This window comes from Aminobacter sp. UC22_36, assembly GCF_044056035.1.
GTDB lineage: Bacteria > Pseudomonadota > Alphaproteobacteria > Rhizobiales > Rhizobiaceae > Aminobacter.
Map to the genome: position 1 here is coordinate 3,302,903 of NZ_CP171996.1, position 110,774 is coordinate 3,413,676.

Here is a 110,774-nt window from a genome sequence, read left to right on the forward strand (position 1 = left end):
AAGTCGGCCGAGATGCAGGAATTGTGGAACGAGGCCAAGGCGCTCGGCATCCATGCACCGTGGATCGGCACGACCGGCGGCCAGGAATTGAAACTAGGCGAGGCGCGCGCCATATCCATCGACGAGTTGACCACGGCTCACGAATCCTGGTTCCCTCGGTTCATGAACAACTGATCGGGGAAAACGACATGGCAATGGACGCACACGACATCGAGCGCATGATCAAGGAAGGCATTCCGGATGCCCGGGTGACCATCCGCGATCTCGCCGGCGACGGCGACCACTATGCCGCCGAGGTCGTGTCGGAAAGCTTCCGTGGCAAGACCCGCGTGCAGCAGCACCAGATGGTCTATGACGCGCTGAAGGGCAATATGGGCGGCGTGCTGCATGCGCTCGCCCTTCAGACCAGCATTCCGGAATAACATCCCTCGCCCACCCGATACCCGACAGCTCAGGCACTGACAGCGAACAGATCGCCCGGCGCGCCTATGCGGCGTTTGCCGAGCGTTATGACGCGGCGGCGCCAACCAAGCCGCACAATGCGCTTTATGAGCGGCCAGCTTCGCTGGCGCTGCTCGGCGACGTCGCCGGGCTTGCCGTAATCGACGCCGGCTGCGGTTCCGGCATCTACTTGGAGAAGCTGGCGAAACAGGGCGCCAGGATTCGCGCCTTCGACATAACGGCGCTGGCGCGGAAACGTTGCGCCGGCCTCGACGTCGACATTCGCGAGGGCGATCTTGCCAAGCCGCTCGACTGGATCGAAAGCGACAGCGCCGACGCGATCTTGTGTTCACTGGCGCTCGACTATGTCGAAGACCTCAAGCCGGTCTTTGCCGAATTCCGCCGCATCGCACGGCCGGGAAGGCGGCTGGTCTTTTCGATGGGGCACCCGATGCGCGACTGGGGTGATCCGCGCACGCGTGGCGACGCCAACTATTTCGCGACGAATCGTTGGGGCCTGCATTGGGGCGGCTTTGGCGAGCCGAACCCTTACATTGAATCCTACCGGCGGCCGCTGCAGGACATCTTGAACGGCCTGAGCGATGCCGGCTGGCGCCTTGACCGTTTCGTCGAGCCGGTTCCGGTGCCCGAGATGGCGACTGTCGACCCGGAGCACTTTGCCGAACTGAGCCGGTCGCCTGCTTTCGTCTGCGTACGGGCGATCAAATAGGCCAGAAGGCACAAAGCCTCGACATCGATTGTTCGATCTTTTATCGGGGAGGTTCCACAAAACAGGGACCTGCTGCTCATGTCATTGATCAACGACCTGGTCCAAGGCGTCGTCGACGGCGTGCTGAAGGACATTCTGAAGAAACCGACGGGCACGTCGAAGCGGACCCGCAGGCGCAAGCGCGCGACCACGACGAGTTCGGCGACGCTGCGCCAGATCGAGAAGCTTCTGAGGCCAGCCAAGAAGCAGACGAGCCGCAAGCGCACGGTGCGTTCGCGCTCGAAAGTACGCCGTCGCGCTTGAACGCCGCGATTGAGGCAGAGCCAGAACGGAAGAACATCACATTTTCCGGATTTCGGGTCGACGCGACGCTTGGAATGCTCGACTGTTGCAACCACATAGTGGCAAATGCTAGCAGTCTAACGAACATTGCCGGACGTCGCTCCGGCCAGATCTGAGGTTTAGGGCGCCATGAGCGGAATCAACGAATACATCGATAGCGAAGTGAAGAGCCAGGATGTCGTGGTTTTCATGAAGGGCACGCCCGGCTTTCCGCAGTGCGGCTTTTCCGGCCAGGTCGTCCAGATCCTCGATTACCTCGGGGTCGACTACAAGGGCGTCAACGTCCTGACCTCGAACGATCTTCGTCAGGGCATCAAGGACTACTCCAACTGGCCGACGATCCCCCAGCTCTACGTCAAGGGCGAGTTCGTGGGCGGCTGCGACATCATTCGCGAGATGTTCCAGGCCGGCGAGTTGCAGTCGTTCCTTGAAGAGAAGGGCGTGAGCGTCAAGGGCGCCGCCTGATCTAAGAATTACCGGCTCCGGCCTGTTCCGGGGTCCCGTTTGTGACAAATGCGCCGGCTTTCCGGCGCATTTCCGTTTGAATTGGATTCCGAATGGAACAGAAAGTCTCTCCGAGCGCCCAGCAGGGCGTGTTCCCGATTCCGCGTTGGGAATTCATCGCGCTGGCAGCAGCATTGATGGCCGTCAACGCGCTTGCTGTCGACATCATGCTGCCGGCGCTGCAGCAGATCGGTGCAGCGCTCAATGTCGAGAGCGAGAACCACCGCCAATATGTGATCACCGCCTATTTCGCTGGCCTCGCGCTGGCACTGCTTGCCTATGGCCCGATCTCCGACCGGTTCGGCCGGCGCAAGCCGCTGCTGTTCGGCCTCGGCATCTACGTGCTCGCGGCCTTTGCCGCTGCCTTCGCGCCAAGCTTCGAAACCCTGCTGGCATTGCGCTTCGTCCAGGGCATTGGTGCAGCCTCGACGCGCGTCATTGCGGTGTCGGTGGTGCGCGACCGCTTCGGCGGCCGGCAGATGGCCGAGATCATGTCGTTGATCTTCATGGTGTTCATGGTCGTGCCGGTGGTGGCGCCCGCCATGGGGCAGATCGTCATGCTGTTTTCGGAATGGCACATGATTTTCATCGTCATGGCGGTGTCAGCACTGGCGATTACGCTGTGGGCGGCAATCCGCCTGCCCGAGACGATGCATCCCGAGGATCGGCGACCGCTGTCGGTGCTGTCGATCGCCCGGGGCTTCCGCACAGTGCTCACCACGCGCATGTCGCTGTGGTACACGCTGGCCTCGATGACCATCTTCGGCGCGCTGTTCGGCTTCATCAACTCGGCGCAGCAGGTCTATGTCGGCCTCTACGGGCTCGGCGTGTGGTTCCCGGCAGTGTTTGCGGCCATCGCGGGCATGATGTCGGTGTCGTCGTTCCTCAACTCGCGCCTCGTCGTCAAGTTCGGCATGCGCAAGCTGTCGCACGGCGCCCTGATCGGCTTTTTGCTGGTGAGCATGATCTGGCTCGTCTGGTCGCTGACCGGGCCGGTGCCGTTCCCAGCCTTCATCGTGCTGTTTGCTCTGGCGATGTTCCAGTTCGGCTGGATCGGCTCGAACTTCAACTCGATCTCGATGGAGCCGCTCGGCCATATCGCCGGCACGGCATCCTCTGTGCAGGGTTTCATGCAGACCCTGGGCGGCGGCATGATCGGTGCGGCCATCGGCCAGTCCTTCGACGGCACGACGGTGCCGCTGGCGATTGGTTTCTGCGGCGTGGCCTCGATTGGCCTGGTGATGGTGCTGATTGCCGAGAAGGGCAAGCTGTTCCGCGGCCAGCATGATCCGAAGCCGGCAGTTGCCGAGATCCACTGACAACGTCGGCGGCGTACAGCCTCTGAAACAGAAACAGCCCGAAAACCTGGCGGTTTTCGGGCTGTTCGTTTTGATGACCCTGTCGACCTCAGCCAGCCATCAGGCTGGTGAAATCGAACAGCTTGCGATCGAGCAGATGCGAGGGCCGTGTGTTGGACAGCGCCCGCAGCATGGTGTCCTTGCGGCCCGGCATGCGCCTTTCGATATCGTCGAGCATCGCCTTCATGGCGTTGCGCTGCAGGCCTTCCTGGCTGCCGCAGAGGTCGCAGGGGATGATCGGAAACTTCATGCCCTCGGCGAACTTGGCCATGTCGGCCTCGGCGCAGAAGGCCAACGGCCTCAGAACCATGACGTCACCCTCGTCATTGAGCAGCTTGGGCGGCATGGCGGCAAGGCGGCCACCATGGAACAGGTTCATGAAGAAGGTCTCGAGAATATCCTCGCGATGATGGCCGAGCACAAGCGACGAGCAGCCCTCCTCACGCGCGATGCGGTAGAGGTGCCCTCGCCTGAGCCGCGAGCACAGCGAACAATAGGTGCTGCCCTCCGGCAGCTTGTCGGTGACGACCGAATAGGTGTCGCGATACTCGATGCGGTGAGCAATGCCATTGGCGTTGAGATAGTCGGGCAGCACATGCTTCGGAAAGTTCGGCTGACCCTGGTCAAGATTGCAGGCAAGCAGATCGACCGGCAGCAGGCCGCGCCACTTGAGATCCATCAGGACAGCGAGCAAGCCATAGGAATCCTTGCCGCCCGACAGCGCCACCAGCCAACGCTCGCCGGGCCTGGCCATAGCGTAGTCTTCGATCGCCTGGCGTGTCTGGCGCAGCAGCCGCTTGCGCAGCTTGTTGAACTCAACCGAGGACGGGGCGTCGCCATAGAGCGGGAATGCGCCCTCCGCAGGCTCGGCCAGCGCGTCCTGTTCGTGAATGCCCATCGGTCCGGTCCTTCAATCCACGGCGCGCAGATGCGGGACAGCGCTGCCGCCAGCGGTATTCCGCAAATTCAGGCGCCGCGCAAGGCATGCACCCAAAACGAAAAGAGCGGCCGTTGCCGGCCGCCCTTTGAAATTCGATGCTATCCGAGGATTAGCGCGAATAGAATTCGACGACGAGGTTCGGTTCCATCTGCACTGCGTACGGAACGTCCGACAGGCCAGGAACGCGAGCAAAGGTCGCGACCATCTTGTTGTGATCGACTTCGATATAGTCAGGAACGTCGCGCTCGGCGAGACCAACGGCCTCAAGCACGATGACCAGCTGCTTCGACTTCTCGCGGACTTCGATCACGTCGCCAGCCTTGCAGCGGTAGGACGAGATGTTGGTGCGCTTGCCGTTGACGTTGACGTGGCCGTGGTTGACGAACTGACGGGCAGCGAAAATGGTCGGCACGAACTTGGCGCGGTAGACAACCGCATCCAGGCGCGACTCGAGCAGGCCGATCAGGTTCTCGGAGGTGTCGCCCTTGCGGCGGTTTGCCTCTTCATAGGTCTTGCGGAACTGCTTTTCCGAAACGTCACCGTAGTGACCCTTCAGCTTCTGCTTGGCGCGCAGCTGCAGACCGAAGTCCGAGAGCTTGCCCTTGCGGCGCTGGCCGTGCTGGCCGGGGCCGTATTCACGCTTGTTGACCGGGGACTTCGGGCGGCCCCAGATGTTCTCGCCAAGACGGCGATCGATTTTGTATTTCGCGGATTCGCGCTTGCTCATCGCATTCCCTTTCAAAACGATACACCCGAAACCTCGTGTTTCGAGTGAAGGAAACGCGCCCTCCTCTGGCCCCCGTTTTCGGAGCCTGACAGGACCTTCCACGCACGCTTTGCGGAAAAGGTCCACGGGACACGTCAAATGAAACACCGGGCGTTTCGGCCCGGCGTTGGCGGCTAACTAGGCGAAACACTTGACATTGTCAACGCTTGGGGCGCCAGCCGGCTCATTTCGCATCATGGAAGATGACGCCCAGCGTGAAACGCTCGCCACTGTGAATGCGGCTGACGCCGTGGCGCATCTTGACGCGATAGTCGCCGCGCGTGCCGGCCTTGGGCCGGTCGTTGACGGCAAACAGCGCGCCCTGCCCGATGCCGAGCGGTACCACTTCGGCGCGCGATTGCATACGCGGACGCTGTTCGGTCATGACGAATTCGCCGCCGCCAAACTCGGATTGCGGATCGGAGAGCAGAATCACCAGCTGAACCGGAAACAGATGGACGCCGTACACGTCCTGATGCAGGCAGTTGTAGTCGCCAGCGCCGTACTTCAGCAGAAGCGGTGTCGACTTGGCCTGGCCATCGGCATGACATTCGGCAAGGAAGGCTTCGAGATCTGGTGGATAGCGCCTGATGAGCCCCATGCGCTCGTTCCAGCCGTTGGCGAAGGGAGCAAGACGTCGGTAGAAGCCGTGACGAAATCCAGCCACCACATCCGGAAGCGGATTGGCGAAGTACTTGTATTCGCCGGAGCCAAATCCGTGCCGCTGCATGACGATCCGGCTGCGGAATTGTTCGTCCCTGTCATAGAGTGACCGAAGCTTCAGGCAGGTCTCGCGATCGAGCAACGGGCCGGTCGGTGCTGCCCCGAACTCATCAAGGTCGCTGACGATTCGCTGCCAATCCAGGCTCGAAACGATCTTGTCGGCATTCATGGCGGCGCTCCATCTCAGGTTGGAGGCCGAGGTTAGGCCGTAACGTCAGTCGCCGCATACCGATTCCTGCGCGGCTGAAGCGGGTGGAACTGCGATCATGCACCGAGATCGAACGTTTCCCGTGCCTGGCGCATGTGGTCGCGATTGCTCGCCGCCCAGCTGCCGAGGGCTGCGATCGGGATGGCAATCGACTGCCCGAGCTCAGTCAGCCCGTACTCGACCTCCGGCGGCGTGGTCGGCCGTACCGTACGCGTCACAAGCCCGTCGCGCTCGAGCGAGCGCAAGGTCACCGTCAGCATGCGCTGCGAAATGCCTTCGATGGAGCGCTTCAGAGCGTTGAACCGTACCGGCTGCTCCTGAAGGTTGATGATGACAAGGATGCTCCAGGTGTCGCCGACGCGGTCGAGCACCTCACGAATAGGGCAAAGGTTACGGCCATCGGCTTCGAAGCCGGGCGTGGTGTGCAGCAGTGGCACCGCGGAAGCGGGTCTTGTCGGGGCGTTCATGCGGTTCTCCTGAGGTAACCTAGGCACGAAATCATGCGTTCTTTTCGCATCCGTCAGTTCGATCTATATGGTTATCGTTGGTAACTTGATTACAGATCATACCTGCTTTTGCCACGGAAGGCAAAACAGGCCGAACAAGGAGAACAGTCATGAAAATAGCTCTCATCGGCGCATCCGGCTTTGTCGGCACCACCATTCTCAAGGAAGCAGCCTCGCGCGGCCACAAGGTCACGGCTATCGTCCGCAGCCCCGAGAAGGTCGCCCAGTTCGACGGCGTCACTGCGGTCAAGGCCGATGCCAGCGACGCTGAGGCGCTGAAGGCTGCGATCTCAGGCTGCGACATCGTCATTTCAGCCTTCAACGGCGGCTGGGGCGATCCCGACATCTATTCCAAGCATCTCGCCGGCTCGAAGGCGATCGTCGCCGCAGCCAGGGCTGCCGAAAAGCGCGTGATCGTGGTTGGTGGCGCCGGCAGCCTGGAAGTCGACGGCAAGCAGCTCGTCGACGGCCCGCACTTCCCTGACGCCTACAAGGACGGCGCACGCGCGGCACGCGACGCGCTCGCGGCACTGCGTGCGGAGACTGACGTGGAATGGTCCTTCATCTCACCCGCCATCATGATGGCGCCCGGCGAACGGACCGCAAAATTCCGTATCGGCGGCGACCAGCCGGTGTTCGACGCCAAGGGCGAAAGCCACATCTCGGTTGAAGACCTCGCCGTCGCCATTGTCGACGAGGCCGAAGCGCCTAAGCATACGGGCAAGCGCTTCACCGTCGGCTACTGATCGGACTGCCGGGGCTCAGTGCACGACGCCGAAAATCGGAATCGATTTTCGGCAAGGATCATGCACAGATTTAAAGTGCTACAGCGTCCTTTGCGCGTCCAATTGGACGCGCGGCGCTGTGGTGCTTTGTCTTGTGCTCCGGCAAGCCCTTGTGCTTGGTCTCGGCAAACTCTTCGAGCTGCTTTTCGGTCATCGACTCGTACATGTCTTTCGATGCGCCGACCAATTCGCTCTTCTTGATCTCGCCGCGCTTGGCGGCGAGCGCCGCTCCGGCGGCTTTCTGCTGAGCTCTTGACGTGGCAGGCATGGCGTTCTCCTTACCTCTCGAGTTTGGGAAACGCCTGCTGCGCCGTCATGTTCCTTCGACGGCCAGCCCAAATCCCTGCATCAGCCGGCGCGTGGCGAAATCGGTGCGCTCCGATGTGAAGACCGCGATGTCGGGACCGGCGTCATCGCGCCTGCCGCGTGAGCCATTGAGCAACGACAGCGCGCGGCGCGCGATCGCCTCGGCCGGATCGATCCAGTCGACCGGCCAGGGTGCGGTCTTGCGCATGCGATTGACCAGGAACGGGTAGTGCGTGCAGGCGAGCACGACGATGTCGGTGCGCCGGCCGTCCTGCTCGATGAAGCAAGGGGCGATCTCGTCCTTGACCGCCTGCTCGTCGACAAAGCCGTCGCGCATATAGGTCTCGGCCATCTGCGCCAGCCTGTCACTGCCGACCAGCCGGACATGGCATTTCGTCGCCCATTGGGTGATCAGGTCGCGCGTGTACTGGCGCTTGACCGTACCCGGCGTCGCCAGCACCGACACCAGGCCCGAACGTGTGCGCTCGGCGGCCGGTTTGATCGCCGGCACGGTGCCAACAAAGGGATGGCCGGGAAACGCCTGGCGCAGCGCATCGATGACAAGCGTCGACGCGGTGTTGCAGGGAATGACCGAGATCTCTGGATCGAAGCGTTCGAGCAGGTGGCCGAACAGATCGAGAATACGTGCCTTGAGTGCCGGCTCTTCCCACGCACCATAGGGAAACGCCGCGTCGTCGGCGACATAGACGAAACGGTGCTCGGGCATCAGCACGCGCGCCTCGCGCAGCACCGTCAGCCCGCCAATGCCTGAATCGAACATCAGGATCGGGCGGTCAGTCATTGTCGAGCCCCCTGCCGCCGACCGGCGGCGTGTCGGCCTCATCAGCGCCCGCGCCGCCGGAATGGGCGGCATGATCGACCTTCGCCTTGCGATCGGGATAGCCAGCGCCACGCGGCTCCTTGGGCGAGAAATAGTCAAGCGAGGCAACCACGCCACGCAGAACCTTGAGTTCGGGTGCGAAGAAGCCGGCCCGGGTCAGCACCGAGCGCAGATTGTCGACCATCTTGGGCTTCTTGGCCGCCGGGCGGAAATAGCCGCGCGCGTCAAGGGCGGCCTCTAGATGATTGAACAGCCCGTGCAGTTGATCCTTGGTCGCCGGTGCCATTTCGGGGCTTGTGAAATTGGTCTGGGTCTCGTCTTCCAGGCCGGACTTCATCCATTCATAGGACATCAACAACACCGCCTGGGCGATGTTGAGCGAGGCGAACCTCGGGTCGACCGGGAAGGTGACGATCTCGTCGGCAAGGCTCACTTCTTCGTTGTAGAGGCCGAAGCGCTCGCGTCCGAACAGGATGCCGGTGCGCTGCCCTGCCACGGCGTGGCTTCGCAGCATTCGCCCCGCCTCGACTGGACCGGCGACACGCTTGAAGCCATCGCGTTCACGCGCGGTGGTGGCAAAGACGAAATTGAGATCGGCGACAGCGGATGCAAGGTCAGGGAAGACAACCACGCCGTCGATGACGTGATCGGCATTGCTCGCGGCTGCCCTCGCCTTCTCGTTCGGCCAGCCGTCGCGCGGATTGACCAGCCGAAGCTCAGCCAGGCCGAAATTGGCCATGGCACGCGCCACCATGCCGATGTTCTCGCCGAGTTGAGGCTCGACGAGAACGATGACCGGTGCTGTTGGCTGAGCTGGGATAGAAGTGTCTGACATCGTTGCGATTGAACCGAGAATTGCGCCTTTTGCGCGTCCCTGACATATTTGCGCGCGAAAATGAAGTTCCGGTAAGGGCCAGCCATTGTGGACGACCTTGCAGAACAAATCCGGGCGCTCATCGGCGACGACCCGAATGGCGGTGAAATCCGCATGTTCGGCGGCACCTGCTTCACCCTCAACGGCAACATGATGGTCGGCACCATGAAGGATGGCGGCCTGCTCGTGCGCGTTGGCAAGGATCAGGAGGCGGCGGCACTCGCCCTGCCCGGCGCGACCCGCATGAACTTCACCGGCCGCGAGATGAAGGGCTTCATCATGGTGGCGCCGGACGAGCTCAGCGAGGACGCCATCAACGGCTGGATTGCCATGGCCTCGCGCTTTGTTGGGCCGATGCCGCCGAAAAAGCCCACAAAGAAATGACTTGCGCGGCTGCGACCGCGCGTGTCGGCCGGGGCGATTCATACATTGTCAGCAGACACATCCAAGGTAGCAAGGGCAATCATTTGCGCGGTCCGATTCGCTTTGGTATAGGGGCCGCACTCCCAATCGTGAACCCTCCGGAACCGGCTGGTTCCAGGCAAGAAGAGGCATTTTCCCATGGCGAAGATCAAGGTGGCCAAGCCCGTCGTCGAGCTCGACGGCGATGAGATGACCCGCATCATCTGGCAGTTCATCAAGGACAAGCTGATCCACCCCTATCTCGACCTCGACCTCGAATATTACGACCTCGGCATCGAACACCGCGACGCCACCAACGACCAGGTGACGATCGACGCCGCCAACGCCATCAACAAGCACGGCGTCGGCGTGAAGTGCGCCACCATCACCCCCGACGAGCAGCGCGTCGAGGAGTTCAAGCTCAAGAAGATGTGGAAGTCGCCCAACGGCACGATCCGCAACATTCTGGGCGGCACGATCTTCCGCGAGCCGATCATCATGAAGAACGTGCCGCGGCTGGTTCCCGGCTGGACCAAGCCGATCATCGTCGGCCGTCACGCCTTCGGCGACCAGTACAAGGCGACCGATTTCAAATTCCCGGGCAAGGGCAAGCTGTCGATCAAGTTTGTCGGCGACGACGGCCAGGTGATCGAGCACGACGTCTTCGACGCCCCGGGCGCCGGCGTTGCGATGGCCATGTACAACCTTGACGAGTCGATCCGCGAATTTGCCCGCGCCTCGCTGAACTACGGCCTGCTGCGCAACTATCCGGTCTATCTGTCGACCAAGAACACCATCCTCAAAGCCTATGACGGCCGCTTCAAGGACATCTTCCAGGACGTCTACGAAAAGGAATTCGAGGCCGAGTTCAAGGCGCGCAAGCTCTGGTACGAACACCGCCTCATCGACGACATGGTTGCTTCGAGCCTGAAGTGGTCGGGCGGTTATGTCTGGGCCTGCAAGAACTATGACGGCGACGTGCAGTCGGACACCGTGGCCCAGGGCTTCGGCTCGCTCGGCCTGATGACCTCGGTGCTGATGACGCCGGACGGTAAGACGGTGGAAGCCGAAGCTGCCCACGGCACCGTGACCCGCCACTACCGCCAGCACCAGAAGGGCGAGGAAACCTCGACCAACTCGATCGCCTCGATCTTCGCCTGGACCCGTGGCCTCGCCCACCGCGCCAAGCTCGACGACAATGCCGACCTCAAGAAATTCGCCGAGACGCTGGAGCGTGTCTGCATCCAGACCGTGGAAAGCGGCTTCATGACCAAGGATCTGTCGCTGCTGATCGGTCCGGACCAGCCCTGGCTGTCGACCACCGGCTTCCTCGACAAGATCGACGAGAACCTGCAGAAGGCGATGAGCTGATCCGTTCGGCTTGAACGACAAGGCCCCGGAGCGATCCGGGGCCTTTTTCTTTCGGGACTTGCCCGCGTCACGCCAGCGGCAGGTGGATGTCGGTCAGAAGCTCTGATGGCGCCACGTCGCGCGGATTGTTGAGGTATTCTTCGAACATGACAGCATCGCGCAGCTGGTGGCCCGATTTCGGCAGCCATTCGGCGTAGAGCCACTGATAGGCCTTGTGCATTTCGGCATAGGGACCCTTGTGGCGCAGCACAGCATAGGCGCCGCCTGAGATTGCCTGACGTTCGAGCGGTGCCGCTGTGGGCGTCGACGCATCGGTGCTGACGCAGGCAACTGAACGCAAGCTGTCTTCGACGACGATATCGGGATCGTCAAGATAGACGCCGATCATGCGCATGTCGGGCCGCGCCTGGCCGCGGGCATAGAGCGTGCCGAACAGTTGCTCGAATGCCTTGCCGATCTGCAGGTAGGAGCCCTGGTGGGGGACGCCGACGAGGCTGATATCGGGAATGTTGCGGATCTGAACGTCGAACATGTGGGAAGCCTTTCCTCTGTGGGTTTCGAAGAGCTTGTGGCTTCCCTCCCTCCGGTAGCGCGCCGGCGGCATGCCGTAGACGGCCTTGAAGATACGGTTGAACGACTGGACGTTGGGATAGCCAGACCGCTTCGCAATCTCAGCGACACTCAGATCCGTCCCGACGATGTCACCTGCGGCGCGGTGAAGCCTGAGGCGCTTAACCGTCGCGGCAAGCGTCTCGCCGTAAATGGCGCGGTAGATCCGATGCCAGTGATAGCTCGACATGCAGGCGATTTCGGCCAGGCGGTCCATATCCAGCTCCTCGTCGAGATGCGCGTGGATATGAGCCGAAACCCTTCTCAGGCGGGTTTCATAGACCGCCCATGCCGTTTCACCGTTCATGCCAAACCTCATGCAAATCGATCGGCTGGACAGAACCATAGCCCGATTTGACAAATCCTGCTGACTTCGAGCTTGCCCTTCAAGCAAACTTTGGCCGCTGCGGATGGCCGCCAGGGATTGAACGCGATAGAAGGCTTGGGACTGCGACGCGACCATTTTCGGGGAACAGCCGATGCTGCATCATGTCGAAATCTATGTTTCGAACCTGGATGTCTCACATGCCTTCTGGGCCTCTCTTCTGGCACAGGTCGGGTATGAGGAAAGTGGCCGGTGGGGCGACGGGTTCACACTCGCGCATGAGGACGACGCCTACCTGACTTTCGTGCAGGTTGGCGAAAAACACGCCCATCGACACTATCACCGGTCCAGCGTTGGCCTCAATCATCTGGCATTTCGCGTGAAGGATAGGGAGACCGTCGACAGGCTCAGGCATTTCTGCCGGGAAAACGGCGTTACCAGCCTCTATGACGAGCGCTATCCCTTCGCCAACGGCGGACGCGACTACTACGCGCTGTTCATCGAGGATCCGGATCGGATCAAAGTCGAGTTCGTGGCCGCCTCGGCGGACTAACCAGCACTTACGCCCGTTGGCTGCGCTACGAGATATCGAAAGCGAAAAAGGCAGGAGCCAAAGCCCCCGCCTCTCAATTCCAGAAACTGATATCGGCTCAGCCGGCCATCGCCTGGGCAACGGCCTCGACCGCCTCGTCGGCCTTGGTCGCGTCGGGGCCACCGGCCTGAGCCATGTCGGGGCGGCCGCCGCCGCCCTTGCCGCCAAGGGCAGCGGATGCGACGCGCACCAGATCGACGGCGCTCAGGCGCCCGACGAGGTCAGCCGTGACAGCCACGACGGCGCTGGCCTTGCCATCTTCGGACACGCCGATCAGTGCCACCACGCCCGAACCCAGGCCGGCCTTGCTTTCGTCTGCAAGCCCCTTGAGGTCCTTGGGATCGACGCCGGAGACGACCTTGCCGAGGTACTTCACGCCGGCAATCTCGCGCACGGCATCGACTGAGCCGCCCTGCCCGCCACCCATGGCGAGCCTCTTGCGCGCCTCGGTGAGCTCGCGTTCGAGCTTCTTGCGTTCCTCGACAAGCGCTTCGACCCGCACCAGCACGTCGGCTGGCGCAACCTTGAGCGATGAGGCAACGGCCTTCAGGCGGCGGTCCTGTTCGTCGAGGTGACGGCGAGCCGCCTCGCCGGTCAGCGCTTCGATACGGCGGACGCCGGCGGCAACAGCGCTGTCGGCGACGATGCGCACCAGGCCGATGTCGCCGGTGGCCGTGACGTGCGTGCCACCGCAGAGCTCGACCGAATAAGGCCGGTTGGCCTTGGCCCCGTGCAGGCCGGTGCCCATCGACACAACGCGGACCTCATCGCCGTACTTTTCGCCGAACAGCGCCATGGCGCCCTCGGCAATGGCGTCGTCGACGCTCATCAGGCGCGTCGTGACAGGGCTGTTCTGGATCACGATCTCGTTCGACATACGCTCGACCTGCTCGAGTTCGTCGGCGGAAATCGGTTTGTTGTGCGAGATATCGAAACGCAGGCGCTCGGGGGCGACCAGCGAGCCCTTCTGCGCGACATGGGTGCCGAGCACTTCGCGCAGCGCCTCGTGGATGAGGTGGGTTGCCGAATGGTTCGAACGCAGGCGCGTGCGCCTGTTATGGTCGACCTTCAGCTCGACGACAGCACCGGTCTTGAGCTTGCCACTGGTCACCTTGCCGTAGTGGACGAACAGGCCGTCGACCTTCTTTTGCGTGTCGGTCACCTCGATGACGAAACCTTCACCCGACATCGTGCCAGTGTCGCCCATCTGGCCACCCGATTCACCGTAGAACGGCGTCTGGTTGACGATGACGGCAACGCTTTCGCCTTCTGCGGCGCTGGCGACCTCGGCACCGTCCTTGACCAGCGCCTGGATCACGCCTTCGGCCTGCTCGGTCTCGTAGCCGAGGAATTCGGTGGCGCCGTTCCTGTCCTTGACGCCGAACCAGACCGTTTCGGTCGCCGCATCGCCGGAGCCGGACCAGTTGGCACGGGCTTCGGCCTTCTGGCGCGCCATCGCTGCGTTGAACGTTTCGAGATCGACCGAAATGTTGCGCTGGCGCAGCGCATCCTGGGTCAGGTCGAGCGGGAAGCCATAGGTGTCGTACAATTTGAACGCGGTTTCGCCGTCGAGGCGGTCGCCGCTGCCCAGCGTTTCTGTGGCGTCGGCGAGCAAGCCGAGGCCGCGCGCCAGCGTCTTGCGAAAGCGGGTTTCTTCCAGCTTGAGCGTCTCGGTGATGAGCGCTTCGCCGCGTCCGAGCTCCGGATAGGCCTGCGCCATCTCGCGCACCAGTGCCGGCACCAGCTTCCACATCAACGGCTCTTGGGCGCCAAGCAACTGCGCATGACGCATGGCGCGACGCATGATGCGGCGCAACACGTAGCCGCGGCCTTCATTCGACGGCAGCACGCCATCGGCAACGAGGAAGCAGGACGAGCGCAGGTGGTCGGCTATCACGCGGTAGGACGCGACATTGCTGGCATCCGGTCCACGGCCGATCGCCGACGATGCGGCGTCGATGAGATGGCGGAACAGGTCGGTCTCGAACACGGTCTCGACCCCTTGCAGGATCGAGGCCATGCGCTCGAGGCCCATGCCGGTGTCGATCGACGGACGTGGCAGGTCGATGCGCTCTTCCTTCGTCACCTGCTCGTATTGCATGAAGACGAGGTTCCAGAACTCGAGGAAGCGGTCGCCATCTTCCTCGGGGCTGCCGGGAGGCCCGCCCCAGATATGCTCGCCACGGTCGATGAAGATCTCCGAGCACGGACCGCACGGACCGGTATCGCCCATCGCCCAGAAATTGTCCGAGGTGGCGATGCGGATGATACGGTCGTCGGAGAAGCCGGCGATCTTCTTCCAGTGGTCGGCCGCCTCGTCGTCGGTGTGATAAACAGTGACGAGCAGCTTGTCCTTGTTCAGCCCGTATTCCTTGGTGATCAGGTTCCAGGCGAGTTCGATCGCCTGTTCTTTGAAATAGTCACCGAAGGAGAAATTTCCGAGCATCTCGAAGAAGGTGAGATGGCGGGCCGTGTAGCCGACATTGTCGAGATCGTTGTGCTTGCCGCCGGCGCGAACGCTCTTCTGCGCCGTCGTGGCGCGCGAATAGGAACGCGTCTCAAGGCCGGTGAAGACGTTCTTGAACTGCACCATGCCGGCATTGGTGAACATCAAGGTCGGGTCGTTGCGTGGCACGAGCGGACTTGAGGCCACCACCTCGTGCCCGTTCTTCTTGAAATAGTCGAGAAATGTCGACCGGATCTCGTTCACGCCACTCATATTGCCGCCTTTGATCGCCGCCCTGAACAGATGCACCCCGCCCCTTGCAGGCGGAAATTGGAACTGGCCTTTTAGCGGCCCACCTTAACCCTGTCCAGAAACACCGGATCGGCAAAAGCCCGCAATTCCGCCTTCCCGACCATCGAAGCCGTCATCATAAACGCAAACCGCCGGCACAAAGGCCGGCGGTCGCTGGGATTGTCTGTCTTTGGCGCTGGTCAGAACCTGGGTTACCAGCCCCGAGTGCTGTTACATCGCCTCAGCTTCGTCTTCGCTGTCATCCTCACGTGAGCCGTTTTCGAGGAATTTCTCGGCGATCAGCCCGGCATTTTGCCTGAGCAGCGCCTCGATCTCGCGCGCCGCATCGGGGTTGTTGCGCAGGAACAGCTTGGCGTTTTCACGTCCCTGCCCCAGACGCTGCGAATTGTAGGAGAACCAGGCGCCCGACTTCTCGACCACGCCAGCCTTGACGCCGAGGTCGACGAGTTCGCCGGTCTTGGAAACGCCTTCGCCGTACATGATGTCGAACTCGACCTGCTTGAAGGGCGGAGCCAGCTTGTTCTTGACCACCTTGACGCGGGTCTGGTTGCCGACGACCTCGTCGCGGTCCTTGACCGAGCCGATGCGGCGGATGTCGAGGCGAACCGAGGCGTAGAACTTGAGCGCGTTGCCACCCGTCGTCGTTTCGGGCGAACCGTACATGACGCCGATCTTCATGCGGATCTGGTTGATGAAGATGACCATGGTGTTGGAGCGCGAGATCGATGCAGTCAGCTTGCGCAGCGCCTGGCTCATCAAACGCGCCTGCAGGCCAGGCAGCGACTCGCCCATCTCGCCTTCGATTTCGGCGCGCGGCGTCAACGCCGCCACCGAGTCGACGACCAGAACGTCGATGGCGCCGGAGCGTACCAGCGTGTCACAGATTTCAAGCGCCTGTTCGCCGGTGTCGGGCTGCGAGATCAGTAGATTCTCCAGATCGACGCCGAGCTTGCGGGCATAGACCGGATCGAGCGCGTGTTCGGCATCAACGAAAGCGCAGATGCCGCCCTTCTTCTGCGCTTCAGCGACAGTGTGAAGAGCCAGCGTCGTCTTGCCCGAGCTTTCAGGCCCGTAGATTTCAACGATGCGCCCACGTGGCAGGCCGCCGACGCCGAGCGCAATGTCGAGACCGAGCGAGCCGGTGGAGACGGTCGCGATCTCGACAACCTGCTCATTGGCGCCGAGGCGCATGATCGAGCCCTTGCCGAAGGCGCGTTCGATCTGCGACAGCGCCGCGTCCAGAGCCTTAGATTTGTCCACCGAATTTTCCTCTACAAGCCGCAATGAATTTTGAGCCATGATACATCACCCCGTGGTCATCAATGAAGGCCGGTCTATCCGATGCCGATATAAATTTGTACTTGTTTTGTTCACTTTTGGCAAGAGCACTCAAGCCATTGAGATCATTTCATATTCCTTACCACGTTCTTTTTTTGTTTTCAGGTGACGCGTGATCCGATGCCGCATGGGACCGGCAGCCAGCCGGCCAGCAAAGCTCGTCATCGCGAATCGCGGGCAGTTGCCGCCCTTCGCCCAGAACACTAAGTTCGCCGCCTCAAACGCCCACCGGACAGCCTCAGCATGAAGTCTCCCAAAATCCTCGCCGTCGGCGGCGCCCATGTCGACCGGCGCGGGCGCATGACCGCGCCCTTCGTGCCGGGCGCCTCCATACCAGGCGCGATGAGCGAAGAGGTCGGCGGCGGGGTGTTCAACGCGCTGCGTGGTGCGGTGCGGCGAGGTGCAGGGGGCTCACTGATGTCGGTGCGCGGCGGCGATGCGGCCGGCGAGGCCGTTGCGGCGGAGATTCTGGCCAATGGCATCACCGACCTGTCGGCGGTGTTTCTCGACCGCGCCACACCGAGCTACACAGCACTGCTCGACCGCGATGGCGATGTGGTCGCGGCCCTTGCCGACATGGGGCTGTACGAGCTGGCATTTCCCAAGCAGATGCGCCGCGCCAAGCTTCGGGAAGCAATCGGTACGGTGGATGCCGTGCTTTGTGATGCCAACCTGCCCGAGGCCGCACTCTGGCGCCTGGCAGAAGTCGCACGACCGACGCCGTTGTTTGCCATCGCGATTTCGCCGGCCAAGGCGGTCCGTCTGCGGCCGATCCTCGACCGGTTGTCTTGCCTGTTCATGAACCGGCGCGAAGCAGCGGTGCTCGCTGGCACCGGTGCCGATGCAGAGCCTGCCGCGATCATGAATGGATTGCGCTCAGCCGGCCTTCAGCGCAGCGTTATCACCGCTGGCGGCAGCGCGGTGTTTGCCTATGACCGCGAGCGCCTTTCGATCATCGCGCCGCCTGCGCCCCGGCAGGTCGTGGATGTCACCGGCGCGGGCGATGCGCTGGCCGGTGCGACGACGGTGGCACTGCTGCGCGGCCTGCCACTCGATGCCGCACTCAGGCAAGGCATTGCCGCAGCGATATTGGCCATCGAGAGCGCTTCAGCCGTGCCCGAGCTCGACCAAACAGCCTTCGACGCGGTGCTGGCCCTTGTGCCGCAAGCATCGGAAATGGCATGACGCGGCCCAAGGAGATCAACATGACGCCAGAGACCGCCCGCCCCTTCATCGACATCCACGCCCCTGTTGCCGCGGCATTGGCCGCCGGCAAGCCGGTCGTGGCGCTCGAAAGCACCATCATCACTCATGGCATGCCTTATCCCGACAACAGCGCGATGGCAGCCAATGTCGAGAAGATCATCATCGATGGCGGTGCGGTGCCGGCGACTATCGCGGTCGTCAACGGGCGCATCAAGATCGGTCTGTCCGACGGCGAACGCGAGTCGCTGGCCATGACCAGCGGCGCCATGAAGCTGTCGCGCGCCGACATCGCCTTTGCGGTTGCCGAAGGCCGCACCGGCGGCACCACGGTTGCCGCAACGATGATCGCGGCCCATCTGGTCGGCATCAAGGTTTTCGCCACCGGCGGCATTGGTGGCGTCCACAAGGGGGCTGAAAAGTCATTCGACATCTCCGCCGATCTCGACGAGTTGTCGCGCACGCCCGTCATCGTGGTTTCGGCCGGCGCCAAGGCCATCCTCGACATCGAAAAGACGCTGGAAGTGCTGGAGACCCGCGGCGTGCCGGTCGTGGCCTACGGCTCCGACATCGTGCCGGCGTTCTGGTCGCGCAAGTCGCCTTATGCGGCACCGCTGAGGCTCGATACGGCGGACAAGATCGCCCGCCTCTACCAGACGCGCGCAGCACTCGGCCTCGACGGTGGCCTGCTGGTCGCCAACCCGGTGCCGGAAAGCGACGAAATCCCGACCGAAAAGATGGCCGGCTACATCGAAGCGGCTCAAAAAGCGGCCGAAGCCCAGAACATCTCGGGCAAGGCGGTGACCCCGTTCCTGCTGGCCAAGATCCTGGAACTGACCAACGGCGCCAGCCTCAAGACCAACATCGCGCTGGTTGAGAACAATGCCCGCCTCGCGGCCAAGGTGGCGATCGCCCTGGCCAAGGCGTGAACCGCCTTCGCGAGACGCATCAATATTAGCATTACATAATATACATTCCAGACAGGCAGGCTTAAGCTGCGGCGGGGCCAGCCTGTCCGGGGTTGCCCGGCGGCATCACCGGAGTTGCATGATGTCCGGCGCTGACGGACGTTGCCGATACGCGAGGGTAATGCCATTCGCACGCTGTTGCGCGACGGCCCTGCTCGCGCTTCCGGCATGTTCCCTCGCCACCCCGGCATCGGCGCACCAGGCGGCCTCAGGCTGGACATATCCGCCGGCCTGCTGCCATGGCGACGCCCAGCACGGTGAGTGCCAGGCCATTCCCGAAAGGGCGGTGAAGGAGAATGGTGGCGGCTGGTCGATCGTGCTGGAACCCGGCGACCACCGCAAGGTGACGCACCGCAATCGCTATTTCGTACCCTATGGTTCGGAAATCCGCTCGGGCGACGGCAACTATCACATCTGCCTGCATCCGACGGAAGAACACGAGAACTGCTTCTTCGTGCCGCCAGATGCGATATAGGACTACTTCTTGCTGCGCAGTGCCGCATCGAACGCCTTGCGCGCCCACACGGCCATTTCTTCCGGATCGTCGACAGCGCGTTCGGGGACTGTCCAATAAGGCATGTTGACTGGCCTGCCACCGGCATCGGTCCAGCGCGTCGCGCCCGCCGCCTCGAAATCGGGCGCACTCACAGCATCGGCCTTGAGCAGGATCTCACCACGCACCTCGACGGCGACGATCTGGCCATGGTGGTAGATGCCCTTGCCGCCGAACATCTTGCGGATGGTAACCTCACCAAGGCCGGAGAAGGTCTCGCGGATGGCTTCGTCGCTCATGATGGGACGCCGCTGGATCAGGCCTGCGCGCGGGCTTCGGCCAGCGCCTTGAGGTCGGCAGGTTTCAGTTCGACCGATTCGCCGCAGCCACAGGCCGAACTCTGGTTCGGATTGGAGAAGGTGAAGCCGGTGCGCAGCGTCGTGGTTTCAAAATCCATCTGGGTGCCGAAAAGGAACAAAGCCGCCTCCGGCGCGACATAGACATGGGCGCCGTCGCGCTCGATGTGGTCATCCTTGAGGTTCGGCTCGGTCACCAGATCGACGGTGTACTCCATGCCGGCGCAGCCGCCCTTCTTGATACCGAGGCGGATGCCGTGCGCATTCTCGCGCGTGGCCATGATCTCGCGCACGCGCTCGGCGGCCCTGTCGGTCATCGTGATGACGGCGAAACGTCCCATTTGTCTTCCTGCTCCAGTCCTTGCAGGTTCAAGGCCTGCCGGATGATTCACCATCAAGATGGTGAAATGTTACGCCGGATGCAAGGCACCCAGTTCTACAGCCTGACAAGCTGCACGTTATCAGAATAGCTTCCGAAGTGCGCTGCGAACTCCATCACCGCATCCACGGTCTCGTTATGGTGTTCCGTGGTCACGACAAAGCGGCTCGCGTCGGAACCGTCTCCAAGCACGAGACCATCGATCAGGTCTTCAACCTCACGCGCATTCTCGCCCACGATCGATATCAACGAGACCCCGTCGAGGAGGCATTGTTCGACAAATGGGCCGATAGCGTCCGGATCACTCACCAGCAAATGCAAAATGATCTTGGGCGCATAGGTCATTGCCAGATCTTCGCTTTCGGCAATTGCGCCTCAATACCAGCCCACCGCGACCTGTGCCTCTTCCGACATGCGGTCAGGCGTCCAGGGCGGATCGAAGGTCATGGTAACCTCGACGCCCGACACGCCTTCGACAGCGCCGACAGCGTTCTGCACCCAGCCGGGCATTTCGCCGGCGACGGGGCAGCCCGGTGCAGTCAGCGTCATGTCGATCTTGACGGTGCGGTCGTCTTCGATGTCGATCTTGTAGATCAGGCCGAGTTCGTAGATGTCGGCGGGAATTTCCGGGTCGTAGACCGTCTTCAGCGCCGAGACGATGTCGTCGGTCATCCGCGCCAGATCGTCAGCGGGAATGGCCGAGGCCGAAACGACACCCTTGCCCGCCGTTTCCGGCGCGGTGTCGTCAACTGTGGCGGCGATAGCGTCTTCCATGGTGCTCACCCGAAGAATTTACGCGCTTTTTCAAGCGCTTCGGCCAGGACGTCAATCTCGGCCTTGGTATTGTACATGCCGAACGACGCCCTGCATGTGGAGGTTACGCCGAAGCGTTTCAACAGCGGCTGGGCGCAGTGCGTGCCGGCGCGCACCGCGACGCCCTGGCGGTCGATGACCATCGACACGTCGTGGGCGTGGATGCCCTGCAGCTCGAAGGAAACGATGGCGCCCTTGCCGGGCGCGTCGCCGAAGATGCGCAACGAGTTGATCGCCTGCAGCCGCTCATGGGCATAGTCGCGCAGCATCGCTTCATGGGCGGCGATGCGCTCGCGGCCGATACTGTCCATGTAGTCGAGCGCGGCACCGAGGCCGATCGCCTGGACGATCGGCGGCGTGCCGGCCTCAAAGCGGTGAGGTGGATCATTGTAGGTGACGTTGTCCTCGGTCACCTCAACGATCATCTCGCCACCGCCCTGGAAAGGCCGCATGCGTTCCAGCATCTCGCGCTTGCCGTAAAGCACGCCGATGCCCGAGGGACCGTAGACCTTGTGGCCGGTCAGGACGAAGAAGTCGCAATCGAGATCCTGCACGTCGATGGGCATGTGGACAGCGCTCTGGCTGCCGTCGACCAGCACAGGAATGCCGCGCGCATGGGCGATGCGGCAGATCTCCTTGATCGGCGTCACGGTGCCGAGCGCGTTCGACATCTGGGTGATGGCGACAAGCTTGGTGCGGTCGGTGAGGCACTTCTCAAAGTCCTCGATGTGGAAGGCGCCGAGATCGTCGACCGGCACCCAGACCAGCTTGGCGCCCTGGCGCTCGCGGATGAAATGCCACGGCACGATGTTGGAGTGGTGCTCCATGATCGACAGCACGATCTCGTCGCCCTCGCCGATATTCGGCATGCCGAAGCCATAGGCGACGGTGTTGATCGCCGATGTCGTGTTCGAGGTGAAGACGATCTGCTCGACGCTTGGGGCATTGAGGAAGCGGCGAACGCTTTCGCGGGCCTTTTCATAGGCGTCGGTCGCCGCATTGGAGAGGAAATGCAGGCCGCGATGAACGTTGGCGTATTCGTTGGCATAAGCGTTGGAGATCGCGTCGATGACGACCTGCGGCTTCTGCGCCGAAGCACCATTGTCGAGATAGACCAGCGGCTTGCCGTAAACTTCGCGCGACAGGATGGGAAAGTCGCGGCGGATCGCCTCGACGTCGTAGGTTTCGACCTTCTGATCCATCAACAAATTCCCATGCCTCCATTCGCCCGTCGGCAGCTTCCCCCCGCGGGCGGGGAGAAGGATCTGGTCATGCGTGCGTCGCAAACCAGCTGTTCAACAGTTCCTCGAGCGGTTCGACGACCGTTTCGTCCTCGAGCTCCTCGATGACCTCTGCCAGGAAAGCCCTGACAAGGAGACTGCGAGCTGACTTTTCATCGATGCCACGCGCCATCAGATAGAACAGATGGTTGCGGTCGATCTCGGTGACCGTCGCGCCGTGACCACAGGCCACGTCGTCGGCGAAGATTTCAAGCTCGGGCTTGGTCGAGAACTCGCCATCGTCGGACAGCAGCAGCGTGTTGCAGGCCATGCGGGCGTCGGTCTTCTGCGCCACCTGATGGACATTGATGCGGCCCTGGAACACGCCCTTGGCGCGGCCGGTGACGACGTTGCGCACCACTTCCGTCGACGAGGTGTGCGGCACGGTATGGTCGAGCACCATGGTGACGTCGACATGGCTGTCGCCGGCAAGCAGATTGACGCCGCGCAACTTGAAATCGGCACCCTCTCCGGATGCCTTGACGATGACTTCCTGGCGCACGAGCTTGCCGCCGGCATTCATCACGAACAGCGTCAGCCTGGCGTTCTTGCCGAGTTCGGCCTTGAACTGGGCAAGATGGGTCGCCGTCTCCGGCTGGTCCTGAACGATGAGCCAGAGCACTTCGGCGTCGTCGCCGAGCAGCAACTGGCTGACCGAACTGACGAGGCCAGCGCCTTCACCGGTCTGGCGTTCGACGATGGTCGCCTTGGCACCAGCGCCAACACGAACTGGCAGACGGACATGGACTTGGCCACCGGCCTGGATGTTCTGCAGTTCGATCGGCTTTTCAACCTGGGCGCCGTCTTCGATGTCGACGAAATAGCCGTCGGCGACAAAGGCGGTGTTCAGCGCGCCGACTGCGTCATCGCTGCCATAAGTGACCAGTGCCGGCGCATAGCTGCCATCGACAAGCTTGTCGCCGAGGCGCTGGAACGTCACGCCATCTACGGATGGCGTTGCCGCCGACACGCCATTGACGATCGACAGCAGGGTCGAACCTTCAAGCAGCGGTGCAATCGCCTTGCCCGCTGCGCTGGCGTCGAAGGCCGGCACGGAGGCGAGAAGGCGACGCAGGTCGGTGTAGTGCCAGGAACTCGACGCGGCGGGTCGGCAGGCCAGCCTTGATCTGCTCGATCGCATTGTCGCGCTTGACCATGACGGCGCCGTCGCCGGGCAGGAGCGAAAGCCGCTCGCCGAAGGCGTCGACAATCGCCGCCTCCGCCGGGGTCCGCTGGATTTCAGCACGCATGTTCATGACCGACACCTCAAGCCGCCTCTTCGATGATCCCGGCGTAGCCGTTCTCTTCGAGTTCGAGCGCCAGCGACTTGTCGCCCGACTTGATGACCTGGCCCTTGTAGAGCACGTGCACCGTGTCCGGCACGATGTGATCGAGCAGGCGCTGATAGTGTGTGATGACGATGATGGCGCGGTCAGGCGAACGCAGTGCATTGACGCCGTCGGAAACGATCTTGAGCGCGTCGATGTCGAGGCCGGAGTTCGGTCTCGTCGAGCACGCACAGCTTCGGCTCCAGGAGCTTCATCTGCAGGATTTCGGCGCGCTTCTTTTCACCGCCTGAGAAGCCTACATTGACCGGGCGCTTGAGCATGTTGAAGTCCATCTCGAGCGTGCCGGCGGCATCTTTCACGCGCTTGATGAAATCAGGAATCTTGAGCGGCTCCTCGCCGCGCGCCTTGCGCTGCGAATTCATCGCAACCTTGAGGAACTCCATGGTGGCAACGCCGGGTATCTCCATCGGATACTGGAACGCCAGGAACAGGCCCTTGGCGGCACGCTCGGCCGGATCCATCTCCAGGATCGACTCGCCGTTGTAGAGGATGTCGCCCTCGGTCACCTCGTAGTCGTCGCGACCGGCAAGGATGTAGGACAGCGTCGACTTGCCCGAGCCGTTGGGGCCCATGATGGCGGCGACTTCGCCAGCCTTCACCGTCAGGTTCAGGCCACGGATGATTTCGGTGCCGCTCTCGGCGATACGGGCATGCAGATTCTTGATCTCAAGCATTTTCTTCAGCTTTCTTCACTTCTGGCGCCGAGGCGGGCGGCGCAATTCCTGTCACTGACGTCGCCGGCGCGAAGCGGGATCTCAGATCCCGAATGTGCGCCGCAGCAACGGCAAAAGGGCTGCGGCAATGATGCCAGTGATGGTCCCAACAACCAGCCGCGCCGGGCGCGACTGGAACGACGGTGCCGTCGCGGCGAGCCCGCCGCAAACGACCGCGTAAAAGACCATCGACACTGGGTCCATCAGCCGACGCTCCCCTCAAGGCTGATGCCGATCAGCTTCTGCGCCTCGACGGCGAACTCCATCGGCAGTTCCTGGATCACTTCCTTGACGAAGCCATTGACGATCAGCGCAATCGCTTCCTCCTCGGGAATGCCGCGTTGCATGACGTAGAACTTCTGGTCGTCGGAGATCTTCGAGGTGGTCGCCTCGTGCTCGAACTGAGCGGTGGCGTTCTTGGCTTCGATGTAGGGCACGGTGTGCGCGCCGCACTGGTTGCCGATCAGCAACGAGTCGCACTGGGTGAAATTGCGGGCGTTGGTCGCCTTGCGGTGCGCCGAAACCTGGCCGCGATAGGTGTTCTGCGAGAAACCGGCGGCGATGCCCTTGGAAATGATGCGGCTCGACGTGTTCTTGCCGAGATGGATCATCTTGGTGCCGCTGTCGACCTGCTGGTAACCGTTCGAAACCGCGATCGAGTAGAACTCGCCACGGCTGTCGTCGCCGCGCAGGATGCAACTCGGGTACTTCCAGGTGATGGCCGAGCCGGTTTCGACCTGGGTCCACGAGATCTTCGACCGGTCGCCACGGCAGTCGCCGCGCTTGGTGACGAAGTTGTAGATGCCGCCCTTGCCCTGGGCATCGCCCGGGTACCAGTTCTGGACGGTCGAATATTTGATCTCGGCATCGTCGAGCGCAACCAGCTCGACAACGGCGGCGTGGAGCTGGTTCTCGTCACGCTGCGGTGCTGTGCAACCCTCGAGATAGGAGACGTAAGCCCCTTCCTCGGCAATGATCAGCGTGCGCTCGAACTGGCCGGTGTTTTTCTCGTTGATGCGGAAATAGGTCGACAGCTCCATCGGGCAGCGAACGCCCTTGGGTACGAACACGAACGACCCGTCGGTGAAAACGGCCGAGTTCAGCGTCGCGTAATAGTTGTCCGACGTCGGCACGACGGTGCCGAGATACTTCTTCACCAGCTCGGGATGTTCGCGGATGGCTTCCGAGATCGAGCAGAAGATGACGCCGGCCTTGGCCAGTTCGTCCTTGAAGGTGGTGACGACGGACACCGAATCAAACACCGCATCGACGGCGACACGGCCCGATTTGTAGACGTTGTCGCCAACGTCTTCGAGGTCCGGATCGACGGTCTTTTCCACGCCGGCGAGGATTTCCTGCTCGCGGAGCGGAATGCCGAGCTTTTCATAGACCTTCAAGATCTCGGGATCGACTTCGTCGAGCGAGGTCGGTCCGGGCGTGCTCTTGGGAGCGGCGTAGAAGTAGATGTCCTGGAAGTCGATCTTGGGGTAGTCGACGCGCGCCCAGTTTGGCTCTTCAAGCGTCAGCCAGCGGCGATAGGCGCCGAGGCGCCATTCGAGCATCCATTCCGGTTCGCCCTTCTTGGCCGAGATGAAGCGGACAATGTCTTCGCTCAGGCCCTTGGGGGCCTTGTCCATCTCGATGAACGATTCGAAGCCGTACTTGTATTGGTCGACGTCGATCTTGCGGACCTGCTCGATCGTTTCCTGCACAGCAGGCATAAGCGTTCTCCATCCACGCCGGGGTCAAGGCCCGACAGTTTTCAAACTATGGCACCGCTGGAGCGGCGTAAGTTCCATATAGTGTGTTTTTGCCGGGAATTCACCCGGAAGGATGCCTTTGGCACCCCTGACACACCCGTTCACTGGCCCTTGGGCCAAATTTTCCGCCGATCAGGCGGCTTTCGTACGGTCCGTGCGGCGCGAAAGAAGCGCTGCCAAAGCCGTTTCGAATTTTTCGACGTCCGCCTCGGATGTCTGCCGGCCAATCGAAACCCGCAGCGCACCGAGATTGTCGGCAAAGCCCATCGCCTTCAGCACATGGCTGGGACCGACCTTGCCCGACGAACAGGCCGAGCCGGCAGAGAGCGCAACGCCCGCAAGATCAAAGGCGATCTGCGCTGTCTCGGCCTTGATGCCCGGAATAGCGAAGAATGTCGTATTGGCAAGCCGTTCGACTGCCTTTCCGAAGATTTCAGCATCGGAAACAAGCCGGATGACCAAATCCTCGATGCGATCGCGCATGGCACGGACATGGTCGATCTCGGCGAGCCCTGCCAAGGCTTCGCGCGCCGCCGCGCCAAAACCCGCGATCGCCGACAGGTTTTCGGTGCCGCCGCGGTGGCCCTTTTCCTGGCCACCGCCAGTGACCAGCGGTGCCGGCATCATCAGGTCGGCTTGGGCGACGATGGCGCCGGCCCCCTTGGGGCCACCGATCTTGTGCGACGACAGAATCAGGTAATCGGCGTAACCGGCTGACATATCGAGAGGAATACGCCCAGCGGCCTGGACGGCATCAGCCACAAGAACGCCGCCTGCGGCTTTGACCAGTTCGGCAATCTTTGCGAAGGGCTGGACAACGCCGGTCTCGTTGTTGGCGGCGTGGATCGCCACCAGCGGCAGGCCTTCCGCCTTGTCGTGGGCGGTGAGTGCTGCTTCAAGCGCAGCCAGATCAATCGTACCGTTGGCGTCGACGCGGAGCCGCGTGATGCGCTCGGCCAGGAAACGGCCACCATTCAGGATGCAAGGATGGTCCGCTTCGGTGACGTAGAGGCGCGACATGCGCACAACACCTCGACCCATGCGCCAGTCCGGCGAAAGCAGCGTGGTCGCAGCCTCGGTGGCACCTGAGGTGAAAACGACATGCTCTGCCTTGGCGCCAACGAGGGCAGCGACATCGCGCCTGGCATCCTCGATGATCTTGCGGGCAGCCCTGCCCTCATTGTGCACCGACGACGGGTTGGCGGTGACATCAAGCGTCGCAACCACGGCCGCGCGCGCTGCGGGCAGCAGCGGCGCACTGGCATTGTGGTCGAGATAGGCGCGCGATCCGGCCATTTCCGTTCAATCTGCCCTGTCAAATCACGTTTGGGTGTGGGGACGCGCAATTTCCTTGAAATTCCAAGGCGAGCCGTCCTATCTACCCGCTTTGCCAAACGGGCGGTTTCGCCACCCAGTTTTGAACAGTTCTAAACTAGCTTCTAAGAAGACGCGTCCCTCGCGTCAAGGCTGGGCACAGGATTGTTTCATCGGCTTTGCGTCAAGTGGAGTAGTTTATGCCAGAGGTCATTTTTACCGGTCCGGCGGGTCGCCTGGAAGGTCGTTATCAGCCGTCCAAGGAAAAGAACGCGCCAATCGCCATCATCCTGCATCCGCACCCGCAGTTCGGCGGCACGATGAACAACAAGATCGTGTACGACCTCTTCTACATGTTCCAGAAGCGCGACTTCACCACCTTGCGCTTCAATTTCCGCGGCATCGGCCGCAGCCAGGGCGAATTCGACCACGGCACCGGCGAATTGTCGGATGCGGCCGCAGCGCTCGACTGGGTCCAGTCGCTGCATCCTGATTCCAAGAGCTGCTGGGTTGCCGGCTATTCCTTCGGGTCGTGGATCGGCATGCAGCTTTTGATGCGCCGGCCGGAGATCGAGGGCTTCATTTCGGTGGCGCCCCAGCCCAACACCTATGACTTCTCGTTCCTGGCGCCGTGCCCGTCGTCGGGCCTGATCATCCATGGCGATGCCGACAAGGTAGCGCCGCCCAAGGATGTACAGGGCCTGGTCGACAAGCTGCACACGCAAAAGGGCATCACCATCACCCAGAAGACGCTGACCGGTGCCAACCACTTCTTCGGCAACGATCCGGAGCTGGTGATCGAAGAATGCGCCGATTATCTCGACCGTCGTCTCGCCGGCGAGCTTTCGGACCCGCGTCCCAAGCGCCTGCGCTAAGAGGAGTTCCGCGCATGTATCAGCCCCCGCTGTTTCGCGAGACGCGGCCGGAGGTTCTGCATGCGCTGATCCGCAACCATCCGCTCGGCCTTCTGATCTGTAACGGATCGGCGGGCCCGGTGGCCAATCCGCTGCCCTTCCTCCTCGATGCCGATGTCGGGCCGAACGGCAGGCTGCGGGCGCATCTGGCGCGGGCCAACCCGCAATGGCGGCTGCTGGCCGATACGCCCGACATGCCGGTGCTGGTGGTGTTCCAGGGCGCCGACAGCTACATCACGCCGTCCTGGTACGAGACCAAGCGCGAAACCGGCAAGGTCGTGCCGACCTGGAACTATGCGACGGTGCAGGTGCGCGGCACCGCGCGAGTGATCGACGACAAGGACTGGCTCGCCGGCCAGATCGCCGAGCTCACCAAGACGCACGAGGCTGACCGGGCGGAGCCGTGGCAGGTGACCGACGCGCCGGACGCTTACATCGCGGCCCAGATCAAAGGCGTCATCGGGCTCGAGATCGACATCACCGGCATCGACGGCAAATGGAAAGTCAGCCAGAACCGGCCTGTCGGCGACCGCATCGGCGTCGCCGAAGGCATCGAGGCCGACCAGCGGGCTACTGACGGCATGGCGCAGTTGGTCCGGCGATATGGCGGGCTGACGGGCGAATAGCCCTTCCCGACCTGGAGCATCTCATGAACATCCCGCGTCGCGGCCGACAATGCCGCGCTTGTTGCCATCTGGGAGGATGCCGTCGCCACGTATCACTTCCTCAGCGAAGACGACATCCAGTTCTTCCGCCCGCTCGAAGTGCTGGTGGCAGAGGAAGACGGCACGCCCGTCGGCTCATCGGCCTAGACGGCCAGAAGGTGGAAATGCTGTTCGTGAGCGCCAGCCAGCACTGCAAGGGCATCGTCAAGGCGCTGATCGAGCGTGCAGGGCGGCTAAAGGGGCCGCACGAACTTAAAACAGGATGTCATCACGCACAGTGAAGACGTCCTCCCAGACAACCTGGCGAGTGTCGCCTTCCGTGAGCTTCGGCGGATTGTCACTGTAAAAATAATGATTTTCACCTTGGAGGTCGTCGATACAGTCAAATTCGATGACCGCCCCGGAAAAATTGCATCGCATGAATCCGTTCATGCCAGCTTCCGTCTTGTGCAGCCTCGAAATGGCGCAGTCGACAAAGATACACTCGAACATGTTGTAGGCGGAAACATCCAATCCCCTGCACCCGTAAAATGTCACGTTGGCGAAAAGGAAACCTCGCGTGTCGACGCTGGCAAAGTCGACCTCGTAAATGCGGCCGCGATTGTAAGAGACTTTTTCGCACCCAGTAACGAGCTCCCACACATTGTCATTCTCATCGTCACGGTCGCCGGTAATATCCAGGGTGCTCGGGAAGCGTTCGCCATTGGTCTTCGCGGCAGCGTTGACCGCTGCAATGACCTGACGAACGTGCTTGGCTCTATGGCCTTGCCTGCCCTTTTCCTGAATGTAGTCGACGAGCAGTGTGGCCGCCGCGTTCCGGAACTTGCGATTGGGCGCCTCGGCCACTGCCTGCAACGTCGCTGCCCCCGCAGAAACTTTTGAAAGGCTCTCGTCGGCCAGGAGTTCAGCGCCTTTCTGCAACAAAGCGGAGAGGTTGTTCTCCTCCGTCAGCGCAATCTGCTTGCGCAGCCCTTCAAGCTGCTCAAGGCCAGTATCCGCCTGCCTCGCGGATATCAACCCGCGCCAAACGATCGTAAAAAACGTTATGGCAGCAACCGCGAGAACCCCGAAAGGCGCGGCGATCTGAACACGCGTCAGACGCTCAATGTCCTTGTCTACCGAGAGTACCCACCAGAGTGCGAAGCCGGCACCAACAAGCAACAGAACACCGCCTGCAATGGCAGCACTCAGCCAGTTGCTTTCGCGCTCCCACGCGTCTTTGTCGACACGCGACCCCGCTTTCGACTCGTCCATCGGCTATCCCCCGCAGACGGGACGCTAGATTGGACAGGGTGCGCCGGCAAGCCGGTGGTCTTGCGGCCGATGCTGCGCGTTGTGCGCCAAGAGGGCTGACGGCATGAATTCGTCGAGGCCCTTAGGACCAACACCATTTCCAGCAAATCCGACCGAGACCGTGTCCGAGGTCGTGCCGGCGGCAGTCGAAGCAACGGACGACGGATTCTTGTTTTATCGCAAGCTACTTGGCGCAGGAATTTCATAAAATGAATCCGGGCCGCGTACGCGGCCCGGACGCTTTTAGTTCAGACAGCGGGGCCTTACTTGGCCTTGAGGAATTCGCCGACTTCGAGCAACACGAACTCGTTGTCGTCGGCCTTGTCGAGAGAACGACCGGCCGAGAAAAGGCAGGTTGTTGTCGTCGCCGACGACGATGTGTGTGGCATCGACCAGATCGACGTTCTCGATTGTGTTGAAGGGCATGTCGTAGAAGCCCTCGCCGCCGCCCTGGCGCTTCTTGTTGTCGGGGTCGGCGATGTTCATAAGGTCGATGTAGCCGATCTTGCGGACAGCCCCGCCGACATTGGCGTCGGACATCTCGATCTTGTAGATGCGCTTGAACAAGGCCGGGTTGGCGAAGCAGTCCGGCTGCGGGTTCTTGGCGTCAGCACATGCCTTGGCGGCAACACCGGCACCCTGGTCGCGCTCGATGACGAGTGCGGTGGTGGCGTCGATCATGTTGAAGTCGCCGATCGCATCGCCACCAGCCGAGAGCGGATAGAGCCAGCTGCGGCCGGTCCATTCCTTCTTGGCGGCGTCGAACTCGATGACGCGCAGCGCACGGTTGCCTTCGGCCTGCTCCATCGTACCGTCTTCCTTGAACAGCGCGCCTTCAAGCAGACCGTAGAGCTTGGAGCCGTCCTTCGATTGGGCGAGGCCCTCATAGCCGCCGGAGCGCTTGAGGTTGAACGCCGGCAGCGGCAGCGACGGGTTGGCCTGCAGCGTCAGCGTCGGATGGTCGGGTGACTTGACCGGCTTGCCATCGACGACCGTCCCGACGACATCGGTCAGCTTGCCGTCAAGATCGAACTTGAGCAGGAACGGGCCGAACTCCTCGCCGACCCAGAAGCCGTCGGCAACCGGCTGGATCGATTCGACGTCGAAGTCACCGCCGGTGAGGAAGCGAGTGTCGGAGCCTTCGAGCACGATCGGGAACGGCGCCTTGCGGTCCGGATCAGTCAGGAACAGCGTCTTGAGGCGATTGACTGTGCCCTTGTCCCAGTCGAACGAGACGTGGTGCAGCATCAGCGCTGCGTCCGTGGAGTTCAGCTTGTTGCCAAAGCCGTTGTCGGACAGCGACCAGAACGTGCCGTCGCCGACAGCCTTGATGCCAGAGAACCCCTGCACGGGCTGGCCGTCGAACGGCAGCGACAGACCGGTCAGACGGACGCCGTCCTTACCCGGAACGGTGCCGAGGCCTTCGGCGCGCTTGCGGTCAGGGGTCGTGAACTTGCCCGATGTACGCAGGTGCTCAGGCGCATTTTCGGGTGCCGCGATGATGGTGTTTGCCGGCAGAATCGCGTGTCCGGCGAGCGTTGCCTTGAATTCCGTCTCGTCCGCGAAGGCAGAAGCGGTGGTGAGCGCGAGAACGGCAGCAGCCAGATAGAGAGAGCGTCGCATGGTGGACCCCGATTGGTTGAAGGAACGCCCTCCAGCTAGGTCCACGCCATGTCGGGCGGGTGACGCCTCGATGAAACTTTGATGAAGTCCCCCGATCAGGATTCGGCGCGGATGCCGCCAGCCGCCAGAGCAACCCTATCCGCGCGACTCATCGCATAGACACGCGCCAAAAGCCCGTTCATCGGACCGGTGTGCTGGTAACGCATGCCGATCTTTTCCAGCACCTTCAACGAGGCGGCATTGTCGACATGGGCAAAGGCGATGAAATGGTCCCGGATATTGCGGTCGAAGAACAAGCCAGGCAGCGCTCCAGCGATCTCCGTGGCGTAGCCCTGCCCCCAGAACTCCGGTGCAATCGCATAGCCGAGCTCGAACTGGCCGGTAGCTGCAAACAAGGAAAAGCCGGCACGCCCGATGAAACGTCCGTCTTTTCGACGCAGCAGCTTCAGCTTTGTGATGCCAAATTGCCGGTATTCCTCGACCCAAGCCGCCATCCGTCCGGCTGCTTCCTCGCGCGTCCAGGGCTTTCCGTCACGGGAGAGGTAGCGTGAGGCGTCAACTTGCGAATGCAGCCGGACGAGATCGTCCAGATCTTCGTCACGCCAGATGCGAAGCAGCAAACGTGACGTTTCCAGTACAGTTTCTTCGAGCATCTTGCGGTTTGTCTCAGCTCGGCTCGGCGCGCAGCCCACCGCTGATCGGCACGCGGCAGCCGGTTGTCGTCGGGAAGGTCAGTGGAAGGCCAAGTGCCGAACGCACCGCCAGATAGGCCCAGGCTTCGGCCTCGGTGGCATCACCGTTGAGGCCAGCGTCTTCGGCGACGATCACCTGCATTCCGGCCTTTTCCGCGCCAGCCCGGAGGTCACCGACAACATGCGGGTTCTTGCGGCCGCCGCCGCAGACGATCCAGAGCTTTGGCGGCTCTGGCAGGTGCTCGACGGATTTCAGGATCGCTTCGGCCGAGACATGGGCAAGCGTGCGGGCGCCGTCTGATAGCTCCAGACCTTCGGCAAGCGCAAGCGTGAAATCGTTGCGGTCGAGGGATTTCGGTCCGGATTTCTGAAAGAACGGGTTGTCGAGGTAGCGTTCGGCCACATCGACCATCACGCCGCCTTCGCTGGCAATGGTGCCGCCGGCATCATAGGGCACCCCGCCCTCGCGACTGACCCACTGGTCGATCAGCGTGTTACCGGGGCCGCTATCGAAGGCGACGGGGTCGCCTCTGTCGGGAACGTAGGTGATGTTGGAGATGCCGCCGACATTGACGAACACGGTTGGTTTCATGCCGGCATAGGGCTCGGGCAGCGAGCGGGCGAGCGCTGCATGATAGGCCGGCACCAGCGGCGCGCCCTGCCCGCCATGGGTCATGTCGTTGGCGCGCATGTCGTAGACGACAGGAATGCCGGTTTCGCGCGCAAGCAAGGCGCCGTCGCCAAGTTGCACTGTGACGCCAAGATGAGGACGATGCAGCACCGTTTGGCCGTGGAAGCCGATCAGATCGGCATTCTGCCACGCGGCCGGCAAAGCGCGGATGAAATCCCTGACCGCCGCTGCGTGGCGGAGCGTGATCTCACGCTCCAGTTCGGCAAGGCCACCGGGACGATCCTCGCGCCGGACGATCGACTTGGCCGTCTCCAGCGAAGCCTCGATACGGCGGCGAAAGGCGGCGTCGTAAGCAACCGCCATCGACGGGCCAACGGTGATCTCGTTGACCCCGTCGGTGCGCAGGATGGCAAGGTCGATGCCGTCCATCGAGGTTCCGCTCATCAGTCCGATCGCAGTGATAACCGCCATGAAGTCCGCCATCCTTGTGATTCCGGGCCTGCAGATGCTAAAGCCCCAGCTTCGCCGATCCAATGCCGGATCGCCCGATCCAATCGTCCGCCAAGAGAAAGAACCATGTCCGGCTTCAAATCCGATTTCCTGCGCACCCTTTCCGAGCGCGGCTTCATCCATCAAGTCTCAGATGAAACCGGCCTCGACGATCTGTTCCGCAAGGAGACCGTGACGGCTTATGTCGGCTATGACGCCACCGCGACGAGCCTTCACATCGGCAATCTGATCTCGGCGACCATGCTGTACTGGATGCAGGAAACCGGACACCGGCCTATCGCGTTGATGGGCGGCGGCACCTCGATGGTCGGCGACCCTTCTTTCCGTGATGAGCAGCGCAAGCTGCTTACGCCTGAGGCGATCGGGTCGAACATCGAGGGCATCAAGAAGATCTTCGCCCGGATCCTGCGTTTCGGCGAAGGCAAGACCGATGCATTCATGGTCAACAATGCCGACTGGCTGCTGAAGCTCAATTACATCGAATTCCTTCGCGACGTTGGCCGCCATTTCTCCGTCAACCGCATGCTTTCCTTCGACAGTGTGAAGCTGAGGCTGGACCGCGAACAGTCTCTGTCGTTCCTCGAATTCAACTACATGATCATGCAGGGCTACGACTTCGTCGAACTCAGCCGCCGCTATGATTGCCGCCTGCAGATGGGCGGTTCGGACCAGTGGGGCAACATCATCAATGGCGTCGACCTCGGCCATCGCATGGGGACGCCGCAGCTTTACGCCTTGACCACGCCGCTTCTGACCACCTCGTCGGGCGCAAAGATGGGCAAATCCGCCAATGGGGCGGTCTGGCTCAACGACGACGTCTTTTCGCCCTATGATTTCTGGCAGTACTGGCGCAACACCGAGGATGCTGACGTTGAGCGCTTCCTGAAGATATTCACGCGTCTGCCGCTAGACGAAATCGCGCGCCTGGCAGCCCTTGGCGGGTCCGAAATCAACGACGCCAAGAAGGTTCTGGCGACCGAAGCGACTGCCATTGTTCACGGCCGTGTTGCCGCCGAACAGGCCGAGGAGACAGCGCGCAAGACTTTCGAGGAAGGCGCACTGGCCGAGTCACTGCCGACGGTGGAAGTCGCCGGCGACGAGCTGAAAGCCGGCATTGGCCTGCTGTCGCTGGTCGTTCGCGCCGGTCTTGCAGCGTCCAACGGCGAAGCACGCCGTCACGTGCAAGGCGGTGCGGTGCGCATCAACGATCAATCGGTCAATGATGAGCGCCGCTCCGTAACGACGGCCGACCTGACGCCGGAAGGCGTGGTCAAGCTGTCGCTTGGCAAGAAGAAGCACATTCTGGTGCGCCCGGCCTGATTGGCCACGCATCGCAAACAAGAATGGCCGGCAATGCCGGCCATTTTCATGTCTGGAGACGAGCGTTGGCTTATGCTCAATACTCGAAGATCGCCCGGAAGATTCCGGGCGCTATCACTGACAGCGGGTTGACGTGCAGCTTGGGCGCATTGGCATCGCCCGACAGCTTGTAGGTGACGCCGATCAGGCCGCGATCGCGGCCATTGCCCAGGATGACGCCGACCAGCGGCAATTCGCCGAAGATGCGGTTGAGCCCATAGGCCGGCATGAAGGTGCCGGTCATGTTCATCTGACCCTGCTGGTCGTAGAGCACGCCTTGGAAGGTGGTGCCGATCAGTGGCCCGCGCAAAACGCCGTTCTCCAGCGCCAGGTATTTTTCACGCTTGTCGATCTGGGCGAAGCCGCGCTCGAATTTCACCTTGGAGACATCGATGTCCTTGCGCACCGCCTGGTTGAGGCTGCGGTCGTCGCCTGCTGGCTTGCTGGAAACGATCGATGCAAGCCGCGGCTCGTCGACAACCACGAAATCACGCACATCGACCTGGCCCTTGAGCGGCCCATCTCCGCTGGACTCCAGTGCAAGTGCCAAGGAGCCGCCCTGCATGCGGGCATAAACGTCGAGGAAGCGCAGGATGGCACCGGCATCGGCCGAACGCACATCGAGGCGCCTGCCGCCGCCCTGCAGCGCATTGCTGACCGTTATCTGTCCACTCGAACTCGCCACCGCGTTGACGTTCAGGCTGCCGACCTTCGACCCGGCACCGGCATATTCGAGCGTGACGTTGGAGAGTTTTTCGCCGCTGAATCCGATCAGCGTCCCGACTTTGGCGCTGACCGAGACCGAGGATCCGCCCGTCGACTTGCTGGCCTTGTCGGTGTCGGCCATGAACTGCTTGATCAGCGCGCGCGCGTCGAGCGCATTGCCGTTGACCTGAACGGCAAAACCTTTGCCCGACCGCTTGATCTTCACCGAAACGTCGTCGTCGCGGTTCAATTTCACTTCGTTGAAACTGGCCGACGACAGGTTGGTGTCGGCGAACGAAACGTCGCCCTTGATGCTGAAGCTTTTGCCGCTCAGGTTGAAATCGGACAAGGTCGCGCGCGGACCGTCGCTGTTCATGACGAACGAAACCTTAGCCGGAATGCCGGGACCCTTGCTCCAGCCAACCCATGGAAGATCTAGCCGGGCCGCGGTCAGGTCGGCGACGATGTCGCGCTTGCCTTCGCCCAGTTGTTCGACATCGACCTTGATGGTGCCGGACAACAGATCGGACAGGCCGGGCATCATCGCATTGCGGGTCTTGTCGTCGAGCACAAGCTGGACGTTGCGCTCCTTTTCGCCTTCGCCGCGCAACGGCTCAACCAGATCCAGTTCGGCTGGCACGCCATTGAGCTTGCCCTTGGCCGCGATCACCGCCTTGTCGGGCGTAACCGTGATGTTTCCATCCGCCTCCGTCAGTTTCTGACCGTCAAATGCCTTGGCAACCGCGAGGCCGTCATAATCAAGCGCCACCTTCCAATCGAGCTTGTCGGTATCGATACCGCTGGTCAGCGGGATGTCGGCCTGAACGTTGCCGGTGACGTCTCCGGTCAACTCTTCAGGCAGGATGCCGACATGGCGCATCGCGTTGATCGGCTCGTAGGAGGCAAGCTCGGCCACGGCGTCGGCGCTGCCGGCGACGTCGATGTCGAGCGAACCGATGACCGGCATGACATTGGCCTTCACGACCTTCAGCTTGCCGTTGCTCGCAGCCACAGTGCGGCCGCTGGGCATGAAGACGGTGCCTTGCGACAGCGACACATCAACGTCGTTGCCGTGGAACTCGACAATGCCCCTGGCGTCGCGGATCGGCGGAATGCGGCCTGCCGTATCGAAACGCGAGCCATCGATCTCGAAACGGCCGAACACCTCCTGCGCGTTGAGCGGTATGCCATTGCCGAGCCGGTCGGGCCTGACGTCGAACTGGACGTTGCCGTCGACGACACGCCCGCCATAGAGCTTCTGCAGCACCCAGAGCCGGGCATTTCTCGCCGAGAACCATGGCCACAGCTGCTTTACATGCGCAACCGACATGTCGTGGATGTTGAAAGCAACGAAGATGCCGGGCGCCTTGCCGTCGACGAACTGGATCGACGCCTTGCCGAGCGCTTCACCGCCCGGCCCGGACTTCAAGCCGATCTGCTCGGCGGACAGCGTCTTGGTGACGACATCATAGGTGCCGGCAACGCGAGCCAGGAAACTGAGTGCCGGCTCGGGCGATTCGTCCGGCGCCAGACGCGATTCGCGGCTCATCAATTCGAAACGGTAGGCCGGGTTGTCGCTTGCGATGCCCGTTGCCGGGCGCGGGCCGACTGCGCCGTTGAAATCGAAGGTCGAACGACCGGTGCTGACCAGAAGTTGGCGGACATCAAGCTTGTTTTCGCCATCGGCAAGGCGCAGGTCGACGGTGACATCGCCGACCAGCTGGCCGCGCTCGTGCAGATCCAGCGTCGATTTGGAGATCGATCCCTTGGCGATCAGTTCGGAACCTTCGCCGTCACTGCCTTCGCGGCCGGTAATGACGAGGTCGGCCGAACCGATGCGGCTTGCCTTGGCCGCAGGTACGTCGGTCATGCCGGCAAGCGGATCGGTCATCGACACAGTGGCGTCGAGCGCAGCGATACGGCCGCCACCGGCTTCGCGTGCGGCCGACGCCGCGAGTTCGACATCACGGCCATCGATGTCGAAATTGGCGCCGACACGCAGTTCGCCCAGCCGCGTCTTGACCAGCGAGGCCTGAACGACACGGACTACTTTGACCTCGCCGCCCGAAGGCAGGACAAAATCGACGTTGGCCAGCGCGATTTCACGCATGCGCGTCATACTGGACCGCATCAAAGCCGCGGTGAATGCCACGGAACGTTTCGTTCAGCAGCTTCTGCGAGTCGATGAGACCATCTGGATTGCGCAATGCAGCGCTCCAGTCGGAGCCACCACCTGCCGGCATGGCATCGACAACGATGCGCGCGTCGGAAATGCTGGCATTGCCGAGGCGCACGTTACCTGTCAGCAGCGGCAGAAGCCGGATGCCGAAGCGCATCAGGCCAGCCTCGGCCATGGCGGTGCCACCAGCGCGCGTCAGCCTGACGTCGGGAACCTCGACCGCAATCAGCCTCAACCCATCGAGCGTCAGCCGCGCCTGCCCCATTGAAACGTCGACATCGACGCCGGCAAGGCCTTCGATGGCATGTTCGGCCTCGGCGCGCAGCCGGTCCTGGCCGATTCCTGAATAGCCGATTGCCTCGATCGCGATGATCGCCAGCAGGACCAGCGAGCCGACCACCGCGACCGCCGCCAGCACGCAATGTCCCGCGCGCCGCCGCACGGACGTACGCGGGCGCGAAAGCTCCTGGCCGGCAGCCGACGGCATCGTGCCGAGATCAGTGATCTCGTCACGTCTGAAACGGATTTTCTCGTGCCGGGGCACTTCCTGATCCACGCGATGTCCCGTAGTCGTTTCGGTCGTGGACGAATCCAAGTCCGGCATTGTTAACCTGACATCCTTGCGGGCTCACCCCGTAACTTCAAACAAGGGTATCGATATGTCTGAACTCGAGACCGGCCAAACCGCCCCGCAATTCGCTTTGCCACGCGACGGCGGCGGCATTCTGACGCTTTCCGACTTCGCCGGCAAACCTGTCGTCCTCTATTTTTATCCCAAGGACGACACATCAGGCTGCACAGCGCAGGCGATCGATTTCACTCAGCTCAAGCCTCAGTTCGAAAAGGCTGGAGCGGTCGTCATCGGCGTTTCGCCCGACAGCACCAAGAAACACGACAAATTCAAGGCCAAGCACCAAATTGGCATCGACCTTGTCGCCGACGAGGAGCGAAAGGCGCTCGAGGCCTATGGCGTGTGGGCCGAAAAATCCATGTATGGCCGCAAATATATGGGGGTCGAGCGCTCGACCTTCCTGATCGGTGCCGACGGCAAAATCGCAAGGATCTGGCGCAAGGTGAAGGTTCCCGGTCATGCCGCAGAGGTGCTGGAGGCGGTGAAAGCGCTGTAGCGAAATCATCAACTGCGGAACCAATTCCCTTGCCCGACGTTTCTGACGGGACGACCTTATAGGGAGAACAAAGATGTTCCGCAGTATCGTTCTTTGGATGATCGGCATTCCGATCCCGATTATCATCCTGCTTTGGCTATTCCTGCGCTGATGGACATGGTTCGCTGCAATCACTGAACCAGTTGCCTGCATTGAACTTACACATCGGCAATCAAAAAGCATTAACTGCTATTTTTTTGCAAAGAAACCCCCGCCCTGCTTTTGCATGACGGGGTTTCTATTCTTGCATCTGGATGCGCACAGGGTTTGCCATCCAGCCAGCAGTGCAAAGCTTTGTTAACCCTAATAATGTGTAATCGGATCGTCGCTGTCTCGTGATGAGAGTTCGGTCCGGTGAAAGCAGCAAGTCAGTCCGCCGTTTTCGGCAGGCGCAAAGAACCCCATACCGTCATCATTGCACGCGGCAACGAGATCCGGCACTTCACCGTGCGACCATGGGTTGCCGCCGCCGCCGGCTCAGCCCTCGCTGCCATCGCTGTCGGCTATCTCCTGGCCACATCCTATCTCGTGCTGCGCGACGATCTAATCGGCGCGGCAACCGCACGCCAGGCGCGCATGCAGCATTCCTATGAAGACCGGATCTCTGCCCTTCGCGCCCAGGTCGATCGCATCACCAGTCGGCAGCTGCTCGACCAGCAGTTGATGGAAACCAAGGTCAGTGAGTTGCTGGAGCGGCAGTCGCAGCTCAGCCAGCGCCATGGGAGACTTGGGCCGATCCTCGACAAGGCAGGCGCAGACGCGGCGGCGTCCGCACCGTCCGGCAAGACTGCGGACGAACGCGCCGAGCTTACCGGCAACACATTCGGAGAGACCGCGCCGCTCGCTTATGCCGCAGCCGATGCGACAGCGGTACGCCCATTCTCGTTCTGGTCGACAAGGTCGGCCGCACCGGACAGCGAAAGCCGGGCCGACCGCGCCGACAAGCTGTTCGTCACCATCAACAAGTCTTTACGCACCATCGAGACCGACCAGGTCGAGCGCATCGGTACGCTTGCCGAGAACGCCTACCAGACCGCAGGGGCGATCACCGAGGCGCTCGAGGATGCCGGACTGCCCGTCGCCGCCGATTTCGGCAAATCGGGCGTTGGCGGCCCGCTGGTGACGCTCGACAACCCGATGGCCTTCGACAGCAAAGTTAAGGAACTCGACGAAGCGCTCGACACACTCGACAGGCTCAAGAAGGAGGCGCGCAAACTGCCGCTTGCCAACCCGGCCGCCGGCCGTTCGATCTCGAGCACCTTCGGTGTCCGCACCGATCCGTTGATCGGCACGCCTGCCCTGCATTCGGGCATGGATTTCCGTGCGCCTTACGGCTCGCCAGCGCGCGCCACCGCCGCAGGCGTCGTCACCAAGGCCGGCTGGAACGGCGGCTATGGCCGGATGGTCGAGATCGACCATGGCGGCGGCTTCACCACGCGCTATGCGCATCTGAGCAAGGTGCTTGTCGCCCCCGACCAGAAGGTCGTGGCCGGCGACGAGGTCGGCGAAGTTGGCAGCAGCGGCCGCTCGACCGGCCCGCATCTGCACTATGAGGTGCGCCGCGACGGCGACGCCGTCGATCCGCTTCGCTTCATCAAGGCCGGCAAGAAGCTCGGCCAATATCTCTGAGTCACGCTTTCGAAAGGTGGCGTCCGGAAACTGTCGTCCACAGGTTCAAGGAGCCGTGGTGCGCATCGCGCGTCCAAGGCGCGGTCGCGAAATCCAGGTGAAAGCGTCCAGCAACGCCGATGCGCAGGCTCAAAGAGCCAACGCCCCACCATGCGCGTCGCATAGCAGCACGAATCGCCGTCGGCGGAGCTTTTGCGCGCGCACGATTCGTGTCTCGACGCTGCTGACAACAGCAGCACGAACGTGCTCTCAGGATGGAGGAGAAAATGCCGTCCAGCGCCATCGGCGCTTGCGGCAAACTTAATCTAGAGGATCAGTCGGCAAAGGCTAAGCCTTTGAAAAACTGGCGCGAGTGACGGGGCTCGAACCCGCGACCTCCGGCGTGACAGGCCGGCACTCTAACCGACTGAGCTACACCCGCGCTCTGGACGTTGGCGCTGGGCGCCGCGTCGTTGGCGGTGAATTACGGCGTTCGTTGGTAGGTGTCAAGCGACATCGAAGAGATAATCGACAATCTTCGTCGTCTATTTTTCAAGGCCGCGAAAACCCGGCTTTCGCACACACTTGCCTGCCCTTGCGGCATGTATTTGAACTTGCAGATCACAGCCGAACCGCTTAATGCTCCGCGCGGTTGGGGCGATTAGCTCAGTTGGTAGAGCGCTTCGTTTACACCGAAGATGTCGGCGGTTCGAGCCCGTCATCGCCCACCATTTTTTCTCAAGGCTTTCAGCAGCATACAAGGTCGCTTCGGCGGCCTTTATTTCCACGGCCACGAAAATGCCTGTTTACGTGGCGGTGGCAACCCCTTGAAAGACAAAGGCGATGGGCGGCTCCGAGGCGATGGGACATTGCCGGGATATGGAGCCGAATCGCGCTTGTCGGACTGTTTGCGGCAGTGGCGGCGGTCTCTGCCTGGCGACACCTGCGCAAGCCCTGGCTGCCGGCGGATGGCTCGTCGATTTTCCCAAGCCATATCCCGGCATTGGCCTCGGCGGTGATTTTGGGGCCGCGCCTGCCTATGTGACGAACGGTGTTGTCGGCCGACACGGCCCGCGCGACTTCACCTTTCCTGTCTGGCAGCAACAACGCTCGAACGATCATCGACGGTGCTGTTGAGATTACTCGGTCGAACTGGCGTGAGGTCTGCGATGAGGCAGATCTAACAGAAGTCAGAAGGAAGGCCTTCGAAGGTTACTAAGGAAGGTAGCGGCCCTAGATCCTGCAATCTCTATGCGAAATGGCGACCGACCCAATGATGGATCCGTCTGGACGCACGTAGACCTCATTGAAGATGCCACCTGATTTCAGCAATGGGCCGAATACATCGAAGCCGCAGAGACTGTTGGTGACGTCATTCTGAAACTGAGTAGTGAACTCAATTTCCTTGGTCACTGTGAACGTCCTGAAGAGCTGTGAGCCCCTGGCTTCGATTTTGGTGAGCGTCGTTATCTCATCGACCGGAATTGGGGGCTTGCCTTCCGCTGCCATCAAAGCAAACGTTCCTTCCAGCCCTTCCGATTTAAGCAAGAACTCTACGCTTGCTTGCTGAGCTTCTGGCCTAGAGCTTTCGACCATGTTGTTTGAGGCCTCCTCGAACACGGTGTTCAAAACGGGCGTCAGGAAGAGCATTAGGAAGCCAAAAGTAACCCCAACCCCACCTCTCAGAATACGGATTGGCTTGAAGTTGGACGGCTTCTTCGAAGGCGTGAACAGCATATAGAGATTGGCAAGAGGTATGAAGGCCAAGGCCATCAAACCGTTTTTGCCATTGATGTCGCGGGACCTTGCCATGCCGATCTTGCCAAGAAAGTAGCCGAAGATGACCGTCCCGCCCAAGACGCTGACAACCAGCACCCACACGTATCCGCCGGCGATAGCTGGAATTGTCAGCAGCCAAACAAACTGCAACGCAGATACGCAAACCATCAAGACCGCAGTGAAGGCAAAATAGGGCGCACGCGGCAGCTCAACATCTGCCTTTTCTGTAGCCCATGAGATGAATCCGCCAATAACTGCCGCAATGTAGCCGATGAAACCAAGTTGCGCCTCTGTAGCGCCCAGGAACTGGATTCCCAATTCTTCGAGCATGAAATCCCCCGCCGAAAAAGTTACGTTCAAAAGAGCATCGGAGCTCTCGATTTCACTGTTGGTTGTTGAAACCGTCTCCGTCAATGATGACATCGTCATCTGAGATTGCAATTGAGTTGGCTCAGTCCCCGATGACGGTTGTTTCCGTCACGTTGCGCTTGCGAACTCTGATCTCGATCCGTCGGCTAGAAGTCACGCCACTTGCCTGAGCGCGTTGTACCCTTGCGTTGCCCTTAGCTGAAGAAGATCACCTATTACGAGCCCGCAAGGGCACCACCTAGGTTTGTATTCGTGTATTCGCCTAGCTACTGTGATGCGAAGAAGTAACGAGACAGTTCGATAACGCCCCACCTGAGCGACAGCACGTCGGCGTTGGCTTCCTCTTCGCTGATCATTACCTCGGCCTTGCCGCCTAGTTTCTCGACCACATCATTTTGCTGCTCGCCGGCCACCTATCAATCATCAAACGACGTCGGCGTAGCGAATATCGTCATCGAAGCACTCGCGACCTGCTGCTTTGACGATGACATAACTTTTCTCGCCGACCCCCATATTCGATGCGAGTTTCGGGCCCAGCACGTCGCGCCGCCCCAGGCGATCCAGATCAAAACGTGAGCGCGGCGCGACTAACGGCCCCGAAAGTAGCCGCGATGACGGGGCTACGTGTTGCCGCGACCGCGCGCCCACTTCGCCCTCGCAACGCCGGCCCGACTGCCTATCTCTAGGCAATGCTTGCAGTCGTCGCCCTGATGTCCTTCGTCTCCGTCGCCTTGCCGTTGGCCTTCTGCTGGCGGTTGTGGCGACTCGACGAGCCCAGCCGACTGGGCTGGCTGCTGGTACTGGCAGAAAGCACGGTGCTGGTGATCTTGGTTGTGATCGTCGCGCGATGGAACATCGCCGGGATGTGGAGCCGCGTCGTGCTTGTCGGCCTGTTCGCGGCAGCAGCAGCGGTCTCAGCCTGGCGACATCTGCGCCGACCCTGGCTGCCGGCAGTTGGCTCTTCGATCATCCCCGGCCATCTCACGGCATTCGCCTCTGTCGTGGTTTTCGGGACGGCAGTTGCCTATGTTATGAGCGGCATTGTTGGCCGACACAACCCGCGCGGTTTTACCTTTCCACTCGAGGCAGGACGTTTCGTGATGGCACATGGCGGCACGATAGGCGTGCTCAACCATCACAGCGATCACCCTGCGCATCGGCATGCTCTCGACATCACCGCCGTCAACGATTCGGGCTTCCGCGCGACGGGGCTGTTGCCGGCCGAACCCGCCCGTTACGTCATCTTCGGCAAGACAGTGCTCAGTCCTTGCGACGGCACTATCCTGGCCGCAGTGGACGGACTGCCCGACCTTGCGCCACCCATGACCGACCGCGACAATCCCGCCGGCAACCATGTCGTGGTTTCCTGTGGCGATCTGAACATCGAGCTTGCCCATCTGCGCAAGGGAAGCGTTGCGGTCGCAGCCGGCGACAGGATCGTGGCAGGCGCTCCGATCGGCCAGGTCGGGAATTCCGGCAACAGCACCGAACCGCACCTGCACATCCACGCCATCGATGCACGCTCCGGCACTGGCGTCCAGATGTCGTTCAACGGCGCGGTTCCGGTGCGCAACACGCTGATAGCCAGATAGCTGCTAGCAGGGCGTCGTCGCCTCGGCGCTCAGCGCACCAGCGGCGCGACGGCGTTTTCGATCAAACGGACGAGGCTGAGCGCGGTCATCTCGGATGATTTCGGATTGGTCTTCAGCGGCTCGTTCTCCAGCCTCAGGTCGAGCTTGCCGAAGGCGCCAGTGGCACTGATCTCGTGGATGTTGCGCGAGGCCGCCGGATCGGCGACCAGCACGACACGTGTGCGATCGAGGCCGATGCCCGACAAGGCCGAGATGACGGCGACGTTGGCGTTCTGCGGGAACGCGTCCGCAGCCTGACGCGCCGTGCCGGCGAAGAACTCCGTGCGCCTGGCAAGCCTGTCCAAGTCGATCATCTCAGCAGCCCGGGTGCCCTTCCAGGCGAGCGGCGGCTTGATGATGGTATGCCTTGCCTCGTCGACCGGCAGGACCGATGCGGCAACCAGAGCGCCGAGATCGCCAAGCGCGCCCGAGGGGACGACGATGCGGCTGCCGGTTTCCTCGGCGACGGCCAAAAGCAGCCCGAGCATCGACTCATCGGTGAACGCGCTGACCGAGGACACCACGAAGCTTGCCGCATGCCGCAAAGCCGCCTCGCCCCAGATGGCGACGGCCGGGCGGCCAGCCGCTTCGATCACCATGTCGATGTCGAGCCCGCGCAGCTCTTCCGGGCTGGTTATCAGACGCACACCTTCCGGCAAATCTGGGCGCTCCCGTTCGGGGTCGCGCACGGCGATGGCCACGATCTCCACGCCCTCCGGCTGCCGCTCGGCGAGCAATTCGCCAACGCGGCCGGCGATGGCGCCCCAACCGACGAAGCAGAGCCGCAGACGACGCTTGCGCTCGTCAGAGGCCGACATAACGCTGCACCAGCTCGGCGTTGTTGGTCAGGTCCTCGCCGGTACCGGACCAGACGGTGCGACCCTTCTCAAGGATGTAGTGGCGGTCGGCCAGGCGCTTCAGCACGTTGAGGTTCTTGTCGATCAAAAGGATCGACTGCCCTTCCGCCTTCAGCGCCTCAATGCAGCCCCAGATCTCGGCACGGATGACCGGGGCAAGGCCTTCGGTCGCCTCGTCGAGGATGAGCAGTTTGGGATTGGTCATCAGCGCACGGCCGACGACCAGCATCTGCTGCTCGCCGCCCGACAGCGTGCCGGCTGCCTGGCCGGCGCGTTCGCGCAAGCGCGGAAACAGCGCGTAGACGCGTTCAAGCGTCCAGGCATCCTTGCGGCCGAGGCGATTGGCGGCGGTGGCAACGAGGTTTTCGCGCACGGTCAGCGTGGCAAATGTCTGGCGCCCCTCGGGCACCAGACCGACACCGAGCCGCGCCACGGTTTCGGGCGTGGCGCCGCAGACATTGCGCCCGGTGAAGCTGATTTCACCCGACAGCGGCTTGAGCAGGCCCATGATCGACTTGACCGTGGTGGTCTTGCCCATGCCGTTACGGCCGAGCAGCGTCACCACCTCGCCGTCGCCGATCTCCAGCGCGACGTCGAAAAGCACCTGGCTTCGCCCGTAGGCCGACTGCAGCTTGGCGACGCTCAGCATAGCTCGTCTCCCTCACCCAGATAGGCGGTGCGCACTTCCGGATTGTCCCTGATTTCGTCGACCGAACCGGTGGCGATGATGCGGCCATAGACCAGCACCGAGATGCGGTCGGCGAGTGCGAACACCGCCTCCATATCGTGCTCGACCAGCAGCATCGAAACCTGGTTCTTGAGGCCGCGCAGCATCTCGATCATCTGCTGGCTTTCGACATGGCCGAGACCGGCCATCGGCTCGTCGAGCAAAAGCAGGCGCGGCCTGGTGGCGAGCGCCACCGCCAGCTCAAGCTGCTTCTGCTCGCCATGCGACAGGTTCGCGACCAGCTCGTCGGCACGGTCGGCAAGCCCGGCACCAAAAAGGTAGCTGCGCGCGTCTTCGCGCAGTGCCACCTCATGCCGGGCATTGCCCAGAAGCGGAAGCTGTGGCCCTGCCGCACCTGGACGGCGATGGCGACGTTGTCCAGCACCGTATAATCGGGCAGCAGGCAGGTGATCTGGAAGGTGCGCGCCAGCCCCATCGACACACGTTTGGCGGTCGGCAAGGTGGTGATCGGCTGGCCGTCAAGTTCGATCGTGCCTGCGTTCTGCTTGAGCTCACCCATCAGCTGCGCAATCAGCGTCGTCTTGCCGGCCCCGTTCGGACCGATCAGGGCGTGGATCTCGCCCGGCTTCACGGTCAGATCGACATGGTCGGTGGCAAGCAGGCCGCCGAAGCGCTTGACCATGCCCTGGACGTTGAGAACGGGGGTGCTCATGCGCGCCTCCCAAGCAGACGGGCACCGAGCGCCTGGACGCCGCCTTGGGTGTAGAGCACGACGAACAGCAGGATCAGGCCGAGGCCGAGCTGCCAGTTCTCCGTCCAGGAGGCGAGGATGGATTCAAGCACGATGAACACGGCGGCACCGAGCAGCGGGCCAAACAGCGTGCCAACGCCGCCGAGGATGACCATCACCATCAGTTCGCCCGACTTGGTCCAGTGGATCATGTCGGGGCTGGCATAGCGCAGGAAATTGGCCATCAGCGCACCGGCCAGGCCGCAGCCCATGCCCGATATGACGAAGGCCATCAGCTTGTAGCGATAGGCCGGCAGGCCGATCGCCGCCATGCGCTTTTCGCTTTGGCGCAGGCCGACGATGACGTTGCCGAAACGCGAATTGACGATGCGCCAAAGGGTGAAGAAAAACAGCACCGTCATCGCCAGGCAGACATAATAGACCGTCTGCTTGTCGCGCATGTTGAGACCGGGCAGTTCATTGGCGCGGCGGATGATCAGACCATCATCGCCGCCATAGGTTTTCAGCGAGACAAACAGGAAAAACAGCATTTGCGCGAAGGCCAGCGTGATCATGATGAACTGCACGCCACCGGTGCGCAGCGACAGTGCACCGATGAGCGCCGCCATCAGGCCGGAGACCACCAGCGCCACCGGGATGGTGATCAGCATCTGGTTGGTGCCTGAAATGAAGCCGAAAAGCGGCTCGCCCAGCGAATAGTGCTGGTAAAGGATGCCAACGACATAACCGCCGATGCCGAAGAAGGCCGCGTGGCCGAAGCTCACCATGCCGCCATAGCCGAGCACGAAGTTGAGGCTCGCCGCCGCAATGCCGTAGATCAGCACGCGGGTTGCGAGCGATGTCAGCGCGGCATAGCCGGTTGCGTCGGCGACCGCAGGCAATGCGATCAGCGCAATCAGCACGCCGGCAAGCAAAGCGGGTCGCTTGAATGATTTGTCCATGGGCCAGTCAGCGCCTAGTTCAGGAATTTCGGATGAACAGGCCCTTCGGCCTGATGAGAAGCACGATCGCCATCAACAGATAGATGCCCATCGACGAGATGCCGGCGCCAAGCGCGTCGGCCTCCGGGCCGACCATGACCTGGCGCAAAAGGCCGGGCAGATAGGCGCGCAGGCCGGTGTCGACGATGCCGAGGATGAGGCTCGCGAAAAAGGCGCCACGGATCGAACCGACGCCGCCGATGACCACGACCACAAAGGTGGTGATGAGGATCTGCTCGCCCATGCCGACCTGCACGGCGAGGATCGGGCCGGCCATGAAGCCGGCAAGACCGGCGAGCAGCGCGCCAAGGCCGAACACCAGCGTGTAGAGCAGCCGGATATCGACGCCCAAGGCCCGTACCATCTCGCGGTTGGTCGAGCCGGCGCGCACCAGCATGCCGATGCGGGTCTTGTTGATCAAAAGATAGAGCCCGATCGCAACAAGCAGGCCGACAGCGATGATTGCCAGACGATAGACCGGATAGACGAGGCCGGGCAGGAGCTCGACCGAGCCGCCCAGTATTTCGGGCATCGACACAAACAGCGGCTGGCGTCCGAACAGGATGGTGATCGTCTGGTTGAAGATCAGGATCAGGCCGAAGGTGGCCAGCACCTGGTCGAGATGGTCACGTCCATACAGTCGCCGAACCACCAGGAATTCGATCGCGGCGCCGGTGACGGCAGCAGCCGCAAGGGCTGCCGGAATGCCGAGCCAGAACGAACCGGTCTCGGTCGCGACCCACGTGCCGGCATAGGCGCCGATCATGTAGATCGAGCCGTGCGCCAGATTGATGACGCCCATGATGCCGAAGATCAGCGTCAGGCCGGCCGCCAGCAGGAAAAGCATGACGCCGAATTGCACGCCATTCAGCATTTGTTCGAGGAAGAGCGTCATCGCCTGTCGTTTCGATTGGGGAAGCTGGAAAATTGGCGAGCGGCAGCTGCCGCCCGCCACGGTGAACCGGTCGAGCCTACATCTTGCACTCAGCGGCGTAGGCGTCGCCATGGTCCTTGAGGACCTCGCCGATAGTCTTCAGCACCGGCTTGCCGTCGTCGCCCTTTTCGACCTTCAGTGCGTACCAGTTCTGCACCGGGTGCTGGTTGGGGCCGAAGGCGAACTTGCCGCGCACGGATTCGAAATCGGCCTTGCGCAGTGCCGTGCGGAACGCGTCGGCATCATCGATGTTGCCGCCGGTCGCCTTCAGCGCCGAAGCATAGGCAAGAGCTGCGTCATAACCCTGGCTGGCATAGTAGGTCACCGGACGATTGTAGGTCTTGTTCCAGGCGTCCATGAACTTCTTGTTGGCGGCGTTGTCGAAGTCGGAGTTCCAGTGACTCGTCACGTTGAGGCCAATGGCGGCATCACCGACGGCAGCGAGCGTGACGCCATCCATCGACGGCTCGGCGACAACCATCGGCACTTCCTTCATCAGGCCCGACTGCTCGTACTGGCGCAGGAAAGTGATGCCGAGACCGCCCGGATGGAACTGGAACACCACGTCGGGCTTGGCGGCGCGGACCTGGGCGAGCTCGGCGGCAAAATCGGTCTGGTCGAGGCGGGTGTAGATTTCGCCCGCGATCTCACCCTTGAAATAGCGCTTGAAGCCGGCGATGGCGTCCTTGCCGGCCTGGTAGTTCGGGGCCAAGACGAAGGCCTTCTTGTAGCCGAGATTGGTGGCGTTCTGGCCCGCACTTTTCGTGCAAGGAATCGTTCTGCCAGGAAACGACGAAGTAGTTCTCGTTGCACTCCTTGCCGGCCAGGTTCGACGGCGCGGCATTCGGGCTGACATAGAACGCGCCGCCATCGACGATGTCGGGCACGGTGGCGCCGGCAACGTTGGAGAAGACGATGCCGGTGAACAGCTTGATGCCGTTTTCGCTCTGGAAGCGCTCGGCGATCTGCTTGCCCTGCCCTGGCTTCAGGCCATCATCCTCAACGACGAGTTCGACAGGCACGCCACCGAGCTTGCCGTCTTCCATGGCGAGCTTGAAGCCGTCGCGGATGTCCTGGCCGAGATAGCCGGCCGGGCCAGAAAGCGTGGTGATCATGCCGATCTTGACGGCGTCGGCAGCGAAGGCCGGCAGCGTGGCCAGCGCGATGGCGGAGGCGGCGAGCAATGTAGTCCTGAATTTCATGGGTCAGTTCTCCTCTGGGCGGCGTCTTGCTGACGCGCGTTGTTGTGAGCCGGCTGGCCGGTCGCCTCGACATCGAGAGGCACGAACCGGAAAGAAGCCGCTTCCGTCGTCAGCCGACCGAAGACAGGAGCGGGAAAATGGTAAGGCGCAAGCACAGTGCTGGCCGCAGCCGCATCGGCGAGCAGTGCGATGCGTGTCGTACGCGCCTGCTCGGGGTCGTCGCAGAAGTTGCAGACGATGCCGTCATCGCCGAGCTGCAGTGGGTGATGCACGGCGTCGGCGAGGAACAGCAGCTCGCCCTCCCCTGTTGCCAACGACACCACCACCATGCCCGGCGAATGGCCGGGCGCCGGCTTCAACTGGAGACCGGCGACTATCTCGGCATCGGAGGCGACCGCCTCGAAGCCGACCGTCTCGATGATAGGCAACACGCTGTCCGCAAATGCGCCATTCAGCGTATTGCCGTCGGTCGAGGCCGCTTGGACCTTGGTCCAATGGGCAAGCTCGGCTTCTGCAACGACGTAGCGCGCATTGGGAAAGGTCGGCTGCCAGGTCTCGCCTTCCCGCCTGGTGTTCCAGCCGACATGGTCGGCGTGCAGATGCGTGTTGATGACGATGTCGACGTGCTCGGGCGAAACGCCGATGGCCGCAAGCGTGTCGAGGAATTGCGTCTTGCGGCGATGCCAGGCCGGGCGGTGCGGCCGCTCCTTGCCATCGCCGATGCCGCCGTCGATCAGCGCGACGTAATCAGGCGTCTGAATGACGTAGCAGTTGAAGCTGAGCGCGACCGTCTCGCCCTCCGGATCGACGGTACCTGTGGGCGAACGACGCGCGGCGGCATCGAGATCCTCGCGCGACAGTCCGGGGAAGAGCGCCTTGGCCGGCCAGGCGACATTGGCCATATCAGGGATGCAGGTCACCACGACTGAACCAGCCAGCAGCTGCTCCAATTCGATGCCGAGTTCCCTGATATGTCGCCTGACAACCTTCATGAGCCTAGAGCTTCACCCAGCCTTCGGGCGGTGACTTGCCTGGATGGATGGAGCCGCAGTTCGGGCAGGTACGTGCCTTTTCGTCGGCGTAGAACGCCTGGTAGATCGGCGGCAGGTCGCGGACGATGCTCTTCAGTGTCACCTCGACACGCTTGACCAGCGCGTTGCAGTCGAAGCAGTACCATTCGAAGGCATCAAGCAGACCGTCGTTGCGCTTGGGCTCGACCACCAGGCCGATGGAACCTTCCTGCGGGCGCTGCGGCGAGTGGCGCACATGCGGCGGCAGAAGGAAGATCTCGCCCTCGCGGATCGGCACGTCGTAGAAATGGCCGTTGTCCACCACCTTGAGCATCATGTCGCCCTTGAGCTGGTAGAAGAACTCCTCGACCGGGTCGTCGTGATAATCGGTGCGCTTGTTCGGGCCGCCGACGACAGTCACCATCAGGTCGGCGTCTTCCCAGATCTGCTGGTTGCCGACCGGCGGCTTGAGCAGATGGGCGTGCTCGTCGATCCACTTCGAGAAGCTGAAAGCTGAGAGGCGTCTGGTCATTGTCATTCCTCCTGTCGGATTGATCGTTCAGGCCGTGGTCTTCAGGCCGCAAGCCTCGAAGGCAGCGCGGGTGATGCGCTTTTCGTCCTCGGTCAGCTCGAGCAGCGGCGGACGCACGCGGCCGCCCGTCTGGCCAAGCAGCTGCTGCCAGTATTTCTGGTGCGAATGCGGTTTCTCGGCCGGGCGGGTATCCTTGAGCGCTGATCGCACCGGGTCGAGGCTGTCGCGAATGCGGCGCGCTTGCTCGGCCTTGCCGGCGAAAGCGAGGTCGGTGTACTCGCGCATCCGCTTGTCGTGCCTGGTCTGGATCAGGTAAGGCGGTGACGAGCACAAATAGAGCTGCCAGTTGAGCTCGAGGATGTTGTCCAGCCATTCCTCCTCGGACGCCGTGCTGACGAGGATGCGGTCGCCGGCAAGTGCGGTCAGCTCCTTGTACATCGGGCGTGGCACCGAGTATTTGATGGCGACGACGTTTTCGATGTCGGCGAGCTTGTTGCAAAGCTCAGGGCTCATCAGGTAGCCGCTGTCGGGATGGCTCCAAAGTGCTATGCCGATATCCACCTTGTCGGCGATGGTGCGATAGTAGTTGAGCAGCGTCTCATCCTGCTGCTTGAAGAAGTGCAGGATAGGCGCGTGCACGACGATGTAGTCGGCGCCGCATTTCTGGGCATGTTTGGCCAGGTCGATGACCACGTCCATGTTCTGGTCGGAGCAGGACATGATGGTCTGGGCGCGGCCGGCACAGGCATCGACAGCGAGGTCGAAGCTGCGCTTGCGCTCGTCGAGCGACATCGAGAAGAACTCGCCTTGCTTGCCGGCGATGAAGAAGCCGTCGATCTTGAGGTCTTCGATCCAATGATCGATGTTGCCGCGGAAGCCGGCCTCATCAATCGACAGATCGTCCTTGAACGGCATCAGGCCGGCGGCCCAGATGCCCTTCATCGTCGCCCGCGAATGGGCCTTGGCAGTCTTCTTGTCGTACTTCATCGAATTGCGAGCCTTTTCGGGAATTTCGAGCTTCGGCTAGATCGCCATGCGGTGCGAGACGTTCTTGACCACGGTGTAGTGCAGGATGCCTTCGGCGCCGCCTTCGCGACCGAAACCACTCTCCTTGACCCCGCCGAACGGTGTCTCGGCCACCGACGCCTCGAGCGTATTGATCGAGACGTTGCCGGCTTCCAGGTCGTCGGTGATCTGGTCGACATTGGCGGCCGAGTTGGTGAAGGCATAGGCCGCCAGCCCGAACGGCACGCCGTTCGCCTTCTCGATCGCCTCTTCAAGCGATGAGACCGGATTGATCACCGCCAGCGGGCCGAACGGCTCCTCGCGCATCACGCGGGCATCGTCTGGCAGGTCGGCGAGGATCGTCGGCGGATAGAAATAGCCGCTGTTGCGCGGCCGCTCGCCGCCGAGCAGAAGCTTCGCGCCCTTCGACACAGCGTCCGCGACCAACATCTCCATCGCCTCGACGCGGCGATGGTTGGCCACCGGACCCATCTCGACACCCTCTTCCAGGCCGTTGCCGACCTTCACGGCGCGGGCACGCGCGATGAAGGCTTCGGTGAAGGGCTTGTAGATCTTCTCGTGGACGAAAAAGCGGGTCGGCGAGGTGCAGACCTGGCCGGAATTGCGCACCTTGCGGATGGCCGAGGCAATGCCTGCTTTCACCGGATCGGCGTCGTCGCAGACGATGACGGGGGCGTGGCCGCCGAGTTCCATCAGCGTCGGCTTCACATAGCGAGACGCGAGGCCGGTAAGCGTCCTGCCGACCGCGGTCGAGCCGGTGAAGGCGATCAGGCGCACCTGCTCCTGTGGGATGAGGTACTCGGAAATCTGCGAAGGCACGCCGAAAACGAGGTTGAGCACGCCGGCCGGAAGACCGGCATCATGGAAGGCGCGGGCAACGTGGAGGCAGCCCGCCGGCGTCTCTTCCGCCGCCTTGATGATGATCGAGCAGCCGGCCGCGAGTGCGCCGGCAATCTTGCGCGCCGGCTGGCTCATCGGGAAATTCCACGGCGAGAAAGCCGCCACCGTGCCGATCGGCTGGTGGTGGACGATGTAGCGGATGCCCGGTTCGCTCGGGATGACGCGGCCATAGGTGCGCTGTGCTTCGCCGGCGTCCCACTCGAAGAACTCGGCGCCGCGGATGACCTCGAGGCGCGCCTGCTGGAGCGGCTTGCCGTGCTCGCGGGTGATGTCGACCGCGATTTCATCGATGCGCTCGCGCAGCAAGGCTGCTGCCTTGCGCAGAACCTCGGCACGGCGGGCGGGCGAGGTCTTGCGCCAGACGGCAAAGCCGCGCTCGGCCGCTTCAAGCGCCGCATCAAGGTCATGCGTCGACGCGACGGGGACCGCGCCGATCACGCTCTCATCAGCCGGGTTGATGACTGGCAGCGTCTCTGCCGTCTTCCGCCAGGCGCCACCGATATAGAGCTGGAGATCGGGGTAGTTCGACATTGGTGCGCCTCGGCTTGGTAATGGGCATTATTTTCGACGGCGCCGGGCAGCCATGGCCCGCGACGTCGTTTGCACCAAGATCAACGGAAACCGATATATCGACAAGATGGATTTATCTGATAAATTAATACTGTTTTCTGTATCAATACGCCTGGCACCGGATGGAGGCTCGTCCGTTGTCAAGCCGCCCGCGCAAGGGAGAGCGTCTGCGTGAAGATCACCATCAAGCAGATCCAGCAATTCCTTGCGGTCGCCGAGCTCGGCAGTTTCTCGCGCGCCTCAAAACGCCTCGGCTCGGCGCAGCCGGCGCTGTCGCAGGCAATCAGGGACCTCGAGGCAGAACTTTCAGTACGCCTGTTCGACCGCACCACCCGCCGGGTCGAACTGACCGACGCCGGTCGCGAATTCCAGAACTCCGCCACCAAGGTGATCGAGGAGCTGGAGCATGCAGTGGAGGGCGTGCACATGCTGGCCGAGCGGCGGCGCGGACGGCTGCGCATTGCCGCCCCGCCCCTGCTCGCCTCCGTCGTGCTGCCGCAGGCCATTGCCGAGTTCCAGAAGAGCTATCCGGGGATTTCGGTGCAACTCGCCGACGTCGGCACGGAGCAGATCGTGGAAAGCGTGCGCAGCGGCCAGGCCGATTGCGGCCTTGGCACCTTCTCGCCGGCCGAAGATGGCATCGAGCGGCTGTCACTGGTGCGCGACAGCCTGATGCTGTTCTGCGACCACCGCAGCCCGTTCCACGGCGCTGCCGCCGTCAAATGGCGCGACCTTGCCGAGCAACCACTGATAACCCTGACCCGGGACAGCGGCATCCGGCTGCTTGTCGAAGTCGGTTTCGAGATGGCGCAGATCCCGTTCAAGCCGGTTTTTGAGGTGACGCAGGTGACGACGGCCATAGCACTTGTCGAGGCCGGATTGGGCATTGCCGTGCTGCCAACCTATGCGCTGGCGGCAGCACGTTTCAGGAAGGTCGCCGGCAAGCCACTGGCCGAGCCCACCATTTCACGCGAGGTGTCGTTGATCCACGCCACCGGCCGCTCGGTGTCGCCCGCGGTCTCCGCCTTCGCCGCCGTCGTCCGCCGCTATGCCCAGCAGCTGACGCCGCGCGACACCAGCTAACCCTTGATGAGCTTGACCAGGGCCTTCGACAGGACCGTATCCTCGGAGGCAAGGTCGAGCAGAACATCGAAATGGTTGCGGCCGGGGACTTCGATCAGCTCCGAGGCAAAGCCTGCCTCGCGCCATATCAGGTCATAGCAGGTCGATTGGCGCTTGAACCCGCCGGGTTCACCATCGGCATAGGCAACGACGATCGGACACCCCACAGCGGGGATGTTGGCGGCCGGGCTCAGCCGTTCAACGGCCGCATCGTCCAGCTTGATCCAGTCCTGCACGAACGATTTCGCGATCGGTGCGAGATGGAACAGCCCGCTGATCGGCATCGCGCCTTTGATAACGTTTTCCGGCACGCCTTCGTCAGCATGCCAGCCGCCGGCCAAAACAGCGCCCGTCAGGTGACCGCCGGCCGAACTGCCACCGACGAAGATGCGCTCGGGATCAATGCCGAACGAACGGCCATTCTTCCAAAGATGCGCAACTGCCGCCCGCACTTCCCTGACGATCTCGTCGAGAGACGCTTCCGGCGCGAGCCTGTAATCCATCACCGCAGTGACGACACCCTGTTTTGCCAGCATGCCGGCCATGAAGGCGGAGTCGTGCTTGGACAGCATGCGCCAGTAGCCGCCATGGATGAACACGAAGACCGGCCTCGGCTCCGCAGCCGCGCCGTAGATGTCGATGGTCTGGCCGCTCTCGGCATCGTAGACGACATCGAGATGCGTCGCATGGCCGCGCATTTCCTCCGAGCGGCTGCGATAGTCGCGCATCGCCGCCTCAAAGACCTCAGCAGTCACCGACCCGCGCGCGCCGTAGTCGCGGTCAATGACGTCACGTGGCCAATTGGCTTCGTCTGCGAGTAAACTCATGCGTCGAACTCCCGCTCAGGCGACAAAGGCGCGGATGGTCTCGGCCACTATTTTCGGCTGTTCCAGCGTCGGGAAATGTGTCCTGCCGGGCAGCTTGTTGGGCATATACCAGTCGTTCCCAGCTGCAAAATCGAGCTGCGCCTGAGCATACTCCGGCTCGAAAGGCTGAGAATAGATGTGGGTGATCGGGCGCTTCTGCTTCAGCACCGCCATGCGCTGCATCGGGTTGCCCCACTTGCGGTAGGCCTTGGCGATCTCGCGGCCCGAACGCGCCCACATCTCGAAGCTGTATTTGGCCATCTCGTCGTTGACGTGATTGACGATATCCTGGTTTTCGGTGTCGCCGATCCAGTAGTTGAAGAAGTCGCCGCGGCCGTTTTCCCAGTTGGTGCGATCCTGGATGTGGTCGATCATCGAGAAGAACGCCTCGTCAGGCGTCGTCTGGATCCAGTCGATCACCACCGAGCGCGGAATGCGCGCCGTGCCGAGCCGATCGGTGATTTCGATGTTGGCCCAGCCGCCATGCGAGGTCGAGACCGGCACCAGCGCGTCGATGTTCATCTTGTCGAGGAAGGCGATGACATCGTCGGCCTGCTCGCTGGTGGTGAAGTCGCCGTCATGGCTGCGGTGTTCGCCATGGCCACGCCAGTCGAGGCGAATGACGCGGTTGGTGTTGGCGAGTTCGGGCACGAGCGTCTTGAACAGGCGGTGATCCTGACACCATCCGGACAACAGCAGCAGCACCGGACCTTCGCCGGTATCGTCGTAAGAGAGCGTGTTGGCGCCGATCTCGATGGACTTCATGTACGGGACTCCGAAATTCTGAAGGCAAGCTCAAGGCTTCGCTGGATAGGTTCAGACCAGGGCGTTGGTCGCGGTCGGCGCATGGCGCGCCGTTTTCATGCGCTCAGCGCCGATCTCGCGGCTCTGGCCGGTGATCTTCAGCACTTGCGAGCGCACGTCGTCAGGCCAGAAATTCATGTCACCAAGCCGCTCGGCCGTATCCTGCGTGTGCTCGGTCATCGGGCGCTCCCGCGCCTCCCAAGCTGCCAGCGACTGCATAGTGTCGGTGCCATCGTCGACGGCAGCGGCAAGGCCAAGACCATTCATCAAGGCACAGCCGCCGCCCTGCCCGAGATAAGGCGGCATCGCATGCGCGGCGTCGCCGAGGATGGCGACGCGTCCCTTGCTCCACTGCTTGAGCTTGACCACTTCGAAAGCATCCCAGCGGCCGGCATCGCCGAAGCGCGAGACCAGGGAAGCAAGATGTGGGAAGGATTCGGTCCAAAGCCTGCGGTCGGCCGGAACCTTGAGTGCAGCAGCGTCGTCGGCGGCACAGCAAAGCGCGACATAGAGATCAGTGGCGCTCGCCGGCGTGTAGAGGATGCGGCGCGTGCCGGTGAAGTATTCGATGTAACGCTCACGGTCCTCGGCCGGCACGTCGCCGTCGTCACGCGAAATCAGCATGCGGATCGCGCCGTAGCCGAGATGCTTGCGGTAGAGCATCAGGTCGAGCGAGTCGCGCACTTTGGAATTGATGCCATCGGCACCGACCACCAGGTCTGCCTTGCGCCTGGTGCCGTCGGCGAGCAGCAGTTCCCCGTCAGGAGTTGCGCCCACCGCTTCCGAGTTGGTCAGGATCTCGACGCCGCTGCGGCGGCAGGTATCGACAAGCGCGTTGATCAGCGTCTCGCGAAGAATGGTGATCAGCCTGGCATCTTCAGGACCGTTGATCGGAATTTCTTCCATGGTCGTGTTGTCGTGGTCGCGGGTGTGGAACTGCGGACCGATATGCGCGCCGACCGTCGCCTGATCGTAGGCGCCGATCGCCTGCAGCACGCGCAGGCCGTTGCTCCAGATGTAGATACCGGCGCCGAAGGTCCTGAGTGTCGGCGCACGTTCATGCACCGTCACCGACCAGCCACGCTGCGCAAGGGCTGCCGCCGTGGTCAGGCCGCCAATTCCCGCACCGGCGATTTCCGCACGGCGTCCAGCTCCGGATTTCTGCATCATGTCGTAAACTTCCTCCCCGTGCGGCAGATATTGCCGACGCCTGCAGCCGGCCCGATCCGAGGGCACGAGCCAAATGCCTCCACGCGCCAGCCTGCCTCAACGGCAGCCAACGCCTTCGGGGCAAAAGTTCCAGCGAATGGAAATGCAAACAAGTGAATTCTCTGGAAATTTCTATGAGGATTTGGAATACCAGTTTCAGGACACTCATTTGGGAGGATGATGCTTCATGAAGCTGCTGACGAGCCGCCTGACCATCCGTCATCTGCGCATGGTCGTGGCCATCGTGGAGGAAGGAAACCTGGTTCGCGCCGCCAAACGGCTGAACATGACCCCAGTCGGCCGTCACCAAGGCGCTGCAGGAGATCGAGGCAATCACCAAGGCGCGCCTGTTCGACCGAACCAATCGCGGCGTGGTACCGACGATGTTCGGCGATACGCTGGCCGAGCACGCGCGCCTCGTCATCACCCAGCTTGCCCATGCCGAAGAACACCTCGCCGACCTGCGCGACGGCACCGGTGGCCGTGTCGCCATCGGCACGCTGCTTTCGGCCTCAGCCGAGTTGCTGCCGACGGCAATCGCTCGCCTGCGCAAGGAGCGCCCCAAACTGGTGGTCAAGATCGTCGAAGGCACCAACGACGTGTTGATTCCGGCACTGCGCGCCGGCGAACTCGACATGGTCGTGGGGCGCCTGTCCGAGTTGCGCGATCGGCTCAACGTCGTCCAGGAAGTGCTGATGGACGACATCGCCTGCGTCGTCGCGCGCCGCGGCCATCCACTGGCGGAGCGGGGCGAACTCAGCCTCGCCGACCTGATCGGCTGGGAGTGGATTCTGCCACCCCAGGAAACGAGCCTCAGGCGCCAGATCGACATCGCCTTTCGTGAGGAAGGTCTTGAACCGCCACCGCATGCCGTCGATTCCGTCTCGCTGCTGACCAACCGGGCGCTGCTGATCGATGCCGACTATCTCGGCGTCTTCCCCGCCCAGGTCGCGCGGCGCGAGGCGGCACTCGGCGCCATCGTCATCTTGCCGGTGACGCTGCAGGCCACCGCCATTCCGATCGGCATCACCACCCGCACCAATGCGCGCCTCTCCCCTGCTGCCGAGGTGCTGGTCGAGACGCTGAGGCGCACGGCTCGGGACCTGGCGCAATGACGTATCAGTAATCAGCTTTTTCCGGATATTCCCGTTCGTCATGCCTGGATGACGAGTTTTCCATTTACCGTGATGCTGGTTGCGCCAAGCTTTGGCGAACGGACAACACTGCGGAGGAGCAGCGTGTTGCCTGCGGTCTCTGATCCGATACGAAGGTTGGCGAACTGACGCCTTGACCTCGGAGAAATGCGCGACCGCGTGCCCTGCTGCCCCCTCCCTTTGAAGCAACTGCTTGCCTGCAACGGCCCGGCACAAACCGCAATTTGCAATGGCGGGAAGCGGCGCCTGAGCGGGCCGAGGGAATTTTGGGGAAGAGGAATAACCTGATGCATTTCAAGGGAATTTTGTCGGCGGCTGTCATGGCGCTGTCGGTCAGCGCCGCTTATGCGGAGGATCCGCTCAAGATCGGCATGATCACCACGCTTTCGGGTCCGGCCGGCTATCTCGGCCAGGACATCCGCGACGGCTTCCAGCTCGCCATCGACGCCAACAAGGGCCAACTCGGCGGCAAGGCAGTCGAACTGGTGGTCGAAGACGACAGCCTGAAGCCCGGCAACGCCAAGCAGATCGCCGACAAGATGCTGTCCGAGCAGGGCATCAAGCTGTTCACCGGCATGGTCTTTGCCAATGTCGCTTTCGCCGCACTGCCCGACATTCTCGACGGCGATGCGATCTATGTCAGCGCCAACACCGCATCGGCAACCTTCGCCGGCAAGGAATGCCACCCCAACTATTTCGTCTCTTCCTGGCAGGACGACAGCCAGGGCGAAAGCGCCGGCGCACTCGCCCAGTCGCTCGGCTACAAGAAGGCCTTCCTGATCGCGCCGAACTACCAGGCCGGCAAGGAAACGATGGGCGCGTTCAAGCGCTTCTACAAGGGTGAGGTTGTCGGCGAGACCTATACCGGCCTCGACCAGACCGACTTCGCCGCCGAGATGGCGCAGATCCGTGCCGCTAAACCCGACGTCGTTTATGAGTTCGAGCCCGGTGGCCTTGGCATTGCCTTCATGCGCCAGTACCAGCAGGCCGGCCTGCTCAAGGAAATCCCGATGGTCGTCCATCCGGCCTCGCTCGACCAGGTCATCGTCCAGGCTGTTGGCGATGCGGCTTTGGGCGTGAAGGTCACCAGCCACTGGAACGACGACTTCGACAATCCGGTCAACAAGGCATTTGTCGAAGCCTGGAAGGCGAAATTCGGCGACCGTCCGATCACCTACTACGCCGCGCAAGGTTATGATGCCGCACTGCTGATCGGCACGGGCCTGGAGAAATCAGGCGTCGACGACCTGCCGGCCTTCCGCAAGGCGCTGCTGAGCTCCGAAATTCCGTCAGTGCGCGGCTCGTTCAAGTTCGGCCCCAACCAGCACCCGGTGCAGGACTGGTATTCGCTCAAGGCCGAAAAGGGCGCCGACGGTAAGATGGTGCTCAAAACCGACACCAAGGTGCTGACCGCGCATAGCGACAGTTACACCGCCGACTGCAAGATGCCGGTGGACTAATCGCGGCTGGGCGGGCGATCAGGAGATACGCGCCCCAGGGGTTGAACTGGGGCGCGCGCCTGCCGGGCGCGCGAGGGGGTAAATCCGCAGCAACCCGACAGCCATCGCCCCGCTGAGATCGGCAAATCCGCGCGGCGACGGGTCAGGCAGTTGCAGCGTGATTGCCGACATTAAAGACCGCGCGGTCCAGGGAGGCGATGTCCTTGGCCGCAAGGCTGATGCTCGGGATGTTCAAAAGCTTGAAGCGATTTTTCGCCTTCACCCATTCGTCGGCGGGCTGCAGTGTGGACAAGGTGTAGGTCGTCGTCTCATTGAGATAGTGCGTGGGAATGATCACCTTGGGCTTGAGGCGATCGACGATCGCGTCGGCCTGGGCATCGCCGGCTCGGCGAGCGTAAGACGCCTTTCCCCACCGTCATGCATTAATCCCGTCCACAATGTGGATTTTCTTGTTCCTAAAGGCCAATAACTGCCAAACACTGTGCATGACGAGCGTCGGCGGCAGGAGATTGGGTGTTGACCTTTGGTCGGTCAGGCTCTCCGATCACAGCCAGCCGGAATCCAACAAGGGCAAGATGCGGGACATATCAGGGGCAACAAAGCAAAGCACGACGGAACGTCACGCGATCAGCGCGGACCTGATCGCCGTGCTTGTTGCTGCCCCCAATGGCAATCCTGTGGTGCTGACCATCAAGGATGCGACCGCCCTGCCCTCCGGACCGTTCGAACTTGGCCACCGCTCACTGCAATCGGGCCTGCGCAACTGGGTCGAGCAACAGACCGGCCATCCGCTCGGCTACATCGAGCAACTCTACACTTTCGCCGACCGGGATCGCGACAGCGACGCGCCGGCTGGCCGGGTGATCTCGATCAGCTATCTCGGCTTGACCCGCGAGGAGCCGGCCCACCGCACGCCACCGGGAAGCTGGCGCAGCTGGTATGAGTTCTTTCCGTGGGAGGATCGTCGCACCGGTACACCACCCGTCATCCACGACATCATCGTGCCGCGCCTGCGCCAGTGGGCGGACACCGCAGATCAGCAAGACAAGCGCCAGAATCGCCTGCGCCGCGCCGCGAGCGCCTTCGGCTTCGACGACCGCCAGTGGAATGAAGAGCTGGTGCTGCAGCGCTACGAATTGCTCTACGAGGCAGGTCTTGTCGAGGAAGCTGTTCGAGCCAGGGAGACAGGCGACGCGTCGGCCGTTCCAGGTAAGGCCATGGTCGGCGACCACAGGCGCATCCTGGCAACCGGCATCGCCCGTCTCAGGACCAAGATCAAGTACCGACCGGTGGTGTTCGAGCTGATGCCGCCCTCCTTCACCTTGTTGCAGCTGCAGCGCGCCGTCGAGGCTTTGGCCGGCCTGCTCGTCCACAAGCAGAATTTCCGCCGCCTCATCGAACAGCAGGACCTTGTCGAAGAGACAGGCGAGATGAGTTCCGACACTGGCGGGCGGCCGGCGAAATTGTTCCGTTTTCGCCATGCCGTTCTCGACGAACGCTCGGTCGCCGGCACAAAATAATCCCAATCGCAGCTTGACAGCACTTATGCTCATGGTAAGCATATATCCTTATTATACTCAACACGAGCATAATAGGATGACAAATGTCTGGCATGTCCCTTTCCGCCGCCTCGCTCTATGACCGCGTCCAGCGCGTCATTCCCGCCATCGAGTGGCCGGTCTTTTCGGATGACATCGACGCCATCCTGAAGCTCAAACGCGAGCGCAACGCCGTCATCCTGGCGCACAACTACCAGACGCCGGAGATCTTCCATTGCGTCGCCGACATCGTCGGCGACAGCCTGGCGTTGGCGCGCAAGGCGATGGAGGTCGAGGCCGACGTCATTGTTCTGGCCGGCGTGCATTTCATGGCCGAAACAGCCAAGCTGCTGAACCCGTCGAAGACGGTGCTGATCCCCGACTTGGGCGCCGGCTGCTCGCTTGCCGATTCGATCACGCCGGAAGACATCCGCCTGCTGCGCCAGCGCTACCCCGGCGTGCCGGTCGTTACCTACGTCAACACCTCGGCGGCGGTGAAAGCGGAATCGGACATCTGCTGCACCTCGGGCAACGCCAAGGCGGTCGTGGAATCGCTCGGCGTGCCGCGCGTGCTGATGCTGCCGGACGAATATCTGGCGCAGAACATTGCCGCCCAGACCGAGGTCGAGATCATCGCCTGGAAAGGCCATTGCGAGGTGCACGAGCGTTTCACCCCGGCCGACATCCGCGAGATGCGTGCCGCCCACCCGGGCGTCATCGTCCTGGCGCATCCCGAATGCCCGCCGGAGGTGGTAGCCGAGGCCGACTTCGCCGGCTCGACCGCTGCCATGTCCGACTATGTCGGCAGGGAGAAGCCGACCCGCGTCGTTCTGGTCACCGAATGCTCGATGAGCGACAACGTTGCCGTCGAACATCCCGACGTCGAATTCATCCGCCCCTGCAATCTCTGCCCGCACATGAAGCGCATCACACTCGGCAACATCCGCTCCGCTTTGGAGCGGAACGAGCATGCCGTGACCATTGACCCTGCCATCGCCGCCCGTGCCCGATTGGCTGTCGAGCGGATGCTCGCGGTATGAGCGACGTCCGCGGCCTCGCCGGTCGTCCCGTCATCATTGGCGGCGGACTGGCGGGACTGATGACGGCGCTGGAACTGGCGCCGGAACCGGTGGTACTTCTGTCGGCTGCACCACTTGGCGGCGAAGCATCGAGCGCACTGGCGCAAGGCGGCCTTGCGGCCTGCATTGGCTCGGACGACTCAGCCGAACTGCACATCGCCGACACGCTCGCCGCCGGCGACGGCCTCTGTGATGAAACTGTGGTTCGGCGCATCGTCGAGGCAGCGCCTGCAGCTATCGAGAGATTGCAACGTCTCGGCGTCGCCTTCGACCGGATGCCCAGTGGCGAGCTAAGCCTTGGCCTGGAAGCCGCGCATAGCCGCCGCCGCATCGTGCACGCAGCTGGTGCCGCGACCGGAAGCGCGTTGATGCACGCACTTGTCGCAGCCGTCAGGCACACGCCGTCAATCACCGTCATCGAGGGTTTCGAGGCCCGACATCTGCTTGTGGACGACGCTGCCATCTTTGGCGTGTGCGCCACCGGAAACGCAGGCGACATTTTCCTTGCCACCAGCCGCGCCGTGCTCGCCACCGGCGGCGTCGGCGGCCTGTTCCATGACACCACCAACCCGCTCGGCTGCTTCGGCCAGGGCCTGGCGCTGGCCGCACGCGCTGGAGCCGAATTCGCCGATCTCGAGTTCGTGCAGTTTCATCCGACCGCACTCGACAGTGCCACCCGCCCGATGCGGCTGATCAGCGAGGCCGTGCGCGGCGAAGGCGCGGTGCTGATCGACGAGACCGGCAAACGGTTTCTCGCCGACATGCCGGGGGCAGAACTTGGCACGCGTGATGCGGTGGCGCGCGGCGTCTACCGACATCTGGCGCGCGGCCATCGCGTCTTCCTCGATGCCAGGGATAGTCTCGGCGCAAGCTTCGCCGTCCGCTTTCCCGCCATCGCAACTTACTGCCGAGAGGCGGGCATCGATCCTGCAACCGACCCGATCCCGGTGCGACCGGCGGCGCATTATCACATGGGCGGCGTTGCTGTTGATTCCGAGGGCCACAGTTCGCTGGCTGGCCTCTGGGCATGTGGCGAAGTCGCCTCAACCGGCTTGCATGGTGCTAACCGCCTCGCCAGCAACTCGCTGACCGAAGCGGCGGTGACGGCCGGTTGGGTGGCAAAAAGCGTGGCAGGCGCCCCCACCCTCGACAGGCCCATGGCAAAACCGGCGAATGTTTCGCACCGCCCCGACGTGTCGCTGGTCCGCAGCATCGTCTCGCCGGCACTGGGCGTGTTGAGGAATGGCGACGCCCTGCTCGACGCGGCGTCGCAGTTGCTGCCACTTGCGACAGGCACCTCGGCAAGTTCCGACCCGGCAGCCGTGGCGCTGATGATGGTGATCTCCGCCTTGCAGCGCGAGGAGAGCCGGGGTGCGCACTGCCGTACGGATTTTCCCCAGCGCGCGGTCGCAGCCGAGCGCTCGACGATCACGCTTGCCGCCGCAATCGAAGCTGCGGCCAGTCTCGAAAATGCCGCAGTTCGCACGGAGCGCCTGACAATGAACCTCTCGCCGCTGCCCCAGATCATGCTCGAGCCGTTGGTTCGTGCCGCCTTGCTGGAAGATCTCGGCCGCGCCGGCGACATTACCACCGATGCCATCGTGCCTGCCGGCCAGCAGGCGTCAGTGGTGCTCGCGGCGCGCCAGCCCGGCGTGGTCGCCGGCCTCGATCTGGCCGCACTTGCCTTTCGGCTGATCGATCCGGCCATCGAGATGAAGGTCGCCAAACCGGACGGCAGCAGACTGGAAACAGGCGATGTCATCGCCACCTTGCGTGGACCGGCGCGCGGCCTTCTGACCGGCGAACGCGTCGCGCTCAATTTCCTCTGCCATCTGAGCGGCATAGCCACAGCTACCGCAGGCATCGTCGAGGCCGTGCGCGGCCACAAAGCGAGCATTGTCTGCACGCGCAAGACGACGCCGGGCCTGCGCGCGCTGGAGAAATATGCGGTCCGCGCCGGCGGCGGCTCAAACCACCGCTTCGGCCTCGACGACGCGGTGCTGATCAAGGACAACCACATCGCCATATCAGGTGGCGTGCGGCCGGCAATCGAGCGGGCCAGGGCGAATGTCGGGCACCTGGTGAAGATCGAAGTCGAAGTCGACACGCTCGAACAGCTGGCCGAAGTACTGACGCTCAACGTCGATGCCGTTCTGCTCGACAACATGTCACCGGAAACGTTGGCCCGCGCGGTGAAAATGGTCGATGGCCGGGCGATCACCGAAGCTTCGGGCCGCGTCAATCCGGCAACCGCCTTGGCAATAGCGGCCAGCGGTGTCGACCTCATTTCGGTCGGCTGGCTGACGCACAGCGCGCCGATCCTCGATATTGGACTGGACACGGCCGCCTGACAGGGGCAAAGGTCCCGCCCCGGGTGGGATGGCAAGGACACATCTTGGCAATGGAGAGCGCATGAACGCCGATTTGCACCTCAACGCAGCCGCAACGGAGATCAATGGGGCACATCCCCAGTGGAGCCGCGCGGAAGCCCAGGCGATCTACGACCTTCCCTTCAACGACCTGCTGTTTCGCGCGCAGACCGTCCATCGCCAGAATTTCGATCCCAATCGTGTCCAGCTCAGCCGGCTGCTTTCCATCAAGACCGGTGGCTGCCCCGAAGATTGCGGCTACTGCAGCCAGTCGGCGCATCACGAATCCGGCCTCAAGGCCTCGAAGCTGATGGAAGTGCAGCGCGTTCTGGCGGAAGCCAAGAAGGCGCGCGACGCGGGCGCGACACGCTATTGCATGGGCGCGGCCTGGCGCAGCCCCAAGGCGCGCGACATGGATGCCGTGGTTGCGATGGTCGAAGGCGTCAAGGCGCTTGGCATGGAAACCTGCATGACGCTCGGCATGCTCGATCTCGGCCAGGCCCAGCAACTCAAGCAGGCCGGCCTCGACTATTACAACCACAACATCGACACCTCCGAACGTTATTATAACGAGATCATCTCGACGCGCAGCTTCGCAGACCGTCTCGATACGCTCGCCAATGTCCGCGACAGCGGCATCAAGGTGTGCTGCGGCGGCATCGTCGGCATGGGCGAGGAGAAGACCGACCGCGTTGACATGCTGGTGACGCTGGCGAACCTGCCCGAGCAGCCCGACAGCGTTCCGATCAACATGCTGATCCCGATCGAAGGCACGCCGCTCGGCGAGGCCGCGCCGATCGAGCCGATCGAGTTCGTCCGCACCATCGCCCTTGCCCGCATCATGATGCCGAATTCGCATGTTCGGCTGTCGGCCGGGCGTACGGCGATGAGCGACGAGATGCAGGCGCTGTGCTTTTTTGCCGGTGCCAACTCGATCTTCGTCGGCGACACGCTGCTGACCGCCGAAAACCCCGGGGAAGACAAGGACACAGCGCTGTTCCGCCGTCTCGGGATCCAGCCGATGGAGCGCAGCGAGTAGTGAGCGACCGGGCTCTGCTCGAACGCTACGAGGCCAGCCTGCGCGGGCTGGCCCGCAAGAGCCGGCTGCGAACGCTTGCGCCGCGGGCCGGACTGGACTTTGCATCCAACGACTATATCGGCCTCGCCGGCAGCAAACGTTTGGCCAATGCGGTGGCCACAGCACTTGCCAACGGCACGCCTGTTGGCGCCACCGGCTCGAGACTGCTTCGCGGCAACGCGCCGGAGCATGAGGCACTGGAAGCAGAGGCAGCAACCTTCTTCGGCGCCGAGCGCGCGCTGTTTTTCGGCGGCGGTTATGTCGCGAATTTCGCCGTGCTGACGACCCTGCCGCAAAAAGGCGACCTGGTCGTGCTCGATGAGCTGATCCATGCCAGCGCCCACGAAGGTGCACGCGCCGGGCGCGCCGAAGTGGTGGAAGCCAAACACAACGATCCTGAAGCGATCGACGGTGCGATCCGCCTGTGGCGCGCGGACGGCGGAACCGGGCGCGTCTGGATCGTGGTCGAAAGCCTCTACAGCATGGATGGCGACCGCGCGCCGCTCGACGCTCTGATGGCAGTTGCCGACCGGCACGAAGCCTTCCTGTTCGTCGACGAGGCGCATGCCACCGGCGTCTACGGCCCAGAAGGGCGCGGACTGGCACATCACCTCGAAGGCCGCGACAACGTCATTGTGCTGCACACCTGCGGCAAGGCGCTGGGCGGTTCCGGCGCACTGGTCACCGCGCCAGCGACGCTCGCCGACTACATCGTCAACCGCTGCCGGCCGTTCATCTATGCCACGGCCCCCTCGCCGCTGATGGCGGTGGCGGCCATGGAGGCGCTCGACATACTTGCCGACGAACCCGAACGGCGTGGGCGGCTGGCGGGACTTGTCGCGCTGGCCGGAACAAAGACCGAGGCAATAGGCCTCAAGCCCAGCGGCTCGCAGATCCTGCCGATCATCGTCGGCGACAATGCGCAGGCCATGGCGCTGGCTGAGACATTGCAGGCGCGCGGCTTCGACGTCCGTGGCATCCGCCCACCAACAGTGCCCGAAGGCACGGCGCGGCTCAGGATCTCGCTTACTTTGAATGTCGACGAGGCTAATGTTGTCGCGCTATTCGACGCGCTCGCCGAGGAATGGAAGCGATGAACAACACCATCGTCGTCACCGGGACCGACACCGGCATCGGCAAGACCGTATTCGCCGCGGGCCTGACCGGCCTGCTCGACGGCGTCTACTGGAAGCCGGTGCAATCCGGCATCGAGGACGAGACCGACAGCCTGATCGTTGCGCGTTTGTCAGGCCTGCCGGCCGAGCGCATCATACCAGAGGCCTGGCGGCTGACAGAGCCGCTGTCGCCGCACCGCGCCGCCGAACTGGATGGCGTCGAGATCGATGCCGACGCACTGGCCCTGCCCGCGACCAAGCGGCCGCTTGTCGTCGAAGGCGCTGGCGGGCTGATGGTGCCGGTCAACCGGCAGACGCTATTCATCAACGTCTTCGCCCGCTGGCAGGCGCCGGTGGTGCTGTGCGCGCGCACCGGGCTTGGCACGATCAATCACACGCTTTTGTCGATCGAAGCGCTGCGCGGACGTAACATCCCCTTGCTTGGTGTGGCCTTTATCGGCGACGAGATCGCGGACACGCAGCGCACCATCGCCGAGATGGGCGAGGTCCGTGTGCTGGGCCGGCTGCCACGCCTCGACCCGCTGACACCGGAAACTCTGTCGGCGGCCATGCACGCGTCGTTCGACGTCGCCGATTTCGGGGAGCCCGGGCGATGAGCCGTTCAGCCGTCTGGCATCCCTTCACCCAGCACGCCACCGAGCCGGTGCCGCCTGTCATCGCGCGCACCGAGGGTGCTTATGTCGAGACGGCTGATGGCAAGCGCATTCTCGATGCGATTTCGTCCTGGTGGGTGATCACCCACGGCCACCGCCATCCCAAGATCGTCGAAGCAATTCGTCGCGCGACCGAGACGCTCGACCAGGTGATCTTCGCCGGACTGAGCCATGAGCCAGCCGAGCAGCTGGCGTCGGCGCTGGTCGACATGGCGCCGGCCGGTCTCGACTGGGTGTTTTATTCGGACAGCGGCTCGACCTGTGTCGAGGTGGCGCTGAAGATGGCGCTGGGGTTCCACCGCAACAACGGCCAGCCACGCTCGCGCCTTGTCGTGATGGAGCACAGCTACCACGGCGACACCATCGGCACGATGAGCGTCGGTGCGCGCGGTGTCTTCAACGCCGCTTATGACCCGCTGCTGTTCGAAGTCGACACCATCCCCTTCCCGGCACCGGGCCGCGAACAGGAAACGCTCGACCGCTTCGAGGCGCTGACGCGCGACGGCCAGGCAGCAGCACTGATCGTCGAGCCGCTGGTGCTCGGCGCCGGCGGCATGTTGATATATCCAGCCCGGGTGCTGACCGAACTCAAACGCATCGCCGAGAATTCGGAAACCTTGCTGATCGCCGACGAAGTGATGACCGGCTGGGGCCGTACCGGCACGATGTTCGCCTGCGAGCAGGCTGGCATCGCGCCCGACATTTTGTGCACGTCAAAAGGCCTGACCGGCGGTTCACTGCCGCTGGCGGCGACACTCGCCACCGACGCGATCTTCCAGGCGCATTTCTCGCAGGATCGGGCAAAGACCTTCTTCCATTCCAGTTCCTACACGGCAAACCCCATCGCCTGCTCAGCCGCGCTCGCCAATGTCTCGATATGGCGCAACGAGCCGGTGGCGGAACGAGTGGCGGCACTGTCGCGGATGCAGGCCGAGAAACTCGACCGATTCCGCAACGACGACCGCTTCGAAAATGTACGCACGAGCGGCACGATCGCCGCACTCGACCTGCGCGTTGGCAAGGCCGGATATCTTGCCGAGGTCGGCCCCAAACTGCGTGCGTTCTTCCTCGAGCGTGGCCTGCTGGTCAGGCCGCTCGGCAACGTCATCTACGTGCTGCCGCCCTATTGCGTGACATCAGGCGAACTCGACCAGCTCTACGATGCCGTCGACGAAGCCGCCGATTTCGTGGGAAGCACGGCGTGAACAGGTCGGCCCGTATCCTTGGCTTCGGCCACCACGTCCCCGGCCGCAAGGTAGACAACGCCGAGATCGAGGCCGGCCTCGGCCTGGAAGCCGGGTGGATAGAGGGCCGCACCGGCATCCGCGCACGCTACTGGGCCGAGCCCCAGGACACGCTGTCAGGACTGGCCGCCAAGGCCGGCGACATGGCGCTCGAAGCTGCTGGCATTGCGCGCAGCGACGTCGGCCTGCTCTTACTCGCCACGTCGACGCCGGACCATCTGTTGCCGCCTAGCGCGCCGCTGGTGGCGCATAAGCTCGGGCTTGCCAATGCCGGCGGCGTCGATCTCGCCGGTGCCTGTGCCGGCTTCATCTATGCCATGACCTTCGCCGACGGTTTCGTGCGGCTGCACAACAAGCCTGCACTGGTCATCGCTGCCAATATCCTCAGCCGCCGCATCAATCCGACCGAACGGGCAAGCGCCGTACTCTTCGCAGATGCCGCGGGTGCGGTCGTACTCGGACCGTCTAACGAGCCCGATCAAGGCATTCTTGGCGCGTCGGTCGCCGCCGACGGCGCAGGCTATGGTCTGATCCAGATTCCGGCCGGTGGCAGCAACCGGCCGTTTTCCGACGAAATCGATATCGCCGAAACGCGCATGACCATCGCCGATGGTCGCGCGGTGTTCACCAAGGCTGTCGATATGATGAGCCGCTGCTCCGCTGATGCACTCGCTGCAGCGAATCTGAGAGCTTACGACGTCAGCCGCTTCGTGCCCCACCAGGCCAATGCCCGCATCTTCAATGCTGTTGGCAAGACGCTTGGCATCGAGGACGCGCGCATCATCAAGACGATCGCCGACTACGGCAACTCATCGGCGGCGACGATCCCGCTGTCGCTTTCGGTCGCACATCAGGCTGAAGCGTCCCGGTCGGGCGAAAAGCTGCTGCTCGCCGCAGCGGGCGCTGGCCTGACCGGCGGGGCGCTGGTGGTTGGAATGTAGCTTTGCGCCGTCCGGCGTATCAGGGGAGGAAGAATGCGCAAGATCGTCGCCGGCAAGCTGCACGGCATCCACGTCACCGAAGCCAATCTCAATTATCACGGCTCGATCACGCTCGACCCCGACCATTGCGAGGAAGCCGGCATCCTGCCGATGGAATTCGTCGAGATCTGGAACAAGAGTTCCGGCGCGCGGATTTCGACCTATGTGATCCTTGGCGAGCGCGGCTCGCGCTGCTGCATCCTCAATGGTGCGGCTGCACGTACCTGCCAGGCCGGCGACCAGGTCATCATCTGCAATTCGGTTTACGTGAACGAGAACGAGATCACCACGCTCAAGCCGCGCGTGCTGACATTCGACAAGGACAACCGCGTCGTTGACCGGCTGAGCTACTCCGTCGAGCGCGACCAGACCGGCCGCTACAGCTTTTCGATCCTGGACGAAACCAGCGCGAAGCTTTCTATCCCCGCGCTGGTGAGCAGTCTTTGACTGCAACAGGCCGCGAACTGGCCTGCTGACGCTTGATTACTGGCGTTCGAGATGCTCCACCGCCAGGAAGGCGGCCTTGGCTGCCAGCGACAGGTGCTTGGCGGTCTCGACACGCAAAGGCGTGTAGAAATGCTCTTCGTGCAGCATGTTGACGGTGCCGACCAGCTTGTCGCCGACGAACACCGGCCAGTTGAGCACCGAACCGCAGCCGAGCGCCCAGATCGTCTCATGGTCCGGGAACACATCGGCAATATCCTTGATCGTGTTGGCGACGAAGGGCTTGCGCTCGATATGGATCGTGTCGAACCAGTGCGTGCGGTTGATCGGCTTGGTGCCGGAAACCGGATAGGCGTCCGGGTGGCTGGTATAGGTGCGGCCCGAGCGTTCGTTGGCCCAGTCGAGCTTCATGACGGTGAAGAGCTTGGCTCCGACAACGACATCGGCGAGCGTCTGCAACGCCTTCCAGATACCGTCGACTTCCGTGGTCGTCGCAATGGCGGCATCGAAGGCGGCGAGCGCCTCGGCGAAATTGGTCTCTGTCATGATGTACCTCTATTTCAAGTCTTGGGAAGAGCCGCGCTGAAGCTGGTCAGTTCGCGCGAATAGGGATCGACAAGCGCGCCGCGCTTGAGCTGGTCGACGCTGGCCACCTCGACGACACGGCCATGGCGCATGACGGCAAGGCGGTCGCACAGGAACGAAACCACCGGCAGGTTGTGCGTCACCATCAGATAGGTCAGCCCCTGTTCGCGGCGCAGACGCTTGAGCAGGTTGAGGATTTCCGCCTGCACCGACACGTCCAGCGCCGAGGTCGGCTCGTCGAGCAACAGCATCTTGGGCTTGAGGATCAGTGCGCGGGCAATGGCCACGCGCTGGCGCTGGCCGCCCGAAAGCTGGTGTGGAAAACGGAAGCGGAAGCGGCGGTCGAGACCGACCGACAGCATGACCTCGTCGACACGCGCGCCACTGTCGCCGATGCCGTGGATGGCAAGCGGCTCGCTCAGCGTCGCATCGACAGTCTTGCGCGGATGCAGCGAGCCATAAGGGTCCTGGAACACCATCTGGCACTGCTTGGCAAAACCACGGTCGATGCCATGGCTGCGCTGTTCGCCGAACACAGAGATGGAGCCGGTCCAGTTCCTGGCCATGCCGGCAATCGCCTTGAGCACGGTGGTCTTGCCCGAACCGCTCTCGCCGACCAGCGCAAAGCTCTCGCCCTCGGCAACAGTGAAGCCGATGCCGTGGGTAACCTTCGAATCGCCATAGGAGATGTCGAGGTTGTCGATCGCCAGCGCGTTCATGTCGAAGCCCCAGTACGTTCGAGGACAGGAAGCTCGTCGCGGCTTTCGTCAATGCGCGGGATCGAAGCGAGCAGACCGCGGGTGTAAGGATGCTTGGCGTTCTTGAGTTCGCCGGCATCGCATTCCTCGACCACCTCGCCGCTGCGCATGACCAGGATGCGGTCGCAATAGGCCGAAACGAGGTCGAGGTCGTGGCTGATCAGGATCAGCCCCATGCCCTTGCGCTTGACCAGGTCGTCGATGATCTCGAGCACCTGCGCCTGCACCGAAACGTCGAGCGCCGAGGTCGGCTCGTCGGCGATCAGCAGATCAGGCTCCGGAATCAGCATCATGGCGATCATGACGCGCTGGCCCATGCCGCCCGAGACTTCGTGCGGGTATAGGCCAAGCACGCGTTCGGGATCGTTGATACGCACGGCTTCGAGCATGGCCAGCGTGCGGTTGCGGATATCGCTGCGGCCCAGCTTCTGATGCGTCAGCAGCGCTTCTGCGATCTGGTCGCCGATGGTCATGACTGGGTTCAGCGAGAATTTCGGGTCCTGCATGACCATCGAGATGCGGGCGCCGCGAATGGAGCGCATCTGCTTTTCCGACAGCGACAGAAGGTCGGTGCCGTTGAAGGTCATTTCGTCGGCGGTCACCTGGCCGGGCGAGCGGATGAGCCGCAGGATCGAGCGGCCGGTCATCGACTTGCCGGAACCGCTCTCGCCAACGATGCCGAGGCGTTCGCGGCCAAGCGTCAGCGACAGCCCCTTGACCACGTCGACCGGACCACGGGCCGTGGGAAACGTGACCTTCAGATTGCGGATTTCAAGCAGCGCGTTCATTGCCGATCTCCATGCTTGGGATCAAGCACATCGCGCAGGCCGTCACCGAGGAAACAGAAGCCGAGGCTGACGATGACGATGGCAAAACCGGGCATCGTCGCCACCCACCACTGGTCGAGGATGAAGGAGCGGCCGCGCGAGATCATGGCGCCCCACTCCGGCAGCGGCGGCTGGGCGCCAAGGCCGATGAAACCGAGACCAGCCGCAGTCAGGATGATGCCGGCCATGTCGAGGGTGACGCGGATGATCATCGACGACGTGCACAGCGGCAGGATGTGATTGACGATGACGCGGAAGGACGAGGTGCCCTGCAATTCGACCGCAGCGACGAACTCGGAGTTGCGGATTGTCAGGGTCTCGGCCCTGGCAATGCGGGCGTAACCCGGCCACGTCGCGATCGCGATGGCGATGATGGCGTTCTGGATGCCGGGTCCAAGGGCCGCGACGAAAGCCAGCGCCAGGATCAGCTTGGGCATCGACAGGAAGATGTCGGTGATACCCATCAGGATGCGATCGACCCAGCCGCCGAAGTAGCCGGCGACGGCACCGATCACCAGCCCGACGGGGGCGGCGAGAACGGCCACCAGAGCCACGATCATCAGCGTGATGCGCGCGCCATAGACGACGCGGCTCCAGATATCGCGGCCGAGTTCGTCGGTGCCCATCCAGTTGTCCCAGCTCGGCGGCTTGAGCCGCATGGCGAGATCCTGGCCAACAGGCGAATGAGTGGCGATCCAGGGCGCAAACAGCGCCACCAGGATGAGCGTCAGCACGATAACAGCGCCGACCATGGCCAGCGGATTGCGCGAAAGCGCGCGGCTCAGCCGGTAGCTGCGACCAAGCCGGGCCTGCAGGCGCGAGGACGGCGAATCGTCGAGCAGCCAGTCACGTGTCGTCGCCATCAGCGTGCCCTCGGGTCGAGGACGCGGTAGAGCACGTCCGAAATCTTGTTGATGCCGATGAAGACGGCGCCGATGACCAGCGTTGCGCCAAGCACGGCGTTCATGTCGGCATTGAGCAGCGCCGTGGTCAGGTAGTTGCCGATGCCGGGCCAGGAGAACACGGTCTCGATCATCACCGAACCCTCGAGCAGACCAGCATAAGACAGGCCGACGACGGTGATGAGCGGCACGAGGATCGGCCGGAAGGCATGGCGCCACAACACCAGCCGCTCGGACACACCCTTGACCCGGGCGGTGGTGACATATTCCTGCGCCAGCTGGTCGAGCATGAAGGAGCGCGTCATGCGGGCGATGTAGGCGAGGCTGAAGAAGCCAAGCACCGCAGCCGGCAGCGCGATATGGGTCAAGGCGTTGACGAAAATCTCGGTCTCGCCGGCGAGCAGGCTGTCGATCAGGAGCAAGCCAGTGACCGGCTCGACGAGGCCGTCATAAAAGATGTCGATACGCCCGGGGCCGCCGACCCACTGCAGCTTGGCGTAGAACAGCGCTAGGCCGACAAGGCCGAGCCAGAAGGCTGGAACCGAATAGCCGAGCAGGCCAACGACGCGGATGACCTGATCGACGAGGCTGCCCTGGCGGCTCGCGGCATAGACGCCCATCGGCACGCCAAGCAGCACGCCGATGATGATGCCGATCGTCGCCATCTCCAGCGTTGCCGGAAAGACGCGCTTGAGATCCTCGATCACCGGCTTGCCGGTCGATACCGACATGCCGAGATCGCCCGTCAGAACATTGCCGACATAGTGGAAGAACTGGACGATCAAGGGCTGGTCGAGGCCCATTTCGATGCGTGCGGCCTCATAGACTGCGCGCGGCGCGCGGTCGCCGACGACGGCAAGCACCGGGTCGATCGGTACCACACGGCCGATGAAAAAGGTGATGGCCAGAAGGCCAAGGAAGGTAAAGGCGATGGCGACCAGAACGCCCAGCACGCCTTTCACTGTTTTCCAGGCGTGCCGCGCATTACGCGATGAGCCGCCGGGCCCTGCTGGAAGCGCCTTTGCGGCGGAGTCGGTTTCTAATGCCACGCGGTCTTTGTTCCCACCACATTGGCCGCGTCGCGAGTGCGGCACGGTTGTTTTCTGTCGAGCAAAATTCCGCTTGGACTATACAAATATTTTTGCTTAGATCAAAAAAATTTTGATGGGAGCGAAAAACTTGTCCTCAGCAGCCGGCAAATCTGCGGCATCGAGCCAGCCCAAAGTGGGCGCGCTGATCCGCGCCCGCCGGCGCCAATTGTCGATGACGCTCCAAGAATTGTGTGATGCCGCAGGCATTTCGGTCGGGTACCTCAGCCAGGTCGAGCGCGATCATGCCACCCCTTCGCTCGGCACGCTGGCGCAAATTGCCCGCAGCCTCGATGTGGGTGTGGATTATTTCATCGCGACACCGAGCATGGAGGACGGGCTGACCCGTTCCGGCGACCGCAACCGATTCTCCGTCGACGGCTCGTCGATCGTCTACGAGCGCATCGCTGCCGACTTCACCGGCAACGTGCTCTCGTCCTTCGTCCTCAACGTTCCGCCAGGCTACCGCTCGGAGACGGTCAGCCATGAGGGTGAAGAGATCCTGTTCATTCTCGAAGGCGCCATTACCCAGCGCCTCGAGGATCAAGAAATGGTGCTTTCGGTCGGCGACAGCCTGCACTTCCGCGGCAATCGTCCGCATTCCTGGTCGAACGACACCGATAAGTTCGCGCGCATGCTCTGGACCGGCACCTTGCCGATGTTCAGGTCGCGCACGGAGCATCCGGCCCTGCGCGGTTCAAGGGCCGACGAGACAACAATGGGAACCAAAAAGGAGACAAAATGATGAGACTGTTCAAAGCAGCGCTGCTTGCTGCGGCGCTGGCAATGCCGATGACGCCCGCGATCAGCCTGGCGGCAACGCCGGCCGGCGTACTCGTGGTGGCGCAGAATATCGACGACATCGTCAGCATCGACCCCGCCGAAGCCTACGAGTTCTCCTCGGGCGAGTACGTTGCCCAGACCTACGACCGTCTCGTCCAGTACGATGCCGCCGACACCAAGACCCTGGCTGCTGGTCTCGCCAAGGAATGGACGGCTGACGACGCCAACAAGACCATCACGTTCACGCTGCGCGACGGCGTCAAGTTCACCTCCGGCAATCCGCTGCGCGCCGAGGATGTGGTCTATTCGTTCAAGCGCGTGATCGTGCTCAACAAGGCCCCGGCCTTCATCCTGACGCAGCTCGGCTGGACCCCTGAGAACTTCGATTCGATGGTCAAGGCCGACGGCAACAAGGTCGTGATCAAGTATGAAGGCGACTTCGCTTCAGCCTTCGTGCTCAACGTTCTTGCTGCGCGTCCGGGTTCGATCGTCGACGCGGTGACGCTTCAGGCCAACGAGGCCAATGGCGACATGGGCAATGGCTGGCTGAAGTCGAACTCGGCTGGCACCGGCCCGTTCGTGCTCAAGGCCTTCCGCCCGGGCGAAATCATCAACCTCGCCGCCAACCCCGACTATTTCAACGGCGCGCCGGAGATCAAGGGCGTCATCATCCGCCACGTCGCCGAAGCTGCGACCCAGCAACTCTTGCTGGAATCGGGTGACGTCGACATGGCCAAGAACCTGACGTCGGACCAGATCGCAACGATCGCCGGCAAGGACACGCTGGTCACCGAGACCTATCCGCAGGCAGCCGTGCACTTCCTGAGCTTCAACCAGAAGGACGCAGCCCTGCAGCCGGAAGCCGTGTGGGATGCCGCGCGTTACCTGGTCAACTACAAGGGCATGACCGACACCTTCCTGAAGGGCCAGATGCAGACGCATCAGGCGTTCTGGCCGTCGGGCTTCCCCGGCTCGCTCGACGAGACGCCCTACAGCTACGATCCGGCCAAGGCCAAGCAGATCCTGGCTGATGCCGGCATCAAGACGCCGATCGACGTCACGCTCGACGTCATCAACTCGACGCCGTTCACCGACATGGCGCAGTCGCTGCAGGCAAGCTTCGCCGAAGCCGGCATCAACTTCAACATCATCCCGGGCACCGGCTCGCAGGTGATCACCAAGTACCGTGCCCGCACCCATGAGGCGATGCTGCTCTATTGGGGCCCAGATTTCATGGACCCGCACTCCAATGCCAAGGCGTTCGCCTACAACGAGGACAACTCCGACGATCACTACCAGTCGACCACCACGTGGCGGAATGGCTGGGCCGTGCCGGAAGAGCTGAACAAGGCGACCAAGGCTGCCCTTGCCGAGCCTGACCAGGCAAAGCGCAACACGATGTATGTCGACCTGCAGAAGCAGGTGCAGGAGAAGTCGCCGATCGTCATCATGTTCCAGGCCGCGACCCAGGTCGCTCGCGCCAAGAACGTCGAAGGCTATGTCAACGGCGCGACCTCCGACTTCGTCTACTACCGCCTCGTCAAGAAGAACTGACGAACGGCACTGACCGGGACCGCCCCATTGCGGGCGGTCCCATTTCCCCTCCCCTCACCCCCTCCCCAAATCCAAGAAGGCAGAGACGATGTACGAAGAGCGGATGGCGCGGCTGCGCGAGCGCATGGCTGAAACCGGGACTGACCTTGTGGTCGTCGGCCCCTCTTCGCACCTTGTCTGGCTTGCCGGCATGTCGCCGCATGGCGACGAGCGCCCGGTGCTGCTGATCGTCGCCAAGGACCACGCCGGCTTCCTGATGCCGGCGCTCAACGTCGACAGCCAGCGTCCCTACACCAAGCTGCCGTTCTACCCGTGGACCGATGCCGACGGGCCCAGCGCAGCACTTGCCAAGCTGCTCAAGGATTGCGGTGCCGGCCACGGCAACCTCAAGATCGCGCTTGACGAAACCATGCGCGCCGATTTCGCGCTGCTGGTCATCGACGCCCTGCCAGGTGCTGCACGCGGTTTCCTCGCGGATACGGTGAGCTTCCTGCGCGGCCAGAAGGACGACGCCGAATACGCACGGCTCAAGATGAACGCTGTGCTTAACGATGGCGCGATGCGCGCCGGTTTCGCCGCACTGAAGCAAGGCGTCACCGAACTGGAAGTGGCACAGGCAATCCGCGACTTCTACGCCGCCAACGGCGCCAAACCGGAGTTCACCAGCGTCTGTTTCGGCGAAAACGGTGCCTTCCCGCACCATCATACCGGCGACCGCCAGCTCAAGGCCAACGAGGCCGTATTGATTGACATCGGCGGGCGCAAGGACGGCTATCCCTCCGACATGACGCGCGTCGGCGTGTTCGGAGAGACCCCGGAAGGCTTTGACGAGGTTCACGGCGTTCTGGAGCGCGCCGTGCAGGCGGCGATTGCCGCAGCAAAGCCAGGTGTCGCCGCCAAGGAGGTCGACAAGGCCGCCCGCGACGTCATCGCCGCAGCCGGTTATGGCGACTTCTTCCTGCACCGCACTGGCCATGGCCTGGGCATCGACATCCATGAGCAGCCATACATCACCGGCACGTCGGAGACGATCCTTGTCGAAGGCAACGTGTTCTCCATCGAGCCGGGCATCTATCTGCAGGGCCGCTTTGGGCTCAGGCTGGAAGAGATCGTGATCCTGCGCGGCAATCGTGCCGAGGTGCTGTCCGACCTGCCGCGCGAGGCATTTCTGGTCAAGGCGTAAGCCTTCAGCAATCCAGCCGAACAACGAAAGGGCCGCCGCAGCGGCCCTTTCTTTGTTGGGACACCTCGCCCCCCAATCGCTGTTGCCCAATTTGCGCGTTCTGGTGCTATCATTGCGTTTGGAACCGTGGAATTGCGCTGGAGGGGCTGTGCGTTCTTTGCTTGTTGCGGTGATTGCCCTGATCTCGATCGATGCAAGTGCCGCGGAACAGACCTTCCCGGCCGATGGCGGTGCCGTCTATTTCAACATGCCTTCAGGTAATGTCGGCTGCCAGTACACGCCCGCAGGCGGCTCGGACGTCTACATGCCCGGGGATGGCGGGCCGGAACTCGGCTGCGACCGCATCGAGCCGACCTATCTCAGGTTCATCCTCGGCAAGTCTGGAAAAGCCAAGCGTTATCAGAATGTTGGCGATACCGGGTGCTGCGATGGCTCGCATAGGCTTGAATATGGCAATAGCTGGAAAAAGGGGCCGTTCAGCTGCACGTCCGATAAGGCCGGGCTGAGCTGCACCCGCAATGATGGCCACGGCTTCTTCATCAGCCGGTCCAGAACCCAAATCTACTGAGCGGCAAGGCCGCCCCTTAGGAATCCGATTTCAGACAAAAGAAAAGCCGGGCGAACCCGGCTTTTCAAGCATTACATCGGCTGAAGAGCGATCAGTTGACCGCGTCCTTGAGGCCTTTGCCAGCCGAGAACTTCGGTACCGTGCGCGCCGGGATCTTCACTTCCGCACCCGTCTGCGGGTTACGGCCAGTCGACTCCGCGCGTTTTGACACGGTGAAATTTCCGAAACCGACAAGCCGGACATCGCCGCCGCTCTTCAGTTCGCCGGTGATGACGGAAAAAACAGCGTCGACAGCGGACTGCGCGTCACCCTTCGAGAGCTTGGATGCTTCGGCGACGGCGGACACTAGTTCGTTCTTGTTCATTCAAATTCCCTTCCATGAGAAAACCGGGACATTAGACTCAGCCGGTAGGACACGGACTTTAGAAAAAAGTGTCGGCACAACCAAGTCGAAAAGGCCCGCAAAGCCCGGAATTCTGCGGTTTTTCACATGAAAAAGCCGGGCGTGTGCCCGGCTTTTCGTTTTTCGTTGCAACTTTAGATGCAACTAATGAGCGAAGCCCTTGCCGGCATCATCGCCGGCATCCGACTTGGACGCCGGCACGTCGACCGGCTCAGTCCATTCAATCGGCTCGGGCATGCGCACCAGAGCGTGCCTGAGCACTTCGCCCATGCGGCCGACCGGGATAATCTCCATGCCGCTCTTCACGTTTTCCGGAATCTCCGCCAGATCCTTGGCGTTTTCTTCCGGGATCAGCACCTTCTTGATGCCGCCGCGAAGCGCTGCAAGCAGCTTCTCCTTGAGGCCGCCGATCGGCAGCACACGACCACGCAGAGTGATCTCGCCAGTCATCGCGACATCGGCCTTGACCGGAATACCGGTCATTACCGAGACGATGGCCGTCGCCATACCGACACCGGCCGAAGGGCCGTCCTTGGGCGTCGCACCTTCCGGCACGTGCACATGGATGTCGCGCTTGTCGAACAGCGGTGGCTCGATGCCGAAATCGATGGCGCGGCTGCGGACATAAGACGCCGCCGCCGAGATCGACTCCTTCATGACTTCACGCAGGTTGCCGGTGACGGTCATGCGGCCCTTGCCAGGCATCATCACACCTTCGATCGTCAGCAACTCGCCGCCAACCTCGGTCCATGCCAGGCCAGTGACCACACCGATCTGATCGTCGGCCTCGACCTGTCCGAAGCGGTAGCGCGGCACGCCGAGATACTCGTCCAAGTTGGCGGCGGTGACCTTCACCGACTTCTTCTTGGTCTTGATGATCTCGGTGACGGCCTTGCGCCCGAGCTTCATCAGCTCGCGCTCGAGGCTGCGGACACCGGCTTCGCGCGTGTAAGTCTGGATGATGCCGCGGATCGCGTCCTCGGAAACCGAGAACTCCTTGGGCTGGAGCGCATGATCGCGCACCACCTTGGACATCAGGTGCCGCTTGGCGATCTCGACCTTTTCGTCCTCGGTGTAGCCGGCGATGCGGATGATCTCCATGCGGTCCATCAAGGGCGCAGGGATGTTCAGCGTGTTCGCCGTCGTCACGAACATCACGCTCGAAAGGTCGTATTCGACCTCCAGATAGTGGTCCATGAACGTTGCGTTCTGTTCCGGATCGAGCACCTCAAGCAGCGCCGACGAAGGATCACCACGGAAGTCCTGGCCCATCTTGTCGATCTCGTCGAGCAGGAAGAGCGGGTTGGACTTCTTGGCCTTCTTCATCGACTGGATGACCTTGCCGGGCATCGAGCCGATATAGGTGCGGCGGTGACCGCGGATCTCGGCCTCGTCACGCACGCCGCCGAGCGCCATGCGCACGAACTCACGGCCGGTCGCCTTGGCGATCGACTTGCCGAGCGAGGTCTTGCCGACGCCGGGAGGGCCAACGAGGCACAGGATCGGGCCCTTCAGCTTCTTCTGGCGGCTCTGCACGGCAAGATACTCGACGATGCGGTCCTTGACCTTGTCGAGGCCGTAATGGTCGGTGTCGAGCACCTCCTGGGCGAAGTTCAGGTCCTGCTTGACCTTGGAATTCTTGCCCCACGGGATCGACAGGATCCAGTCGAGATAATTGCGCACCACGGTGGCTTCAGCCGACATCGGCGACATCGAACGCAGCTTCTTCAACTCGGCATCCGCCTTCTCGCGGGCCTCCTTGGAAAGCTTCGTCTTCTTGATGCGCGCCTCGATCTCGGCGGACTCGTCGCGGCCGTCTTCGCCTTCGCCGAGTTCCTTCTGGATCGCCTTCATCTGCTCGTTGAGGTAGTACTCGCGCTGGGTCTTCTCCATCTGCCGCTTGACGCGGCTGCGGATGCGCTTTTCCACCTGCAAGACGGAGATTTCGGCTTCCATGAAGCCCATCGCCTTCTCGAGCCGTTCCTTGACGGACAGCGTGCCGAGCATTTCCTGCTTCTCGGTGATCTTGATGGCGAGATGCGAGGCCACCGTATCGGCGAGCTTGGAATAGTCCTCGATCTGGCTGGCAGCGCCAACCACTTCGGGCGAAATCTTCTTGTTCAGCTTGACGTAGTTTTCGAAGTCGGAAACCACCGAACGCGCAAGCGCCTCAACCTCGACCTCTTCCTCTTCGGGCTCGCTCAAGACGAGAGCGTGGGCCTCGTGGAAATCAGGCTTGTCGGTGAAGGACTGAATCTTGGCGCGCGTCGTGCCCTCGACCAGCACCTTGACGGTGCCGTCAGGCAGCTTGAGCAGCTGCAGCACATTGGCGAGCGTGCCGATGTCGTAGATGGCGCCCGGCTCGGGGTCATCGTCGGCGGCATTCATCTGGGTCGCAAGCAGGATCTGCTTTTCCTGACCCATCACCTCTTCCAGAGCCTTGATCGACTTTTCACGCCCCACAAACAGCGGGACGATCATGTGCGGGAACACGACAATGTCGCGCAACGGCAGGACTGCGAAGGTACCTTCGCTGGAAGAGCGGGATATTTTGGCCATTGTCCAACCTTTCATTTCGCAGCCGCGCGAGCGCCAACCGCGAATCTCATATTAACGACCATGGACGGTTCCGCCTACCGCCGATTACCGCGCGGTATTACAGCACGAAAACCCACCCATCGCCTCTTCTCCGTTAGTTGGAGCTTCGCCGGGTAAACATCAAGGCCAATCACGCTCGTGCATGACCCCGAAAATCGGAATCGATTTTCGGAAAGGATCATGCACCACCTCAAAACTCTACAGCGTCCCTTGCGCATCTCAAGGATGCGCGGCGCTGTAGCGTTTGCTGGCCAGGATCGGCGAGGCTCCGAAATGCCAACGGCGCCGCTGGGGCGCCGTTCGCTGGAGCGGTCCAAAGGGAAACTGCCAGGCCTCAGGCGCTGACGTTGCCCTTCTTTTCCTTCTGTTCGGAGTAGATATAGAGCGGCCGGGCGCTGCCGGTCACCACCTCTTCCGAAATCACCACTTCCTGCACGCCTTCGAGTGCGGGAAGTTCAAACATCGTGTCGAGCAGGATCGCTTCCATGATCGAACGCAGGCCGCGGGCGCCGGTCTTGCGCTCGATGGCGCGCTTGGCAATCGCCGACAGCGCGTTCTCGTGGAAGGTCAGGTCGACATTTTCCATCTCGAACAGGCGCTGGTACTGCTTGACCAGAGCATTCTTCGGCTCGGTCAGGATCTGGATCAGCGCTGGCTCGTCGAGATCCTCGAGCGTCGCCAGGACAGGCAGACGGCCGACGAATTCGGGGATCAGGCCGAATTTCAGCAGATCCTCTGGTTCGACGAGGCGGAACACTTCGCCGCTGCGCCGGTCCTCCGGCGAAGCGACGGTGGCGCCAAAGCCGATCGAGGTCTTGCGGCCGCGATCCGAGATGATCTTGTCGAGGCCGGCAAACGCGCCACCGCAGATGAACAGGATGTTGGCCGTGTCGACCTGCAGGAACTCCTGCTGCGGGTGCTTGCGGCCGCCCTGGGGCGGCACGGAAGCGACAGTGCCTTCCATGATCTTCAGCAGCGCCTGCTGGACACCTTCGCCACTGACGTCGCGGGTGATAGACGGGTTGTCCGACTTGCGCGAGATCTTGTCGATTTCGTCGATGTAGACGATGCCGCGCTGGGCGCGTTCGACATTGTAGTCGGCCGACTGCAGCAGCTTGAGGATGATGTTTTCGACGTCTTCGCCGACATAACCGGCTTCGGTCAGCGTCGTCGCATCCGCCATGGTGAACGGTACGTCGATGATGCGGGCGAGCGTCTGGGCGAGCAGCGTTTTGCCGCAGCCCGTCGGGCCGATCAGCAAGATGTTCGACTTCGCCAATTCGACGTCGTTGCTCTTGGACGCATGCGCGAGGCGCTTGTAGTGGTTGTGGACGGCTACCGACAGCACGCGCTTGGCGTAAGGCTGACCAATGACATAGTCGTCCAGAACCTTGAGGATTTCCTGCGGTGTCGGCACGCCCTCGCGCGACTTCACCATCGAGGTCTTGTTCTCCTCGCGGATGATGTCCATGCACAGTTCGACGCATTCATCGCAGATGAAGACGGTCGGGCCGGCTATGAGTTTGCGTACCTCGTGCTGGCTCTTGCCGCAGAACGAGCAATAGAGCGTGTTCTTGGAGTCGCCGCCGCCGTTGCTGACCTTGCTCATCTTGTCCAAGTCCTTTCACTGCCGCCCGGCCGAAGGTCTGGCTCCGGGGCGCATATGCAATCTAACGACGGACGCCGCCACCGCCATTCCCTGGCCGCCGCAACGAGCTCCGTACAACTCACATTCCAGAAGTCGCTGCAACGAGTCGCGGCACCCTTGAACAACGCTAAGCCGTCGAAGCTCAACGCCACCTTAACGTAGGCCGACGCTTCCACGGAGGGAACAGCAAAATGTGTCCGAAATGCCGCAGGGCACCTCAAAAATGCGAGATGTGGCCCTGCAGGCAGGTCGCAGCGTCCAATCACGAAGCGGTGGCACCCTCAACCGGGTCGCGGCTTGCGATGACCTTGTCGATCAAACCAAAGTCGCGTGCCTCGTCCGCCGTCATGAAATGGTCGCGGTCGAGCGTCTTTTCAATGGTCTCGTAGTCCTTGCCGGTATGCTTGACATAGACCTCGTTGAGACGGCGCTTGAGCTTGATGATGTCCAGGGCGTGGCGCTCGATGTCCGAGGCCTGCCCCTGGAAGCCGCCCGAAGGCTGGTGCACCATGATGCGGGCGTTCGGCGTGGCAAAACGCATGTCCTTGTGGCCGGCGCAGAGCAGCAGCGAGCCCATTGAGGCAGCCTGGCCGATGCACAGCGTCGAAACCGCCGGCTTGATGAACTGCATGGTGTCGTAGATCGCCATGCCCGAGGTCACCACGCCACCGGGCGAGTTGATGTAGAGATTGATCTCTTTCTTCGGGTTCTCGGCTTCGAGGAACAGCAGTTGGGCGCAAACGAGCGTCGCCATGCCGTCTTCGACCGGGCCGGTGATGAAGATGATGCGCTCTTTGAGGAGCCGCGAGAAGATATCGTAGGCGCGCTCGCCTCGGTTGGTCTGCTCGACCACCATCGGAACGAGGTTCATGTATGTTTCGACGGGGTTCTTCATCGACTATCCCTTTTCGTGAGGGGATTCCGGCGCCGGACGGGCAGAATCGGTTCAGAGGCTTTGCCCTGTAAATAGGATGTCGCATTAGCGTTGCGCAAGACCGGTAAGCACGCATGACTTCAGCTGCCGCTAACTTTCGTAGCGATAGCTGGCTCAATGTTCGGCACTGGAACTTTCCGCACCTGCTGCGGTAGTGGACTCAATGCAATGGGCCCGGCCGTCAGCTGAGCGAATGTCTGGTGCCTGGACAAACAACCAAACCCAAGCTCACCAGCTAGTCTGACGGCCCGTTCCGCGGAAAACTGATACCGGAGCAATTGTGTCGGAAGCCAAAGACAGCGAGACAATCAGATTCTACTCGAACGAGGCGGAAGCCTACACGACCAGGGGCGCGCCGGCGAGCAACCGCCATCTCCACGCATTCATGGCTCGCTTGCCGACGGGTGGCCATGTGCTCGAACTTGGATGCGGCGCAGGACAAGACAGCGAAGCCATGCTCGCCGAAGGCTTCGACGTCACACCATCAGATGGCACGCCGGAGATGGCCGCGGCAGCAGCAAAACGTCTTGGCCGAGCCGTCAAGGTCCTCCTGTTTGAAGACATCGAAGAAACCGACGCCTATGACGGCGTGTGGGCCAATGCCTGCCTGCTACATGTGCCGCGCGAGCATCTTGCGGGGATCGTTGAGCGTGTGCAGCGGGCGCTGAAGCCGGGAGGCGTGTTCTACGCGAGCTTCAAGGCTGGCGAAGCCGAGGGACGCGATCGCTTCGGCAGGTACTATAACTACCCTTCCCCCGCATGGCTGGCAGGCGCATATGGCGACCGCGGCTGGAAAGGGCAGATCGAAATCACCAGTAACAGAGGAAGCGGCTACGACGGCCTGCCGACGGACTGGCTTTATGTATTCGCCACCAAGGCCTGAGCGGCTGCCGTGGCCTGAGGATCTTACGCGATGAAAAACGATACCAAACACTGGTCCAGGGTAGAACTGTTGCACGAGACAGTCACGAATCCGAAAATCCACATTCGTGGCACGCACAGCTACTATAGCGATGCCTGGTCGGGTTCGTTCGAACAAAGCGTCGTGCGCTATCTCTATGGCGACGACTACAGTCTGAAAGCGTGGGAACCGGCCTGGCCGATCGACCAACTGCATATCGGCGACTATGTCTGCGTCGGCGCCGAGGCGGTGATCCTGCTCGGCGGCAACCACACACACCGGACGGACTGGTTCAGCCTTTATCCCTTCCCCGAGTTCATCCTGGATGCCTATGCCGGCAAGGGCGACACGGTCATCGGCGACGGCGCCTGGATCGGCATGCGCGCCATGATCATGCCCGGCGTCACCATCGGCGAAGGCGCCATCATTGCCTCAGGTGCCATCGTCACCAAGAAACGTGGCGCCCTACACCATCGTTGCTGGAAATCCGGCCGTGCCGATCAAGACGCGTTTTCCGCAGGCCGTTGTCGACAAACTGCTGGCGCTCAAAGTCTACGAATGGCCGGCAGAGAAGTTCGAGGCGCTGAAGCCGCTGCTATGCGCGAACGAGATCGACACGCTGGCATTGGCGTCGGAAAAATTCGACGCGAAAAAAAGCTGACGCTCAGAGCCGGATCACATATTCCTTGCGAGTCGTTTCAAGCACTTCCCAGCTTCCCCTGAAGCCGGGCCTGAGGACGAAGCTGTCGCCGGCACGCACCGTGCAGGCTTCGCCGCCCTCCTCCGCGATGACCGAGACGCCCGACAAGATGTGGCAGAACTCCCATTCATCATATTCGATGCGCCATTTGCCGGGCGTCGATTCCCAGATGCCAGCATAGAGCCCGCCATCAGCCTCCTCGGCGTTCCAGGTACGGAACTTGGGATCGCCCGAGATCAAACGGCCCTGCGCCGGCGCCCCGGCTTCCGGCTCGATGCCATTGACGTCGATGGTGAGAAATTTCGGCAAGATCCAGCTCCAGACAGCAAAAGGCCCCGGCAGCCCAAGACTGCCGGGGCCAACTCTTGCACGGCCGATCAGGCCTTGGCCAGCGCCTGCTCGAGGTCGGCGATAATGTCGCTGACATCCTCGATGCCGACGGAGAGGCGGACAACATCAGGTCCGGCGCCTGCCGCCACCTTCTGCTCGTCGGAGAGCTGGCGGTGGGTGGTCGAAGCCGGGTGAATGACCAGCGACTTGGTGTCGCCGACATTGGCGAGGTGCGAGAACAGCTCAAGTGCTTCGACGAACTTGACGCCGGCCTCGTAGCCACCCTTGAGGCCGAAGGTGAAGACGGCACCCGCCCCTTGCGGCGAATACTTCTTCATCAGCGCATGGTTCTTGTCACTCTTGAGGCCGGGATAGGAGACCCATTCGACCTTGGGATGGTCGGAGAGCCAGCCGGCGACCGTCAGCGCATTGTCGCAATGGCGCTGCATGCGCAGCGGCAAGGTCTCGAGGCCGGTGAGGATCAGGAACGAGTTGAAGGGCGAGATCGCCGGGCCAAGGTCGCGCAGGCCGAGAACGCGGGCGGCGATGGCGAAGGCAAAATTGCCAAAGGTCTCGTGCAGCACGACGCCGCCATATTCAGGCCGCGGCTCCGACAGCATCGGGTATTTGCCCGACTTCGACCAGTCGAAGGTGCCGCCATCGACGATGACGCCGCCGATCGAATTGCCGTGGCCGCCGATGAACTTGGTCAGCGAATGGACGACGATGTCAGCGCCATGCTCGATAGGACGGATCAGGTACGGGCTCGCCAGCGTGTTGTCGACGATCAGCGGCAGGCCATGCTTGCGGGCAATGTCGGCCACCTTTTCGATGTCGACGAAGGTGCCGCCCGGATTGGCAAGGCTCTCGATGAAGATCGCCTTGGTCTTGCCATCGATCTGCTTGTCAAAGCTTGAAATGTCGTTGGTGTCGGCCCAGCGCGCTTCCCAGCCAAAATTCTTGAAGGCATGGCCGAACTGGTTGATCGAGCCGCCATAGAGGCGCGTCGCGGCGACGAAATTGTCGCCCGGACGCATCAGATTGTGGAACACCAGTAACTGCGCCGCGTGGCCCGACGCGGTGGCCAATGCCGCGGTACCGCCTTCAAGGGCTGCGATGCGCTCCTCAAGCACGGCCTGGGTCGGGTTCATGATGCGGGTGTAGATGTTGCCGAAGGCCTTCAGCCCGAACAGCGATGCGGCGTGGTCGGCATCGTCGAAGACATAAGATGTCGTCTGGTAGATCGGCGTGGCGCGGGCGCCAGTCGCCGGATCGGGCTTTGCGCCAGCGTGGACCGCAAGCGTGTTGAAACCAGGAGCGCGCTGGGACATTTGTTTCTCCAAGGATATGCCAGTCGAATTCGGGCGCCATCTTTGGCGGAGCCAGTGCCGGAAAGCAAAGACGAATATTCCAGAACGCCCAATACTTACCGCACGATTTTTCCATACTGCTTCGGCGGCGGTCGATTGGGCACGACTATTTTGCGCGGATGCCGAAGCTCTGGAACCCCTCGCGCATGACCGGGCGCTTTGACGACAGCACGCCTGAGTTAATGCCGCTCCAGCCGATTTCCCCCGCCAGCCGCGCATATTCGATCTTGGGGCAGCGATTCATGACGACCTGGATGCCGGCGGCCTCGGCCCGGGCCGCGGCCTCGTCATGGCGGACGGTCAACTGCATCCAGATGACTTTTGGCAGCGGATCAAGCTTGAGGGCTTCATCGACAATTACCGGCACTGCGGCCGACGCACGGAAGACATCGACCATGTCGATGGCCTGGGGAATGTCGGTGAGGCTGGCATAGGTCATGCGGCCGAGGATCTCCTTGCCGGCATGGCCCGGATTGACCGGGTAAACCTTATAGCCCTTGCCGATCAGATATTTGGTGACAAAGTAGCTGGGCCTGACGTCATTGGCCGAAGCACCGACGACGGCGATCGTCCTGACCGAATTCAGGATGCCGGCGATGTAGGCATTGTCGTAGCTGTTGTGGTTCATGGCCGCCTCGTTCGACGGTTCTGGATACCGGCTTTCGGCAGGGTGCGCAAACGCCGCGCACCTCACGGCAGGGAGATGCTGCCATCCTCGGCAATCGGGAAATCGGGATTGTGCGCCACTTCCCAGAGGTGGCCCTCGGTGTCGGCGAAATAGCCATACCAGCCGCCCCAGAAGGCGCGCTGCGCCGGCTTGACGATGCGACCACCGGCCTTCTCGGCCGCCGCCAGCATCTCGTCGACCTCGGCTTCGGAACGCGTGTTGTAGGCCAGCGACACGCCGGAAAAACCGCCCTTGCCGCCGGGAAATCCCCGCGTCGGTCGCAAGTTGCTCGCGACCCCAAAGGCCGAGCACGATCCCGCCCAGCTGGAAGAAGGCGACACCGTCGGTAATCGACTGGTTTCGTTTGAGCCCCATCGATTCATAAAAGCGCACGGCGCGGCCGAGATCATCGACCCCCAGGGTGACAAGCGAAATCCGCTGTTCCAATCCTATTCTCCCTTCCACTGTGCTTCGCGCTTGTCGATGAAAGCGCCGATCCCCTCCTCGGCATCCCGTGCCAGCATGTTTTCGACCATCACCCGCGACGCATGGTCATAGGCTTCCGCAAGCCCCATCTCGGCCTGGGCGTAAAATGCCTCCTTGCCGATCTTCAGCGTCAGAGGCGATTTCGAAACAATGGTTTGGACGTATTTTCCGACAATGTGATTCAGGTACTCGCGCGGCACGACGCGATTGACCAGACCGAAATCGCGCGCGGTCGTGGCATCGATGGTCTCGCCGGTCAGCAGCATTTCCATCGCCTGTTTGCGCGGGACATTGCGCGACAGCGCCACCATCGGCGTCGAGCAGAACAGGCCAATATTGACGCCTGGCGTGCAGAAAGTGGATTGATCGGAGGCGATGGCGAGGTCGCAGCTGGCGACGAGCTGCAAGCCGGCCGCCGTGGCAAGGCCATCGACCTCGGCAACCACCGGCTTGGGGTGGCGCACGATCGACTGCATCAGCGTCGAACAGCGTGCCATGGTGAGTTCGAAGAAGGCGCGGCCGCGGTCGGCGTCGCTTCTGTGGGCTGTCATTTCCTTGAGGTCATGTCCGGCGCAGAACACCTTGCCCGCGGCAGCGAGCACGATGGCCCTGATTTCCTTGTCGTCGCGCGCACCGTCCAGTTGCGACTGCAACGCCGCCATCGTTTCGATCGACAGCGCGTTGGCAGGCGGATTGGCAAGAACTAGGCGCAAAACGCCATTGTCCAGGCTGGACCGAACAGATCCCTCAGCTGTGCTGCGTTTGATGGCGACGATTTCTGCCATAGTGCTCCCCGGCTAATGCGGCGAAAGACGAATCGCCAGCGTCGAGCTTGAGCCATATACGTTTGCCCGCAAACATTGGTTCCCAACTAAGTGTCGCGGGCGACGGCATAGGTTCACACGCAGCCAGAATGACGACGCCGGAAAATGCCCCCCGGAAAGCCAACGGAAAGAGCGAATGCCCGAGCAGAATGGATTGACGCCGCTGATGACGGCGGCCGAGGTCAATGATCTCCTCAAGGAGGTCTATCCGCAACTCAACGACCACTATGATTTTTATCAGGTGACAGACGTCTTTCCCGGCGGCTGCACCGTCCGGCTCAATGCCGACGAGCGCCATCTCCGGCCCGGTGGGACAGTATCTGGACCGTCGCTGTTCACCCTTGCCGACATCGGCGGTTATGTCTGCGTGCTCAGTCATGCTGGGCCTGACGCCTTGTCGGTAACGACCAACCTCAACATCAACTTCATGCGCAAGGCGGAGGCCGGCCCGATCGACGGCCATTGCCGCATCCTCAAGCTGGGCAAGAGCCTGATGGTGTTCGACATCGACATCGTGGCTGGACCGGAGAAGCAGACCGTGGCGCACGCAACCGGCACCTATTCCATCCCGCCGAAACGCGACAGAGGTGCGGTAAAATAATACCACTCATCTATCATATTGTTTTTATTTATTTTTATGAAGCATGGTCAGTTCCGCAACGCTTGACGCTTCAACCGCCCTCACCTATAAGCCCATGCAAAGCAGCGGCCCGCATTGGGTCGCCGTTTTGTTATTGGCCAAGGGCTTCGGCCATTCGCCAATGAAAGCAACAAGAAACGCCTTCTCTTGAAGGTCCGAACCGAAAGCATATAACCATGACAACCTTTTCGCAGAAGCCTGCGGACGTGGTGAAGAAGTGGGTGCTGATCGACGCCGAAGGTCTCGTCGTCGGCCGTCTCGCCTCCATCGTCGCCAACATCCTCCGCGGCAAGAACAAGCCCACCTTCACGCCCCACGTCGACGACGGTGACAATGTCATCATCATCAACGCCGACAAGGTCGCGTTCACCGGCAAGAAGTTCACCGACAAGGTGTACTACTGGCACACCGGCCACCCCGGCGGCATCAAGGAGCGCACCGCGCGCCAGCTGCTCGAGGGCCGTTTCCCCGAGCGCGTCCTGGAGAAGGCCGTTGAGCGCATGATCCCGCGTGGTCCGCTCGGCCGTCGCCAGATGAAGAATCTCCGCGTCTACGCAGGCGCTGAACATCCGCATGTCGCTCAGCAGCCTGTGACGCTCGACGTCGGCGCGCTGAACGTCAAGAACAAGAAGGCCTCGTAATTATGGCTGATCTCAGCTCGCTCGCAGAACTCGGCACCGTGACCGCTTCGGTGCAGCCTGCCGCTCCGGTTCACGTCCAGAAGCTCGACAAGAGCGGCCGCGCCTATGCCACCGGCAAGCGCAAGGACGCCATCGCCCGCGTCTGGGTGAAGCCCGGCTCCGGCAAGATCATCGTCAACGGCAAGGAATTCGCGGCTTATTTCGCGCGTCCCGTGCTGCAGATGATCCTGAACCAGCCGATCGTCGCTGCTGCCCGCGTCGGCCAGTACGACGTCGTTGCTACCGTCGTCGGTGGCGGTCTGTCCGGCCAGGCCGGTGCCGTTCGTCACGGCATCTCCAAGGCGCTGACCTACTACGAGCCGACGCTGCGCGGCGTGCTCAAGAAGGGCGGCTTCCTGACCCGCGACAGCCGTGTCGTCGAGCGTAAGAAGTACGGTAAGGCCAAGGCCCGTCGTAGCTTCCAGTTCTCGAAGCGCTAAGCGCCTCGTATTTCAGAATTTGGGAAAGGCCACCTTCGGGTGGCCTTTTTCGTTATGGACTTGGAAAAGTCAGTTCGTCGGCAGCTCTCGCAGTTCCGACGCGGCGTGGCCCACGGCCGAGGCGACCGATTCGTCGATCTCCGCATAGGGTACGCGATAGCCATTGGCGGCCAGCCAGTTGATGGCAGCCTTTGGTTCGTCGGTCTGGATCATGGTGGCGCCGCGCTCGGCCCAGAAGCCGAACACCTCATTTGGAAATCCGGCAGCCACGGCGAGCTCGTCGCCGCGACCGCCCGACAGGAAGCCTCCGGGCTTGTTGACGATGGCGTGGGTGTCGACCCAGATGTGCCAGTTGCCACGGATGGAGGCCGCCCTCACCTTTGCCGTAAACAGCGGCCCGCCAGTCTCGGTCATCTTCTCCGCGTTGCCGCGCCAAGTGATCATCTCCACGGCATCGGCGGCAAAGGCCTTGCCAGCGGCTGCGACGAAGGCAGGGTCGCGCACGGCATCGTCGGCCATGATCGGCATGAACTGGAACCCCTGCCCCACGCGCGCCATGGTCGCCTTGACGGCGGCGACGCGCTCGGCATTCCACAGGTTGGCCTTGACGACGACCTGCTCTTCCATGCCCATTTCGCGCGCCAGAGCGACCATATCGACGAGATCGGCGGTTTCGAGCTTGTTGTCGAGATTGACCAGGATCTTGCCTTTGGCTGCCTCCAGCATTTCCCGCAGCGTCGGCACTGGCTCGCCGGTCACCGCTCCCGTGCCTTCAACGACAAGTCGGCAGTGGCGAAGTTCATCCAAAGTCCGCGCTATCACCTCGCCCTTGCAGTCGGTGGTCCGGTCGAGCCAGCTGTCATGCATGACGATCAGTTCGCCGTCCTTTGACCGGCGTATGTCGATCTCGACCATTTCGGCGCCCAGGGCGATCACGCCGCGCAGCGAGGCGATGGAGTTCTCTGGATAAAGCGTCTTGCCTGCTTCCAGCCCGCCGCCGCGATGGGCAACAACCATGACGTGGTCGCGCCACTGGTTGGCATTTTCGAAACGCTCGAGGATCTGCTCGCTGCGCGGGCCGGCATGGCTCGCCGACGCAATACCAAGAGCAAGGAGTAACGAGGTCGTGGCTGCCAGAACTGTCCGCATCGGAATCGCTCCATGACCGAAGGACGCGAGCAAGGACCTACGCAGTTGCGATGACAGGGGCGTGTAGGCCAGATGACAGTCAAATGACCAAAAGATGGCCCGGCAAGGCGCCTGTCACACGCGCAACACCTCGGGGCTGGCATGTTGCGGCCAGCTTCTGTAGTTCTTGCGCCTCGAAATTCCGAAAGACCGACTGAGGAGACTGCCTATGCCCACTTCATCGATCGATCACGCTTTCACCGCGCGCACCGCTTCGGGGCGCTCGGGTGATCCGACCTATGCAGGGGCTTTGTCCTTCATGCGCCGCAAATATTCGAAGAACGTCGCCGGCGCCGACGCGGTGGTCTGGGGCATTCCGTTCGACGCAGCCGTCACCAACCGTCCAGGTGCCCGTTTCGGCCCGCAGGCGATCCGCCGTGCCTCGGCGATCTTCGACTGCGACCCGCAATACCCGTTCAATCGTGACCTGTTCGACGATCTCGCCGTGATCGACTATGGCGACTGCCTGCTCGACAGTGGCAACCATCAGAAGACGCCGGCAGCGATCGAACGTGAAGCGGCCAAGATCCTGAAATCCGGCGCCTTCCTTCTGACGCTCGGCGGCGACCATTTCGTCACCTGGCCAGTGCTGAAGGCGCATGCGGCGATTCATGGCCCGATGGCGCTGGTGCAGTTCGATGCCCACCAGGACACCTGGCCTGACGACGGCAAGCGCATCGACCACGGCTCGTTCGTTGGGCGTGCGGTCAAGGACGGGATCATCGATCCCGACCGCTCGATCCAGATCGGCATCCGCACCCATGCGCCCGCAGATTTCGGTATCAAGATCCTCTACGGCCACGAGGTCGAGGAGATGCGCGCCGCCGACATCGCTTACGCGATTGCCGAGCGCACCGGCGGCAAGAAGACTTATGTCACCTTCGACATCGATTGCCTCGACCCGGCCTTTGCGCCGGGGACCGGCACGCCGGTGGCGGGCGGGCCGTCCTCGGCCAAGATCCTGTCGGTGCTGCGCCAGATGACCCAGATCGATATTGTCGGCGCTGACATCGTCGAGGTTGCACCAGCCTATGACCATGCCGATATTACCGCCATCGCCGGCTCGACGGTCGCCATGCATTATCTCGGCCTGCTGGCCGAGAAGAAGGCGCGCGACAAGGCCTGAGGCACTGAATCCAGAGCTTGCGGACATGAGTTCCGAATTTGGCCATAACTGACTGAAATAACGAATTTTTCGACGGACGGCAGAACAATGAAACCGAAAATCTTCATCGACGGCGAACACGGCACCACCGGCCTCCAGATCCGCACGCGACTCGCTGCCCGCGACGACCTCGCCGTGCTGTCGATCCCGGAAGCCGAACGCCGTAACCTCGACCTCAGGGCCGAGCGGCTGCATGAGGCCGACGTCGCCATACTGTGCCTGCCCGACGACGCTTCCAAGGAAGCGGTGCGCATCCTTGAGGGCAACAACTCGACTCGCATCATCGACACGTCGACGGCGCATCGCGTCCACCCCGACTGGGCCTATGGCTTCGCCGAAATGGACGCCGCCCAGCGCCAGCGCATCGCCGATGCGCGGCTGGTCGCCAATCCCGGTTGCTACCCTACCGGCGCCATCTCACTGATCCGCCCGCTGGTCGCGGCCGGCATCCTGCCCGCTGACTATCCTGTGAGCGTCAATGCGGTCTCCGGCTATACCGGCGGCGGCAAGCAGATGATCGCCCAGATGGAAGACGCTTCCCGTCCCGACCATATCGCCTCACCGCATTTCCTCTACGGCCTGCCGTTGATGCACAAGCATGTCGCCGAGATGAAGCAGCATGGCCTGCTTGAGCGCCGGCCGATCTTCGCGCCGTCTGTCGGCCGTTTTGCCCAGGGCATGATCGTGCAGGTACCGCTGCATCTCGCCGACCTCAACAGCGCGGCGTCGATCGGCGACATCCACGCGACACTTGCCGCGCATTATGCCGGTCAGGACATCGTCGAAGTCGTGCCTTTGGCGACCAGTGCAAAACTCGATCGCCTCGACCCGACCGAACTGGCCGATACCGACAACATGAAGCTCTATGTGTTCGGCACCGAAGGCCAAGGCCAGCTCAACCTGGTCGCGTTGCTCGACAATCTCGGCAAGGGCGCGTCGGGTGCCGCCGTGCAGAACATGGACCTGATGCTCGGCCTCAAGCACTAGGATGGATCAAGCTGTCGTTCCCGATCATGGGCCGGATCGCTGGCCAGACAGGTGGAATGTCAGCGATCCCGAGCTCATGGCCGAAACGTTTTCCAGCCGCATCTGGAAGGTGCGGCTGGCCGACGGCAAGCCGGCGGTGGTCAAGGCGCTCAAGCCGTTCGATGATGTCGCCGACGAATTGCGCGGCGCGCATTATCTCAGCTGGCGCGACGGCGTTGGAGCCGTGCGCTTGCTCGGCTTCGAGGAGCACAACATGCTGCTCGAATATGCCGGCGACCGGCTGCTTGTCGATGAATTGAACGAGCATGGCGACCGGCACGCGACCGACATCGCCAATGAGGTGATGACCAGGCTGTTTTCGCCGTCCGACGTCCCTCCTCCCGCCGATTTGCAGCCGCTGCGAGAGCGTTTTGCCAGCCTGTTCAAGAAAGCCGAGATGGATCGCGATGCCGGACTGGAAAGCCCTTATCGGGACGCTGCTGTCATTGCAGAACGGCTGCTGTCAAATCCGCACGAACAGCGCGTGCTGCACGGCGACCTGCACCACGACAACATCCTGCTCGGCGAACGCGGCTGGCTCGTCATCGACCCCAAGGGCATCCTTGGCGATCCGGGTTTCGACGCGGCGAACTTCTTCTACAACCCGCTCGGCCGGCACGACGACCTTTGCGTCGATCCTGAGCGGATCGCCTACATGGCCGAGCGTTTCGCCCGAACGCTGGGGCAGCGCCCCGACGCCATCCTGGATCACGCTATCGCCTGGGGCTGCCTGTCATCGTCCTGGCATGCCGAAGACCAGAACGATGAAGACGAGGCGAGCGAACTCGCCGTCGTGGCTGCGGTCCGCGCGGTCCGGGCTAACTTCTGATCGCCACGTCGTTTTCGAGGGGATACGCACCCTTCGTGCCGCGCCAGTGGGCCGTGGCGAAAATCAGCACCAGCAGTGCGAAACCCTGATGCAGCAAGGCCCAATGCATGTGCGCCTGCATCAGCAGCGTGCCGACACCGATCGCGGCCTGGCAAAGGACCAGTAACGCAAGCACCAAGGCACGGCGCGCATGGGTGGTAACTGGCGCTTGCCGCATGGTCGCGACGGTATGCCATAACGCCGCCGCCAATAGCGTGTAGGCGAACATCCGGTGGACGAACTGCACGGTCTTGGGGTTCTCGAAGAAATTGCGCCAGACGGGTTCGATGACAAGCAAATCGCCCGGAATGATCGCGCCGTCCATCAGCGGCCAGGTGTTGTAGCTGAGGCCGGCATGCAGGCCGGCAACCAGCGCGCCGAGATAGATCTGGACCAGCACCAGCAGCACCATGATGCCTGAGAAGCGCTGGACATTGCGATTGGCCGGCGCTTCCGAATAGGTCGCCAGGCCACGCGCGATATAGGCCACAGCGGTGACGATGATGCAGGCGAAGGTCAGATGGATCGCCAGGCGGTACTGGCTAACGGAGACGCGCTCCGACAGTCCCGATGCAACCATCCACCAGCCGATGAAGCCCTGGAAACCGCCGAGCGCCAGAAGGCCGACAAGCCGCGGTTTCATACGGCGCTCAAGGCGGCCCGAAATCCAGAAAAAGGCGAGCGGAATGGCGACGAGGAAGCCGACGCCGCGAGCGAGCAGCCGGTGTGCCCACTCCCACCAGAAGATACCCTTGAACTCGTCAACGGTCATACCCTTGTTGACTTGCTCGTATTGCGGGATCTGCTGGTACTTTTCGAACTCTTCCTGCCATTCCGCCTGGTTGAGCGGTGGGATCACACCATGGATCGGCTTCCATTCGGTGATGGACAGGCCGGAGCCGGTCATGCGCGTGGCGCCGCCGACCATGACCAGCGCAAACAGGACGACCAGCACGACATAAAGCCAGCCGCGAACGAGCGCGCGATTGCGCAACTCCCTGTTTCGCTCGGCAAGCGGTGCGGCGGTGTTGGTCATGGCTGACATTACAATCGTTCCCGGCTCATACGAAACCGCGGGACTGGTGGACCATAGCGGCCCCGCTGGCAAGTTCGGACCACGCGACACGCAGTCGCGCCGGCCTTGCCCGGTTGCGCCGGCTGGCCAGAGCGACTATGCGAAGCCTGGATCAAGGATGAAGAAATGCCCGTGCGCGTCAAGAAGCTGATCGGAACCGTGCTGCTGGTGCTGCTGGTCATCGTTTACGCGCTGATCGCAACGATGGTGGCGGTGGCCCAGCTGTCGCAGTCCGGCCCGGTCATACACCTGCTGTTTTTCTTCCTCAGTGGCCTGCTCTGGATCTTGCCGGCAATGTGGATCATCAAGTGGATGGTCAAGCCGCCCAAGGCAGCCGGCCGCTAGGCTTTACACCGTCACGACCCGGCGACCGCGATTGGCCATCAAAGTCGTCGCACCCGACAGCATCGCACGCATCGCCGCGAGATCCTGATGCCGGCCGTTGATCGAAAGCCGCGGCAACGCGTGCAGATTCCGGGCATGTTCGGGCCTGAGCACGCCATGGCGCGTGGTCACAGCAGAGGCATACCCCACCTCACGCGCCAATTCGGTTTCGCGCAATCCTGCCGCTGCCGCATAGCCATAGGGATAGGCGAAATGGCGTGGCGTGGTGCCAAGTTCGGCCTCGATCATGCTGCGCGAGCGATACATCTCGCGCAGTGCCGCATCCTTGCTCAGCCGCTTGAGATTGTAGTGGTGCACCGTGTGGGCGCCGATGGTGACCAGCGGATGCGCAGCGCAGCGCCTGATCTCGTTCCAGTCCATCAAAAGCTTGCGGTTCGGCGCCGAGGCATCGACGCCTGACATACCGGCCCAGTTGCGCAGGACGGCTCGCTGGTCCTCTTCACGCACTTCGCTGGTGATGTGGGTCGACAGGCGGCGGAATGCGTCTGCCCGGCCTTCGGGTGTCGCGCAATCGAGCTTCATTTCGCCGCCCGGCATGGCGACCGAAAGCGGCTTTCCCGCCTCGACGATATCGTCGAGCACTTCCCACCACAGATCGACAGCACCGCCCGTCAGCCCCGACGCAACGTAAACGGTGATTGGCGCGGCGTGCTTTTCCAGAACGGGCAGCGCCTCGGTCAGGTTGTCGCGATAGGCATCGTCGGCGGTCAATGCGGCGAACGCTCCGGCCCCGCGCGGCGAACGCAGGCGCACCACGGCCTCGTCCATCGAAACGAAGGCATAGCCCATGCGTTTCATCTCGGTGATCAGCGCGTCGAGAAATTGCGGCGTAATGCTGAGATGGCGGTTGGGCCCATCTGGCCGCTCGAGGAAGGCCGTGACCCTGTGCAGCATGAGAATGACGCCGACGCCGCCAACCAACGGCCTGGCGAGAGCGCCCAGACCGCCATATCCGATCAGCAGGAAAGCCAGCTTTCGGGCTACGTCGATCATTCCTTCACCTTTGGCGCTTAGGCTTGGTCGCATCGAGCATACCGAGGAATGCTCTACATGCCGATCAATAGCCGGCAAGGATTGAAGTATGGTTGACGCTACTGCCCCCAGCGAAAACAACGTCTTGCTCCGCCAGGCAGCCGATACCGCAAACGTGGCAACAGCTGCTGTCCTTCCGGTTTCAAGCGAAACGCTGAGCGCCTACGGCAAGTTTACCAGCATCTATGCGCCAGCCCAGAGTCCTGAATGGGTTTCGACCTGGATCGACACCAACAAGCTCGACACAGTGCTTGCAACATTGAGCGCCAATGGGCGACCGGTGATGTCAGTCGCGCTTGAAGTCACCAGTGAAGGACCATTCCGCATCGCGCGTTTCTTGGGCGGCAAACACGCCAACGGCAATTTTCCGGCCGTGGACAAGAATTGGCTGGCAGCGGCAAGCGCCAACGACATTGACACCCTCGTCCGCTCGATTGGACAAGCCCGCCCGGATATCGATCTCGTCACGTTCGACCGCCTGATTGCCGATTTCAACGGCTTGCCCAATCCCTTGCTCAGGCTGCCTTCATCACCGAGCCCGAATGTGGCGCTTGCGGTCAATCTCGACGGCGGATTCGAAAAGGTTCTCACCCGCACCAATGGCAAGAAGAAGCGCAAGCGGCATCGCAGCCAGGAACGCAAGTATGAAGCCGTTGGCGGCGCGCGGCGCACGATGGCGACCACAATTGCCGACGCCAACGCCATGCTCGACGCGTTTTTTGCGATGAAGGAACAACGTTTTGGTGCCATGGGCATCACCGATGTGTTTGCCGATGCCGGGGTGCGCAGCTTCTTCCGCAAGCTTTTCGTCGATGCGCTCGCACACGAAAAGCCGTCCTTCGTGTTGCATGGGCTCGAGGTCGGCGGCAAATATCGCGCGGTCACCGGTGCAAGCCGTGCCGGAAATCGGCTGGTCTGCGAGTTCGGGGCCATTGCCGACGACGAACTGGCCTATGCCAGCCCGGGCGAATATCTGTTCTTCGACAACATCTCGGAGGCCTGCGACGATGGCTTTGGCGTCTACGACTTCAGCGTCGGCGACGAGCCCTACAAGCGCCAATGGTGCGATCTCGAAATCCAGCATGCCGACGTGCTGGTACCGCTGACCGCCAAAGGCCGCTTCTATGCGCTAGGTCTGAAATCGATGTCGCGCATCAAAGGCTCGGTCAAGAACAACGCCACGCTATGGGCGTTGATCAAGCGACTGAGATCAGGCGTGCGCGGCAAGCCGACGGCTGCGACCGCCGAGGACGATTGACCTTCAGGCAGCCGAACGGGTCGGCTGCGGCGTCGTTGGCAAGCGATGCCCGACAGGCGTCACCAGGATGACATCCTCATAGCCACCCGCACGCAGGCCATCGGCCACATAAGCGATCTCGTCATCATGTTGAAGGAAGCTGACCAGCACTTCGGTGCCGTCGCCGACAAGACGCCTGATCTCGCCGGCATCGGCCGGGCCGCATTCGACAACCACCAGATCATAGGCCGTGGTCAGCGATTCCATGATGATCGGCAGGCGGTCGGCTGCGCGCATGGCACGCGCCGGATCGGCAGTTCCAACCGGCATGACATCACAATCCGAATAGTGGTCGGCGCGGATGACATCGGTGAACTGGGCTTCGGAAGCCAGGAGATTGGTGATGCCGGGATAGTGGCCGCCATCGAGCATCGGCCCTGCCGCGGCACCTGAAGCAGTCAGGTCGAGCAACAGTACGCGCAGTCCGGCATCCGCTACCTCGCGCGCCACCAGCACTGCTGTCGCCGCGGCGTCGTCGCCCTCGGGCGAAACGAAAATGGCGCGGGCCGCACCGCCGGCGATGAGCTTTTCCGCAGCTGTTTCGATGCTGATGCCGCCATGGGTAATCGGGGCAACTGGGCGCACAGGCTCCGAAGCCGGTTCTTCGGAAACTGGCAGGTCTTCTTCAACATCAACCATCGCGGGCTGTCCGGCATCGTAGCCGGCAAGCTGCGCTGCCATAGTTGGCTCATCCACCTCGACCCGGGAACGGGGCGCTTCTTCGTCGGGCAAACTTGCGACACGACGAGCCGGCATGGGCACCTGAGTGACCGGGGTTACTCGGGCGCCGGCGGCGGGCCGCATGGCGCGGCCGGAAAACAGCTCCTGCAGCAAGGTGAAGATCGCCATCAAGAGCAGCGAACCGACAAACGCTGCGCCGACAATCGGGATGATCTTGGGGAAATAGGATTCGGACGGTACGGTCGCGGTCGAAAACACACGAGCGTCGACCGGCAGATAGTTGCGATCCTGACGCGATGCGGCCTCGCGATAGCGCGTAAGATAGGATTCGAGCAAAGCACGCTGTGCCGCTGCCTCGCGCTCAAGCGCACGCAGCTCGACTTCTTCTTCCGACACGCGGCCTGATTCCACCTTCAGCCTGTTGAGGTCGGCGATCAGCTGCTTTTCGCGAAGGTCCGCGCTGTTGGCCTCGTTGACCAGTCCAGCAAGAACCTTCTCCACCTGGGAACGGATTTGCACGTCGAGGTCGGCGAGCTGCGAATTGAGCGCCTTGATGCGCGGATGATTGGGCAGCAGCGTGGTTGAAAGATCGGCGATGTCGTTGCGCAGCTGGATCTGGCGCTCGCGCAGCCGCTGGATCAGACCGGAAGACAGCACTTCCGGCAGCGCGTCGATCGAGCCGCCGTTCTTCAATGCCTGGCGTACACTCTGCGCGGTGGCTTCGGCGGACGAGCGGCCGGCGCGCACCCGCGACAGCTCGCTGGAGAGCTCGGACAGCTGCTGGGTGGCAAGTGCTGAATTGTTCTGGCCAACGAGCAGGTCGGACTGCGAGCGGAAACTGGCGACGCGAGCCTCGGCATCCTTGACGCGCTTGTTGAGGTCAGCGATCTCGGGCTTCAGCCAGTCGGTCGCCTCGGTGCTCGACTCAAGCTTCGAGTTGCGCTGGAAATCGAGATAGACCTCGGCGATCGCATTCGGCACGGCAGCCGCAAGCTTGGGATCCGCAGACGAGAACTGGATGACAATGACGCGCGATTTCTCGACGCGGTAGACCGTCAGCTTTTCGCGGAACGCCTTGAGCACTCGCTCTTCGGGCGGCAATTCATTTGGATCGCTCTTGAGTCCGGCAATGACCAGAAGACGCGAAATCGTCGACATCTCAGATGACGCGTCGAATTCCGGCAAGCTGGCCAGATCGAGCTTCTTGGCGACCTGCTTGAGGATATCGGTCGAGCCGATGACCTCGACCTGGCTTGTCACCCCCTCCTCGTCGAGAATGGGCCGCTCGTTTTCGCCGCTGCCGTCAGGCCGCGTGAAGACAGACTCGCGCGTTTCGATCAGCAGGCGCGTTTCGGCGCGGTATTGCGGCGTCGCCATCGATGCCAGCACAAAGGCAAGTCCGGTAACAGCAACCGAAAACAGCACCAAGCGCAGCCAGTTCCGCGCAAGACTGGCGAAGAGCTGGCCGAGATCGACATCGACATCACCGGCAGTGGATTGGACGCCAGACATGCAATTCCTACTCCGAGGCTGAGCAGACTGCACGGTAAACAAACATGGTAACCCATGCGTTAACATCGCCGCGCGGCACGCAACCTCGGTCACGCAAGATGAAGCGCGCCCTTTACCGGGCATTAACCCTAACAAGTCGATAACTGTCGCGAACCGATATTCCGCTGCGTGGCGGCCAGCAGTCGAAGGTGTGTCTGCCGAAATGAAAAGCTCCCTTCCCCTTTGCCATGCGCTTCTCGCAGCCATGCTCGTCGTCAGCGGTTGCTCGAGCTATCGCCCAGCGCCCGCCGCCTTTCATGAAGTGCTCGACCAGCCCTACCGTCTCGGTGCCGGCGACCGCATCCGCGTCACCGTCTTCGAGCAGGAAGGCCTGACCAATACCTATGCCGTCGACCAGTCGGGCTACATCTCCTTCCCGCTCGTCGGTGGCGTGCCGGCGCGCGGCTCGACAGCGCAGGAAGTCGAAAAGGCGCTGGCCGCCAAGCTGCGCCAGGGCTATCTGCGCGACCCGGATGTTTCGGTCGAGGTCGATCGCTACCGGCCGATCTTCGTCATGGGCGAAGTGGGGGCTGCCGGGCAGTATTCCTATGTCCCGGGCCTGACCGTACAGAAGGCCGTGGCGATGGCCGGCGGCTACAGCGCCCGGGCCAATCAGGGCAATGTCGACATCACCCGTGACATCAACGGCAAGGTGATGACCGGCCGCGTGTTGACCACCGACCCGCTGCTGCCCGGCGATACCATCTATGTCCGCGAGCGGCTGTTCTAAGCCGCCGTGCAGCAGACCCCGCCCCGCCAACTCAGGATCGTCCACTGCTTCAGGTCGCCGGTCGGCGGCATCTTCAGGCATGTGCGCGACCTGACGGAGGCCCAGGTGGCAGCCGGCCACCAGGTCGGCATCATTTGCGACTCGACCACCGGCGGCGAGCACGAAGAACGCCTGTTCGAGGCGATCCGGCCGATGCTGGCGCTCGGCATCAAGCGCACATCGATGCAGCGTCACATCGGCCCCGGCGATATCGCGGCGGGCTGGCGCACCTACAAGATCATCAAGGAATTGCGGCCGGACGTGCTGCACGGGCACGGCGCCAAAGGTGGCGTCTATGCACGTGCGTTCGGCTCACTGTTGCGGGTTTCAAGGTATTGCGTGGCCCGCCTCTACTCGCCGCATGGCGGCTCCCTGCACTATGACGAAAAGACGGTGACCGGAAAGCTGTTCTTCGGGCTCGAACGCCTGATGGAGCGCTTCACCGACCACCTGCTTTTCGTCTCCGACTACGAACGCCGCACCTTCATCCGCAAGGTCGGCAAACCCCGCGTGCCCAACAGCCTGGTTTATAACGGCCTGCGCGACGCGGAATTCGAGCCAGTTCCCGCGCAACAGGATGCGGCCGACTTTCTCTATATCGGCATGATGCGCGACCTGAAGGGTCCCGACCTGTTCATCGAGGCGTTGGGCCTGGTACGGCAAAGGCTCGATCGAGACGTCACCGCAGTGATGGTCGGCGACGGCGAGGATTTGCCGCGCTACCACGCGCAGGTCGAAAGACTCGAACTCGACGGCAAGATCCGTTTCCTGGCGCCAATGCCGGCGCGCCAGGCATTTGCCCTTGCCCGCTTCGTCGTGGTGCCGTCGCGCGCCGAGGCTATGCCTTACATCGTTCTTGAGACCCTTGCCGCCGGCAAGCCGATCGTGGCCACCGCAGTTGGCGGCATTCCTGAAATTCTCGGACCCCGATCCCCCGCTCTGGTAACTCCGGATTCTGGTGAAATAAGCCTTAAGATGATCGAGGCTTTCCAGTCGCCTGCTGCCTATGCTGCTGCGATGCCTGACATCACTGAATTAAAAGCACGTTTCGGCGTGGAAGTGATGGCCAGCGAAGTTGAGAACGCATACTTCTCCGCCCTGCCAACGAGCCGCATCTGAAGTGCGTTACAAGACAATTTTCTTGTTCAAGGGTTTCTTAGCTCATCTTTGATATGTCAATCTGGCAAACGGGCGACCGGCCAACAGATCGACGACGATGAACAATTTCGACCCAAAGCGCCGCTTCACCCCGGAAGCCATCAAGGCGGCTGGCGGCGACAGCAAAACGTCCGACAAGGCCAAGCTGAGCAGTGTCGCGCAAGAGGTGGCAGCGCAATACCGGCGCGACACCATGTCCCCGGTCATGGTCAGCGGTATCTTGCGCCTTGGCGAATTCGCCCTGCTTTTTGCCTCCGGGCTCGTGCTTTATGCCTACCACATCGGATTTATGGGATATCTTGGCTGGCAATATCCGCTTGTCATCATGGCGGGATCCTTCGCGGCGATCATCTTTTTCGAGATCGTGGACTGCTATCAGCTGCAATCGCTGATGCGGCCGGGCGTTTCGATCGGACGCATGGCCCTGTGCTGGGCGACCACCTTTGCCCTGATGGCGGTGACCGCCTTCTTCATGAAGGTCTCGGCCGATTTTTCCCGCCTGCTGTTCGGCACCTGGTTCATCGCCGGTCTGACGCTGCTGGTCGGCCTGCGCCTGATCATGGCGCGTGTTATCCGGCGTTGGGCGCGTAACGGGCGCATGGAACGGCGCGCCGTCATCGTTGGCGGCGGCAAGGCCGCCGAAGTCCTGATCCGCTCGATCGAGCAGCAGCCCTACAACGACATCCGCATCTGCGGCATCTTCGATGACCGTGACGACAAGCGTTCGCCGCCGATCGTCGCCGGCTATCCCAAGCTCGGCACCGTCTCCGAACTGCTGGAATTCGCGCGCATCGCACGCATCGACATGCTGATCGTGTCGTTGCCGCTGACGGCGGAGACCCGCGTGCTGCAACTGCTCAAGAAGCTGTGGGTGCTGCCCGTCGACATCCGCTTGTCGGCGCATTCCAACCAGCTGCAATTCAGGCCGCGCTCTTATTCCTACATCGGCGCGGTGCCGATGCTCGACATCTTCGACAAGCCGATCAACGATTGGGATTCGGTCGCCAAGCGCGCCTTCGACATCATCTTCAGCCTGTTCGGCATCATCGTCTTTTCGCCTGTCATGCTGGCGACGGCCATCGCCATCAAGCTCGACAGCAAGGGCCCGGTGCTGTTCAAGCAGAAGCGCCATGGCTTCAACAACGAGGTGATCGAGGTCTACAAGTTCCGTTCGATGTTCACGGAGCTGTCTGACCCCTCTGCGCGCAAGACGGTGACCAAGAACGACCCGCGCGTCACCCGTGTCGGCCGCTTCATCCGCAAGACCTCGATCGACGAGCTGCCGCAGTTCTTCAACGCGCTGTTCGGCAGCCTGTCGCTGGTCGGCCCACGCCCGCATGCGATCGCCGCTCAATCGCACAACCTGCTCTACAATGAGGTGGTCGACGGCTATTTCGCCCGCCACAAAGTCAAGCCGGGCGTCACCGGCTGGGCCCAGATCAACGGCTGGCGTGGCGAGATGGACACCGACGAAAAGATCCGCAAGCGCACCGAATTCGACCTCTACTACATCGAAAACTGGTCGCTCTGGTTCGACATCAAGATCCTGTTCCTGACGCCGATACGCCTGCTCGATACGGAAAACGCCTATTGAGCGCGATCATCCATGAGCTGCCGCGAGCTGCGATCAACGCCAAGCTGATCGGGCTCATTTCCACCGGCGCCATCGCGCTGGGTGTTCTGCTTTCGGGTTTCGTCATCCGCGAGCCGGCGCCTTACGAACTCTACATGGCCGGGCTGATCGCGGTGTGGTCGCTCTTTGGCCTGCGCATCTCGCGCACGATCACCCCGCTGGTCGTGCTGATCGTGACGTTCAACATCGGCGGCATGATCGCGATGACGCAAATGGCGAACCTGATGAACACACCGCTCTATCTCGCGGTATCGCTGTTTCTCGGCTTCACCGCGATCTTCTTTGCCGCGGTCACCGAGGCCGACCCCAGATTGTTCAGGATCATTTTCCTGTCCTGGGTGACGTCCGCCGTCGTCACCTCCGTGCTCGGCATCGTGGGCTATTTCGGCGCGGTGCCGGGGGCCGAGATGTTCACCAAATTCGGCCGCGCCGCCGGCGCCTTCCAGGACCCCAACGTGTTCGGGCCATATCTCACCTTGCCCGGCATCTACCTGCTTTACCGCGTGCTGACCGGCAATCCGGCCAGGATGGCGATCTACGCCGTGCCGTTGCTGATCGTCACCGGCGGCATCTTCCTGTCATTCTCACGTGGCGCCTGGGGCCTGTTTGGCGCCTCGGCCATCCTGCTCACCGGGTTCCTGTTCCTGCAAAGCGACAGCGGCAAGTTCCGGCTGCGGATCGTAATGATGAGCATCGCCGCTGTCACGCTGTTGACCGTGGCACTGCTGATCGTCCTGCAAATCCCCAGCATTGCCGAACTGTTCACCACGCGTGCCCAACTCGTCCAGGATTATGACGGAGCACGCCTTGGCCGCTTCGCCCGCTACGCCATCGGCTTCCTTCTGGCGACCGAGAAGCCATTCGGTATCGGACCGCTGGTCTTCGGCCAGATCTATGGCGAGGACACCCACAACATCTGGCTCAAAACCCTGATGGATTATGGCTGGCTCGGCTTCGCCAGCTATCTGACGCTGATCGTATGGACCGTCGCTGCCGGTTTCCGCATCCTGCTGCGCAACCGGCCCTGGCAGCCCTATCTGCTGTCGGCCTATGTCGTCTTCCTCGGCCACATTGCGCTCGGTACGGTCATCGACACCGACCATTGGCGCCACTTCTACCTGCTGCTCGGCCTGATCTGGGGCTCGATAGCCCTGGAAGCCCGCCACCAGCGCGCACTGGCTTTTCATCCGGGCTGACTCGCCGGCGACGGCTGCCGTTGCGCACAACATTCCCGTTTTGTGAACGGTCCGGCACCGATTTGCCGGCTCAACTCGGCGTGACCGCTTTGTGACTCAGAGTGACCGACGCCCCCATGGCAATTGGAAAGGTAGGCACCTATCTCAGGGTGGTCAGCGAGACGACAAAATAAAAACCATCGTATCGCTACCGAAAAATGAAAGGACTACCCCAATGAAGAAGATCATCCTCGCCGCTTCCGCCCTTGCTTTGATGTCTGGTGCGGCACTTGCTTCGTCCGCAGATGGCGTTGTTGCCAAGTTCGATCCGGCCGTTCGCGTCATTACGCTCGAAAGCGGTCAGAGCTACTCGGTCCCGCGTGACGTTGCTATCCCGTCGATCCAGACCGGCGAGAAGGTATCGATCCAGCTCAACGACGAAGGCGACAAGGTGCAGGGCGTTCTCCGCTAAGCGGAACCTGACCTAACCTTTAGACTACCGATATCTCAGAAAAAGCCACGGGCCCTCCCACCCGTGGCTTTTTTCGTTTGCGACGCGGAATGCATGGCCAAGTACGGCCGGCACCCGGGCGCCCAATGCTCCGGCCGTTGCCCCAGGCTGCGAACCACTGCCATCGCCGAACCCGCACACCGGTCGGACAGCTAGCACCTGGATGCATGCTCACCGTCCTGCACGGCTCTCGACGCCATCCCACCATCCGACATTGGATTCCGTCCGCAACGGACGGCCGGCTGACGCGAGCCGACTCGCCAACGCACTTCGGCCGTTGCGCATAGCTGCGCTGATTTGTGAACGGTCCGGCACCCATTTGCCGGCTCAACTCAGCGTGACTGCTTTGTGAATCAGAGTGACCGGCCAGCCTATGGCAATCGGAAAGTTAGGCGCCTATCTGATTGATGTAAGCGAAACGACAAAAACAAAATCGTCGAACCGCTACCGAACAATGAAAGGACTAAAACAATGAAGAAGATCATCCTCACCGCTTCGGCCATCGCCCTGATGTCAGGCGCTGCTTTTGCTTCCTCCGCCAGCGGCGTTGTTGCAAAGTTCAACGAAGAATCGCGCGTCATCACGCTCGAAAGCGGCCAGAGCTACACGGTTCCGCGCGACGTCGCTATCCCGGCGATCCAGGCTGGCGAAAAGGTATCGATCCAGCTCAACGGCGAAGGCGACAAGGTCAATGCCGTTCTGCGCTAATGCGGCCCTGCGTTGACGGCTTGGCCTCCCCCCAAGCCTGCCGCAACCTTAGCAAAAAGCCATGGGTCCTCCCACCCATGGCTTTTTTGCATCTGCGTCCCGTCCGACACCGCATCGGCCCGAAACCGCATGGGGCCCGAACCGCATGAGCAATGACACGCAACATATGTCGCGCGAACGATGGATCGCCATCTGAGTTTCAACACTCCGCGGCAAGATCGCGTGATTGAAATGTGTCTTGAGTTTACCGGTCCTGGCGTAACAAGCGCGTGCCCTCGTCCGTAGTTGATGGTGTCAGCAAGGTGCTCCCAAACAATCAGCACCTCGAACAACCACCATCAGGAGAACGATCATGAATAAGCTCATCTTCGCCGCGGCCGCGTTCGCACTCTTCTCCGGCTCGGCTTTCGCCTCGGACGCCAGCGGCGTCGTCACCCGCTTCAACGCCGAGACCCGCGTCATCACGCTTCAGGGCGGCGACAGCTACACCATCCCGCGCGACGTCGCATTGCCTTCGGTCAAGGTCGGGGAAAAGATCTCGATCCTGTTCAACGACGAAGGCGACCAGATCCGCAACGTGCTCGCCGGCGCGCAGCTGATGTAGTTGCGCCTCGGGCGACTGGAACGACCTGAAAAGCCATGGGCTCGCCATAGCCCATGGCTTTTTCGTATCCGGCTCGACAAGGCCGGTCCAAGGATGGGCCTGAGCGGCGCACTGGATTTCCAGACAGTGCGACACCATGACAACCACAAAAACACGTGAGCAACTTGTGTTTGTTGTTTACCGAACCAACCCGATGGCCGGGCGTTTCTTCATCGCTCAAGCAATGGATGTCTTCATCTGGAACCCATGCTTTAGAGCAATAGGAGAAGTACAATGAGAAAGCTCATCCTCGCCTCAGCCGCCCTTGCCCTCATGTCGGGCGCAGCCCTTGCCACCGAAGTCGATGGCGTCGTCGCAAAATTCAACCCCGCAGTCCGCGTCATCACGCTCACCAACGGTGAAAACTATACGATCCCGCGCGACGTCGCGATCCCGCCGCAACTCGCCCCCGGCAAGCGGGTAGCAATCGACCAGCATGACAACGGCGCGAAGATCGACTCGGTGCTTGTCGGCTCAGCCAGCTAGTAGCGGTCGACAACATCACACGCCCTGTCCAAACGCCATGGACGCCACCCAGTGTCCGTGGCGCTTTTCATTTCGACAAGATGGCAGGGAACCGCAGGCCAACGACCGAACGCCGCTGCCTTTGCCGAGGCCGGCAAAGCCGGTCGAACTTCAGGTGAATGTTAGGGGAAGGGAAAATTGGTCGGAGTGGCCGGATTCGAACCGACGACCCCTTGACCCCCAGTCAAGTGCGCTACCGGGCTGCGCTACACTCCGGACCGGTCGCGATGTATCTTGATATTGCCGCTTCGGTCAACCCAATTCGGTGGCTTTCCCGCCAAACTTCTTCATTCCCGGACAGAATATTTTCGCTGATCGAACCGGCCTCAGCGAACCTGGTCGAGCAGGCGCTTGCATTCAAGAAGATCAAACAGCGCCTCCTGGAGCAGTGCCCGGTTGTCGCGCGAAAGCTTGCTCGCGTCGGCGGCCACCGGCCCCTCGTCGTCGCCCTTGCCAAGCCCGAAGAAGCGCCGGCTCGGCTTGGCGCGGGCCTCGCCCACCAGCATCTCTTCATCAGCGCCACGTGGCTGCGCAGCCGGCGTCAAAGGCGCCTCGGCCTGCTTGCGCTGGGCAATCGCTTCGACGGCCTTCATGTCGCCGCTGCCGATCGCGACCAGAAACTGATTGCCGTTGTCGCGCAGCAGCTTCTGCACGCCCTTGATGGTGTAGCCCTGCTCGTAGAGCATATGGCGGATGCCCTTGATCAGTTCGACATCCTGCGGCCTGTAATATCGCCGGCCGCCACCACGCTTCATCGGCTTGATCTGGGTGAAGCGGGTTTCCCAGAAGCGCAGCACGTGCTGCGGCAAATCAAGGTCTTCGGCCACTTCGCTTATGGTGCGGAAGGCGTCGGGGCTCTTGTCCATGGTCGCCACTTTCGCAAAAAACGATTCGTGATCTATTTCAGCCCTTTGGGCAACAACATTCAAGCCCGGCGCGAATCACGCACCAGGCTATCAACCGGATAGTGGGAACGAATTGGCTACTTGGCGGCCTTGGACTTGCCGTTCTGATGAGCGCGCAGGATGCGGCTCTTGAGAACGTTGGACGCCTTGAAGGTCATCACCCGACGCGGCAGGATCGGCACTTCTTCACCTGTTTTGGGATTGCGGCCGACACGTTCGTTCTTGTCGCGAACGTGGAACGTCGCGAAAGACGACAATTTGACTGTCTCGCCGCGCACGATTGCTTCGCAGATTTCGTCAAGCACGGTCTCGACCAACTGCGCCGATTCCGTGCGCGACAGGCCGACTTTCCGGTAGACGGATTCAGCGAGGTCGGCACGTGTCAGTGTCTTTCCCCCCATGCGACGGGCCCCATCCTCAAAATCTGAAATCCAGCAACGCGCCGGAGGTTAAGTAATTGATCCGTCAAGGTCAAGGACCGATACCATGACCTTTTTTACGAACGCGTGCGGGCGCCGTTACGACGCCGACAT

At 62.2% G+C, this 110,774-nt stretch carries 110 protein-coding genes, 3 tRNA genes and 7 pseudogenes (2 of these 120 running past the window's edge); 55 read left to right on the forward strand and 65 right to left on the reverse strand.

Features of this window, described 5'->3' with window-relative positions:
- From purL to ACHMW7_RS19630, 6 genes are all read left to right on the forward strand, one after another.
- Positions 1–174, forward strand: the end of a protein-coding gene (purL, locus tag ACHMW7_RS19605) for a phosphoribosylformylglycinamidine synthase subunit PurL (protein ID WP_395447195.1). It extends 2,052 nt beyond the left edge of the window; only the last 174 of its 2,226 coding nucleotides appear in the window; its start codon lies off the left edge, out of view; the stop codon is at positions 172–174.
- 14 nt (positions 175–188) lie between these two features.
- The gene (locus ACHMW7_RS19610) at positions 189–422 is read left to right on the forward strand and encodes a BolA family protein (protein ID WP_263007320.1); all 234 of its coding nucleotides are present in this window, start codon (positions 189–191) and stop codon (positions 420–422) included.
- Positions 423–631: 209 nt separating this feature from the next.
- The gene (locus ACHMW7_RS19615) at positions 632–1,171 is read left to right on the forward strand and encodes a class I SAM-dependent methyltransferase (RefSeq protein ID WP_395447196.1); all 540 of its coding nucleotides are present in this window, start codon (positions 632–634) and stop codon (positions 1,169–1,171) included.
- Between the two features lie 78 nt (positions 1,172–1,249).
- Positions 1,250–1,474 carry a hypothetical protein gene (locus tag ACHMW7_RS19620; protein WP_395447197.1) on the forward strand — a complete coding sequence of 75 codons (225 nt, stop codon included), beginning with the start codon at positions 1,250–1,252 and terminating at the stop codon, positions 1,472–1,474.
- A 168-nt stretch (positions 1,475–1,642) separates the two neighbouring features.
- Complete coding sequence (grxD, locus tag ACHMW7_RS19625) at positions 1,643–1,978, forward strand: Grx4 family monothiol glutaredoxin (RefSeq protein ID WP_214385146.1); 336 nt, start codon at positions 1,643–1,645, stop codon at positions 1,976–1,978.
- 92 nt (positions 1,979–2,070) lie between these two features.
- Positions 2,071–3,336: a multidrug effflux MFS transporter gene (locus ACHMW7_RS19630; protein ID WP_395447198.1), complete on the forward strand. Its 1,266-nt coding sequence runs from the start codon at positions 2,071–2,073 to the stop codon at positions 3,334–3,336.
- 88 nt (positions 3,337–3,424) lie between these two features.
- Here ACHMW7_RS19630 and ttcA read toward each other — a convergent pair whose 3' ends face one another.
- The 4 genes from ttcA to ACHMW7_RS19650 all read right to left on the reverse strand — a co-directional run bounded on the left by ttcA (position 3,425) and on the right by ACHMW7_RS19650 (position 6,479).
- Positions 3,425–4,273: a tRNA 2-thiocytidine(32) synthetase TtcA gene (gene ttcA, locus ACHMW7_RS19635; RefSeq protein WP_395447199.1), complete on the reverse strand. Its 849-nt coding sequence runs from the start codon at positions 4,271–4,273 to the stop codon at positions 3,425–3,427.
- Positions 4,274–4,424: 151 nt separating this feature from the next.
- Complete coding sequence (gene rpsD / locus ACHMW7_RS19640) at positions 4,425–5,042, reverse strand: 30S ribosomal protein S4 (protein ID WP_115732354.1); 618 nt, start codon at positions 5,040–5,042, stop codon at positions 4,425–4,427.
- 223 nt (positions 5,043–5,265) lie between these two features.
- Positions 5,266–5,973 carry a 2OG-Fe(II) oxygenase gene (locus ACHMW7_RS19645; protein ID WP_395447200.1) on the reverse strand — a complete coding sequence of 236 codons (708 nt, stop codon included), beginning with the start codon at positions 5,971–5,973 and terminating at the stop codon, positions 5,266–5,268.
- 95 nt (positions 5,974–6,068) lie between these two features.
- The gene (locus tag ACHMW7_RS19650) at positions 6,069–6,479 is read right to left on the reverse strand and encodes a winged helix-turn-helix transcriptional regulator (protein ID WP_395447201.1); all 411 of its coding nucleotides are present in this window, start codon (positions 6,477–6,479) and stop codon (positions 6,069–6,071) included.
- Between the two features lie 149 nt (positions 6,480–6,628).
- On the opposite strand from ACHMW7_RS19650, the gene ACHMW7_RS19655 reads away from it, so the two are divergent.
- Positions 6,629–7,264, forward strand: coding sequence for an NAD(P)-dependent oxidoreductase (locus ACHMW7_RS19655; RefSeq protein ID WP_395447202.1), 636 nt, complete (start codon positions 6,629–6,631; stop codon positions 7,262–7,264).
- A 70-nt stretch (positions 7,265–7,334) separates the two neighbouring features.
- On the opposite strand, the gene ACHMW7_RS19660 is transcribed toward ACHMW7_RS19655, so the two are convergent.
- The 3 genes from ACHMW7_RS19660 to ACHMW7_RS19670 are packed head-to-tail and all read right to left on the reverse strand — an operon-like array spanning position 7,335 to position 9,285.
- Complete coding sequence (locus tag ACHMW7_RS19660) at positions 7,335–7,571, reverse strand: DUF3008 family protein (RefSeq protein ID WP_395447203.1); 237 nt, start codon at positions 7,569–7,571, stop codon at positions 7,335–7,337.
- A 45-nt stretch (positions 7,572–7,616) separates the two neighbouring features.
- Positions 7,617–8,411, reverse strand: a complete 795-nt coding sequence (gene murI / locus ACHMW7_RS19665) for a glutamate racemase (protein ID WP_395447204.1) — start codon at positions 8,409–8,411, stop codon at positions 7,617–7,619.
- A complete protein-coding gene (locus ACHMW7_RS19670) occupies positions 8,404–9,285 on the reverse strand; it encodes an RNA methyltransferase (protein ID WP_395447205.1) in 882 nt (293 codons plus the stop codon). Before ACHMW7_RS19670 ends, murI begins: the two co-directional genes overlap by 8 nt.
- An 87-nt stretch (positions 9,286–9,372) precedes the next feature.
- Between ACHMW7_RS19670 and ACHMW7_RS19675 the strand changes: the two genes are divergently transcribed.
- Positions 9,373–9,708: a TfoX/Sxy family protein gene (locus tag ACHMW7_RS19675; protein WP_395447206.1), complete on the forward strand. Its 336-nt coding sequence runs from the start codon at positions 9,373–9,375 to the stop codon at positions 9,706–9,708.
- A gap of 177 nt (positions 9,709–9,885) precedes the next feature.
- Positions 9,886–11,097 (forward strand): NADP-dependent isocitrate dehydrogenase, encoded by a 1,212-nt coding sequence (locus ACHMW7_RS19680; RefSeq protein WP_395447207.1) that lies wholly within the window; start codon positions 9,886–9,888, stop codon positions 11,095–11,097.
- A 67-nt stretch (positions 11,098–11,164) separates the two neighbouring features.
- Here ACHMW7_RS19680 and ACHMW7_RS19685 read toward each other — a convergent pair whose 3' ends face one another.
- Positions 11,165–12,013, reverse strand: coding sequence for a GyrI-like domain-containing protein (locus ACHMW7_RS19685; protein ID WP_395447208.1), 849 nt, complete (start codon positions 12,011–12,013; stop codon positions 11,165–11,167).
- Positions 12,014–12,185: 172 nt separating this feature from the next.
- On the opposite strand from ACHMW7_RS19685, the gene ACHMW7_RS19690 reads away from it, so the two are divergent.
- Positions 12,186–12,584 carry a VOC family protein gene (locus ACHMW7_RS19690; RefSeq protein WP_395447209.1) on the forward strand — a complete coding sequence of 133 codons (399 nt, stop codon included), beginning with the start codon at positions 12,186–12,188 and terminating at the stop codon, positions 12,582–12,584.
- A gap of 97 nt (positions 12,585–12,681) precedes the next feature.
- On the opposite strand, the gene alaS is transcribed toward ACHMW7_RS19690, so the two are convergent.
- A complete protein-coding gene (gene alaS, locus ACHMW7_RS19695; protein ID WP_395447210.1) occupies positions 12,682–15,342 on the reverse strand; it encodes an alanine--tRNA ligase in 2,661 nt (886 codons plus the stop codon).
- 249 nt (positions 15,343–15,591) lie between these two features.
- Complete coding sequence (gene recA / locus ACHMW7_RS19700) at positions 15,592–16,680, reverse strand: recombinase RecA (protein ID WP_395447211.1); 1,089 nt, start codon at positions 16,678–16,680, stop codon at positions 15,592–15,594.
- Between the two features lie 282 nt (positions 16,681–16,962).
- Here recA and ACHMW7_RS19705 point away from each other — a divergent pair, with 282 nt between their 5' ends.
- The 3 genes from ACHMW7_RS19705 to ACHMW7_RS19715 all read left to right on the forward strand — a co-directional run bounded on the left by ACHMW7_RS19705 (position 16,963) and on the right by ACHMW7_RS19715 (position 19,365).
- On the forward strand, positions 16,963–17,904 hold the full coding sequence (locus ACHMW7_RS19705; protein ID WP_395447212.1) for a carbohydrate kinase family protein: 942 nt from the start codon (positions 16,963–16,965) through the stop codon (positions 17,902–17,904).
- Between the two features lie 20 nt (positions 17,905–17,924).
- On the forward strand, positions 17,925–18,851 hold the full coding sequence (locus ACHMW7_RS19710; RefSeq protein ID WP_395451374.1) for a pseudouridine-5'-phosphate glycosidase: 927 nt from the start codon (positions 17,925–17,927) through the stop codon (positions 18,849–18,851).
- Positions 18,852–19,011: 160 nt separating this feature from the next.
- Positions 19,012–19,365 carry a hypothetical protein gene (locus tag ACHMW7_RS19715; RefSeq protein WP_395447213.1) on the forward strand — a complete coding sequence of 118 codons (354 nt, stop codon included), beginning with the start codon at positions 19,012–19,014 and terminating at the stop codon, positions 19,363–19,365.
- 2 nt (positions 19,366–19,367) lie between these two features.
- Here ACHMW7_RS19715 and ACHMW7_RS19720 read toward each other — a convergent pair whose 3' ends face one another.
- The 10 genes and pseudogenes from ACHMW7_RS19720 to ACHMW7_RS19765 all read right to left on the reverse strand — a co-directional run bounded on the left by ACHMW7_RS19720 (position 19,368) and on the right by ACHMW7_RS19765 (position 27,329).
- Positions 19,368–19,682, reverse strand: coding sequence for a TfoX/Sxy family protein (locus ACHMW7_RS19720; RefSeq protein WP_395447214.1), 315 nt, complete (start codon positions 19,680–19,682; stop codon positions 19,368–19,370).
- Between the two features lie 17 nt (positions 19,683–19,699).
- A complete protein-coding gene (sufA, locus tag ACHMW7_RS19725) occupies positions 19,700–20,080 on the reverse strand; it encodes a Fe-S cluster assembly scaffold SufA (protein WP_395447215.1) in 381 nt (126 codons plus the stop codon).
- 95 nt (positions 20,081–20,175) lie between these two features.
- Positions 20,176–20,463, reverse strand: a complete 288-nt coding sequence (locus ACHMW7_RS19730; protein ID WP_395447216.1) for a hypothetical protein — start codon at positions 20,461–20,463, stop codon at positions 20,176–20,178.
- Positions 20,464–20,493: 30 nt separating this feature from the next.
- Positions 20,494–20,892 carry an SUF system Fe-S cluster assembly protein gene (locus tag ACHMW7_RS19735; RefSeq protein ID WP_395447217.1) on the reverse strand — a complete coding sequence of 133 codons (399 nt, stop codon included), beginning with the start codon at positions 20,890–20,892 and terminating at the stop codon, positions 20,494–20,496.
- A gap of 5 nt (positions 20,893–20,897) precedes the next feature.
- On the reverse strand, positions 20,898–22,133 hold the full coding sequence (locus ACHMW7_RS19740; RefSeq protein WP_395447218.1) for a cysteine desulfurase: 1,236 nt from the start codon (positions 22,131–22,133) through the stop codon (positions 20,898–20,900).
- A gap of 67 nt (positions 22,134–22,200) precedes the next feature.
- Positions 22,201–23,467 (reverse strand): annotated as a pseudogene (gene sufD, locus ACHMW7_RS19745) (Fe-S cluster assembly protein SufD).
- A 10-nt stretch (positions 23,468–23,477) separates the two neighbouring features.
- Positions 23,478–24,234: pseudogene (sufC, locus tag ACHMW7_RS19750) on the reverse strand (Fe-S cluster assembly ATPase SufC).
- 81 nt (positions 24,235–24,315) lie between these two features.
- Positions 24,316–24,477 carry a hypothetical protein gene (locus ACHMW7_RS19755; RefSeq protein WP_184768936.1) on the reverse strand — a complete coding sequence of 54 codons (162 nt, stop codon included), beginning with the start codon at positions 24,475–24,477 and terminating at the stop codon, positions 24,316–24,318.
- The gene (sufB, locus tag ACHMW7_RS19760) at positions 24,477–25,994 is read right to left on the reverse strand and encodes a Fe-S cluster assembly protein SufB (RefSeq protein WP_395447219.1); all 1,518 of its coding nucleotides are present in this window, start codon (positions 25,992–25,994) and stop codon (positions 24,477–24,479) included. Before sufB ends, ACHMW7_RS19755 begins: the two co-directional genes overlap by 1 nt.
- Positions 25,995–26,165: 171 nt before the next feature.
- The gene (locus ACHMW7_RS19765; RefSeq protein WP_395447220.1) at positions 26,166–27,329 is read right to left on the reverse strand and encodes a cysteine desulfurase family protein; all 1,164 of its coding nucleotides are present in this window, start codon (positions 27,327–27,329) and stop codon (positions 26,166–26,168) included.
- A 218-nt stretch (positions 27,330–27,547) separates the two neighbouring features.
- On the opposite strand from ACHMW7_RS19765, the gene ACHMW7_RS19770 reads away from it, so the two are divergent.
- Together ACHMW7_RS19770 and ACHMW7_RS19775 are read left to right on the forward strand one after the other, a co-directional pair.
- Positions 27,548–28,222 (forward strand): alpha/beta hydrolase, encoded by a 675-nt coding sequence (locus ACHMW7_RS19770; protein ID WP_395447221.1) that lies wholly within the window; start codon positions 27,548–27,550, stop codon positions 28,220–28,222.
- Between the two features lie 14 nt (positions 28,223–28,236).
- Entirely contained in the window at positions 28,237–28,887 is a 651-nt protein-coding gene (locus ACHMW7_RS19775) for an FMN-binding negative transcriptional regulator (RefSeq protein WP_395447222.1), read from the forward strand.
- A 291-nt stretch (positions 28,888–29,178) separates the two neighbouring features.
- Here the strand turns inward: ACHMW7_RS19775 and ACHMW7_RS19780 are convergent, their stop codons facing one another.
- From ACHMW7_RS19780 to ACHMW7_RS19795, 4 genes and pseudogenes are all read right to left on the reverse strand, one after another.
- Entirely contained in the window at positions 29,179–30,180 is a 1,002-nt protein-coding gene (locus tag ACHMW7_RS19780) for a hypothetical protein (RefSeq protein WP_395447223.1), read from the reverse strand.
- A gap of 302 nt (positions 30,181–30,482) precedes the next feature.
- Positions 30,483–31,842: pseudogene (locus tag ACHMW7_RS19785) on the reverse strand (esterase-like activity of phytase family protein).
- Positions 31,843–31,937: 95 nt separating this feature from the next.
- The gene (locus tag ACHMW7_RS19790; RefSeq protein WP_395447224.1) at positions 31,938–32,534 is read right to left on the reverse strand and encodes a GNAT family N-acetyltransferase; all 597 of its coding nucleotides are present in this window, start codon (positions 32,532–32,534) and stop codon (positions 31,938–31,940) included.
- A complete protein-coding gene (locus ACHMW7_RS19795; RefSeq protein WP_395447225.1) occupies positions 32,509–33,636 on the reverse strand; it encodes an anhydro-N-acetylmuramic acid kinase in 1,128 nt (375 codons plus the stop codon). The genes ACHMW7_RS19790 and ACHMW7_RS19795 overlap by 26 nt, the downstream gene beginning before the upstream one ends.
- A gap of 105 nt (positions 33,637–33,741) precedes the next feature.
- Here ACHMW7_RS19795 and tyrS point away from each other — a divergent pair, with 105 nt between their 5' ends.
- Positions 33,742–34,995 carry a tyrosine--tRNA ligase gene (tyrS, locus tag ACHMW7_RS19800; RefSeq protein WP_395447226.1) on the forward strand — a complete coding sequence of 418 codons (1,254 nt, stop codon included), beginning with the start codon at positions 33,742–33,744 and terminating at the stop codon, positions 34,993–34,995.
- A gap of 76 nt (positions 34,996–35,071) precedes the next feature.
- Here the strand turns inward: tyrS and ACHMW7_RS19805 are convergent, their stop codons facing one another.
- A complete protein-coding gene (locus ACHMW7_RS19805; RefSeq protein ID WP_395447227.1) occupies positions 35,072–37,858 on the reverse strand; it encodes a DUF3971 domain-containing protein in 2,787 nt (928 codons plus the stop codon).
- A complete protein-coding gene (locus tag ACHMW7_RS19810) occupies positions 37,842–38,474 on the reverse strand; it encodes a hypothetical protein (protein WP_395447228.1) in 633 nt (210 codons plus the stop codon). Before ACHMW7_RS19810 ends, ACHMW7_RS19805 begins: the two co-directional genes overlap by 17 nt.
- Before the next feature lie 103 nt (positions 38,475–38,577).
- On the opposite strand from ACHMW7_RS19810, the gene bcp reads away from it, so the two are divergent.
- Positions 38,578–39,045 carry a thioredoxin-dependent thiol peroxidase gene (gene bcp / locus ACHMW7_RS19815; RefSeq protein ID WP_395447229.1) on the forward strand — a complete coding sequence of 156 codons (468 nt, stop codon included), beginning with the start codon at positions 38,578–38,580 and terminating at the stop codon, positions 39,043–39,045.
- A 393-nt stretch (positions 39,046–39,438) separates the two neighbouring features.
- On the forward strand, positions 39,439–40,713 hold the full coding sequence (locus ACHMW7_RS19820) for a M23 family metallopeptidase (protein WP_395447230.1): 1,275 nt from the start codon (positions 39,439–39,441) through the stop codon (positions 40,711–40,713).
- A 344-nt stretch (positions 40,714–41,057) separates the two neighbouring features.
- Here the strand turns inward: ACHMW7_RS19820 and ACHMW7_RS19825 are convergent.
- Positions 41,058–41,134 (reverse strand) — tRNA-Asp (locus ACHMW7_RS19825).
- Positions 41,135–41,347: 213 nt separating this feature from the next.
- Between ACHMW7_RS19825 and ACHMW7_RS19830 the strand changes: the two genes are divergently transcribed.
- Positions 41,348–41,423 (forward strand) — tRNA-Val (locus ACHMW7_RS19830).
- A 502-nt stretch (positions 41,424–41,925) separates the two neighbouring features.
- Here ACHMW7_RS19830 and ACHMW7_RS19835 read toward each other — a convergent pair.
- Together ACHMW7_RS19835 and ACHMW7_RS19840 are read right to left on the reverse strand one after the other, a co-directional pair.
- A complete protein-coding gene (locus ACHMW7_RS19835; protein WP_395447231.1) occupies positions 41,926–42,900 on the reverse strand; it encodes a hypothetical protein in 975 nt (324 codons plus the stop codon).
- A gap of 206 nt (positions 42,901–43,106) precedes the next feature.
- Entirely contained in the window at positions 43,107–43,229 is a 123-nt protein-coding gene (locus ACHMW7_RS19840) for a hypothetical protein (protein ID WP_395447232.1), read from the reverse strand.
- A gap of 321 nt (positions 43,230–43,550) precedes the next feature.
- Here ACHMW7_RS19840 and ACHMW7_RS19845 point away from each other — a divergent pair, with 321 nt between their 5' ends.
- Complete coding sequence (locus tag ACHMW7_RS19845; protein ID WP_395447233.1) at positions 43,551–44,432, forward strand: M23 family metallopeptidase; 882 nt, start codon at positions 43,551–43,553, stop codon at positions 44,430–44,432.
- 29 nt (positions 44,433–44,461) lie between these two features.
- Here the strand turns inward: ACHMW7_RS19845 and ACHMW7_RS19850 are convergent, their stop codons facing one another.
- The 10 genes and pseudogenes from ACHMW7_RS19850 to ACHMW7_RS19895 all read right to left on the reverse strand — a co-directional run bounded on the left by ACHMW7_RS19850 (position 44,462) and on the right by ACHMW7_RS19895 (position 53,882).
- A complete protein-coding gene (locus ACHMW7_RS19850; protein WP_395447234.1) occupies positions 44,462–45,289 on the reverse strand; it encodes an aspartate dehydrogenase in 828 nt (275 codons plus the stop codon).
- Positions 45,276–45,977, reverse strand: coding sequence for an ABC transporter ATP-binding protein (locus ACHMW7_RS19855; protein WP_395447235.1), 702 nt, complete (start codon positions 45,975–45,977; stop codon positions 45,276–45,278). The genes ACHMW7_RS19850 and ACHMW7_RS19855 overlap by 14 nt, the downstream gene beginning before the upstream one ends.
- Positions 45,971–46,728: pseudogene (locus tag ACHMW7_RS19860) on the reverse strand (ABC transporter ATP-binding protein). The gene ACHMW7_RS19855 and the pseudogene ACHMW7_RS19860 overlap by 7 nt, the downstream one beginning before the upstream one ends.
- Complete coding sequence (locus ACHMW7_RS19865; protein WP_395447236.1) at positions 46,725–47,708, reverse strand: branched-chain amino acid ABC transporter permease; 984 nt, start codon at positions 47,706–47,708, stop codon at positions 46,725–46,727. Before ACHMW7_RS19865 ends, ACHMW7_RS19860 begins: the two are co-directional and overlap by 4 nt.
- A gap of 19 nt (positions 47,709–47,727) precedes the next feature.
- Entirely contained in the window at positions 47,728–48,642 is a 915-nt protein-coding gene (locus ACHMW7_RS19870) for a branched-chain amino acid ABC transporter permease (protein WP_395447237.1), read from the reverse strand.
- A gap of 76 nt (positions 48,643–48,718) precedes the next feature.
- A pseudogene (locus tag ACHMW7_RS19875) lies at positions 48,719–49,883 on the reverse strand (ABC transporter substrate-binding protein).
- Positions 49,880–50,875, reverse strand: coding sequence for an MBL fold metallo-hydrolase (locus tag ACHMW7_RS19880; RefSeq protein WP_395447238.1), 996 nt, complete (start codon positions 50,873–50,875; stop codon positions 49,880–49,882). Before ACHMW7_RS19880 ends, ACHMW7_RS19875 begins: the two are co-directional and overlap by 4 nt.
- Before the next feature lie 4 nt (positions 50,876–50,879).
- Positions 50,880–51,425: a 3-hydroxyanthranilate 3,4-dioxygenase gene (locus ACHMW7_RS19885; RefSeq protein WP_395447239.1), complete on the reverse strand. Its 546-nt coding sequence runs from the start codon at positions 51,423–51,425 to the stop codon at positions 50,880–50,882.
- A 27-nt stretch (positions 51,426–51,452) separates the two neighbouring features.
- Positions 51,453–52,412 (reverse strand): dihydrodipicolinate synthase family protein, encoded by a 960-nt coding sequence (locus tag ACHMW7_RS19890; RefSeq protein WP_395447240.1) that lies wholly within the window; start codon positions 52,410–52,412, stop codon positions 51,453–51,455.
- Between the two features lie 36 nt (positions 52,413–52,448).
- Positions 52,449–53,882: an NAD-dependent succinate-semialdehyde dehydrogenase gene (locus tag ACHMW7_RS19895; protein WP_395447241.1), complete on the reverse strand. Its 1,434-nt coding sequence runs from the start codon at positions 53,880–53,882 to the stop codon at positions 52,449–52,451.
- A gap of 210 nt (positions 53,883–54,092) precedes the next feature.
- Here ACHMW7_RS19895 and ACHMW7_RS19900 point away from each other — a divergent pair, with 210 nt between their 5' ends.
- On the forward strand, positions 54,093–55,004 hold the full coding sequence (locus ACHMW7_RS19900; protein ID WP_395447242.1) for a LysR family transcriptional regulator: 912 nt from the start codon (positions 54,093–54,095) through the stop codon (positions 55,002–55,004).
- On the opposite strand, the gene ACHMW7_RS19905 is transcribed toward ACHMW7_RS19900, so the two are convergent.
- From ACHMW7_RS19905 to ACHMW7_RS19915, 3 genes are read right to left on the reverse strand one after another with little or no spacing between them, the layout of a single operon-like run.
- A complete protein-coding gene (locus ACHMW7_RS19905; protein WP_395447243.1) occupies positions 55,001–55,870 on the reverse strand; it encodes an alpha/beta hydrolase in 870 nt (289 codons plus the stop codon). The two genes, ACHMW7_RS19900 and ACHMW7_RS19905, sit on opposite strands and share 4 nt — an antisense overlap.
- 15 nt (positions 55,871–55,885) lie before the next feature.
- On the reverse strand, positions 55,886–56,674 hold the full coding sequence (locus tag ACHMW7_RS19910) for an alpha/beta fold hydrolase (RefSeq protein ID WP_395447244.1): 789 nt from the start codon (positions 56,672–56,674) through the stop codon (positions 55,886–55,888).
- Positions 56,675–56,725: 51 nt separating this feature from the next.
- Entirely contained in the window at positions 56,726–57,883 is a 1,158-nt protein-coding gene (locus ACHMW7_RS19915; protein WP_395447245.1) for an FAD-dependent oxidoreductase, read from the reverse strand.
- Between the two features lie 422 nt (positions 57,884–58,305).
- Between ACHMW7_RS19915 and ACHMW7_RS19920 the strand changes: the two genes are divergently transcribed.
- Positions 58,306–59,037, forward strand: a complete 732-nt coding sequence (locus tag ACHMW7_RS19920) for a LysR substrate-binding domain-containing protein (RefSeq protein WP_395447246.1) — start codon at positions 58,306–58,308, stop codon at positions 59,035–59,037.
- A 326-nt stretch (positions 59,038–59,363) separates the two neighbouring features.
- Positions 59,364–60,536, forward strand: coding sequence for an ABC transporter substrate-binding protein (locus ACHMW7_RS19925; RefSeq protein WP_395447247.1), 1,173 nt, complete (start codon positions 59,364–59,366; stop codon positions 60,534–60,536).
- Positions 60,537–60,678: 142 nt separating this feature from the next.
- Here the strand turns inward: ACHMW7_RS19925 and ACHMW7_RS19930 are convergent, their stop codons facing one another.
- The gene (locus ACHMW7_RS19930) at positions 60,679–60,873 is read right to left on the reverse strand and encodes a hypothetical protein (RefSeq protein ID WP_395447248.1); all 195 of its coding nucleotides are present in this window, start codon (positions 60,871–60,873) and stop codon (positions 60,679–60,681) included.
- Between the two features lie 238 nt (positions 60,874–61,111).
- Between ACHMW7_RS19930 and ACHMW7_RS19935 the strand changes: the two genes are divergently transcribed.
- The 10 genes and pseudogenes from ACHMW7_RS19935 to panD all read left to right on the forward strand — a co-directional run bounded on the left by ACHMW7_RS19935 (position 61,112) and on the right by panD (position 71,060).
- Positions 61,112–62,056, forward strand: coding sequence for an NrtR DNA-binding winged helix domain-containing protein (locus ACHMW7_RS19935; protein WP_395451375.1), 945 nt, complete (start codon positions 61,112–61,114; stop codon positions 62,054–62,056).
- Between the two features lie 83 nt (positions 62,057–62,139).
- A complete protein-coding gene (nadA, locus tag ACHMW7_RS19940) occupies positions 62,140–63,114 on the forward strand; it encodes a quinolinate synthase NadA (RefSeq protein WP_395447249.1) in 975 nt (324 codons plus the stop codon).
- A pseudogene (locus ACHMW7_RS19945) lies at positions 63,111–64,622 on the forward strand (L-aspartate oxidase); the annotation flags it as partial. The gene nadA and the pseudogene ACHMW7_RS19945, both read left to right, overlap by 4 nt.
- Positions 64,623–64,679: 57 nt before the next feature.
- Entirely contained in the window at positions 64,680–65,504 is an 825-nt protein-coding gene (gene nadC / locus ACHMW7_RS19950; protein WP_395451376.1) for a carboxylating nicotinate-nucleotide diphosphorylase, read from the forward strand.
- A gap of 61 nt (positions 65,505–65,565) precedes the next feature.
- Positions 65,566–66,561, forward strand: a complete 996-nt coding sequence (gene bioB, locus ACHMW7_RS19955; RefSeq protein WP_395447250.1) for a biotin synthase BioB — start codon at positions 65,566–65,568, stop codon at positions 66,559–66,561.
- Positions 66,561–67,697 (forward strand): 8-amino-7-oxononanoate synthase, encoded by a 1,137-nt coding sequence (locus ACHMW7_RS19960; RefSeq protein WP_395447251.1) that lies wholly within the window; start codon positions 66,561–66,563, stop codon positions 67,695–67,697. Before bioB ends, ACHMW7_RS19960 begins: the two co-directional genes overlap by 1 nt.
- Positions 67,694–68,332: a dethiobiotin synthase gene (gene bioD / locus ACHMW7_RS19965; protein WP_395447252.1), complete on the forward strand. Its 639-nt coding sequence runs from the start codon at positions 67,694–67,696 to the stop codon at positions 68,330–68,332. Before ACHMW7_RS19960 ends, bioD begins: the two co-directional genes overlap by 4 nt.
- Positions 68,329–69,594, forward strand: coding sequence for an adenosylmethionine--8-amino-7-oxononanoate transaminase (locus ACHMW7_RS19970; protein WP_395447253.1), 1,266 nt, complete (start codon positions 68,329–68,331; stop codon positions 69,592–69,594). The genes bioD and ACHMW7_RS19970 overlap by 4 nt, the downstream gene beginning before the upstream one ends.
- Entirely contained in the window at positions 69,591–70,574 is a 984-nt protein-coding gene (locus tag ACHMW7_RS19975; protein ID WP_395447254.1) for a beta-ketoacyl-ACP synthase III, read from the forward strand. Before ACHMW7_RS19970 ends, ACHMW7_RS19975 begins: the two co-directional genes overlap by 4 nt.
- Before the next feature lie 33 nt (positions 70,575–70,607).
- The gene (gene panD, locus ACHMW7_RS19980) at positions 70,608–71,060 is read left to right on the forward strand and encodes an aspartate 1-decarboxylase (protein WP_395447255.1); all 453 of its coding nucleotides are present in this window, start codon (positions 70,608–70,610) and stop codon (positions 71,058–71,060) included.
- Positions 71,061–71,096: 36 nt separating this feature from the next.
- Here panD and ACHMW7_RS19985 read toward each other — a convergent pair whose 3' ends face one another.
- The 5 genes from ACHMW7_RS19985 to ACHMW7_RS20005 are packed head-to-tail and all read right to left on the reverse strand — an operon-like array spanning position 71,097 to position 75,082.
- The gene (locus ACHMW7_RS19985; protein ID WP_395447256.1) at positions 71,097–71,603 is read right to left on the reverse strand and encodes a GAF domain-containing protein; all 507 of its coding nucleotides are present in this window, start codon (positions 71,601–71,603) and stop codon (positions 71,097–71,099) included.
- Positions 71,604–71,617: 14 nt separating this feature from the next.
- Entirely contained in the window at positions 71,618–72,361 is a 744-nt protein-coding gene (locus ACHMW7_RS19990; protein ID WP_395447257.1) for an ABC transporter ATP-binding protein, read from the reverse strand.
- Positions 72,358–73,188 (reverse strand): ABC transporter ATP-binding protein, encoded by an 831-nt coding sequence (locus ACHMW7_RS19995; RefSeq protein ID WP_184768891.1) that lies wholly within the window; start codon positions 73,186–73,188, stop codon positions 72,358–72,360. The genes ACHMW7_RS19990 and ACHMW7_RS19995 overlap by 4 nt, the downstream gene beginning before the upstream one ends.
- Positions 73,185–74,090 carry an ABC transporter permease gene (locus ACHMW7_RS20000; protein ID WP_395447258.1) on the reverse strand — a complete coding sequence of 302 codons (906 nt, stop codon included), beginning with the start codon at positions 74,088–74,090 and terminating at the stop codon, positions 73,185–73,187. Before ACHMW7_RS20000 ends, ACHMW7_RS19995 begins: the two co-directional genes overlap by 4 nt.
- Complete coding sequence (locus ACHMW7_RS20005; RefSeq protein WP_395451377.1) at positions 74,090–75,082, reverse strand: ABC transporter permease; 993 nt, start codon at positions 75,080–75,082, stop codon at positions 74,090–74,092. Before ACHMW7_RS20005 ends, ACHMW7_RS20000 begins: the two co-directional genes overlap by 1 nt.
- 226 nt (positions 75,083–75,308) lie before the next feature.
- Here ACHMW7_RS20005 and ACHMW7_RS20010 point away from each other — a divergent pair, with 226 nt between their 5' ends.
- The 4 genes from ACHMW7_RS20010 (at position 75,309) to ACHMW7_RS20025 (ending at position 79,305) form a co-directional block, all read left to right on the forward strand.
- Complete coding sequence (locus tag ACHMW7_RS20010) at positions 75,309–75,962, forward strand: helix-turn-helix domain-containing protein (RefSeq protein WP_395447259.1); 654 nt, start codon at positions 75,309–75,311, stop codon at positions 75,960–75,962.
- Positions 75,962–77,554 carry an ABC transporter substrate-binding protein gene (locus ACHMW7_RS20015; protein WP_395447260.1) on the forward strand — a complete coding sequence of 531 codons (1,593 nt, stop codon included), beginning with the start codon at positions 75,962–75,964 and terminating at the stop codon, positions 77,552–77,554. The genes ACHMW7_RS20010 and ACHMW7_RS20015 overlap by 1 nt, the downstream gene beginning before the upstream one ends.
- 88 nt (positions 77,555–77,642) lie before the next feature.
- The gene (locus tag ACHMW7_RS20020) at positions 77,643–78,737 is read left to right on the forward strand and encodes a M24 family metallopeptidase (RefSeq protein WP_395447261.1); all 1,095 of its coding nucleotides are present in this window, start codon (positions 77,643–77,645) and stop codon (positions 78,735–78,737) included.
- Positions 78,738–78,885: 148 nt separating this feature from the next.
- Positions 78,886–79,305 (forward strand): DUF6636 domain-containing protein, encoded by a 420-nt coding sequence (locus ACHMW7_RS20025; protein ID WP_395451378.1) that lies wholly within the window; start codon positions 78,886–78,888, stop codon positions 79,303–79,305.
- Positions 79,306–79,396: 91 nt separating this feature from the next.
- Here ACHMW7_RS20025 and ACHMW7_RS20030 read toward each other — a convergent pair whose 3' ends face one another.
- The 4 genes from ACHMW7_RS20030 to ACHMW7_RS20045 form a co-directional block, all read right to left on the reverse strand.
- The gene (locus tag ACHMW7_RS20030; RefSeq protein WP_214385062.1) at positions 79,397–79,669 is read right to left on the reverse strand and encodes an HU family DNA-binding protein; all 273 of its coding nucleotides are present in this window, start codon (positions 79,667–79,669) and stop codon (positions 79,397–79,399) included.
- Positions 79,670–79,852: 183 nt separating this feature from the next.
- Positions 79,853–82,267 (reverse strand): endopeptidase La, encoded by a 2,415-nt coding sequence (gene lon, locus ACHMW7_RS20035; protein ID WP_395447262.1) that lies wholly within the window; start codon positions 82,265–82,267, stop codon positions 79,853–79,855.
- 373 nt (positions 82,268–82,640) lie between these two features.
- On the reverse strand, positions 82,641–83,915 hold the full coding sequence (clpX, locus tag ACHMW7_RS20040; protein ID WP_115733862.1) for an ATP-dependent Clp protease ATP-binding subunit ClpX: 1,275 nt from the start codon (positions 83,913–83,915) through the stop codon (positions 82,641–82,643).
- A gap of 301 nt (positions 83,916–84,216) precedes the next feature.
- A complete protein-coding gene (locus ACHMW7_RS20045) occupies positions 84,217–84,849 on the reverse strand; it encodes an ATP-dependent Clp protease proteolytic subunit (protein WP_395447263.1) in 633 nt (210 codons plus the stop codon).
- A gap of 319 nt (positions 84,850–85,168) precedes the next feature.
- Here ACHMW7_RS20045 and ACHMW7_RS20050 point away from each other — a divergent pair, with 319 nt between their 5' ends.
- Both ACHMW7_RS20050 and ACHMW7_RS20055 read left to right on the forward strand, forming a co-directional pair.
- A complete protein-coding gene (locus ACHMW7_RS20050; RefSeq protein ID WP_395447264.1) occupies positions 85,169–85,771 on the forward strand; it encodes a class I SAM-dependent methyltransferase in 603 nt (200 codons plus the stop codon).
- Between the two features lie 30 nt (positions 85,772–85,801).
- Entirely contained in the window at positions 85,802–86,512 is a 711-nt protein-coding gene (locus ACHMW7_RS20055) for a DapH/DapD/GlmU-related protein (RefSeq protein WP_395447265.1), read from the forward strand.
- Here ACHMW7_RS20055 and ACHMW7_RS20060 read toward each other — a convergent pair.
- The 5 genes and pseudogenes from ACHMW7_RS20060 to ACHMW7_RS20080 all read right to left on the reverse strand — a co-directional run bounded on the left by ACHMW7_RS20060 (position 86,454) and on the right by ACHMW7_RS20080 (position 90,127).
- Positions 86,454–86,798 carry a cupin domain-containing protein gene (locus ACHMW7_RS20060; protein ID WP_395447266.1) on the reverse strand — a complete coding sequence of 115 codons (345 nt, stop codon included), beginning with the start codon at positions 86,796–86,798 and terminating at the stop codon, positions 86,454–86,456. The genes ACHMW7_RS20055 and ACHMW7_RS20060 overlap by 59 nt on opposite strands.
- A 68-nt stretch (positions 86,799–86,866) precedes the next feature.
- Positions 86,867–88,150: an O-acetylhomoserine aminocarboxypropyltransferase gene (locus tag ACHMW7_RS20065; protein WP_395447267.1), complete on the reverse strand. Its 1,284-nt coding sequence runs from the start codon at positions 88,148–88,150 to the stop codon at positions 86,867–86,869.
- A 145-nt stretch (positions 88,151–88,295) separates the two neighbouring features.
- Complete coding sequence (locus ACHMW7_RS20070; RefSeq protein WP_395447268.1) at positions 88,296–88,817, reverse strand: CoA-binding protein; 522 nt, start codon at positions 88,815–88,817, stop codon at positions 88,296–88,298.
- 62 nt (positions 88,818–88,879) lie between these two features.
- A pseudogene (locus tag ACHMW7_RS20075) lies at positions 88,880–89,303 on the reverse strand (VOC family protein).
- A 2-nt stretch (positions 89,304–89,305) separates the two neighbouring features.
- Positions 89,306–90,127 (reverse strand): enoyl-CoA hydratase, encoded by an 822-nt coding sequence (locus ACHMW7_RS20080; protein ID WP_395447269.1) that lies wholly within the window; start codon positions 90,125–90,127, stop codon positions 89,306–89,308.
- A gap of 175 nt (positions 90,128–90,302) precedes the next feature.
- Between ACHMW7_RS20080 and ACHMW7_RS20085 the strand changes: the two genes are divergently transcribed.
- The 3 genes from ACHMW7_RS20085 to rpsI all read left to right on the forward strand — a co-directional run bounded on the left by ACHMW7_RS20085 (position 90,303) and on the right by rpsI (position 91,926).
- Positions 90,303–90,767 (forward strand): PaaI family thioesterase, encoded by a 465-nt coding sequence (locus ACHMW7_RS20085; protein ID WP_395447270.1) that lies wholly within the window; start codon positions 90,303–90,305, stop codon positions 90,765–90,767.
- Between the two features lie 215 nt (positions 90,768–90,982).
- Positions 90,983–91,447: a 50S ribosomal protein L13 gene (rplM, locus tag ACHMW7_RS20090; RefSeq protein ID WP_184768877.1), complete on the forward strand. Its 465-nt coding sequence runs from the start codon at positions 90,983–90,985 to the stop codon at positions 91,445–91,447.
- 2 nt (positions 91,448–91,449) lie between these two features.
- The gene (gene rpsI / locus ACHMW7_RS20095; RefSeq protein WP_395447271.1) at positions 91,450–91,926 is read left to right on the forward strand and encodes a 30S ribosomal protein S9; all 477 of its coding nucleotides are present in this window, start codon (positions 91,450–91,452) and stop codon (positions 91,924–91,926) included.
- 69 nt (positions 91,927–91,995) lie between these two features.
- On the opposite strand, the gene ACHMW7_RS20100 is transcribed toward rpsI, so the two are convergent.
- Complete coding sequence (locus ACHMW7_RS20100) at positions 91,996–93,075, reverse strand: glycerophosphodiester phosphodiesterase family protein (protein WP_395447272.1); 1,080 nt, start codon at positions 93,073–93,075, stop codon at positions 91,996–91,998.
- 208 nt (positions 93,076–93,283) lie between these two features.
- On the opposite strand from ACHMW7_RS20100, the gene speB reads away from it, so the two are divergent.
- The 3 genes from speB to ACHMW7_RS20115 all read left to right on the forward strand — a co-directional run bounded on the left by speB (position 93,284) and on the right by ACHMW7_RS20115 (position 96,134).
- Complete coding sequence (gene speB, locus ACHMW7_RS20105; protein ID WP_395447273.1) at positions 93,284–94,240, forward strand: agmatinase; 957 nt, start codon at positions 93,284–93,286, stop codon at positions 94,238–94,240.
- Positions 94,241–94,327: 87 nt separating this feature from the next.
- Positions 94,328–95,266, forward strand: coding sequence for an N-acetyl-gamma-glutamyl-phosphate reductase (gene argC / locus ACHMW7_RS20110; RefSeq protein WP_395447274.1), 939 nt, complete (start codon positions 94,328–94,330; stop codon positions 95,264–95,266).
- Position 95,267: 1 nt separating this feature from the next.
- Positions 95,268–96,134 carry an aminoglycoside phosphotransferase family protein gene (locus tag ACHMW7_RS20115; protein ID WP_395447275.1) on the forward strand — a complete coding sequence of 289 codons (867 nt, stop codon included), beginning with the start codon at positions 95,268–95,270 and terminating at the stop codon, positions 96,132–96,134.
- Here the strand turns inward: ACHMW7_RS20115 and ACHMW7_RS20120 are convergent.
- Positions 96,124–97,218, reverse strand: a complete 1,095-nt coding sequence (locus ACHMW7_RS20120; RefSeq protein ID WP_395447276.1) for a COX15/CtaA family protein — start codon at positions 97,216–97,218, stop codon at positions 96,124–96,126. The two genes, ACHMW7_RS20115 and ACHMW7_RS20120, sit on opposite strands and share 11 nt — an antisense overlap.
- A gap of 156 nt (positions 97,219–97,374) precedes the next feature.
- Here ACHMW7_RS20120 and ACHMW7_RS20125 point away from each other — a divergent pair, with 156 nt between their 5' ends.
- Positions 97,375–97,593, forward strand: coding sequence for a DUF2842 domain-containing protein (locus ACHMW7_RS20125; protein WP_395447277.1), 219 nt, complete (start codon positions 97,375–97,377; stop codon positions 97,591–97,593).
- Positions 97,594–97,596: 3 nt separating this feature from the next.
- Here the strand turns inward: ACHMW7_RS20125 and ACHMW7_RS20130 are convergent, their stop codons facing one another.
- Positions 97,597–98,646: a polysaccharide deacetylase family protein gene (locus ACHMW7_RS20130; protein ID WP_395447278.1), complete on the reverse strand. Its 1,050-nt coding sequence runs from the start codon at positions 98,644–98,646 to the stop codon at positions 97,597–97,599.
- A gap of 88 nt (positions 98,647–98,734) precedes the next feature.
- Between ACHMW7_RS20130 and ACHMW7_RS20135 the strand changes: the two genes are divergently transcribed.
- Positions 98,735–99,943, forward strand: a complete 1,209-nt coding sequence (locus ACHMW7_RS20135; protein ID WP_395447279.1) for a GNAT family N-acetyltransferase — start codon at positions 98,735–98,737, stop codon at positions 99,941–99,943.
- Between the two features lie 3 nt (positions 99,944–99,946).
- Here ACHMW7_RS20135 and ACHMW7_RS20140 read toward each other — a convergent pair whose 3' ends face one another.
- Positions 99,947–102,175: a GumC family protein gene (locus ACHMW7_RS20140; protein WP_395447280.1), complete on the reverse strand. Its 2,229-nt coding sequence runs from the start codon at positions 102,173–102,175 to the stop codon at positions 99,947–99,949.
- Positions 102,176–102,377: 202 nt separating this feature from the next.
- Between ACHMW7_RS20140 and ACHMW7_RS20145 the strand changes: the two genes are divergently transcribed.
- The 8 genes from ACHMW7_RS20145 to ACHMW7_RS20180 all read left to right on the forward strand — a co-directional run bounded on the left by ACHMW7_RS20145 (position 102,378) and on the right by ACHMW7_RS20180 (position 109,297).
- Entirely contained in the window at positions 102,378–102,944 is a 567-nt protein-coding gene (locus tag ACHMW7_RS20145; protein WP_395447281.1) for a polysaccharide biosynthesis/export family protein, read from the forward strand.
- A gap of 81 nt (positions 102,945–103,025) precedes the next feature.
- The gene (locus tag ACHMW7_RS20150) at positions 103,026–104,102 is read left to right on the forward strand and encodes a glycosyltransferase (RefSeq protein ID WP_395451379.1); all 1,077 of its coding nucleotides are present in this window, start codon (positions 103,026–103,028) and stop codon (positions 104,100–104,102) included.
- A 97-nt stretch (positions 104,103–104,199) separates the two neighbouring features.
- The gene (locus ACHMW7_RS20155; protein ID WP_395447282.1) at positions 104,200–105,735 is read left to right on the forward strand and encodes an undecaprenyl-phosphate glucose phosphotransferase; all 1,536 of its coding nucleotides are present in this window, start codon (positions 104,200–104,202) and stop codon (positions 105,733–105,735) included.
- Positions 105,732–106,970, forward strand: coding sequence for an O-antigen ligase family protein (locus ACHMW7_RS20160; RefSeq protein ID WP_395447283.1), 1,239 nt, complete (start codon positions 105,732–105,734; stop codon positions 106,968–106,970). The genes ACHMW7_RS20155 and ACHMW7_RS20160 overlap by 4 nt, the downstream gene beginning before the upstream one ends.
- A gap of 214 nt (positions 106,971–107,184) precedes the next feature.
- A complete protein-coding gene (locus ACHMW7_RS20165) occupies positions 107,185–107,421 on the forward strand; it encodes a DUF1344 domain-containing protein (protein WP_395447284.1) in 237 nt (78 codons plus the stop codon).
- Between the two features lie 510 nt (positions 107,422–107,931).
- Complete coding sequence (locus tag ACHMW7_RS20170) at positions 107,932–108,168, forward strand: DUF1344 domain-containing protein (RefSeq protein ID WP_395447285.1); 237 nt, start codon at positions 107,932–107,934, stop codon at positions 108,166–108,168.
- Between the two features lie 352 nt (positions 108,169–108,520).
- Complete coding sequence (locus ACHMW7_RS20175; protein WP_395447286.1) at positions 108,521–108,772, forward strand: DUF1344 domain-containing protein; 252 nt, start codon at positions 108,521–108,523, stop codon at positions 108,770–108,772.
- Positions 108,773–109,045: 273 nt separating this feature from the next.
- Positions 109,046–109,297, forward strand: coding sequence for a hypothetical protein (locus ACHMW7_RS20180; RefSeq protein ID WP_395447287.1), 252 nt, complete (start codon positions 109,046–109,048; stop codon positions 109,295–109,297).
- Positions 109,298–109,475: 178 nt separating this feature from the next.
- Here the strand turns inward: ACHMW7_RS20180 and ACHMW7_RS20185 are convergent.
- From ACHMW7_RS20185 to ACHMW7_RS20200, 4 genes are all read right to left on the reverse strand, one after another.
- Positions 109,476–109,552, reverse strand: a tRNA-Pro gene (locus ACHMW7_RS20185).
- Positions 109,553–109,662: 110 nt separating this feature from the next.
- Complete coding sequence (locus ACHMW7_RS20190) at positions 109,663–110,202, reverse strand: MerR family transcriptional regulator (RefSeq protein ID WP_395447288.1); 540 nt, start codon at positions 110,200–110,202, stop codon at positions 109,663–109,665.
- A 116-nt stretch (positions 110,203–110,318) separates the two neighbouring features.
- A complete protein-coding gene (locus tag ACHMW7_RS20195) occupies positions 110,319–110,642 on the reverse strand; it encodes an integration host factor subunit alpha (RefSeq protein WP_055971437.1) in 324 nt (107 codons plus the stop codon).
- Positions 110,643–110,773: 131 nt separating this feature from the next.
- Position 110,774: a 1-nt sliver of a beta-ketoacyl-ACP synthase III gene (locus ACHMW7_RS20200; RefSeq protein ID WP_395447289.1), read on the reverse strand. Its footprint extends 971 nt past the window's final position; only 1 of the gene's 972 nt is visible here; its start codon lies beyond the right edge, outside the window — the gene reads right to left on this strand; the stop codon is cut by the window's right edge — 1 of its three bases falls inside, at position 110,774.

What these genes read in the sequence shown, in the direction of transcription:
- ACHMW7_RS19610 (WP_263007320.1), top strand. Translation starts at nt 189, where the DNA reads ATGGCAATGGACGCACACGACATCGAGCGCATGATCAAGGAAGGCATT.
- ACHMW7_RS19620 (WP_395447197.1), top strand. Translation starts at nt 1,250, where the DNA reads ATGTCATTGATCAACGACCTGGTCCAAGGCGTCGTCGACGGCGTGCTG.
- grxD (WP_214385146.1), top strand. Translation starts at nt 1,643, where the DNA reads ATGAGCGGAATCAACGAATACATCGATAGCGAAGTGAAGAGCCAGGAT.
- ACHMW7_RS19630 (WP_395447198.1), top strand. Translation starts at nt 2,071, where the DNA reads ATGGAACAGAAAGTCTCTCCGAGCGCCCAGCAGGGCGTGTTCCCGATT.
- ttcA (WP_395447199.1), bottom strand. Translation starts at nt 4,273, where the DNA reads ATGGGCATTCACGAACAGGACGCGCTGGCCGAGCCTGCGGAGGGCGCA.
- rpsD (WP_115732354.1), bottom strand. Translation starts at nt 5,042, where the DNA reads ATGAGCAAGCGCGAATCCGCGAAATACAAAATCGATCGCCGTCTTGGC.
- ACHMW7_RS19645 (WP_395447200.1), bottom strand. Translation starts at nt 5,973, where the DNA reads ATGAATGCCGACAAGATCGTTTCGAGCCTGGATTGGCAGCGAATCGTC.
- ACHMW7_RS19650 (WP_395447201.1), bottom strand. Translation starts at nt 6,479, where the DNA reads ATGAACGCCCCGACAAGACCCGCTTCCGCGGTGCCACTGCTGCACACC.
- ACHMW7_RS19655 (WP_395447202.1), top strand. Translation starts at nt 6,629, where the DNA reads ATGAAAATAGCTCTCATCGGCGCATCCGGCTTTGTCGGCACCACCATT.
- ACHMW7_RS19660 (WP_395447203.1), bottom strand. Translation starts at nt 7,571, where the DNA reads ATGCCTGCCACGTCAAGAGCTCAGCAGAAAGCCGCCGGAGCGGCGCTC.
- murI (WP_395447204.1), bottom strand. Translation starts at nt 8,411, where the DNA reads ATGACTGACCGCCCGATCCTGATGTTCGATTCAGGCATTGGCGGGCTG.
- ACHMW7_RS19670 (WP_395447205.1), bottom strand. Translation starts at nt 9,285, where the DNA reads ATGTCAGACACTTCTATCCCAGCTCAGCCAACAGCACCGGTCATCGTT.
- ACHMW7_RS19680 (WP_395447207.1), top strand. Translation starts at nt 9,886, where the DNA reads ATGGCGAAGATCAAGGTGGCCAAGCCCGTCGTCGAGCTCGACGGCGAT.
- ACHMW7_RS19685 (WP_395447208.1), bottom strand. Translation starts at nt 12,013, where the DNA reads ATGAACGGTGAAACGGCATGGGCGGTCTATGAAACCCGCCTGAGAAGG.
- ACHMW7_RS19690 (WP_395447209.1), top strand. Translation starts at nt 12,186, where the DNA reads ATGCTGCATCATGTCGAAATCTATGTTTCGAACCTGGATGTCTCACAT.
- alaS (WP_395447210.1), bottom strand. Translation starts at nt 15,342, where the DNA reads ATGAGTGGCGTGAACGAGATCCGGTCGACATTTCTCGACTATTTCAAG.
- recA (WP_395447211.1), bottom strand. Translation starts at nt 16,680, where the DNA reads ATGGCTCAAAATTCATTGCGGCTTGTAGAGGAAAATTCGGTGGACAAA.
- ACHMW7_RS19705 (WP_395447212.1), top strand. Translation starts at nt 16,963, where the DNA reads ATGAAGTCTCCCAAAATCCTCGCCGTCGGCGGCGCCCATGTCGACCGG.
- ACHMW7_RS19710 (WP_395451374.1), top strand. Translation starts at nt 17,925, where the DNA reads ATGACGCCAGAGACCGCCCGCCCCTTCATCGACATCCACGCCCCTGTT.
- ACHMW7_RS19715 (WP_395447213.1), top strand. Translation starts at nt 19,012, where the DNA reads ATGCCATTCGCACGCTGTTGCGCGACGGCCCTGCTCGCGCTTCCGGCA.
- ACHMW7_RS19720 (WP_395447214.1), bottom strand. Translation starts at nt 19,682, where the DNA reads ATGAGCGACGAAGCCATCCGCGAGACCTTCTCCGGCCTTGGTGAGGTT.
- sufA (WP_395447215.1), bottom strand. Translation starts at nt 20,080, where the DNA reads ATGGGACGTTTCGCCGTCATCACGATGACCGACAGGGCCGCCGAGCGC.
- ACHMW7_RS19730 (WP_395447216.1), bottom strand. Translation starts at nt 20,463, where the DNA reads ATGACCTATGCGCCCAAGATCATTTTGCATTTGCTGGTGAGTGATCCG.
- ACHMW7_RS19735 (WP_395447217.1), bottom strand. Translation starts at nt 20,892, where the DNA reads ATGGAAGACGCTATCGCCGCCACAGTTGACGACACCGCGCCGGAAACG.
- ACHMW7_RS19740 (WP_395447218.1), bottom strand. Translation starts at nt 22,133, where the DNA reads ATGGATCAGAAGGTCGAAACCTACGACGTCGAGGCGATCCGCCGCGAC.
- ACHMW7_RS19755 (WP_184768936.1), bottom strand. Translation starts at nt 24,477, where the DNA reads ATGGACCCAGTGTCGATGGTCTTTTACGCGGTCGTTTGCGGCGGGCTC.
- sufB (WP_395447219.1), bottom strand. Translation starts at nt 25,994, where the DNA reads ATGCCTGCTGTGCAGGAAACGATCGAGCAGGTCCGCAAGATCGACGTC.
- ACHMW7_RS19765 (WP_395447220.1), bottom strand. Translation starts at nt 27,329, where the DNA reads ATGGCCGGATCGCGCGCCTATCTCGACCACAATGCCAGTGCGCCGCTG.
- ACHMW7_RS19770 (WP_395447221.1), top strand. Translation starts at nt 27,548, where the DNA reads ATGCCAGAGGTCATTTTTACCGGTCCGGCGGGTCGCCTGGAAGGTCGT.
- ACHMW7_RS19775 (WP_395447222.1), top strand. Translation starts at nt 28,237, where the DNA reads ATGTATCAGCCCCCGCTGTTTCGCGAGACGCGGCCGGAGGTTCTGCAT.
- ACHMW7_RS19780 (WP_395447223.1), bottom strand. Translation starts at nt 30,180, where the DNA reads ATGGACGAGTCGAAAGCGGGGTCGCGTGTCGACAAAGACGCGTGGGAG.
- ACHMW7_RS19795 (WP_395447225.1), bottom strand. Translation starts at nt 33,636, where the DNA reads ATGGCGGTTATCACTGCGATCGGACTGATGAGCGGAACCTCGATGGAC.
- tyrS (WP_395447226.1), top strand. Translation starts at nt 33,742, where the DNA reads ATGTCCGGCTTCAAATCCGATTTCCTGCGCACCCTTTCCGAGCGCGGC.
- ACHMW7_RS19805 (WP_395447227.1), bottom strand. Translation starts at nt 37,858, where the DNA reads ATGACGCGCATGCGTGAAATCGCGCTGGCCAACGTCGATTTTGTCCTG.
- bcp (WP_395447229.1), top strand. Translation starts at nt 38,578, where the DNA reads ATGTCTGAACTCGAGACCGGCCAAACCGCCCCGCAATTCGCTTTGCCA.
- ACHMW7_RS19835 (WP_395447231.1), bottom strand. Translation starts at nt 42,900, where the DNA reads ATGACGATGTCATCATTGACGGAGACGGTTTCAACAACCAACAGTGAA.
- ACHMW7_RS19845 (WP_395447233.1), top strand. Translation starts at nt 43,551, where the DNA reads ATGTCCTTCGTCTCCGTCGCCTTGCCGTTGGCCTTCTGCTGGCGGTTG.
- ACHMW7_RS19850 (WP_395447234.1), bottom strand. Translation starts at nt 45,289, where the DNA reads ATGTCGGCCTCTGACGAGCGCAAGCGTCGTCTGCGGCTCTGCTTCGTC.
- ACHMW7_RS19855 (WP_395447235.1), bottom strand. Translation starts at nt 45,977, where the DNA reads ATGCTGAGCGTCGCCAAGCTGCAGTCGGCCTACGGGCGAAGCCAGGTG.
- ACHMW7_RS19865 (WP_395447236.1), bottom strand. Translation starts at nt 47,708, where the DNA reads ATGGACAAATCATTCAAGCGACCCGCTTTGCTTGCCGGCGTGCTGATT.
- ACHMW7_RS19870 (WP_395447237.1), bottom strand. Translation starts at nt 48,642, where the DNA reads ATGACGCTCTTCCTCGAACAAATGCTGAATGGCGTGCAATTCGGCGTC.
- ACHMW7_RS19880 (WP_395447238.1), bottom strand. Translation starts at nt 50,875, where the DNA reads ATGAAGGTTGTCAGGCGACATATCAGGGAACTCGGCATCGAATTGGAG.
- ACHMW7_RS19885 (WP_395447239.1), bottom strand. Translation starts at nt 51,425, where the DNA reads ATGACCAGACGCCTCTCAGCTTTCAGCTTCTCGAAGTGGATCGACGAG.
- ACHMW7_RS19890 (WP_395447240.1), bottom strand. Translation starts at nt 52,412, where the DNA reads ATGAAGTACGACAAGAAGACTGCCAAGGCCCATTCGCGGGCGACGATG.
- ACHMW7_RS19895 (WP_395447241.1), bottom strand. Translation starts at nt 53,882, where the DNA reads ATGTCGAACTACCCCGATCTCCAGCTCTATATCGGTGGCGCCTGGCGG.
- ACHMW7_RS19905 (WP_395447243.1), bottom strand. Translation starts at nt 55,870, where the DNA reads ATGAGTTTACTCGCAGACGAAGCCAATTGGCCACGTGACGTCATTGAC.
- ACHMW7_RS19910 (WP_395447244.1), bottom strand. Translation starts at nt 56,674, where the DNA reads ATGAAGTCCATCGAGATCGGCGCCAACACGCTCTCTTACGACGATACC.
- ACHMW7_RS19915 (WP_395447245.1), bottom strand. Translation starts at nt 57,883, where the DNA reads ATGATGCAGAAATCCGGAGCTGGACGCCGTGCGGAAATCGCCGGTGCG.
- ACHMW7_RS19920 (WP_395447246.1), top strand. Translation starts at nt 58,306, where the DNA reads ATGTTCGGCGATACGCTGGCCGAGCACGCGCGCCTCGTCATCACCCAG.
- ACHMW7_RS19925 (WP_395447247.1), top strand. Translation starts at nt 59,364, where the DNA reads ATGCATTTCAAGGGAATTTTGTCGGCGGCTGTCATGGCGCTGTCGGTC.
- ACHMW7_RS19935 (WP_395451375.1), top strand. Translation starts at nt 61,112, where the DNA reads ATGCGGGACATATCAGGGGCAACAAAGCAAAGCACGACGGAACGTCAC.
- nadA (WP_395447249.1), top strand. Translation starts at nt 62,140, where the DNA reads ATGTCTGGCATGTCCCTTTCCGCCGCCTCGCTCTATGACCGCGTCCAG.
- nadC (WP_395451376.1), top strand. Translation starts at nt 64,680, where the DNA reads ATGCTCGAGCCGTTGGTTCGTGCCGCCTTGCTGGAAGATCTCGGCCGC.
- bioB (WP_395447250.1), top strand. Translation starts at nt 65,566, where the DNA reads ATGAACGCCGATTTGCACCTCAACGCAGCCGCAACGGAGATCAATGGG.
- bioD (WP_395447252.1), top strand. Translation starts at nt 67,694, where the DNA reads ATGAACAACACCATCGTCGTCACCGGGACCGACACCGGCATCGGCAAG.
- ACHMW7_RS19970 (WP_395447253.1), top strand. Translation starts at nt 68,329, where the DNA reads ATGAGCCGTTCAGCCGTCTGGCATCCCTTCACCCAGCACGCCACCGAG.
- panD (WP_395447255.1), top strand. Translation starts at nt 70,608, where the DNA reads ATGCGCAAGATCGTCGCCGGCAAGCTGCACGGCATCCACGTCACCGAA.
- ACHMW7_RS19985 (WP_395447256.1), bottom strand. Translation starts at nt 71,603, where the DNA reads ATGACAGAGACCAATTTCGCCGAGGCGCTCGCCGCCTTCGATGCCGCC.
- ACHMW7_RS19990 (WP_395447257.1), bottom strand. Translation starts at nt 72,361, where the DNA reads ATGAACGCGCTGGCGATCGACAACCTCGACATCTCCTATGGCGATTCG.
- ACHMW7_RS19995 (WP_184768891.1), bottom strand. Translation starts at nt 73,188, where the DNA reads ATGAACGCGCTGCTTGAAATCCGCAATCTGAAGGTCACGTTTCCCACG.
- ACHMW7_RS20000 (WP_395447258.1), bottom strand. Translation starts at nt 74,090, where the DNA reads ATGGCGACGACACGTGACTGGCTGCTCGACGATTCGCCGTCCTCGCGC.
- ACHMW7_RS20015 (WP_395447260.1), top strand. Translation starts at nt 75,962, where the DNA reads ATGAGACTGTTCAAAGCAGCGCTGCTTGCTGCGGCGCTGGCAATGCCG.
- ACHMW7_RS20020 (WP_395447261.1), top strand. Translation starts at nt 77,643, where the DNA reads ATGTACGAAGAGCGGATGGCGCGGCTGCGCGAGCGCATGGCTGAAACC.
- ACHMW7_RS20030 (WP_214385062.1), bottom strand. Translation starts at nt 79,669, where the DNA reads ATGAACAAGAACGAACTAGTGTCCGCCGTCGCCGAAGCATCCAAGCTC.
- lon (WP_395447262.1), bottom strand. Translation starts at nt 82,267, where the DNA reads ATGGCCAAAATATCCCGCTCTTCCAGCGAAGGTACCTTCGCAGTCCTG.
- clpX (WP_115733862.1), bottom strand. Translation starts at nt 83,915, where the DNA reads ATGAGCAAGGTCAGCAACGGCGGCGGCGACTCCAAGAACACGCTCTAT.
- ACHMW7_RS20045 (WP_395447263.1), bottom strand. Translation starts at nt 84,849, where the DNA reads ATGAAGAACCCCGTCGAAACATACATGAACCTCGTTCCGATGGTGGTC.
- ACHMW7_RS20055 (WP_395447265.1), top strand. Translation starts at nt 85,802, where the DNA reads ATGAAAAACGATACCAAACACTGGTCCAGGGTAGAACTGTTGCACGAG.
- ACHMW7_RS20065 (WP_395447267.1), bottom strand. Translation starts at nt 88,150, where the DNA reads ATGTCCCAGCGCGCTCCTGGTTTCAACACGCTTGCGGTCCACGCTGGC.
- ACHMW7_RS20070 (WP_395447268.1), bottom strand. Translation starts at nt 88,817, where the DNA reads ATGAACCACAACAGCTACGACAATGCCTACATCGCCGGCATCCTGAAT.
- ACHMW7_RS20080 (WP_395447269.1), bottom strand. Translation starts at nt 90,127, where the DNA reads ATGGCAGAAATCGTCGCCATCAAACGCAGCACAGCTGAGGGATCTGTT.
- ACHMW7_RS20085 (WP_395447270.1), top strand. Translation starts at nt 90,303, where the DNA reads ATGCCCGAGCAGAATGGATTGACGCCGCTGATGACGGCGGCCGAGGTC.
- rplM (WP_184768877.1), top strand. Translation starts at nt 90,983, where the DNA reads ATGACAACCTTTTCGCAGAAGCCTGCGGACGTGGTGAAGAAGTGGGTG.
- rpsI (WP_395447271.1), top strand. Translation starts at nt 91,450, where the DNA reads ATGGCTGATCTCAGCTCGCTCGCAGAACTCGGCACCGTGACCGCTTCG.
- ACHMW7_RS20100 (WP_395447272.1), bottom strand. Translation starts at nt 93,075, where the DNA reads ATGCGGACAGTTCTGGCAGCCACGACCTCGTTACTCCTTGCTCTTGGT.
- speB (WP_395447273.1), top strand. Translation starts at nt 93,284, where the DNA reads ATGCCCACTTCATCGATCGATCACGCTTTCACCGCGCGCACCGCTTCG.
- argC (WP_395447274.1), top strand. Translation starts at nt 94,328, where the DNA reads ATGAAACCGAAAATCTTCATCGACGGCGAACACGGCACCACCGGCCTC.
- ACHMW7_RS20115 (WP_395447275.1), top strand. Translation starts at nt 95,268, where the DNA reads ATGGATCAAGCTGTCGTTCCCGATCATGGGCCGGATCGCTGGCCAGAC.
- ACHMW7_RS20120 (WP_395447276.1), bottom strand. Translation starts at nt 97,218, where the DNA reads ATGTCAGCCATGACCAACACCGCCGCACCGCTTGCCGAGCGAAACAGG.
- ACHMW7_RS20125 (WP_395447277.1), top strand. Translation starts at nt 97,375, where the DNA reads ATGCCCGTGCGCGTCAAGAAGCTGATCGGAACCGTGCTGCTGGTGCTG.
- ACHMW7_RS20130 (WP_395447278.1), bottom strand. Translation starts at nt 98,646, where the DNA reads ATGATCGACGTAGCCCGAAAGCTGGCTTTCCTGCTGATCGGATATGGC.
- ACHMW7_RS20135 (WP_395447279.1), top strand. Translation starts at nt 98,735, where the DNA reads ATGGTTGACGCTACTGCCCCCAGCGAAAACAACGTCTTGCTCCGCCAG.
- ACHMW7_RS20140 (WP_395447280.1), bottom strand. Translation starts at nt 102,175, where the DNA reads ATGTCTGGCGTCCAATCCACTGCCGGTGATGTCGATGTCGATCTCGGC.
- ACHMW7_RS20145 (WP_395447281.1), top strand. Translation starts at nt 102,378, where the DNA reads ATGAAAAGCTCCCTTCCCCTTTGCCATGCGCTTCTCGCAGCCATGCTC.
- ACHMW7_RS20155 (WP_395447282.1), top strand. Translation starts at nt 104,200, where the DNA reads ATGAACAATTTCGACCCAAAGCGCCGCTTCACCCCGGAAGCCATCAAG.
- ACHMW7_RS20165 (WP_395447284.1), top strand. Translation starts at nt 107,185, where the DNA reads ATGAAGAAGATCATCCTCGCCGCTTCCGCCCTTGCTTTGATGTCTGGT.
- ACHMW7_RS20170 (WP_395447285.1), top strand. Translation starts at nt 107,932, where the DNA reads ATGAAGAAGATCATCCTCACCGCTTCGGCCATCGCCCTGATGTCAGGC.
- ACHMW7_RS20175 (WP_395447286.1), top strand. Translation starts at nt 108,521, where the DNA reads ATGAATAAGCTCATCTTCGCCGCGGCCGCGTTCGCACTCTTCTCCGGC.
- ACHMW7_RS20180 (WP_395447287.1), top strand. Translation starts at nt 109,046, where the DNA reads ATGAGAAAGCTCATCCTCGCCTCAGCCGCCCTTGCCCTCATGTCGGGC.
- ACHMW7_RS20190 (WP_395447288.1), bottom strand. Translation starts at nt 110,202, where the DNA reads ATGGACAAGAGCCCCGACGCCTTCCGCACCATAAGCGAAGTGGCCGAA.
- ACHMW7_RS20195 (WP_055971437.1), bottom strand. Translation starts at nt 110,642, where the DNA reads ATGGGGGGAAAGACACTGACACGTGCCGACCTCGCTGAATCCGTCTAC.